Annotated in this window: 106 protein-coding genes, 1 tRNA gene and 1 other RNA gene (2 of these 108 only partly in view); 75 read left to right on the top strand and 33 right to left on the bottom strand. The window is 62.0% G+C overall.

What is annotated here, in order from left to right; all coding sequences use genetic code 11:
• On the top strand, nucleotides 1-1093 hold the 3' portion of the coding sequence (gene glmM / locus IP85_RS03515; RefSeq protein ID WP_054148279.1) for a phosphoglucosamine mutase. 263 nt of this gene lie to the left of the window's left edge; 1093 of the gene's 1356 nt are visible here — the last part of the coding sequence; the start codon falls outside the window, past its left edge; its stop codon occupies nucleotides 1091-1093.
• Nucleotides 1094-1173: 80 nt separating this feature from the next.
• Here glmM and IP85_RS03510 read toward each other — a convergent pair whose 3' ends face one another.
• A complete protein-coding gene (locus IP85_RS03510; RefSeq protein WP_054148278.1) occupies nucleotides 1174-1920 on the bottom strand; it encodes a YebC/PmpR family DNA-binding transcriptional regulator in 747 nt (248 codons plus the stop codon).
• A 147-nt stretch (nucleotides 1921-2067) separates the two neighbouring features.
• On the opposite strand from IP85_RS03510, the gene IP85_RS03505 reads away from it, so the two are divergent.
• Nucleotides 2068-2571, top strand: a complete 504-nt coding sequence (locus IP85_RS03505; protein ID WP_054148277.1) for a pyridoxamine 5'-phosphate oxidase family protein — start codon at nucleotides 2068-2070, stop codon at nucleotides 2569-2571.
• A 15-nt stretch (nucleotides 2572-2586) separates the two neighbouring features.
• Here IP85_RS03505 and IP85_RS03500 read toward each other — a convergent pair whose 3' ends face one another.
• Nucleotides 2587-3429: an MBL fold metallo-hydrolase gene (locus IP85_RS03500; RefSeq protein WP_054148276.1), complete on the bottom strand. Its 843-nt coding sequence runs from the start codon at nucleotides 3427-3429 to the stop codon at nucleotides 2587-2589.
• A 225-nt stretch (nucleotides 3430-3654) separates the two neighbouring features.
• On the opposite strand from IP85_RS03500, the gene IP85_RS03495 reads away from it, so the two are divergent.
• On the top strand, nucleotides 3655-5010 hold the full coding sequence (locus IP85_RS03495) for a methyl-accepting chemotaxis protein (protein ID WP_054148275.1): 1356 nt from the start codon (nucleotides 3655-3657) through the stop codon (nucleotides 5008-5010).
• 35 nt (nucleotides 5011-5045) lie between these two features.
• Here IP85_RS03495 and IP85_RS03490 read toward each other — a convergent pair whose 3' ends face one another.
• Entirely contained in the window at nucleotides 5046-5870 is an 825-nt protein-coding gene (locus IP85_RS03490) for a TIGR00282 family metallophosphoesterase (RefSeq protein WP_054148274.1), read from the bottom strand.
• A gap of 10 nt (nucleotides 5871-5880) precedes the next feature.
• Complete coding sequence (locus tag IP85_RS03485; RefSeq protein WP_054148517.1) at nucleotides 5881-6462, bottom strand: 5-formyltetrahydrofolate cyclo-ligase; 582 nt, start codon at nucleotides 6460-6462, stop codon at nucleotides 5881-5883.
• Between the two features lie 164 nt (nucleotides 6463-6626).
• Between IP85_RS03485 and IP85_RS03480 the strand changes: the two genes are divergently transcribed.
• The gene (locus tag IP85_RS03480; protein WP_054148273.1) at nucleotides 6627-8651 is read left to right on the top strand and encodes a methyl-accepting chemotaxis protein; all 2025 of its coding nucleotides are present in this window, start codon (nucleotides 6627-6629) and stop codon (nucleotides 8649-8651) included.
• A gap of 80 nt (nucleotides 8652-8731) precedes the next feature.
• Here the strand turns inward: IP85_RS03480 and ssrS are convergent.
• The 3 genes from ssrS to IP85_RS03470 all read right to left on the bottom strand — a co-directional run bounded on the left by ssrS (nucleotide 8732) and on the right by IP85_RS03470 (nucleotide 9669).
• Nucleotides 8732-8890, bottom strand: a non-coding RNA gene (ssrS, locus tag IP85_RS21850) — 6S RNA.
• A 54-nt stretch (nucleotides 8891-8944) separates the two neighbouring features.
• A complete protein-coding gene (locus IP85_RS03475) occupies nucleotides 8945-9325 on the bottom strand; it encodes a cell division protein ZapA (protein ID WP_054148272.1) in 381 nt (126 codons plus the stop codon).
• Nucleotides 9326-9396: 71 nt separating this feature from the next.
• Nucleotides 9397-9669: a DUF4164 domain-containing protein gene (locus tag IP85_RS03470; protein WP_054148271.1), complete on the bottom strand. Its 273-nt coding sequence runs from the start codon at nucleotides 9667-9669 to the stop codon at nucleotides 9397-9399.
• 342 nt (nucleotides 9670-10011) lie between these two features.
• Here IP85_RS03470 and tkt point away from each other — a divergent pair, with 342 nt between their 5' ends.
• The 8 genes from tkt (at nucleotide 10012) to IP85_RS03430 (ending at nucleotide 21308) form a co-directional block, all read left to right on the top strand.
• Nucleotides 10012-11994, top strand: coding sequence for a transketolase (tkt, locus tag IP85_RS03465; RefSeq protein ID WP_054148270.1), 1983 nt, complete (start codon nucleotides 10012-10014; stop codon nucleotides 11992-11994).
• A 78-nt stretch (nucleotides 11995-12072) separates the two neighbouring features.
• A complete protein-coding gene (gene gap, locus IP85_RS03460; protein WP_054148269.1) occupies nucleotides 12073-13083 on the top strand; it encodes a type I glyceraldehyde-3-phosphate dehydrogenase in 1011 nt (336 codons plus the stop codon).
• A 250-nt stretch (nucleotides 13084-13333) separates the two neighbouring features.
• Nucleotides 13334-14992, top strand: a complete 1659-nt coding sequence (locus IP85_RS03455; protein ID WP_054148268.1) for a BCCT family transporter — start codon at nucleotides 13334-13336, stop codon at nucleotides 14990-14992.
• A gap of 216 nt (nucleotides 14993-15208) precedes the next feature.
• The gene (locus tag IP85_RS03450) at nucleotides 15209-17038 is read left to right on the top strand and encodes a potassium/proton antiporter (protein ID WP_054148267.1); all 1830 of its coding nucleotides are present in this window, start codon (nucleotides 15209-15211) and stop codon (nucleotides 17036-17038) included.
• An 84-nt stretch (nucleotides 17039-17122) separates the two neighbouring features.
• Nucleotides 17123-18322, top strand: a complete 1200-nt coding sequence (locus IP85_RS03445; RefSeq protein WP_054148266.1) for a phosphoglycerate kinase — start codon at nucleotides 17123-17125, stop codon at nucleotides 18320-18322.
• A gap of 428 nt (nucleotides 18323-18750) precedes the next feature.
• Nucleotides 18751-19665, top strand: a complete 915-nt coding sequence (locus IP85_RS03440) for a fructose bisphosphate aldolase (RefSeq protein WP_054148265.1) — start codon at nucleotides 18751-18753, stop codon at nucleotides 19663-19665.
• Between the two features lie 125 nt (nucleotides 19666-19790).
• On the top strand, nucleotides 19791-20714 hold the full coding sequence (locus tag IP85_RS03435; RefSeq protein WP_054148264.1) for a PhzF family phenazine biosynthesis protein: 924 nt from the start codon (nucleotides 19791-19793) through the stop codon (nucleotides 20712-20714).
• A gap of 150 nt (nucleotides 20715-20864) precedes the next feature.
• Nucleotides 20865-21308 carry a PACE efflux transporter gene (locus IP85_RS03430; RefSeq protein WP_054148263.1) on the top strand — a complete coding sequence of 148 codons (444 nt, stop codon included), beginning with the start codon at nucleotides 20865-20867 and terminating at the stop codon, nucleotides 21306-21308.
• A gap of 9 nt (nucleotides 21309-21317) precedes the next feature.
• Here the strand turns inward: IP85_RS03430 and IP85_RS22340 are convergent, their stop codons facing one another.
• Nucleotides 21318-21473: a hypothetical protein gene (locus IP85_RS22340; RefSeq protein ID WP_171901601.1), complete on the bottom strand. Its 156-nt coding sequence runs from the start codon at nucleotides 21471-21473 to the stop codon at nucleotides 21318-21320.
• A gap of 207 nt (nucleotides 21474-21680) precedes the next feature.
• Between IP85_RS22340 and IP85_RS03425 the strand changes: the two genes are divergently transcribed.
• The 4 genes from IP85_RS03425 (at nucleotide 21681) to IP85_RS03410 (ending at nucleotide 25248) form a co-directional block, all read left to right on the top strand.
• Nucleotides 21681-22976: an MFS transporter gene (locus IP85_RS03425; protein ID WP_054148262.1), complete on the top strand. Its 1296-nt coding sequence runs from the start codon at nucleotides 21681-21683 to the stop codon at nucleotides 22974-22976.
• Nucleotides 22973-23167 (top strand): DUF1192 domain-containing protein, encoded by a 195-nt coding sequence (locus tag IP85_RS03420; protein ID WP_054148261.1) that lies wholly within the window; start codon nucleotides 22973-22975, stop codon nucleotides 23165-23167. The genes IP85_RS03425 and IP85_RS03420 overlap by 4 nt, the downstream gene beginning before the upstream one ends.
• Before the next feature lie 360 nt (nucleotides 23168-23527).
• On the top strand, nucleotides 23528-24046 hold the full coding sequence (locus IP85_RS03415) for a DUF1465 family protein (protein WP_054148260.1): 519 nt from the start codon (nucleotides 23528-23530) through the stop codon (nucleotides 24044-24046).
• A 140-nt stretch (nucleotides 24047-24186) separates the two neighbouring features.
• Entirely contained in the window at nucleotides 24187-25248 is a 1062-nt protein-coding gene (locus tag IP85_RS03410; RefSeq protein WP_054148259.1) for a patatin-like phospholipase family protein, read from the top strand.
• An 82-nt stretch (nucleotides 25249-25330) separates the two neighbouring features.
• On the opposite strand, the gene rpmE is transcribed toward IP85_RS03410, so the two are convergent.
• A complete protein-coding gene (rpmE, locus tag IP85_RS03405) occupies nucleotides 25331-25552 on the bottom strand; it encodes a 50S ribosomal protein L31 (RefSeq protein ID WP_054148258.1) in 222 nt (73 codons plus the stop codon).
• Between the two features lie 188 nt (nucleotides 25553-25740).
• Between rpmE and IP85_RS03400 the strand changes: the two genes are divergently transcribed.
• Complete coding sequence (locus tag IP85_RS03400; RefSeq protein ID WP_054148257.1) at nucleotides 25741-27543, top strand: ABC transporter transmembrane domain-containing protein; 1803 nt, start codon at nucleotides 25741-25743, stop codon at nucleotides 27541-27543.
• A 12-nt stretch (nucleotides 27544-27555) separates the two neighbouring features.
• On the opposite strand, the gene IP85_RS03395 is transcribed toward IP85_RS03400, so the two are convergent.
• The 7 genes from IP85_RS03395 to IP85_RS03365 form a co-directional block, all read right to left on the bottom strand.
• Nucleotides 27556-29202, bottom strand: a complete 1647-nt coding sequence (locus IP85_RS03395; protein ID WP_054148256.1) for an FAD-binding dehydrogenase — start codon at nucleotides 29200-29202, stop codon at nucleotides 27556-27558.
• Between the two features lie 88 nt (nucleotides 29203-29290).
• Nucleotides 29291-30322, bottom strand: a complete 1032-nt coding sequence (locus IP85_RS03390; RefSeq protein WP_054148255.1) for a peptidoglycan -binding protein — start codon at nucleotides 30320-30322, stop codon at nucleotides 29291-29293.
• Nucleotides 30323-31354, bottom strand: coding sequence for a flagellar motor protein MotA (locus IP85_RS03385; protein ID WP_054148254.1), 1032 nt, complete (start codon nucleotides 31352-31354; stop codon nucleotides 30323-30325).
• Nucleotides 31355-31454: 100 nt separating this feature from the next.
• The gene (locus IP85_RS03380) at nucleotides 31455-32255 is read right to left on the bottom strand and encodes an inositol monophosphatase family protein (RefSeq protein WP_054148253.1); all 801 of its coding nucleotides are present in this window, start codon (nucleotides 32253-32255) and stop codon (nucleotides 31455-31457) included.
• 139 nt (nucleotides 32256-32394) lie between these two features.
• The gene (locus IP85_RS03375) at nucleotides 32395-33660 is read right to left on the bottom strand and encodes a DUF4010 domain-containing protein (RefSeq protein WP_054148252.1); all 1266 of its coding nucleotides are present in this window, start codon (nucleotides 33658-33660) and stop codon (nucleotides 32395-32397) included.
• 112 nt (nucleotides 33661-33772) lie between these two features.
• On the bottom strand, nucleotides 33773-34963 hold the full coding sequence (locus IP85_RS03370) for a tetratricopeptide repeat protein (RefSeq protein ID WP_054148251.1): 1191 nt from the start codon (nucleotides 34961-34963) through the stop codon (nucleotides 33773-33775).
• Between the two features lie 8 nt (nucleotides 34964-34971).
• Entirely contained in the window at nucleotides 34972-35619 is a 648-nt protein-coding gene (locus tag IP85_RS03365; RefSeq protein WP_054148250.1) for a thiamine phosphate synthase, read from the bottom strand.
• Between the two features lie 104 nt (nucleotides 35620-35723).
• On the opposite strand from IP85_RS03365, the gene IP85_RS03360 reads away from it, so the two are divergent.
• Nucleotides 35724-36500, top strand: a complete 777-nt coding sequence (locus IP85_RS03360; RefSeq protein ID WP_054148249.1) for a sulfite exporter TauE/SafE family protein — start codon at nucleotides 35724-35726, stop codon at nucleotides 36498-36500.
• Nucleotides 36501-36584: 84 nt separating this feature from the next.
• Nucleotides 36585-36845: a metalloregulator ArsR/SmtB family transcription factor gene (locus IP85_RS03355; RefSeq protein WP_040300270.1), complete on the top strand. Its 261-nt coding sequence runs from the start codon at nucleotides 36585-36587 to the stop codon at nucleotides 36843-36845.
• Between the two features lie 145 nt (nucleotides 36846-36990).
• Here IP85_RS03355 and IP85_RS21845 read toward each other — a convergent pair whose 3' ends face one another.
• Complete coding sequence (locus IP85_RS21845) at nucleotides 36991-37167, bottom strand: DUF465 domain-containing protein (RefSeq protein ID WP_069043460.1); 177 nt, start codon at nucleotides 37165-37167, stop codon at nucleotides 36991-36993.
• Nucleotides 37168-37401: 234 nt separating this feature from the next.
• Here IP85_RS21845 and IP85_RS03350 point away from each other — a divergent pair, with 234 nt between their 5' ends.
• The 6 genes from IP85_RS03350 (at nucleotide 37402) to IP85_RS03325 (ending at nucleotide 41383) form a co-directional block, all read left to right on the top strand.
• Nucleotides 37402-37605 (top strand): DUF465 domain-containing protein, encoded by a 204-nt coding sequence (locus IP85_RS03350; RefSeq protein WP_006726870.1) that lies wholly within the window; start codon nucleotides 37402-37404, stop codon nucleotides 37603-37605.
• Nucleotides 37606-37622: 17 nt separating this feature from the next.
• A complete protein-coding gene (purE, locus tag IP85_RS03345) occupies nucleotides 37623-38123 on the top strand; it encodes a 5-(carboxyamino)imidazole ribonucleotide mutase (protein ID WP_054148248.1) in 501 nt (166 codons plus the stop codon).
• Nucleotides 38120-39184: a 5-(carboxyamino)imidazole ribonucleotide synthase gene (locus IP85_RS03340; protein ID WP_054148247.1), complete on the top strand. Its 1065-nt coding sequence runs from the start codon at nucleotides 38120-38122 to the stop codon at nucleotides 39182-39184. The genes purE and IP85_RS03340 overlap by 4 nt, the downstream gene beginning before the upstream one ends.
• Before the next feature lie 178 nt (nucleotides 39185-39362).
• Nucleotides 39363-39488 carry a type B 50S ribosomal protein L36 gene (ykgO, locus tag IP85_RS03335; RefSeq protein WP_006726873.1) on the top strand — a complete coding sequence of 42 codons (126 nt, stop codon included), beginning with the start codon at nucleotides 39363-39365 and terminating at the stop codon, nucleotides 39486-39488.
• A 113-nt stretch (nucleotides 39489-39601) separates the two neighbouring features.
• Nucleotides 39602-40237 carry a tetratricopeptide repeat protein gene (locus IP85_RS03330; protein ID WP_054148246.1) on the top strand — a complete coding sequence of 212 codons (636 nt, stop codon included), beginning with the start codon at nucleotides 39602-39604 and terminating at the stop codon, nucleotides 40235-40237.
• 78 nt (nucleotides 40238-40315) lie between these two features.
• On the top strand, nucleotides 40316-41383 hold the full coding sequence (locus IP85_RS03325) for an alpha/beta hydrolase (RefSeq protein ID WP_156322716.1): 1068 nt from the start codon (nucleotides 40316-40318) through the stop codon (nucleotides 41381-41383).
• 57 nt (nucleotides 41384-41440) lie between these two features.
• On the opposite strand, the gene pyk is transcribed toward IP85_RS03325, so the two are convergent.
• Both pyk and IP85_RS03315 read right to left on the bottom strand, forming a co-directional pair.
• Complete coding sequence (gene pyk, locus IP85_RS03320; RefSeq protein WP_054148245.1) at nucleotides 41441-42880, bottom strand: pyruvate kinase; 1440 nt, start codon at nucleotides 42878-42880, stop codon at nucleotides 41441-41443.
• Entirely contained in the window at nucleotides 42880-43269 is a 390-nt protein-coding gene (locus tag IP85_RS03315; protein ID WP_085942941.1) for a DUF1036 domain-containing protein, read from the bottom strand. The genes pyk and IP85_RS03315 overlap by 1 nt, the downstream gene beginning before the upstream one ends.
• A gap of 302 nt (nucleotides 43270-43571) precedes the next feature.
• On the opposite strand from IP85_RS03315, the gene IP85_RS03310 reads away from it, so the two are divergent.
• From IP85_RS03310 to IP85_RS03300, 3 genes are all read left to right on the top strand, one after another.
• The gene (locus IP85_RS03310; protein ID WP_054148243.1) at nucleotides 43572-44381 is read left to right on the top strand and encodes an N-formylglutamate amidohydrolase; all 810 of its coding nucleotides are present in this window, start codon (nucleotides 43572-43574) and stop codon (nucleotides 44379-44381) included.
• Nucleotides 44382-44392: 11 nt separating this feature from the next.
• Nucleotides 44393-44698 (top strand): DUF1244 domain-containing protein, encoded by a 306-nt coding sequence (locus tag IP85_RS03305; RefSeq protein ID WP_054148242.1) that lies wholly within the window; start codon nucleotides 44393-44395, stop codon nucleotides 44696-44698.
• Between the two features lie 105 nt (nucleotides 44699-44803).
• Nucleotides 44804-45070: a DUF2312 domain-containing protein gene (locus tag IP85_RS03300; protein ID WP_054148241.1), complete on the top strand. Its 267-nt coding sequence runs from the start codon at nucleotides 44804-44806 to the stop codon at nucleotides 45068-45070.
• A 79-nt stretch (nucleotides 45071-45149) separates the two neighbouring features.
• Here the strand turns inward: IP85_RS03300 and IP85_RS03295 are convergent, their stop codons facing one another.
• Together IP85_RS03295 and IP85_RS03290 are read right to left on the bottom strand one after the other, a co-directional pair.
• On the bottom strand, nucleotides 45150-46880 hold the full coding sequence (locus tag IP85_RS03295) for a DUF882 domain-containing protein (RefSeq protein WP_236759287.1): 1731 nt from the start codon (nucleotides 46878-46880) through the stop codon (nucleotides 45150-45152).
• 302 nt (nucleotides 46881-47182) lie between these two features.
• Complete coding sequence (locus IP85_RS03290; RefSeq protein ID WP_054148239.1) at nucleotides 47183-48700, bottom strand: sigma-54 dependent transcriptional regulator; 1518 nt, start codon at nucleotides 48698-48700, stop codon at nucleotides 47183-47185.
• 253 nt (nucleotides 48701-48953) lie between these two features.
• On the opposite strand from IP85_RS03290, the gene IP85_RS03285 reads away from it, so the two are divergent.
• The 17 genes from IP85_RS03285 to IP85_RS03205 all read left to right on the top strand — a co-directional run bounded on the left by IP85_RS03285 (nucleotide 48954) and on the right by IP85_RS03205 (nucleotide 65082).
• The gene (locus tag IP85_RS03285) at nucleotides 48954-50804 is read left to right on the top strand and encodes a M3 family oligoendopeptidase (RefSeq protein WP_054148238.1); all 1851 of its coding nucleotides are present in this window, start codon (nucleotides 48954-48956) and stop codon (nucleotides 50802-50804) included.
• Between the two features lie 22 nt (nucleotides 50805-50826).
• Nucleotides 50827-51990, top strand: coding sequence for an aminodeoxychorismate synthase component I (locus IP85_RS03280; RefSeq protein ID WP_054148237.1), 1164 nt, complete (start codon nucleotides 50827-50829; stop codon nucleotides 51988-51990).
• Nucleotides 51975-52595 carry an aminotransferase class IV family protein gene (locus IP85_RS03275; RefSeq protein ID WP_082347568.1) on the top strand — a complete coding sequence of 207 codons (621 nt, stop codon included), beginning with the start codon at nucleotides 51975-51977 and terminating at the stop codon, nucleotides 52593-52595. The genes IP85_RS03280 and IP85_RS03275 overlap by 16 nt, the downstream gene beginning before the upstream one ends.
• A gap of 8 nt (nucleotides 52596-52603) precedes the next feature.
• Entirely contained in the window at nucleotides 52604-52888 is a 285-nt protein-coding gene (locus tag IP85_RS03270; protein ID WP_054148235.1) for a YciI family protein, read from the top strand.
• A 56-nt stretch (nucleotides 52889-52944) separates the two neighbouring features.
• Nucleotides 52945-53127 (top strand): type II toxin-antitoxin system HicA family toxin, encoded by a 183-nt coding sequence (locus IP85_RS03265; RefSeq protein WP_054148234.1) that lies wholly within the window; start codon nucleotides 52945-52947, stop codon nucleotides 53125-53127.
• Between the two features lie 20 nt (nucleotides 53128-53147).
• A complete protein-coding gene (locus IP85_RS03260; protein ID WP_054148233.1) occupies nucleotides 53148-53546 on the top strand; it encodes a type II toxin-antitoxin system HicB family antitoxin in 399 nt (132 codons plus the stop codon).
• The gene (locus IP85_RS03255; protein WP_082347567.1) at nucleotides 53543-54412 is read left to right on the top strand and encodes a DUF3445 domain-containing protein; all 870 of its coding nucleotides are present in this window, start codon (nucleotides 53543-53545) and stop codon (nucleotides 54410-54412) included. Before IP85_RS03260 ends, IP85_RS03255 begins: the two co-directional genes overlap by 4 nt.
• Before the next feature lie 136 nt (nucleotides 54413-54548).
• On the top strand, nucleotides 54549-55991 hold the full coding sequence (locus IP85_RS03250) for a homospermidine synthase (protein ID WP_054148232.1): 1443 nt from the start codon (nucleotides 54549-54551) through the stop codon (nucleotides 55989-55991).
• Between the two features lie 186 nt (nucleotides 55992-56177).
• Nucleotides 56178-56540: an outer membrane lipoprotein Omp10 gene (gene omp10 / locus IP85_RS03245; protein ID WP_054148231.1), complete on the top strand. Its 363-nt coding sequence runs from the start codon at nucleotides 56178-56180 to the stop codon at nucleotides 56538-56540.
• Nucleotides 56541-56742: 202 nt separating this feature from the next.
• Nucleotides 56743-58641 carry a 5'-nucleotidase C-terminal domain-containing protein gene (locus IP85_RS03240; protein WP_054148230.1) on the top strand — a complete coding sequence of 633 codons (1899 nt, stop codon included), beginning with the start codon at nucleotides 56743-56745 and terminating at the stop codon, nucleotides 58639-58641.
• Nucleotides 58642-58762: 121 nt separating this feature from the next.
• A complete protein-coding gene (hemH, locus tag IP85_RS03235; RefSeq protein WP_054148229.1) occupies nucleotides 58763-59797 on the top strand; it encodes a ferrochelatase in 1035 nt (344 codons plus the stop codon).
• A gap of 410 nt (nucleotides 59798-60207) precedes the next feature.
• Nucleotides 60208-60816: a hypothetical protein gene (locus IP85_RS03230; protein ID WP_054148228.1), complete on the top strand. Its 609-nt coding sequence runs from the start codon at nucleotides 60208-60210 to the stop codon at nucleotides 60814-60816.
• 79 nt (nucleotides 60817-60895) lie between these two features.
• Nucleotides 60896-62857, top strand: coding sequence for a HAMP domain-containing methyl-accepting chemotaxis protein (locus IP85_RS03225; protein WP_054148227.1), 1962 nt, complete (start codon nucleotides 60896-60898; stop codon nucleotides 62855-62857).
• A 189-nt stretch (nucleotides 62858-63046) separates the two neighbouring features.
• On the top strand, nucleotides 63047-64048 hold the full coding sequence (locus tag IP85_RS03220; RefSeq protein ID WP_054148514.1) for an SPFH domain-containing protein: 1002 nt from the start codon (nucleotides 63047-63049) through the stop codon (nucleotides 64046-64048).
• A gap of 5 nt (nucleotides 64049-64053) precedes the next feature.
• Complete coding sequence (locus IP85_RS03215; protein WP_054148513.1) at nucleotides 64054-64512, top strand: NfeD family protein; 459 nt, start codon at nucleotides 64054-64056, stop codon at nucleotides 64510-64512.
• A gap of 46 nt (nucleotides 64513-64558) precedes the next feature.
• Entirely contained in the window at nucleotides 64559-64795 is a 237-nt protein-coding gene (locus tag IP85_RS03210; protein ID WP_054148226.1) for a ribbon-helix-helix protein, CopG family, read from the top strand.
• Nucleotides 64795-65082: a type II toxin-antitoxin system RelE/ParE family toxin gene (locus tag IP85_RS03205; RefSeq protein ID WP_054148225.1), complete on the top strand. Its 288-nt coding sequence runs from the start codon at nucleotides 64795-64797 to the stop codon at nucleotides 65080-65082. The genes IP85_RS03210 and IP85_RS03205 overlap by 1 nt, the downstream gene beginning before the upstream one ends.
• Before the next feature lie 7 nt (nucleotides 65083-65089).
• Here the strand turns inward: IP85_RS03205 and IP85_RS03200 are convergent, their stop codons facing one another.
• Nucleotides 65090-66085, bottom strand: a complete 996-nt coding sequence (locus IP85_RS03200; protein WP_054148224.1) for a KpsF/GutQ family sugar-phosphate isomerase — start codon at nucleotides 66083-66085, stop codon at nucleotides 65090-65092.
• A gap of 154 nt (nucleotides 66086-66239) precedes the next feature.
• Here IP85_RS03200 and IP85_RS03195 point away from each other — a divergent pair, with 154 nt between their 5' ends.
• Nucleotides 66240-67775, top strand: a complete 1536-nt coding sequence (locus IP85_RS03195; protein WP_054148223.1) for an outer membrane beta-barrel protein — start codon at nucleotides 66240-66242, stop codon at nucleotides 67773-67775.
• A 22-nt stretch (nucleotides 67776-67797) separates the two neighbouring features.
• Here IP85_RS03195 and galU read toward each other — a convergent pair whose 3' ends face one another.
• Nucleotides 67798-68685, bottom strand: coding sequence for a UTP--glucose-1-phosphate uridylyltransferase GalU (gene galU / locus IP85_RS03190; RefSeq protein ID WP_054148222.1), 888 nt, complete (start codon nucleotides 68683-68685; stop codon nucleotides 67798-67800).
• 195 nt (nucleotides 68686-68880) lie between these two features.
• Here galU and IP85_RS03185 point away from each other — a divergent pair, with 195 nt between their 5' ends.
• Together IP85_RS03185 and IP85_RS03180 are read left to right on the top strand one after the other, a co-directional pair.
• On the top strand, nucleotides 68881-70092 hold the full coding sequence (locus IP85_RS03185) for a lytic murein transglycosylase (protein ID WP_054148221.1): 1212 nt from the start codon (nucleotides 68881-68883) through the stop codon (nucleotides 70090-70092).
• 110 nt (nucleotides 70093-70202) lie between these two features.
• On the top strand, nucleotides 70203-71423 hold the full coding sequence (locus tag IP85_RS03180) for a DUF459 domain-containing protein (protein ID WP_082347566.1): 1221 nt from the start codon (nucleotides 70203-70205) through the stop codon (nucleotides 71421-71423).
• Nucleotides 71424-71499: 76 nt separating this feature from the next.
• Here IP85_RS03180 and IP85_RS03175 read toward each other — a convergent pair whose 3' ends face one another.
• The 3 genes from IP85_RS03175 to gltB are packed head-to-tail and all read right to left on the bottom strand — an operon-like array spanning nucleotide 71500 to nucleotide 77825.
• Nucleotides 71500-72954: a glutamate synthase subunit beta gene (locus IP85_RS03175; RefSeq protein WP_054148220.1), complete on the bottom strand. Its 1455-nt coding sequence runs from the start codon at nucleotides 72952-72954 to the stop codon at nucleotides 71500-71502.
• A gap of 15 nt (nucleotides 72955-72969) precedes the next feature.
• On the bottom strand, nucleotides 72970-73140 hold the full coding sequence (locus tag IP85_RS22130) for a hypothetical protein (RefSeq protein WP_156322714.1): 171 nt from the start codon (nucleotides 73138-73140) through the stop codon (nucleotides 72970-72972).
• The gene (gene gltB / locus IP85_RS03170; protein ID WP_245280796.1) at nucleotides 73137-77825 is read right to left on the bottom strand and encodes a glutamate synthase large subunit; all 4689 of its coding nucleotides are present in this window, start codon (nucleotides 77823-77825) and stop codon (nucleotides 73137-73139) included. Before gltB ends, IP85_RS22130 begins: the two co-directional genes overlap by 4 nt.
• A 443-nt stretch (nucleotides 77826-78268) precedes the next feature.
• Between gltB and IP85_RS03165 the strand changes: the two genes are divergently transcribed.
• The 5 genes from IP85_RS03165 (at nucleotide 78269) to IP85_RS03145 (ending at nucleotide 82126) form a co-directional block, all read left to right on the top strand.
• A complete protein-coding gene (locus IP85_RS03165) occupies nucleotides 78269-79315 on the top strand; it encodes a low specificity L-threonine aldolase (RefSeq protein WP_054148218.1) in 1047 nt (348 codons plus the stop codon).
• 145 nt (nucleotides 79316-79460) lie between these two features.
• Complete coding sequence (locus IP85_RS03160; RefSeq protein WP_054148217.1) at nucleotides 79461-79763, top strand: DUF2282 domain-containing protein; 303 nt, start codon at nucleotides 79461-79463, stop codon at nucleotides 79761-79763.
• 101 nt (nucleotides 79764-79864) lie between these two features.
• Nucleotides 79865-80761 carry a DUF692 domain-containing protein gene (locus IP85_RS03155; protein WP_054148511.1) on the top strand — a complete coding sequence of 299 codons (897 nt, stop codon included), beginning with the start codon at nucleotides 79865-79867 and terminating at the stop codon, nucleotides 80759-80761.
• Nucleotides 80751-81530, top strand: coding sequence for a DNA-binding domain-containing protein (locus IP85_RS03150; RefSeq protein WP_054148510.1), 780 nt, complete (start codon nucleotides 80751-80753; stop codon nucleotides 81528-81530). Before IP85_RS03155 ends, IP85_RS03150 begins: the two co-directional genes overlap by 11 nt.
• A complete protein-coding gene (locus tag IP85_RS03145) occupies nucleotides 81527-82126 on the top strand; it encodes a DoxX family protein (protein WP_054148216.1) in 600 nt (199 codons plus the stop codon). Before IP85_RS03150 ends, IP85_RS03145 begins: the two co-directional genes overlap by 4 nt.
• 27 nt (nucleotides 82127-82153) lie before the next feature.
• On the opposite strand, the gene IP85_RS03140 is transcribed toward IP85_RS03145, so the two are convergent.
• Nucleotides 82154-82624 carry an Hsp20 family protein gene (locus IP85_RS03140; protein ID WP_054148215.1) on the bottom strand — a complete coding sequence of 157 codons (471 nt, stop codon included), beginning with the start codon at nucleotides 82622-82624 and terminating at the stop codon, nucleotides 82154-82156.
• A 399-nt stretch (nucleotides 82625-83023) separates the two neighbouring features.
• Between IP85_RS03140 and IP85_RS03135 the strand changes: the two genes are divergently transcribed.
• On the top strand, nucleotides 83024-84016 hold the full coding sequence (locus tag IP85_RS03135; protein WP_054148214.1) for an alpha/beta hydrolase: 993 nt from the start codon (nucleotides 83024-83026) through the stop codon (nucleotides 84014-84016).
• A 10-nt stretch (nucleotides 84017-84026) separates the two neighbouring features.
• On the opposite strand, the gene hisN is transcribed toward IP85_RS03135, so the two are convergent.
• Complete coding sequence (hisN, locus tag IP85_RS03130; RefSeq protein ID WP_054148213.1) at nucleotides 84027-84803, bottom strand: histidinol-phosphatase; 777 nt, start codon at nucleotides 84801-84803, stop codon at nucleotides 84027-84029.
• A gap of 326 nt (nucleotides 84804-85129) precedes the next feature.
• On the bottom strand, nucleotides 85130-86005 hold the full coding sequence (locus tag IP85_RS03125) for an N-formylglutamate amidohydrolase (RefSeq protein WP_054148212.1): 876 nt from the start codon (nucleotides 86003-86005) through the stop codon (nucleotides 85130-85132).
• 198 nt (nucleotides 86006-86203) lie between these two features.
• Between IP85_RS03125 and cpdR1 the strand changes: the two genes are divergently transcribed.
• Both cpdR1 and IP85_RS03115 read left to right on the top strand, forming a co-directional pair.
• Nucleotides 86204-86566 carry a response regulator CpdR1 gene (cpdR1, locus tag IP85_RS03120; protein ID WP_006726917.1) on the top strand — a complete coding sequence of 121 codons (363 nt, stop codon included), beginning with the start codon at nucleotides 86204-86206 and terminating at the stop codon, nucleotides 86564-86566.
• A gap of 95 nt (nucleotides 86567-86661) precedes the next feature.
• A tRNA-Val gene (locus tag IP85_RS03115) sits at nucleotides 86662-86736 on the top strand.
• 88 nt (nucleotides 86737-86824) lie between these two features.
• Here IP85_RS03115 and IP85_RS03110 read toward each other — a convergent pair.
• On the bottom strand, nucleotides 86825-87250 hold the full coding sequence (locus IP85_RS03110) for a hypothetical protein (protein ID WP_054148211.1): 426 nt from the start codon (nucleotides 87248-87250) through the stop codon (nucleotides 86825-86827).
• Nucleotide 87251: 1 nt separating this feature from the next.
• Nucleotides 87252-87953 carry a fumarylacetoacetate hydrolase family protein gene (locus IP85_RS03105; protein WP_245280793.1) on the bottom strand — a complete coding sequence of 234 codons (702 nt, stop codon included), beginning with the start codon at nucleotides 87951-87953 and terminating at the stop codon, nucleotides 87252-87254.
• A 252-nt stretch (nucleotides 87954-88205) separates the two neighbouring features.
• On the opposite strand from IP85_RS03105, the gene IP85_RS03100 reads away from it, so the two are divergent.
• The 19 genes from IP85_RS03100 to IP85_RS03010 all read left to right on the top strand — a co-directional run bounded on the left by IP85_RS03100 (nucleotide 88206) and on the right by IP85_RS03010 (nucleotide 114258).
• Complete coding sequence (locus IP85_RS03100; protein ID WP_054148210.1) at nucleotides 88206-89633, top strand: mannose-1-phosphate guanylyltransferase/mannose-6-phosphate isomerase; 1428 nt, start codon at nucleotides 88206-88208, stop codon at nucleotides 89631-89633.
• Nucleotides 89634-89765: 132 nt separating this feature from the next.
• Complete coding sequence (locus tag IP85_RS03095; RefSeq protein WP_054148209.1) at nucleotides 89766-93110, top strand: transglutaminase family protein; 3345 nt, start codon at nucleotides 89766-89768, stop codon at nucleotides 93108-93110.
• A gap of 4 nt (nucleotides 93111-93114) precedes the next feature.
• Nucleotides 93115-95529, top strand: a complete 2415-nt coding sequence (locus IP85_RS03090) for a circularly permuted type 2 ATP-grasp protein (RefSeq protein WP_054148208.1) — start codon at nucleotides 93115-93117, stop codon at nucleotides 95527-95529.
• A 4-nt stretch (nucleotides 95530-95533) separates the two neighbouring features.
• Nucleotides 95534-96415: a transglutaminase family protein gene (locus IP85_RS03085; RefSeq protein WP_054148207.1), complete on the top strand. Its 882-nt coding sequence runs from the start codon at nucleotides 95534-95536 to the stop codon at nucleotides 96413-96415.
• A gap of 90 nt (nucleotides 96416-96505) precedes the next feature.
• The gene (locus IP85_RS03080) at nucleotides 96506-97774 is read left to right on the top strand and encodes a TadE/TadG family type IV pilus assembly protein (protein ID WP_171901599.1); all 1269 of its coding nucleotides are present in this window, start codon (nucleotides 96506-96508) and stop codon (nucleotides 97772-97774) included.
• A gap of 261 nt (nucleotides 97775-98035) precedes the next feature.
• Nucleotides 98036-100498, top strand: coding sequence for a glycogen/starch/alpha-glucan phosphorylase (locus tag IP85_RS03075; protein ID WP_054148205.1), 2463 nt, complete (start codon nucleotides 98036-98038; stop codon nucleotides 100496-100498).
• Nucleotides 100498-102711: a 1,4-alpha-glucan branching protein GlgB gene (gene glgB, locus IP85_RS03070; protein WP_054148204.1), complete on the top strand. Its 2214-nt coding sequence runs from the start codon at nucleotides 100498-100500 to the stop codon at nucleotides 102709-102711. Before IP85_RS03075 ends, glgB begins: the two co-directional genes overlap by 1 nt.
• 13 nt (nucleotides 102712-102724) lie before the next feature.
• On the top strand, nucleotides 102725-103984 hold the full coding sequence (gene glgC, locus IP85_RS03065) for a glucose-1-phosphate adenylyltransferase (protein ID WP_054148203.1): 1260 nt from the start codon (nucleotides 102725-102727) through the stop codon (nucleotides 103982-103984).
• 8 nt (nucleotides 103985-103992) lie between these two features.
• Nucleotides 103993-105432, top strand: coding sequence for a glycogen synthase GlgA (glgA, locus tag IP85_RS03060; protein ID WP_054148202.1), 1440 nt, complete (start codon nucleotides 103993-103995; stop codon nucleotides 105430-105432).
• Between the two features lie 3 nt (nucleotides 105433-105435).
• A complete protein-coding gene (locus IP85_RS03055) occupies nucleotides 105436-107064 on the top strand; it encodes an alpha-D-glucose phosphate-specific phosphoglucomutase (RefSeq protein WP_054148201.1) in 1629 nt (542 codons plus the stop codon).
• 117 nt (nucleotides 107065-107181) lie between these two features.
• On the top strand, nucleotides 107182-107541 hold the full coding sequence (locus IP85_RS03050; protein ID WP_054148200.1) for a metalloregulator ArsR/SmtB family transcription factor: 360 nt from the start codon (nucleotides 107182-107184) through the stop codon (nucleotides 107539-107541).
• Nucleotides 107542-107551: 10 nt separating this feature from the next.
• On the top strand, nucleotides 107552-108061 hold the full coding sequence (locus IP85_RS03045; protein WP_054148199.1) for an arsenate reductase ArsC: 510 nt from the start codon (nucleotides 107552-107554) through the stop codon (nucleotides 108059-108061).
• Nucleotides 108062-108066: 5 nt separating this feature from the next.
• Nucleotides 108067-108768 carry an MIP/aquaporin family protein gene (locus tag IP85_RS03040; RefSeq protein WP_054148198.1) on the top strand — a complete coding sequence of 234 codons (702 nt, stop codon included), beginning with the start codon at nucleotides 108067-108069 and terminating at the stop codon, nucleotides 108766-108768.
• Nucleotides 108765-109190: an arsenate reductase (glutaredoxin) gene (arsC, locus tag IP85_RS03035; protein ID WP_054148197.1), complete on the top strand. Its 426-nt coding sequence runs from the start codon at nucleotides 108765-108767 to the stop codon at nucleotides 109188-109190. Before IP85_RS03040 ends, arsC begins: the two co-directional genes overlap by 4 nt.
• A gap of 1 nt (nucleotide 109191) precedes the next feature.
• On the top strand, nucleotides 109192-109893 hold the full coding sequence (gene arsH / locus IP85_RS03030) for an arsenical resistance protein ArsH (protein WP_153763617.1): 702 nt from the start codon (nucleotides 109192-109194) through the stop codon (nucleotides 109891-109893).
• 80 nt (nucleotides 109894-109973) lie between these two features.
• Entirely contained in the window at nucleotides 109974-111932 is a 1959-nt protein-coding gene (gene glgX / locus IP85_RS03025; RefSeq protein WP_054148195.1) for a glycogen debranching protein GlgX, read from the top strand.
• Nucleotides 111933-112020: 88 nt separating this feature from the next.
• The gene (locus IP85_RS03020) at nucleotides 112021-112509 is read left to right on the top strand and encodes a MaoC family dehydratase (RefSeq protein ID WP_054148508.1); all 489 of its coding nucleotides are present in this window, start codon (nucleotides 112021-112023) and stop codon (nucleotides 112507-112509) included.
• A 20-nt stretch (nucleotides 112510-112529) separates the two neighbouring features.
• Nucleotides 112530-113597 (top strand): DUF2332 family protein, encoded by a 1068-nt coding sequence (locus IP85_RS03015; protein ID WP_054148194.1) that lies wholly within the window; start codon nucleotides 112530-112532, stop codon nucleotides 113595-113597.
• Nucleotides 113598-113799: 202 nt separating this feature from the next.
• Complete coding sequence (locus tag IP85_RS03010) at nucleotides 113800-114258, top strand: GNAT family N-acetyltransferase (protein ID WP_054148193.1); 459 nt, start codon at nucleotides 113800-113802, stop codon at nucleotides 114256-114258.
• A gap of 305 nt (nucleotides 114259-114563) precedes the next feature.
• Here the strand turns inward: IP85_RS03010 and IP85_RS03005 are convergent, their stop codons facing one another.
• Nucleotides 114564-115118: a sarcosine oxidase subunit gamma gene (locus IP85_RS03005; protein ID WP_054148192.1), complete on the bottom strand. Its 555-nt coding sequence runs from the start codon at nucleotides 115116-115118 to the stop codon at nucleotides 114564-114566.
• On the bottom strand, nucleotides 115111-115343 hold the 3' end of the coding sequence (locus tag IP85_RS03000; RefSeq protein ID WP_054148191.1) for a sarcosine oxidase subunit alpha. It continues 2761 nt past the right edge of the window; the window shows 233 of its 2994 coding nt (coding positions 2762-2994); its start codon lies beyond the right edge, outside the window — the gene reads right to left on this strand; its stop codon occupies nucleotides 115111-115113. Before IP85_RS03000 ends, IP85_RS03005 begins: the two co-directional genes overlap by 8 nt.

The raw sequence follows: 115343 nt of genomic DNA, 5'->3' as shown, positions 1-115343 counted from the left end.
GCGCTCGCTGCGCTGCGACCTCGGCGTGATGATCTCCGCCTCGCACAATCCCTTCGCCGACAATGGCATCAAGCTCTTCGGCCCCGACGGCTACAAACTGTCGGACGAGCTTGAGCAGCAGATCGAGGAACTGCTCGAGAAGGACCTCTATGGCCAGCTCGCAGCCCCCAACGACATCGGCCGTGCGAAGCGCATCGACGGCGTGCATGACCGCTACGTTGAATTCGCCAAGCGCACCCTGCCCCGCGACGTGACGCTGCACGGTCTGCGCGTTGCCATCGACTGTGCCAACGGCGCCGCCTACAAGGTAGCGCCCGCAGCCCTCTGGGAGCTCGGTGCTGACGTTGTCACCATCGGCGACGAGCCGAACGGCACGAATATCAACCTGGAATGCGGCTCGACCCATCCGGACGCCCTGCAGAAGAAGGTCCATGAAACCCGCGCCGACATCGGTATCGCACTCGATGGCGACGCCGACCGCGTCATCATCGTCGACGAAAACGGCACCGTCATTGACGGCGATCAGCTGATGGCGGTCGTTGCCGAAACCTGGGCGCAGGATGGGCTGCTGCGTGGCGGCGGCATCGTCGCGACCGTCATGTCGAACCTCGGCCTGGAACGCTTCCTCGGCGACAAGGGCCTGACGCTTGCCCGCACCAAGGTCGGCGACCGCTATGTCGTCGAGCACATGCGCAACCACGACTTCAACGTTGGCGGCGAACAGTCCGGCCATATCGTGCTGGCCGACCACGGCACGACCGGCGACGGCCTTGTGGCTGCCCTGCAGATCCTGGCAGCGGTCAAGCGCACCGGCAAGACGGTCAGCGAGCTCTGCCACCGATTCGAGCCTGTACCGCAGCTCCTGCGCAATGTCCGCTTCTCCGGCGGCAAGCCCTTGGAAGACGCCGTCGTCAAGCAGGCCATCGCTGACGCGGAGGCAGAGCTTGCCAAATCCGGGCGTCTGGTGATCCGCCCCTCGGGCACCGAGCCGTTGATCCGCGTGATGGCTGAAGGCGACGACCGCGCCCAGGTCGAGCGCATCGTCAACGAACTCGTCGACGTCATCGCAAGCGTGCGCAGCGCCGCTGCCTGAGCCGATGCAGGGACCCTGAATTGCAAAAAGCCCGGCTGCGATGCAGCCGGGCTTTTGTTTGTCTCGATAGGTCCAGACGATCAGGCCGAGAGTTTCGCCATGACTTCGTCGGAGACTTCGAAGTTCGAATAGACGTTCTGCACGTCGTCATCGTCTTCGAGTGTGTCGATGAGCTTCATCAGCGAGGTCGCCTTTTCTTCATCGACTTCGATCGTGTTCTGCGGCTTCCAGATTGCCTTGACGGTTTCCGCGCCACCGAGCACGGCTTCGAGCGCCTTGGACACTTCGTTCATGTCTTCGAAGGCGCAGTAGATCGTATGCCCGTCTTCATCCGACACCACGTCTTCGGCACCGGCTTCGATCGCCGCTTCCATCACCTTGTCGGCATCGCCGACGGAGGCTTTGTAGGTGATTTCGCCGACATGGTCGAAGGAGAAGGACACCGAACCGGTTTCGCCGAGTGCACCACCTGCCTTGGAGAAGGTCGAGCGAACGACGGAGGCCGTGCGGTTGCGGTTGTCGGTCAGAGTCTCGACGATGACGGCAACGCCGCCAGGGCCATAGCCTTCATAGCGGATCGCGTCATAGGTCTCGGCATCGGCACCGGACGCCTTCTTGATGGCGCGCTCGATGTTGTCCTTCGGCATCGACTGCGCCTTGGCGTTCTGCACGGCGAGGCGAAGTGCGGCATTCATCGCAGGGTCGGGCAGACCGGTCTTTGCGGCAACGGTGATTTCGCGCGCAAGCTTGGAGAACATCTTCGAACGGATACCGTCCTGCTTGCCCTTGCGGTGCATGATGTTTTTGAACTGTGAATGGCCAGCCATGGCACCCCTGATCAGGTCTGTTTGTGGGAATGGCCGCCTTATAAGGGCGAAAGCCAGCTGTTTCAAGGCCGCTACAGCGGTTCAAAAAGCCGGAACAAGTGCCTGCCCAACTCGTTGCTGTGAGCACACACGACAAGGAGATAGAACATGGCAAGTTTCAGCGAAGCCCGCGAAAATCCCGTCGAACAGCTTTGGGATGAAATCGACAATGTCCATGCCGGCATGCTTGGCCTGATGGGTGGCAACATGCACATGCAGCCGATGGCCCCGAATGCGGACCGCAAGCGCAACACCATCTGGTTCTTCACCAAGACCGATAGCCATCTTGTGCAGGCCCTGCGTCCCGGCAGCCGCGCTCACTTCTGCGTCGTTGGCAAGGATCATGACTATCACGCCTGCCTCGCAGGCACGTTGGTCGAGAACAAGGATCCGGCGAAGATCGACGAATACTGGAACTCGGTCGTTGCTGCCTGGTACGAGGGTGGAAAGTCCGATCCGACGCTGACGCTTCTGGAACTCAAGCTGGACGACGGCGAGATCTGGGCGTCCACCAACAGCTCGCTGAAGTTCGGCTGGGAAATCGCCAAGGCGAACATGAGTGACGATAAACTGCCTGACGTCGGCGTGCACCGCGAGGTGCGCTTCGCCTGAGGCCCATAGGGGATCCTAAACCCCCTGCAAGACCAGAATCAGCGGCTTCTTCGGCAATGTCCGCATGGACACCGTGAAGCCGCGATTCTCCGAGATCTGCGTATCGAAACCATCGTCGAACATCGACAGGAAAGTCTCGATCGGCGGACCACGACGATGCATGGGCAGGATCACTGCGGAGCGCAGACGCTGCACGATCCGGCTCATGCTGTCCGCCCCGAGCGTCAGACCCCCATCCACCGGCACCATGACGATATCAAGTCGGCCGATCTCGCCGTAATGGGTGTCGGTCAATTCGTGATGCAGATGCCCGAGATGGCCAATGCAGAGGCCGGCGACTTCGATGATAAAGATCGAGTTGCCGTTCGACTCCATGGTGCCGCCCCAGCTTCTGATGTCCGTCGGCACGTTTCGGACATAGGCATCGCCAACGACCAGGCGATGCTCGATGGGTTCGCCCGGCTGGGCTTCGTTCCAGCCTTGCAGGACAGCCCCGATCGCCGGATCCGGGTTGAGGGTATAGTGGCTCGAATGCGCCTTGTTCATCGTTACCACGTCAGGCGTGCGCGACGTGCGAAGCCAGCCGTTGAAATCGGTGGCAATCGAGATGCCGGCTGGCGTGTCGATCTGGAAAGTCGAATGGCCGACGAAGGTGATGACCACGTCTTCCTGCACCTGCGCCAGCGTCAATGCGGGAGCACCGGAGGATGAAGGCGTGAAGTTGGCGTACTGAACCTTGGGAATTTTCTCGGCGATCAATTGGCACTGGCTGACCTGCGGTCGCTGTGCCTCTTGCGCCAAGGCACCACCGGCCAGAGCCGACAGTACCATCGTGGACAACACCAGTCTCAGCATCATGCCGCTCCCTGCATCCCATCCAGATCAGAAATGCGAGCATGAGGCAGCTTATCCCTTGGGTAAAGGCACAAGACCGAGCCGCGCTTGTCAATTTGCCGTTATCGCAGGCGCAGAAGATACCCTGTTCCGAGGCGGGAGACTTAATCGAACCTTAAGCGCTGCTGGTCAATCTTCGCACCCACGCGGGGCCTGCATCCTGCGACAGACATCTGGAGAGGACATCCCATGCCGGCGGCGCAAGCCTTATTCGACCACGACACCCAGACCACCGGCTATGCCCTACTGGATTGTATAGAAGCAGCCCTCAACGAGGATTTCAGCAAACTGCCGTCCGGCTCGGACGCACTGGACCGCGCCGTCGCGCGCCTGATTGCGCGCTGTCAGGAACGGTCGGGCGCTCAACTGAAGGACGTTGTCGAGATCTCGGTCAACGTCAACGAAACGGCCACCATGTCGGCCAATCTGCTTTACGATCTGAAGCAGGTCGACCACCGCACGCATGACATTGCCGCAGCGGCCGAAGAAATGGCGGCAACGGTGGATGAGATCGCCCGTCACGGCGAAGAGATTTCTGGCGGCACGCGACGCGCGGGCGCCGCCTGTGACGAGGCTCGGCAGTCAGCCATGGACACACGCACGACCATGGAGGGCATCAACCGGGCTCTTGGCGATGCCTCCGACCGGATCGCCTCGATCCACACCTTGGGTTCGCGCATTTCAGAGATCGCTGCCAACATCAAGAAGATCGCGTCCCAGACCAATATGCTCGCGATCAATGCGGCCGTCGAAGCGGCACGCGCCGGCGAGGCTGGGCGCGGTTTTGCCGTCGTCGCTTCGGAAGTGAAGGCGCTTTCCGACCGCACGGCCAATGCGACAACGGAGATTTCCAAGATCGTTATGGATCTTGAGCAGGGCCTGACCTCGATGAACGAGGCGATGTCCGTCAGCCGAAGCTCTGCAAGTGCCGGCACGACTGCCCTCGACAAGCTTTCAACCCGGCTCGCGGATGCCCTGCGCCAGGTCAACGAGAGCGCCGATAGCGCAGCCCAGATCGCAAGCGGTCTCGTCGAGCAGAAGGCGGCCTCTTCGAGCGTGGCAAACGGGATTACCCATATCGCCACGAGCGCCGGCGACGCGACCCGCCAACTCGGCCGGGTCATGGATGCGATCGCCAGTGCCCAGGCTGGCCTCGACAGGCGGCTGAAGGTTCTGGCCGAGGAAGACATCCCCGGCAAGGTCGTTCTGCTGGCGCAATCGGACCATGTGATCTGGAAACGGCGCCTGGCCAACATGATGGTGGGCCGCGACAGGCTCGATCCTCGGGAACTGGCCGACCACAAGAACTGCCGCCTCGGCAAATGGTATCTCGGCGCACGCACGACGCACCTTGGCCAGGACAGCGACTTCCTTTCGCTGGACGAACCACATTGCCGGGTGCACGAGCACGGACTGGAAGCCGTCCGCTGCTACAACGCTGGTGACATCGGTTCGGCGCTAAAGCAGTTGCAATGCGTCGAGGTCGCGTCCAGCGAAGTCTTGCAGAAGCTGGGAAGGTTGGAGCGCAAGACGTCGCGCCATTGATGACTCCGTCGCCATCATGACACTCGATCCCGCCGTCAGGCCCAGAAGGGCGGGATCGTCTCGGCGAGCCGCGGCCCGAGCCGGAGTGGCGCAATCTTTTCGGCAAGCCCCGTGCTGTCGGAGATCTCGACACCCACGCCACAGATCGTAGCGGGGCCGCTTGCCGCCTCGAAGCGGCCCTTGGGCATCTTCGAGATGAAGCGGTTCAGCGGCTCTTCCTTCTCCATGCCGAGCGAGGAGTCATAATCACCGCACATGCCGGCATCCGACATATAGGCCGTACCACCGTTCAGGATCTGGTGGTCGGCGGTCGGCACATGGGTGTGGGTGCCGACGACAAAGCTAGCACGGCCATCAACGAAATGTCCGAAGCACTGCTTCTCGCTGGTCGCTTCGGCATGGAAATCGAATACGATGACGTCTGCCTGCTCCTTCAGCGGGCAGGCAGCCAGGATCGTCTCGGCGGACTTGAAGGGATCGTCGAGCTCGGGATGCATGAACACCCGACCCATGATGTTGGCGACGAGCACGCGCGCACCGTTGCGCGCGTAGAAAAGGCCGGACCCCTTACCGGGCGTGCCGGACGGATAATTGGCCGGGCGCAGGAACTGGTCGTGCCGGGTGCAGAACGACACGGCCTCCTTCTGGTCCCAGACATGGTTGCCGGTCGTCACCACATCGGCACCGGCATTGATCGTCTCGAGATAGATGTCCTCGGTGATGCCGAAGCCACCAGCGGCGTTCTCGCCGTTGACGATAACGAAATCGAGCTTCAGGTCGGAGATCAGGCCCGGCAACCGCTCCCATACAGCCGTACGTCCGGTCTTGCCCACCATGTCTCCGAGGAACAGAAGTCGCATTTTCGTCCAATCACTCCATGAATCTTCTAAGGCCGCTCTCGGTCAGCACGGCTTCCAGCCGGACGTCATGGGCCTCATAGGGCACTTCTGCCACCTCCTGACAGTCGAATGCAATGCCGATCAGCCGCGGATGCCGGCCTTTTTCCCTGAGACGGGCGATCGCCCTGTCATAATGACCCGCACCATAGCCGATCCGGTTGCCCCCGGCATCGAATGCCGACAGAGGTACCAGAAGCAGATCGGGATCGAGCACCGCAGCTTCCGGGCCTGGCCCACGGGTGCCAAAACCGGTATCGACGAGTTCCGCGCCGGCTGCGAGTTCGCGGAAGACAATCGTCTCCTTGTCGAGAACGACAGGCAGGCAGAGCCGCGCACCCCGGGCCTTCAGCCGTGCCATCAGCGGGCGAATATCCGCCTCGGAACGGATCGGGAAGAAACCGGAGACGACGAGCCCAGGCTCCAGCGAAAGATCGTCTCCCGCAAGTTCCGCCATGGCAAGACTGTGCTCCAGTCTCATCTCCGCCGGGATCGCGTCCCGGACCGCCAGCCGCGCCTTCCGGATCTCGGCCTTCAACTCCCGCTTTTCTACCATCACAAGGCTCTTTTCTTCCAGCCACACCAGATTTGGGGAGGCAGCCCAACAGAAAATCGTGTTTTTGCGCTTGGTCAAGCCTGTTTCGAAAACCCCTAAAAAACCAAGGATTAACTCAAAGCGCTTAGACTTACGTCCAAGTCAACGACCAAAGGCCATTCCCAATGCAGATCTTTTCGCGCTTCGGCATCACGAAAACAATCACCGCCACGACGGTCCTGATCCTGATCGCGGCACTCGGAGCCGTCGCATGGGTCATCTCCGGCAGCATCGAAACCCGCATCCAGCAGCAGGCGATTTCCGGCCAGGATGCAAGTCTTCGCACGGCGGCCACGATCATCGAACGGGATCTGCCCGGCACGACCGTGACATGGGCCGCAGACGGCAATGTCCAGCGCATCGTCATGGAAGCCATTCCGGCTGAATTCACCGAGCACGGCATGATCGACGTCATCGGCCGCATGACCGGCCAGACGGCCACGATCTTTGCATGGGATGCAGAAAGCAAGGACTTCTGGCGCCGCACCACCAACATCATCAAGCCGGATGGCAACCGCGCCGTCGGCACCGCACTCGGCCAGACCGGGGCTGTCTATCCCTATTCCGTTAAGGGCGAGATCTATCGCGGCGAAGCCGTCATCCTTGAGACGCCATACTACACGATCTATCAGCCAATCTTCTCGCCGGCCGGAGATGTGCTTGGCATTCTCTATGCCGGCGTGCGCAAGGCCGACATCAACAGTATCGCAACCGAGATGACCTATGCGATCGGCACAACTGCGCTGATCGTGCTTCTGATCGCCGCAACGCTGATCACCCTTCTCGTCCGTCGCATCATTGGCTCCCTGCCGCGCCTGACGGCCGTTGCAGACCGTCTCGCCTCCGGCCAGCTCGAAACCGAGGTGCCGGATCAGGACCTGAAGAATGAGGTCGGCGCACTTGCGCGTGCAATCAACGTCTTCCGTGAAAGCGCCATCCAGAAAATTGAGGTCGAGCGCCGCGCGGCTGAAGCAGCAGCCCAAGGAGATCAGGAACGTGCCGAGAGTGAGCGCGCCAAGGCCGAAGATGCGCGTCTCGTTCAGGAAGCCGTTGATGCCCTCGCCGACGGACTGAACCGCCTGAGCGACGGCGACCTGACTGTTCGCATCGATCGCGCCTTCACTGGAAACCTCGACCGTCTGCGCGTCGACTTCAACGCCTCTGTCGAGAAGCTTAGCAGCACGCTTGCCGAAATCCGCGACGAAACCTCGGGCATCGAAGCGAGCTCGGCCGAGATGCGCTCCGCGACCGACGACCTGTCGAAGCGCACCGAACAGCAGGCTGCCTCTCTGGAAGAGACATCCGCCGCCCTTGAGGAGATCACATCGACCGTGCGTGGCTCGTCGGCCAAGGCAGACGAAGCTGCAACCATGGCGACCAAGGCGCGCCAGAGCACAGAGAACTCCAGCAAGGTCGTGTCCAACGCAATCGAGGCCATGAGCCGCATCGAGCAGGCGTCGAGCGAGATTTCGAAGATCATCAACGTCATCGACGAAATCGCCTTCCAGACCAACCTCTTGGCGCTTAATGCCGGCGTCGAGGCAGCGCGCGCCGGTGAAGCCGGCAAGGGCTTTGCCGTCGTCGCCCAGGAAGTCCGTGAACTCGCCCAGCGTTCGGCCAATGCGGCCAAGGACATCAAGGCGCTAATCAACAAGTCGGGTGAAGCCGTCGCCGGCGGCGTGTCGCTGGTCCAGCAGACCGGCTCGGCACTCTCAGAGATCTCCAACCAGGTGGCCGTCATCAACGACCACATCACGTCGATCGCCTCGGCTGCCCGTGAGCAGTCCACGGCGCTGAACGAGATCAATGGCTCGGTCAACCACATGGACCAGTTCACCCAGAAGAACGCCGCCATGGTGGAAGAGGCGACCGCCGTGACCCACCGTCTGGCCGACAGCGCCCGCAATCTGGCGAGTTTCGTCGCGCAGTTCCGTGTCGCAGGCGGCGCAGCCTCCTCGAACCGCGCTCCCGCGCCGAGCTACACTGCACCAACACCAACGGCCCGTCCCGCAGCACGCCCGGCTCAGGCTCAGGCCGAGACGCGCCCAGTAGCCTCCCCGGCTCGCCGCATGGTCGGCAACCTCGCCAAGGCCTTCGGTGGCGGCAGCACGGCGGCCGCCACCTCGCAGGACAATTGGGAAGAATTCTAATCCCAGGAACCGATCAAAAAGAAAAGCCGTCGCGAGTGATCGCGGCGGCTTTTTGCATCATATCTTATCAGAAGAGGAAGGTGCGATCCACGGCAACCGATGGAGATTTACGATCCTGGGTGCCTACAAACGTAGGTGGGCGCCATATGTCCGAGCCCACGGGCCCGGCCAGGGACAGCTCCCTTTGGATCGAGTATGGCCCCAGGGATTGTGGTTCCTGTCGTGAGGCGCAGATCGCAACTCAGATATAGGCGCTTCGCGGGCACTGCGCCAGTGGGCTCGAAAAATAGTCCTTAAGCCTGAGGCTGGGGAGCGGGCCGCTGGGTCAGTTTGCGGGTGATGCCGTTCAAGCGATCTGCAAGGTCTGATATCGCATGCGCCACCGCCTCCTCGCGATGATGCACGCCTGACAGGACTGTATCGCGCCCCTCGCGGAAACCGGCGAGCTCCGCCTCGGCTGCGGCAAGCCGACGATTGATCTCGGCCATCTCGTCCATGACCATGATCCCGGCCATGACGGTAATCCTCAGATCGCCGATCTCACCGAACTGTCCCTTGAGATGGCCGACATAACGATCGAACTCGCTCGCGAGCTCAGTCAGATGGGCTTCCTGCCCCTCCTCGCACGCCATGCGATAGGCTTTTCCGTCGATCGTGACTGTGACCTGCGCCATCGGCGTTCCAACTCTCTTCTACGCGTGGTGCTCCCGCACCTTATGCAAACAAGCGCCCCGCGGCCCGAATTTTACCGATCGAGCACCGCGCGGATCGTTTCCATCGCCGTCACCAGTCGACGCGAGACCTCACGGTTGACCTCTTCGAGCCGGTTGGCCCGGAATTCCGACTGGTCAAGTTCCTGAGCAAGGCGGGCGCGATCGGCATGCACGCGCCGCACCTCGCCATCGATCTCCATACTCTCGCGCTCCGCATCGAAACGCATGTCGACGGCGTTCTCGAGCCCGGCGACAGCCTGCCGCAGCGCCGCGAGCGCGGCATCCACCGAATTTTCCGCCGGCATTCTCTTGCCCCTGCCTCAGTGAAGTCTGTTCGCTACACGAATCGTCACGGCCGCCCCGATCATGTGAGCCGGGACAGTAAGCCCCGCCCTTGGCACGCGTCAATAAAGCGCACGCCTCCGGAAGTAGCCAATTCTGTGGAAGACTGTCTCGTTCTTGCCGCTCCGTAAGTCATCTGCCGCCGTCGCACAGGAAAGAGGCAAAGAGATGTTTTCTTCATCCCGGAAACGCCGCAACCCGGCCCATTTGTTGACTTGCGCGATGCACCTGCTAAGGATCACCCCCGTTCAGACGGCCCGTCCCGGCAGGCCGTGTCTCGAAGCCCCGGAACAAGCGGATAAGCCATGATTTCTCCCGAAAAACATCAGCGGATGGCGAATGCGATCCGTTTCCTCGCCATGGATGCAGTGGAAAAGGCCAATTCCGGCCACCCCGGCATGCCCATGGGCTGCGCCGATGTCGCGACCGTTCTTTTCACCCGCTACCTGAGCTTCGATCCGAAGAACCCGCTCTGGCCAGACCGCGACCGTTTCGTGCTTTCGGCCGGTCACGGCTCGATGCTGATCTACTCTCTCCTCTATTTGACCGGTTATGAGGACATGACGATCGAGGACATCAAGTCCTTCCGTCAGCTTGGCGCAAAGACTGCCGGCCACCCGGAATACGGCCACGCCTCGGGCATAGAGACCACGACCGGTCCGCTCGGTCAGGGCATTGCCACGGCCGTCGGCATGGCGCTCGCCGAGAAGAAGCTCGCAGACGAGTTCGGCTCGGAGCTGCAGGATCACTATACCTATGTGCTCGCAGGCGACGGCTGCCTCATGGAAGGCATCAGCCAGGAAGCGATCACGCTGGCAGGCCACCTGAAGCTGAACAAGCTGATCGTCTTCTGGGACGACAACGGCATCTCGATCGACGGCGCGATCTCGCTTGCCGACTCGACCGACCAGCACGCCCGCTTCCGCTCCGCCGGCTGGAACACGATCGCGATTGACGGCCATGATCCGGAAGCGATCGCCGCTGCCATCGAAACCGCCAAGGCCTCCGACAAGCCGACCATGATCGCCGCCAAGACCGTCATCGGCTTCGGCGCCCCGAACAAGGCCGGCACCCACAAGGTTCACGGCTCACCGCTCGGCGCCGACGAAATCGCCGCCACCCGTAAGGCGCTCGGCTGGAACGAGGAAGCCTTCTCGATCCCCGCCGACGTGCTTGACGCCTGGCGTCTGGCCGGCCTGCGCTCGACCAAGATCCGCAAGGATTGGGAAGCGCGTCTGGCGGCTGCCGATGCTGAGAAGCGCGCCGAGTTCAACCGCCGCTTCGCTGGCGAACTGCCGGGCACGCTCGCCGGTGCCGTCGACGCCTACAAGAAGAAGCTCGCTGAAACCAAGCCGACGGTTGCAACCCGCAAGGCTTCGGAAGATGCGCTCGAAGTCATCAACGGCGTCGTCACCGAAACGCTGGGCGGCTCGGCCGACCTGACCGGCTCGAACAACACCAAGACCAGCCAGACCAAGTCGATCACCCCGACCGACTTCTCCGGCCGTTACATCCATTACGGCATCCGCGAGCACGGCATGGCCGCTGCCATGAACGGCATCGCCCTGCATGGTGGCCTGATCCCCTATTCCGGTGGCTTCCTGATCTTCTCGGACTACTGCCGTCCGTCGATCCGCCTGGCTGCCCTGATGGGCATCCGCGTCATCCACGTCCTGACCCATGATTCCATCGGTCTTGGCGAAGACGGCCCGACGCACCAGCCGGTCGAGCACATGGCAGCGCTCCGCGCTATCCCGAACCTCCTGATGTTCCGCCCGGCAGACGCGACCGAAACGGTCGAGTGCTGGCAGGTGGCACTGGAGAACAAGGAGCGTCCGTCCGGCCTCGCCCTGACGCGTCAGAACCTGATCCCGGCCCGCACCGAGTATGAGGAGCGCAATCTTTGTGCTCAGGGTGCTTACGAGCTGATTTCGGCCAGCGACGCCAAGGTCTCGATCTTCGCCTCCGGTTCGGAAGTCGAGATCGCGATCAAGGCCCAGCAGCAGCTGGAAGCCAAGGGCATTCCGGCCCGCGTCGTCTCCGTTCCCTGCTTCGAACTCTTCTTCGAACAGGACGCCGACTACCAGGAAGCGATCATCGGTCATGCTGCGGTCAATATCGGGATCGAAGCCGGCATCCGCCAGGGCTGGGACGCCATCATCGGTTCCACCGGCACCTTCATCGGCATGAAGTCCTTCGGCGCCTCCGGCCCGGCCAAGGAACTCTACAAGCACTTCGGCATCACGGCGGACGCAGTCGTGGCAGCCGCCGAAGCCAAGCTTGCCTGACACCATCCCGCCAGGGCGTCCCCCCCCGGGGCGCCCTGACATTGCCCAAGAGCTCAATATTCAATCGGGAGTGCACCAATGACTGTGAAAGTTGCCATTAACGGCTTCGGCCGTATCGGACGTAACGTTCTCCGCGCCATCGTCGAATCCGGCCGCACCGACATCGAAGTCGTCGCCATCAACGATCTCGGCCCGGTCGAGACCAACGCGCATCTGCTGCGTTACGACTCGATCCACGGCAAGTTCCCGGCCACGGTCAAGGTCGATGGCGACACGATCATCATCGACGGCGGCAAGCCGATCAAGGTCACCGCGATCAAGGATCCGGCAACGCTTCCGCACAAGGAACTCGGCGTCGACATCGCCATGGAATGCACCGGCATCTTCACCTCGCGTGACAAGGCCGCCCTGCATCTCCAGGCTGGCGCCAAGCGCGTCATCGTTTCGGCTCCCGCCGATGGCGCTGACCTCACCGTCGTCTTCGGCGTCAACCACGACCAGCTGACCAAGGACCACCTGGTCATCTCCAACGCATCCTGCACGACGAACTGCCTGGTTCCGGTCGTCAAGACGCTCGACGACGCCGTCGGCATCGACCATGGCTTCATGACCACGATCCACTCCTACACGGGTGACCAGCCGACGCTCGACACCATGCACAAGGATCTCTACCGCGCCCGCGCGGCAGCGCTCTCCATGATCCCGACCTCGACGGGTGCCGCCAAGGCCGTCGGCCTGGTCCTGCCGCACCTCAAGGGCCGTCTCGACGGCACCTCGATCCGCGTGCCGACCCCGAACGTCTCGGTCGTCGACTTCAAGTTCGTCGCCAAGCGGAACACCACGGCTCAGGAAATCAACGACGCCATCATCGCCGCCTCGGATGGCGCGCTGAAGGGCATCCTCGGCTATACCGACGAGCCGCTGGTTTCGCGCGACTTCAACCACGACAGCCACTCGTCGATCTTCGCCCTCGACCAGACCAAGGTTCTCGAAGGCAACTTCGTGCGCATCCTGACCTGGTACGACAACGAGTGGGGCTTCTCGAACCGCATGTCGGATACGGCAGTGGCACTGGCCAAGCTCATCTGAGCTAGACCAACTGATCTCGCATGAAGGCGGGCCAGCAATGGCCCGCCTTTTTTTATTCCGGGCAGCTCCCCAAAACAGGCAGGAAAAATTGTTCCGCACGGGAACAATAAGCCGCCTCGTCAGTTGCCCCTACGAATTGTGGCGCAAATGCGGCCACCCTTGTGGTCGCTCCACCACATTCTGGCGCAGAACCTGCGCCTTCTCCCGGGGATTGTTTTGCCCCTGATGACATCGAAAGGATACCAGACCATTGGCTCTCACAACGACCGATCCCCATACAGCCGTCGCCGAAGATGCGATACCGGCGCCCGAAGGGCGGACCGAAATCATCGACACTGATTATGAGATCGGTCAAGACAACATCAACTTCCGCCGCCGTTTCGTCTTCGAGCTTGACATCCATAATGTCGTCTTCAGCGTCTCGGCTCTGTCAATCGTACTCTTTACCTTCCTGACGCTGGCCTTCCAGACCACGCTTGAACCAGCCTTCACGGGTCTCAGGAACTTCCTGACGAGCAATCTCGACTGGTTCTTCCTGCTGACCGGCAATGTCTTCGTGCTCGTCTGCATCGGCCTCATCCTCTCGCCGCTCGGGCGAATCCGTCTTGGCGGACCGGAAGCAACACCGGACTACGGCAATCTCGCTTGGTTCTCGATGCTCTTTGCCGCCGGCATGGGCATTGGCCTGATGTTCTACGGGGTCTCCGAGCCCATGGGGCATTTCACGGCAGCGCTGGGTGGACCGGTCTTCGAAGACGGCGTTCGCACGGACTGGGCACCGCTGAATGGCGCTGTCGGCGATCCGGAAGCAGCCCGCCGCCTTGCCATGGCCGCCACGATCTTCCACTGGGGCCTGCATCCCTGGGCGATCTATGCTGTCGTCGCGCTTGCGCTGGCCCTGTTCTCCTTCAACAAGGGCTTGCCGCTCACCTTGCGTTCGGTCTTCTACCCGATCTTTGGCGAGCGCGTCTGGGGCTGGCCGGGCCATGTGATCGACATTCTCGCGGTCTTTGCCACCATCTTCGGCCTGTCGACTTCGCTGGGCATCGGAGCCCAGCAGGCCAGTGCCGGCCTGGAATTCCTTTTCGGCATTCCCTCAACGGAAACCACGATGATCCTGCTCGTGCTCGCCATCACCTGCATTGCCATCGCGTCGGTGGTTGCCGGCATGGACAAGGGCGTGAAACTTCTGTCGGAGGTCAACCTTGGTCTGGCAGCCCTGCTGCTGGTCTTCGTCATCGCCGTTGGCCCGACCATGCAAATCATCCAGGGCTTCTTCCTGAACCTCAAGGCCTATGCGACCTATCTGCCGGCTCTGGCCAATCCGTTCGGTCGAGAAGATACCAACTTCTCGCAGGGCTGGACGGCCTTCTACTGGGCCTGGTGGATCAGCTGGTCGCCGTTTGTCGGCATGTTCATCGCACGCGTCAGCCGTGGTCGCACAGTTCGCGGCCTTCTGACGGCAGTCCTGCTCATCCCCTCGCTTGTCTCCGTCCTCTGGATGACAGCGCTCGGCGGCACGGCGATCAGCCAGCTCGTCAATGACGGCCTGACCAGCGTTCAGGATGCAGCCCTTGAACTGCAGCTCTTCGAAATGCTTGCGCATCTGCCGATCACGGCGGTGACGTCCTTCATCGGCATCGTGCTCGTGATCGTCTTCTTCGTGACCTCGTCGGACTCCGGTTCGCTGGTCATCGACACGATTTCGGCAGGCGGCAAGGTCAATGCACCGGTCCCGCAACGCGTCTTCTGGGCGACTTTCGAAGGCCTGGTGGCCGTTGCCCTGCTTCTCGGCGGGGGTCTGGTGGCGCTCCAGGCCATGGCGGTCTCCACCGGCCTGCCCTTCGCGATCGTCTTGCTGGGCGCAAGCTATGCCTTGATCAAGGGCCTCTTGTCGGAACCTAGATAAAACTAAGTTAGGGCGGATTTAAAAATTTAAATCCGCCCTAATATCATCATGATCCCATTCCATTTTCTTCGTGCCATCCGGCAAATCTGAGTTTCATGAAATTGTCAGCCTGTAGGCATGTCGTTCGCGCAGACGCAATCGGTCTGACAGTCGCCATGCCTGTCGTAAAACGAGTGGGATCTCGGGGATTGGGAATAGGGCGAGAGGGGAAGAGGATTGAGTGAGTTCTACGCGGTCACCCTGGTTGCGACAGCCCTGGTTTTCCTGGCCGCTTTTTCGAGCCTCATAGCCTTCCGCTTCGGTGCTCCGCTTCTCCTCCTGTTCCTGACCATCGGCCTCGGCGCCGGCGTCGATGGTCTCGGCATCGAGTTCTCGAACTTCCCGCTTGCCTACGTGATTGGCTCGCTCGCTCTGGCGGTCGTTCTTTTCGACTCCGGTTTCGGCACCTCGCTCCAGTCCTTCCGACTTTCGGCAGGCCCTGCCCTCACTCTGGCGACACTGGGAGTGCTGCTGACCACCCTTCTCGTCGGGGTCGCCGCGCATTTTCTGTTCGGCCTCAGCTATCTCGAAGGCATGTTGCTCGGCGCAATCCTTGGCTCAACCGACGCCGCAGCCGTGTTTTTCCTTCTCCGTATCGGCGGCATCAACATCCGCGACAGGGTTCGTTCCTCCCTGGAAGTCGAATCCGGCACCAACGACCCGATGGCAATCTTTCTCACCATCGCGCTCGTCGAACTGATTAGAAGCGGCAGCGGCTCCGAAGGACTGTCGCTCGAACTGCTCAGGCTCTTCATCGAACAGATGGGCATCGGCCTGATCCTTGGCCTCCTCGGTGGCGCCTCGATCGCCTTCATCTTGCGCAAGCTGCAGATCGAGCAGGGGCTGGCTCCGATTTTCATGCTGGCGATGGCGCTGATGATCTTCGCCTTCACCGGCCTGATCGGCGGCAGCGGCTTCCTCGCCGTCTACGTAGCCGGCATCTACGCAGGTTCGCGAAAACTGCCCTCAACGGTCTCGATCAAGCGCTTCCAGGACGGCATGACCTGGCTCGCCCAGATCATCATGTTCCTGGTCCTTGGACTGCTGGCGACCCCTTCGCAGTTCCCGGAAATCCTGCTGCCGGCAGTTCTGCTCGCTCTTTTCCTGGTCTTCATCGCCCGACCGATCGCTGTCTGGCTGTGTCTCTTGCCCTTCGACTTCACCCAGCGTGAAACCGGCTTCATCGCCTGGGTGGGCTTGCGCGGCGCGGTCTCGATCCTGCTCGGCATCGTGCCCGTCGTCGGAGCGATGGAAAACGGCCAGACCTTTTTCAACACGGCCTTCATCGTCGTCATGATCTCGCTCGTCCTGCAGGGCTGGACCATCAAGCCGCTCGCAAAACGCCTCGGCCTGATCATCCCGCCGCGCATCGGCGCGATCGACAAGGTCGAACTCGACCTGCCGGGGACGGCCAATCATGAGCTGCTGGCCTATCGTGTGGTCGCTGGCAGCCCCGTGTTGCGGGGCGAGCGCATCCCGCGCTGGGCCATGCCTTCGCTGGTCATTCGTGATGGCAAGTCGATGCGCTATCAATACGCTGGACGCCTGCGCGAGAATGATCAGGTCTATCTCTTCATCGCCCCCAGCTATTCGAAACTGCTCGACCGCCTGTTTGCAACCGAGGCACCCGTCGAAGAGGACGATGGAGAGTTCTTCGGCACCTTTGCCATTTCGCCCTCGACCCATGTCCGCGACCTCGACGAAGCCTATGGGCCTCTTTCGATCACAGACAGTGAACGCGGCAAGACGGTTGCCGAGATGATCACCCAGCGTCTCGGCGGTCGCGCCGATTATGCCGATCGCGTCCGTCTCGGCACCATCGTGCTCATTGTTCGCGATATAGACGAACATGGCCATATTGCCACGGTTGGCGTTTCCATGGAGCCGGTAGAGCCGGCGACCACCTGGCCGATCTTTCTCAACCTGCGTGAACTTGCCCTCGCGACCCGCGATTACCTGCGCCGCAAGCGGGCTGCAGCAAGAGGCGAAGTCGGCGGCGAAAAATGACGGCGCTCGCCTTGCGCCGTCACGCAAGCGGTGTAAGGTCCGGCCCGTCAGCCCCATTCAACAGCATTCAAGACGGGTAATTCCATGCCGGCTTTCAAGACACTCGACGATCTCACCGACATCGCAGGCAAGCGCGTGCTTGTCCGCGTCGACCTCAACGTTCCCGTCACCGACGGCAAGGTTTCCGACACGACGCGCATCGAGCGTGTGGCGCCGACGATCCTCGAACTGTCTGAAAAGGGCGCCAAGGTCATCCTGCTCGCGCATTTCGGTCGCCCAAAGGGTGAACCGGTTGCCGACCAGTCGCTGTCGCTGATTGCACCCGCAGTTGAGGAAGTGCTCGACCAGCGCGTCGCCTTCGCCTCCGACTGCATCGGCGCCCCGGCGGCAGATGCCATCGCCAAGATGGAAAATGGCGACATACTGCTCCTCGAAAACACCCGCTTCCACAAGGGCGAAGAGAAGAATACCCCGGAGTTTACCGCCGAGCTCGCCAAGAACGGCGACATCTATATCAACGACGCTTTCTCAGCCGCCCACCGCGCGCATGCCTCGACGGAAGGCCTCGCCCATCACCTTCCCGCCTATGCCGGCCGCACCATGCAGGCCGAGCTTGAAGCACTGGAAAAGGGCTTGGGACAGCCGACCCGCCCGGTCGTCGCCATCGTCGGCGGCGCCAAGGTCTCGACCAAGATCGATCTCCTGTCCAACCTCGTCACCAAGGTCGATGCGCTCGTCATCGGCGGCGGCATGGCCAATACCTTCATCGCCGCCCAGGGCATCGATGTCGGCAAGTCGCTTTGCGAGCACGACCTCGCCGACACCGCCCGCTCGATCATGGAAACGGCGAAGACCGCAGGCTGCGCCATCGTGCTTCCCGTCGACGGCGTTGTCGCTCGGGAATTCAAGGCAAACGCCGCCAACGAAACCGTCGATATCAACGCCATCCCCGCCGACGCGATGATGCTCGATGTCGGCCCGAAGTCGGTCGAGCTGATCATTGGCTGGATCGGCAAGGCCGCGACCCTGGTCTGGAACGGCCCGCTCGGCGCCTTCGAGATCGCCCCTTTCGACAAGGCGACGGTTTCTGCAGCCCTGCATGCCGCTGAACAGACCAGAGCTGGCAAGCTGGTTTCGGTCGCAGGTGGTGGCGACACGGTATCCGCCCTGAACCATGCCGAAGTCGCCGACGACTTTTCTTATGTGTCGACCGCCGGCGGCGCCTTCCTGGAATGGATGGAAGGCAAGGAACTGCCGGGCGTGGCTGTCCTCACCAAGGGCTGAACGACAGCGGCTCAACAGCCCGATATTTCGAATGAACCGCGTGCCTTCCGGGCGCGCGGTTTTTTCGTGCGTCATTGGGCCGTCGACAGAGACGTGTTACCATCCACCCAAGGGAACCTCGGTCACACGCAATGGGTTTGTATCGTGAAGAGGCGGATCGCGAAGAAGGCGTTGGATGGACCGCGCAACTCACGTCAATTGAAACGGGTTTAAAAATCTTTGAATTTTCAAACGATTGAAATGATTTCAATCGTTTCAATAGCTTAGCAGCCCATTTTCCCCTCGGGGAAGTTCTGTTATCGCCGAAGTCACCACGGTCCCGAGGGACCGAACAGGGTCAGGGAGTGACCGGACGGCCAGAGTGTCCGTCCTAAGAGCAAGACAACAGTCCGGCGCCATGCGCGCCATGATCGGGATAGGAGTGAGTTATGGTGGACGCGAAAATGTTGAACAAGATCACCTCGGCGCCCGGCTTCATCGCCGCGCTGGACCAGAGTGGGGGTTCGACACCCGGCGCCCTGCGCCTCTACGGCGTCGCCGAAACCGACTATAGCGGCGACGACGAGATGTACCGCCTGATCCACGCCATGCGCGTGCGCATCATGAAGGCACCGGCCTTCTCCGGCGACAAGGTCATCGGCGCGATCCTCTTTGAACGCACGATGGACGGCGATGTCGACGGCGAGCCCGTCCCGACCTTCCTTTGGGAGAAGCGCGGCGTCGTCCCCTTCCTCAAGATCGACAAGGGCCTGCTCGACGAAGAGAACGGCGTTCAGTTGATGAAGCCGATGCCCGACCTCGACGCGCTCCTGATCCGCGGCCGCGACAAGGGCATCTTCGGCACCAAGATGCGCTCGGTCATCGCCCATGCCGACAAGGCCGGCATCGCCGCCGTCGTCAAACAGCAATTCGAAGTCGCCCGCCAGATCATCGGCCAGGGTCTTGTGCCGATCGTCGAGCCGGAAGTCTCGATCAAGAGCCCGACCAAGGCCGAGGCCGAGGCAATCCTTCGCGATGCGATCGCGGCCGAGCTGGACAAGTTGCCATCCGGCGACAAGGTCATGCTGAAGCTGACCATTCCGACGGTCGCCGATTTCTACGCCCCGCTGATGTCCAACGCTGCCGTCGTGCGCGTCGTCGCACTTTCCGGCGGTTACAGCACTGCGGATGCCTGTGAGAAGCTGAGCCAGAACCACGGCATGATCGCAAGCTTCTCGCGTGCTCTGGCAGAGAAACTTCGCGTCTCGATGAGCGATGCCGAATTCAATGCGAGCATTGCCGGAACCATCGACCAGATCTATGCCGCAAGCGTCAACAAGGTCGGTGCGATCGCCGCCGAATAAGCATCGACCCCGGCCCTCGGTTGATCCGAGGCCGCACGCGAAATCTTGTCATCAGGACACGAAAGCCCGGCCATGTGCCGGGCTTCTTGCGTTATCAGGATGCGCTAGAATCCTCTGGAGCCATCATGCCGTCCCCTTCCCGCAGCATTCCCTTCGTCACCCTCGACGTTTTCACCGACACCCGCTTCTGCGGCAATCCGCTTGCCGTGATCACCGACGCCCGGGGCTTGAGCGATAAGGAGATGCAGGAGATTGCGGCCGAGTTCGGCTATTCCGAGACCACCTTCGTGCTGCCGCCTCAGGATCCAGGCAACACAGCAGAAGTCCGCATCTTCACACCGGTCACGGAAGTGCCCTTTGCCGGACATCCCAATGTCGGCACAGCTCACGCGCTGGCCATCGAGGGTAACGTCCTCGGCAAGCCTGTCGGAGGTCGCATCCGCTTCGAAGAGAAAGCAGGGCTCGTCGAGGTAAGCGTGAACCGTGGCGCAGACGGCATCGTGACGGGAACCACCATCCGGGCACCCGGGCCCCTGACAACAGGCGCATCGATTGCACCTGAGATCATGGCGCCGTGCATCGCCCTTGCGCCGGATGACATTGTCACCAGCCGGCACCAGCCCATATTCGCAAGCGTCGGCCTGAAATTCATTCTAATCGAGGTGGCAAACCTCGACGCGCTGGCAAGGGCTGCGTCTCGCCTGGAGCCGCTGACCGCCCTGAGGCAGATGCATGCCGACGAAGATTGCGACTGCGCCACCTTCCTCTACACCTGGGTCGGGCCGGACCATCTGCGTGCGCGCATGTTTGCACCGTTCGACAATGTGATCGAAGACCCGGCGACCGGCAGCGCATCGGCAGCCCTCGGCGCCTTCCTGACGACGCTCGCACCTGTAGCGGAAGAGCGACACATTCTCGTGGAACAGGGCGTGGAGATGGGACGCCGCAGCCTGATCAGGCTTGCCGTAGGGACAAGCAACGGCGCCTTCGACCATGTCGAGATCACCGGAAGCTCCGTTCTTGTCATGCGGGGTCAACTGGCGCTCTAGTTTCCCGGACAATAATACCCGCCGAAAACTTCGACGAGCGTACCTTGCCGCCTTAGCGCCACACGACTATATCAAAACCCGAGGACGACCTCCCCACAATGGGCCTGATTGACTGCGGGACGACCCGCCTGTTTTCCCGGAGGGAAGAACATGCGGAAGACCGCAGATCGTATTCGTCACGCAATAAGCTTTGAACTCATCGGACTGGGCCTGGTCATCCCGCTCGGCACCCTGGCATTCGCAATGCCCGCGAAAGACATCGGTGTCGTCGGTGTCGTCGGCGCGACCCTCGCGACCTTCTGGAACTATATCTACAATCTTGGATTCGACCACCTTCTGCGCCGACTTACCGGCACGACGCTGAAGACGGTGCCTGTGCGTGTCCTTCACGCCGTCCTCTTCGAGGCCGGCCTGCTGATGATCCTGATGCCGTTCATCGCCTGGTATCTGCAGATCAGCCTCTGGCAGGCCTTCGTCATGGACGTCGCCTTTGCCCTCTTCTATCTGGTCTATGCCTTCATCTTCAATTGGGCCTACGACCGCGTCTTCCCGCTGCCCGAGTGGAAAACGGAGAAGGCCGCCGCGCCTCGGTGAAGAGAGATCTCACGGTCGAAACAGAAGCGTGACCGACCAGGTGACGAAGGCGACGATGGCGAGCTTCCAGAAATCGCTGCGTCGCCTCAGACCCGGAAGACCGAGCGGCTTGATGATCTGCACGATCATGGCGAGGATCAGGAAGGCGGATATGGCCTTGGTCATTGAATTTCCCTGTGGAGGCAGCACGAAATGTCATATCTGCCGCTCTTGCTGCGGCGGGGCAGCCACACCACTGTCACTTTTGCCCGCCAGAACTTGATCCTGCAAGCACCAAGGTCGCATTCAGACAACGGTAGGAAGATCCTTCTATTGTGATCGTGCCGTGCTCCTCCGATTCGGGCGCCCTCCACACCAATCGACAAGAATGCCATGAGACGTAATCTTCTGCCGGTAATGGCCCTGCTTCTGGGCACGCTCTTTCTTTTCCTCGGAAACGGCCTGCACGGCCTGCTCCTGCCAGTGCGCGGGGCAGCCGAAGGCTATTCCAACGAAATCCTCGGCCTGCTCGGCACCACCTGGGCTGCCGGCTTCGTGCTCGGCTGCTTCGTGGCACCGAAGCTGGTCGTTCGGGTCGGCCATGTCCGGGCCTTCTCGACCTTCGTTGCCCTGATTCTGGTGAACGCGCTCCTCACCGGCATCGTTGTCGATGCCACCTGGTGGGTCGCGCTGCGCGTCATCACCGGGTTCTGCACCGCAGGCACGTCGATGATTATCGAGAGCTGGCTGAACGAGCGCGCGACCAATGAGAGCCGCGGCATGATTTTCTCGTTCTACATCTCGATCACGCTGATCGGTGTGGTGGCGGGACAGATGCTGGTAGGCGTCTTTGACCCGGCAACGACCATTCTCTTCATGATCTGCGGCATCGTCTACGGCTTCGCCATCATGCCAACCTTGATGTCGACTGCAGCCACGCCGCAGCCGCTCCGGTCCATCAAGCTCGACCTGCCATTGCTCTACCGCAACTCACCCGTTTCCTTCGTCGGGATCCTCATGATCGGCATCGCCAATGGTGCCTATGGCACGCTCGGGGCCGTCTTTGGATCACGTGTCGGTCTCGACCCGTCGACCATCGCGCTGCTCCTGTCGGTCACGATCTTCCTCGGCGCCATCATGCAGTTTCCGGCCGGCAAGCTCTCCGATCGCATCGATCGCCGCTACGTGTTGGCGGCACTCTCCGCGCTCGCCGCCTTCGCGGCGCTCGCCATGGTCACCATCACGCCTTCTGATCCGCTCTGGATCTTCATTTTCGTCGGCATATACGGCGCCGCCGCCAATGCGCTCTATCCGATCGCCGTTGCCCACGCCAACGACTTCGCCAAACCCGACGAGTTCGTGAAGGTCTCCGGCGGCCTGCTGCTGCTCTTCGGCATCGGCACGATCATCGGACCGACGCTCGGCGGCCCGGTCATGACGGCTGCCGGCCCCTATGCACTCTTTGCGGTGACCGCAGTCGCGCACCTGCTGATTTCGGCCTATGCGATCTATCGCAGCCGGACACGCGCCGCGATCCCGGCCGAGGATCGTGAGAACGTGCCGAACCTGCCGATCTCGGCATCGCCGATGAGCAGCACGCCGGAAGGCTTGAGCCTCGATCCGCGTGCCGCCCCCTTGCCGGAGCAGGATGAATTGGACGACACTCCGCCAATGGAGGCACGCACATGATCATCGATGAAGAAGCACGTAAGCGCAGCACCGGCCACGACCTTGGCTGCGAGCTCTCGGCAATCTCGGCTGACGAACTGCGCCACCGAATTGCCCTTCTGGAAGCCGAGATCGACCGAATCAGGGCGGAGATCGACCGCAAGGAAGCTGGCAGGAAAGCCGCCGACAGCCTGTTTGGACCGAGGTCTTAGCCGTCAATATTCGGTGAGGCGCCCGTGATGTCTTGAAACGATCTCAATCTCATCTTGGCGTTTACCGTTTATTAAGCCATTTCAGGGAAACTACAGTCACCCCGATCTTCGGGCTCAGCTGGTTCGTTTCATGGAAACTCCTTCTGATTTCTCCCTGTTTTACCTTGAGAGCCGCATTTGCGGCTCTTTTTTTGCCCAAATCGCCAAAGGTTTCACGAAAGTGTGGGAATTAACCCTTCCTTAAGTTTCGCCTTGCGGATTTGGGCTATTGGTAGCATCGTAGCCTCACAAAATGCGGCAGGAACAAGTTTGTAGCGCTGTCGTTACATGCCTAAGTGATGCGTTTACAGGGAAACATCCATGTCTGAGCTCGGTATGAATACGGTTAGCTTTGCCGGTCGTGTGGCAGCGTCCAGCCAGTTCAAGGCGACCTATGCCGAAGGCATGGGCCTTGTTGAGGAAACCGCCGCCTATCTCGACGGCCCAGGGCGCGCAGCCGCAAAGGTTCTGCCGCGCCAGGCTTCCGTCCTCTACGCGGCGGAATCGATGCGCCTGACCACGCGCCTCATGCAGATGGCATCCTGGCTGCTGCTGCAGCGCGCCGTCAACAATGGCGAGATGAGCCGCGATCAGGTTCTCTCCGAAAAGAGCAAAGTGCGTCTCGACGGCTTCAACGTCGATCGCGCTGCCCCCGGCTGGAATGACCTGCCGGAAGCCTTCCGCGATCTCGTCGAGCGTTCGCTGCGACTCCAGAACCGCATCGCCCTTCTCGACCGCGAAATCTACCGTCCGGCCAGCGAAGAAGAATTCCAGCCGGACAACGAAAATAGCGTTCAGGCACAGCTGAACCTGCTGCGCACCGCATTCAACGCAGGCTGATCACGCTTCAGGCACGACCTCGACCCGGCCAGCGAAAGCTGCGCCGGGTTTTTCATCTCTAGACCAGACTGATTGCAAAGAATCAGATTTACAACTTTAAATATTGTGCGACACTCTCCTGAACAGGGGGAGTTGAGCACATGGCAAGGTTCATTCTTTCGATCGATGGTGGCGGCATCAGAGGTACGATCCCAGCCGCTGTTCTGACCGTTCTCAAGGGCAAGCTCGAGAAGCGGGACAAGCGCCTGCCACTGCATCGCTATTTTCATCTGATTGCCGGGACGTCGACGGGTGCGATCATAGCGGCGGGTCTGACCTGCCCGAAGCCAGGAAAACCCGCAGAGCCGGCCGCCGACCCCAAGACACTGCTCGATCTCTACAAGCGCAAGGGCGCCGAAATCTTCAACATCGGCCTCTTCCGTAAGATCGCCAATCTCGGCGGTCTGTTCGAGGAACGCTACGACGCCGCACCGCTCGAAAAGATCCTGCGGCAGATGCTTGGGGAACGGACTGAGATCAAGGACGCCCTCGGCAAGGTGCTGATCACAGCCTATGACATCCATGCGCGGCGTGCGGTCTTCATGACCAATGCCGACAAGGATCACGAACGCTTCCTCTTCTGGCAGGCGGTGCGCGGCTCCTCCGCTGCACCGACCTATTTCGAGCCGGCAATGGTTGAGGACCTTGCCGGCCAAAGCCATGGACAAATCCCGGCCATCCCGCTGATCGATGGCGGCGTCTTTGCCAACGATCCGGCCATGGCCGCCTATGTCGAAGGCTGCAAGCTCGGCTGGCGCGACAACGACCTCGTCATCCTTTCGCTGGGAACGGGCTCGGCCAACCGCAAGATCCCCTACCAGCAAGCCAAGAGCTGGGGTGCGGGTGGCTGGATCAGTCCGGCCAATGACACGCCGCTGATTTCCGTGCTGATGCAGGGACAGTCGAGCACGACATCCTATCAGCTCAACAAGTTGTTGAACGCCGACCCGCCCCGCTTCTCCGAAGGCGCAACGGTGGTCACGACGGCCAACCGGAAGACGCTCAATTATTTCCGGCTGGATGCGCCGCTCGTCGGGGTAAATGACGCGCTCGACGACGCGACGCCTGAGAACATCTCGAAGCTGGAGCGCTTCGGCCTGACGCTCGCTGAAAAACACGATCTTGCACTCGAAGAGATCGCCGATCGACTCGCAGCCATCTGATTGAGCAAGCGGCAGCACTCAGCACAAATACAAAAAGCCCGGCACGACGGCCGGGCTTTCTGTATGATATCGTTCCAAACGATCAGAGGCCGAGGCCGCCGAAGCGCTTGTTGAACTTGGAAACGCGACCACCGCGGTCCAGCAGCTGCTGGTTGCCACCGGTCCAGGCCGGGTGCGAGCTCGGATCGATTTCGAGGTTCATGACGGCGCCTTCCGAACCCCAGGTAGAACGGGTCTCGTATTCGGTGCCGTCGGTCATGACGACCTTGATGACGTGGTAGTCGGGATGGATGTCAGCCTTCATCGCTCTATTCCTGCTGTGCCGTGGGGTCCATATGCCGCAATTGCCTCGGCAGGACCTATTCAATAGATGAAGCCACAGTCCGTCTGGTCTACGGCTTCCCAATTCGATGCCGTGCCTATACATGAAGGACGCAGGGATAACAAGTGCCATGGCGCGAAAGCACATTGGTACTGAAGGAGCATGACAGAGTGACCTTGGAAGCCGACACAACAGACAAGAAACGACGCTCTCTGAAGCCTCTGACCAGCCTCTTTCCCTATCTCAAGCGCTACCGGGGTCTGGTTGCCGGCGCGCTGATCTTTCTTTGCCTCGCAGCCGCGACGACGCTGGCGCTGCCGATCGCCATCCGGCGCATGCTGGACCACGGTTTCCAGGCCGCTGACAGCGAATTCATCAACGCATACTTCGCCATGATGATCGTCATGGCGCTCGTCCTCGCCGTCGCCAGCGCCCTTCGTTATTACTACGTCATCACCATCGGCGAGCGCGTGGTGGCGGATCTGCGCCGCGACGTCTTCGCTCATGTCACTAAGCTGTCGCCCTCTTTCTTCGACATCAACCAGTCCGGCGAGATCGTCTCGCGCCTCACCGCCGACACGACTCAGTTGAAGTCGGCCGTCGGGGCCACTGCCTCGCTGGCGCTCCGCAACACCATTCTCTGTCTCGGCGCCGTCGTCATGATGATCGCGACCAGCCCGAAGCTCTCGATCATGGTGCTTGCGGCGATTCCCGTCATCGTCTTCCCGCTGGTTGGTTTCGGGCGCTCCGTCCGTCAGCGCTCGCGCGCCGCCCAGGACACGCTTGCCGAAGCCTCGTCCTATGCCGGCGAAGTCATCAGTGCCGCCCGCACGCTGCAGGCCTTCAACGCCGAGGAAGCTGCGCGCACGCGATACTCTTCCTCCGTCGAAAGTGCCTATGAAGCGGCACGCTCCGCGATCCGTTCCCGCTCGCTCCTGACCGGCGTTGCGATCGCCCTCGTCTTCGGCAGTGTCGTCGGCGTCCTCTGGTACGGCGCGCAAAGCGTGCTCGCGGGGACCATGAGCGGCGGCACGCTCGGCCAGTTCCTCCTCTATTCGCTGATTGCAGCAGGCTCGCTCGGCACGCTTTCGGAAGTCTGGGGTGAGCTTTCTCAAGCCGCCGGTGCCGCCGAACGTCTGCATGAACTGCTTGCAGAACACCCGGCGATTGCAGCACCTGCCGTGCCGAAGGCGCTCCCCGAACCCGCCCAGGGCAGTGTCAGCTTCGAGGACGTGCACTTCAGCTACCCCTCGGCAAGAACCAAGTCTGCGCTGAATGGTCTCTCCTTCTCCGTCAGCCACGGCGAGACGGTCGCGATCGTCGGCCCCTCCGGCGCCGGCAAGAGCACGATCTTCTCTCTCATTCTGCGCTTCTACGATCCGGTATCCGGCACCATCCGGCTGGACGGCATCGACATCCGCGAAGCCGATCCAGAGGCCGTACGCGCCCGGATCGCCATCGTCCCGCAGGACACCACGATCTTCGCATCGTCGATCCACGATAACATCGCCTTCGGCACGCCCAACGCCTGTCGCGGCATGGTCGAAGTTGCGGCCGAAGCGGCTCAGGCGAGTGAGTTCATCGGTCGCCTCGAGAACGGCTTCGATACGATCGTCGGCGAACGGGGCGTGACCTTGTCGGGCGGCCAGCGCCAGCGCATCGCGATTGCCCGTGCCTTGCTGCGCGACGCCCCTCTCCTGCTGCTCGATGAAGCGACGTCGGCCCTTGATGCCGAAAGCGAAACGCTCGTGCAGAAGGCACTCGACGGCCTGATGCGCGACCGCACCACCATCGTCATCGCTCACCGGCTCGCAACGGTCCTGAAGGCCGACCGCATTCTCGTGCTCGACGATGGACGCATCGTCGAGGAAGGTACCCATCAGAGCCTCATCCAGCAGGGCGGCCTTTACGCCAAGCTCGCGCGTCTGCAGTTCGAGACGGGCGGCCGCGACTTCACCGCAGCCGCGCAGTAAGGCCGGTCGGCTTTACCGCCCGACGCTTCTTCCTGCCACGCGGCCGGAGAACAGGCAGCCGCCGAGGAAGGTCCCCTCGAGCGCATTGTAGCCATGCATGCCGCCTCCGCCGAAACCGGACACTTCGCCGGCGGCGTAGAGCCCCGGCACCGGCTTGTTCTCACGGTTCAGGACGCGCCCCTCAAGATCCGTATGCAAGCCGCCCAGCGTCTTGCGGGTCAAGATGTGCAGCCTGACGCCGATCAGCGGCCCGGCGGCCGGATCGAGCAGGCGATGAGGCTTGGCCGTCCGCATCAGCTTGTCGCCGAGATAATTGCGGGCGCCACGGATCGCAGTCACCTGCGCATCCTTGGAAAAGCTGTTTTCCATCTCCCGGTCGCGCGCTTCGATCTGCGCGCGCAGATGGTGGACGCCGAGCCGGTATTCGCCGGAAAGCTCGTTCATCCCGGCGACGAGATCTTCGAGATTGTCGCGCACGACAAAATCCTCGCCCTTGTCCATGAAAGCCTGAACCGGGCCCGGCGGGTTCTTGCCGAGACGCTTCAACAGCAGCGGCAAGTTCTTGTCCGTCAGGTCGGGGTTCTGCTCCGAACCGGACAGTGCGAATTCCTTCTTGATGATCGCCTTGGTCAGGATGAACCAGGAATACTCGTGCCCACGCGCTCGGATTGCCTTGAGAGTACCGAGCGTATCGTAGCCGGGCATGGCCGGCGCCGGGAAGCGATTGCCGTCGACATCGCACCAGAAGGAGGACGGCCCCGGAAGGATGCGGATACCGTGGTTCGGCCAGATCGGATCCCAGTTCTTCAGGCCTTCCGTATAGTGCCACATCCGGTCGCCATTGATGATCTCGCCACCGACGGCCTGAGTGATAGACAGCATGCGCCCGTCGACATGGACAGGCACGCCTGCGACCATGTGTTTCGGCGGCGGCCCCAGGCGCTCGACCGGCCAGCTCTTGCGGACGAGATCGTGATTGCCGCCGATGCCGCCCGAGGCCACGATGACGGCCCCGGCCTTGACTTCGAAATCGCCGACGACGTTGCGGGAACTCGATCCGCCGCGCGGCGTCGCATCACCGGCCAGAAGAACGCCGGTGGCACCGGTCACCGCGCCGTTGGTCACGGTCAGACGGTCGACCTGATGGCGGAACAGGAAGGTAAGTTTGCCCTCGTCCGATGCACCCTTGGCGCGGCGCACAATGGGCGCGAGCACGCCGGGGCCCGTGCCCCAGGTGACGTGGAAACGCGGCACGGAGTTGCCATGCCCGTCGGCATGACCGCCACCGCGCTCGGCCCAGCCCACCACCGGGAACCAGCTGACACCCTGGCTCTTCAGCCAGCTGCGCTTTTCGCCGGCGGCAAATTGCAGATAGGCCTCAGCCCACTGGCGAGGCCAGAAATCTTCCGTGCGGTCGAAGGCGGCGGATCCGAACCAGTCCTGCCGTGCGAGTTCCAGACTGTCGCGAATGCGCATCCGCCGCTGTTCGGGACTGTCGACGAAGAACAGGCCGCCCAAGGACCAGAAAGCCTGCCCTCCGAGGTTCTGCTCTCCTTCCTGATCGATCAGCGCGACCTTCAGACCGCGATCGACAGCCTCGGTTGCAGCAACGAGACCGGCCAACCCTCCCCCGATGACGAGTACATCGAATTCTCGCATGCCTTCCTCCCGACAAGCCTTTTCTTACCTTTACGCGCACGTAAGCAAGGCCGCAAGTTGTCTGGCACACAAACAATTGCGAACGAAATCAGCGCTCGGTCAGCTTGAGTTCGATGCGACGGTTCTGTGCCAGGGTGTCCGGCGTGTCGCCTTCCGCGATCGGCTGGAACTCGCCGAAGCCGGCAGCGACCAGGCGGTTGGCGGGAACGCCCCTGGAGATCAGGTATTTCACCACCGATGTCGCGCGCGCGGACGAGAGCTCCCAGTTGTCGCGATACCGGCCGGTGCCCGTGAGCGGCGATGCGTCGGTATGCCCGTCGACCCGGAGCACCCAGTTGATTTCCTCGGGAATCTCCTGGGCAAGTTCGAGAATGGCCGCAGCGAGCTTGTCCATTTCCCCCTGCCCGGCCGCATCGAGATCGGCGCCGCCGACGGGGAAGAGCACTTCCGACTGGAAGACGAAGCGGTCGCCGACGATCCGGATGTTATCGCGATCGGAGAGAATTTCGCGCAGCCGTCCGAAGAAGTCCGAGCGATACCGGTTGAGTTCCTGAACACGCTGGGCAAGCGCCACATTGAGGCGGCGGCCGAGATCGGCAATGCGGGCCTGGGAGGCCTGGTCCTTGGCTTCGGAGGCCTGGAGTGCCCCTTCGATGGCGGCGATCTGTGCACGAAGCGCGCCGATCTGCTGGTTCAAGAGCTCGATCTGGCTCATTGCCCGCGCGCTCACCTGCCTTTCGGCATCGAGTTCATCGGTCAGCCGGCCAACCTTCTGGTTGGCGACGTCTGCCGAGCCCGCACCGCTATCGAGCAACTGTTGCAGCCGGCTGCGCTCGCTTTCGGACGAGGAGAGAGAGGATTGCAGTGAAGCCAGTGTATCCTGGAGATCCTGATTGCCGCTCTTTTCCAGTGCCAGCAACTGGGTGAGTTCGGCGATCTGGCTGTTCAACCGGTTCAGCACTTCGTCCTTTCCCGAGATCTCGCGTCCCAGGATGAACTGCGCGACGACAAAGACGGTGAGCAGGAACATGATGGCGAGCAAGAGCGTCGACAGGGCATCGACAAAGCCCGGCCAATAATCGACCCCGCGCTCGCGGCGGCGGTTGCGCCCGAGCGCCATTTACTTCGCCCCGCCGATCTTGTCGTTCAACCGGTCCAGCGTCTTGCGCATGGCGCGCGCATCTTCCTGCTGGGCCTCGATCCAGTCGCGCAGCATCTGCTGCTCGTTGCGCATGTTCTTGACAAGCCCCTGGATGCCCTCGGCGAGGCCGGCAATCGCGGCAACCGAGCGATCATTGCCCTCGCGACTGGCGAGTTTCTGGATCTCCTCGACCAGCAGGCGGATATCGTCACTCGCAACACCGCCGTTGGATTCCGAAGCCACGGGGCGCTCCGAGTCGAGATCGGTGACGGAGGAAAGCCAGTTTTCGAGTTCGATGTAGAAGCGGTTCTGCGCACGGCCGGCCTGCAGATCGAGGAAGCCGAGGATCAGAGAGCCTGAAAGACCGAGCAGCGACGAGGAAAAGGCCGTGCCCATGCCGGAAAGCGGCGCCGTCAGGCCCGTCTTCAGCGATTGCAGAATGTCATTGCTGTCTCCCGACGCAGGATCGAGCGAACCGATGACCTCGTTGATCGAGCCGATCGTGCCGAGCAGTCCCCAGAACGTTCCCAGAAGTCCGAGAAAGACGAGCAGACCGATCAGATAGCGAGTGGTGTCGCGCGACTCGTCGAGCCGCGTGCCGATCGAATCGAGAATGGAGCGCAGGGCGGCCGTCGAAATCGCCATCGAGCGGCGGCCACCGATCAGCGCCCGCATGGGGGCGAGCAGTTTCGGATCGCGGCCCACCAGCATCGCATTGTCGCCGGCAGCGCGGAAGGAATTGAACCAGCGGACTTCAGGTCGAAGCGCCAGCACCTGGGCAAAGACGAGGATGATGCCGACGACGAGAACGCCGAGGATCAGGCCGTTTAGGCCGGGATTGGTGATGAAGGCAGCATGCGCCTGTCGGTAGAGGATTGCCGCGATGAAACACACGATGATCAGGAAGATCACCATCGTCGTGAAGAAGGGCATCGGGCTGGAGAGCTTCTGGCCGTATGCTCCCGGACGGGTCTCGCCCACCTCGAGATCCTCCAACTTCACTTTCGCCATGGTACGCTCAACCTCCGGGGAATCTTGGACCCGGAGGCTAGTGCAAAATTGAGACGAATTGAAGCCGCGGACTTTGGGAAAATTTTCCCTAAGGCCGAAATCAGGCCTGCGGCACCGGACGGTTCACGACCTCTTCGAGAGCCTTGCGGATATATTCGTTGCCGGCAAGCACCGTGCCGTTCTCGAACATGTCCTGGCCGCCCTTCATGTCGGAGACGAAGCCACCGGCCTCCTTGATCAGGAGAATGCCGGCTGCGATGTCCCAGGCATTGAGCTGCGCTTCCCAGAAGCCGTCGAGACGACCGGCCGCGACATAGGCGAGATCGAGGGCAGCAGCACCCATGCGCCGGACGCCGGAGACTTCGCCCATGACATGGCGCAGTTCGACGAGGAACTTGCCGTGCTGGCCGCGACCGAGATGCGGCACGCCGCAGCCGACGACGCAATCGGACAACACCTTGCGTGCGCCGACACGGATGCGACGGTCGTTGAGGAAGGCGCCGCCACCCTTTTCCGTCGTGTAGAGTTCATCGGTCGCCGGATTGAAAATGACGCCCGCGACGATCTCGCCATTGCGCTCAAGCGCGATCGACACGGCGAACTGCGGAATGCCGTGCAGGAAGTTGGTGGTGCCGTCGAGCGGGTCGACGATCCAGCGATGCGCGCCGTCGGTGCCCTTGATCTCTTCGCCTTCCTCGCCGAGGAAGCCATAGGTCGGGCGGGACTTGAGCAGCTCTTCACGCACGATCTTCTCGGCGCGGAAATCGGCCTGCGAGACGAAGTCGCCGGGGCCCTTCACCGAGACCTGCAGGTTCTGCACTTCGCCGAAATCGCGCGACAGCGACTTGCCGGCCTTGAGGGCAGACTGGACCATGACATTGAGAAGGGCGGAGCGGGCCATAGATCGAATTCCTTGAAACTGGGAGACGCCGGGAGGCGGCGACGGGCGAGCGCGCGTCGGCGGCGGTGTTTGGCCGGTTCAAGACCACAAATGCCGCCGGAATTCAAGGGGCTTGGCCCTTTCGGCCCATGCATGCGGCTCAGATGTGCCCTGCAGCGAAGGTGACGATCAGGCCGCCGGCGACAGCAACCACCGAGGCGGCTGCAAGCCGCAGCGAAAAACCACGGCTACCCGCGACCGCCCCATAGACCACTTTAGCCGCCATGTTGGCGTTCACGGCGATCCCGACAGCAATGAGCGCCACGTCGATGGGAAGCGCAGGCAGCATCCCCGCAACGGTGACCGTTGCCGCATCGACATCGGCAAGAGCCGTCAGAGCCGAGACCACGTAAAGGCCGCCGTCACCGAAGATCTGGCTTGCCGCACGCGCGATGAAGGCGATGACGGTGATCAGAACAGCCATCTTGATGACCTGCGACAGCTCGAACGGATTACCGGGCAGGTCTGCCTCTGACGCCGTGTCGCCGCGAGCGATCGCCGTCATGGCACCCGCAAGCATTACGCCACCGGCAACGAGCAGGCCGGGCAACAGGCGCCAGCCGAGCGCCGGAGCCAGTGCGAGGAGGAGAAGCGCCGTGCGGAAAAGCGAGATGCTCCCTGCCGCGATCGCACCGGCCGCAGGACCGGCGGCTGCCGTCGTGTTCTGGCTCTGGCGCGCCATGGCGAGCGTCGTTGCCGTCGAAGAGACGAGCCCACCCACGGCACCGGCGACAAGATCACCGCGCCCGCCACCGATCAGCCGGACCGCGACATAGCCGACATAGGAAATGGAGGCGAGCGTGATCACCAGGATGACAAGGCTGCGAGGCGACACCCCGCCGAACGGACCATAGGGATCGGCCGGAATGAGCGGCAAGAGCACCAAGCCCATGGCGAGCAGCACGACCGCCGAGCGCAGTTCGATCCAGGTCAGCCGCCGGATCGCGGCATGCAGGAATTCGCGGCTGGCAAGGATCGTGACCGTGGCAGCGCCCGCCGCAGAGGCAACCGACATATCTCCCGCAACAGCAAGCGCACCGAGGCCAAACGTGGTGATGCCGGCAATGACGGTCGTCGCGCTGAACGAGCCTTCGGCCCGCGCCTCCATCAGGCCAAAGCGCAGGAGAACCACGGAGATGACGATCAGAAAGCTCGCAATGATCAGCCCGGACAGTCCGGACGGCGCCATGCCTTGATCCAGGAGGCCGCTGATCCCACCGGCCATTCCGATCAGCGTGAAGGTCCGGATCCCGGCGATGCGTGCACCCTCGGGTTCGTCACGCTCCCGCCAATGCCGCTCGACGCCGACAGCGGCGCCGATGGCGATCGCAAGCCCGAGACGTTGAAAGACATCGATCAGATCCATGCCGCCGCCCTCCCCTTGATACCAAATCTCGATAAGCCACCTTCAGTCGGCTTCCAGACCCTGTGGGTTCCCATCATCGAGACTTGGTATACAGCCGCAGAACGCGGTTGCGTCAGATCCGACGGAAGCGGTTGGCGAGATCGATAGCCTGCTTCTGCTGTTCCTCGTTGAGCCCCAGATAGAAGTCCTCAAGCGCCGGATCCTTGAGACCCGCACGACGCGACAGCACATACCACTTGGCGGCTTCGACCGGATTGGGCCCGGTACCGAGTGCATTGATATAGAGATGGGCGATCCGGTTCTGGGCAACCACATTGCCACGTGCAGCCGCAATGCTCAGCCAGCGATAACCGGCCTCGTAGTCGCGGGGGCCGTTGTAGCCGTTGACCAGCCAGAGCCCCATGTCGAGCTGGGCCGTGTCGAAACCGGCACGAGCCGCCCGCATCATCCATTCACGAGCGCGCGCCTTCTTTTCCGGCGGCACGTCCTTCAATGCGGAATAGACCTGCGCCAGCGCATATTGCGCGTCGGCAATTCCCTGTTCGGCGGCCTTTTCGTAATAGGGCATGGCGGCGGTCAGGCCGCGCACGCCGGGCGTCCCCGAGACCAGGATCTGCGCCCAGTTGAACTGCGCCGAGGCATTGCCGGCATCGGCCGCGCGCCGCATGAACTCGTCGGCCTTGGCTCGATCCTGCGGGACCTCCCGACCCTCCATCAGAAGAAGCGCGTATTTGAACATGGCGGAAGGATCGCCGCCCTGGGCAGCCTGGCCATACCAGAAGGCCGCCCCCTTCAGATCGCGCTTGACGCCGAGCCCGCGCGACATGATTTCCGCGAGCAGTGTCTGGGCAGCCGGATCGCCGAGCTGGGCGCGCGGCAGCGCCTTGTCGACGGCCGTCAGGAACAATCCGCGTTGGAAAGCGCCATAGGCCTCGTCGGGCTTTCCATCATAGGGTTTTTCGGGCGGCAATTCCGGCAGTGGCGCGCCCATGCGCAGGTAGATGTTGATGCCCTGCAGTTCCTCCGACTTGTCGTCGGCCGTCGGCTTCGCGCCCTTGGTTACCGGAGGCAGAGAATCCCTGTCGCCGCGGTCGAGCGTGTTGGCATCACCCGTGCTGCTGCTGGGCCGTGCCCCGCGTTCGATCTCGCCTGCGTTATCGGGATCGGCCGGCAGGATGACCGGTGCGTCGCCGATCTCGATGCCATCCTCGCTATCCTGTCCCAGCACCGGGCTGGCCAAGGCAAGGCATGCTCCGGCGAGCGCGGCGAGAATCAGGCGATGATGGGACGAGATTGAACGCATGAGGCGGTTCAATCCTCAAACCGTGGCGCTTTTTCGTCAAGCTCGGCATTCACGCGGGTCACAATCGCGGCAGCTTGTGCAGGGTCGGCGAAGACGGCCTTGCCGAGCGCCACGAATTCGACGCCGCTTTCGGCAACGACGACCGCGGAAGCTGGATCCGAGCCCCCCATGACGATGGCCGGGATCTCGATCATCGACGACCACCACTCACCGAGCGCGACATTCTTCGAATGCGCCTCCGGCTTGATGTCCCCGTCGATCTTGCCGAAGAAGATGTAGTCGGGCTGAACCTCACCCATTTCCAGCGCGTGGTGCCGGTCCATCGCATTGCCACCACCGACGATCAGCTTCGGCGCATGCTTCTCGACGGCCTCTGCCAGTGCTTCGGCATTGCCGGTGACATGCAATCCATCGGCCTTCACCCGACCGGCGACGCGGCTGTTGTCGACGACGAGCGCAGCGGCACCCGCCTCCTGGATGACCGGAACGAGCATTTCGGCATGCTTCTGGAACACGGTGTCGTCGAGCCCGTACTGCGGGATGACGACCGATGCGACGTCGCCGCCGCGCAGCGCATTGCGGAGCACCTCGGCGCGTTCGGCGGGATCCGCCATATCGGGAACGATGAGGACCAGGCGGCAGCGATTTTCGATCATGCGCGGTGTTTCCGTGTGCGGGACAGGTCCGTTTCTCAGGATTTCGTCCTCGTTTTCTCTAGACAAATCCGATAGACCGCTCTTCCGAAAGGATCAACCGCGCAATGCTGACAGACCCGAACTTCTATGCCGTCGCCATTCCCGCTGTTGCTCTTGTCGGCCTGTCGAAAGGTGGTCTCGGTGGCGCTTTCGCGCTGATCGGCGTGCCCCTCCTCGCCTTTGCCGTACCGCCGATGCAGGCCGCCGCGATCTTCCTACCGATCCTTCTCGTCATGGATGCCGTCGCACTCTGGGCCTGGCGCCATCATAACAACAAGGCAACGCTCGTGGCCATGCTGCCGGGCGCCGTCATCGGCATTGGGCTCGGCTGGGCAACCTCCACCTATGTCTCGGCCGATGCGATGCGCCTGGTTCTGGGCGGCATTTCGATCGTCTTTTCGCTCAAATATTTTCTGGAAAGCTGGGCGGCCTACAAAGGCCAGGAAACGGTACCTGTCGGACAACGCCCGATCGCCGGCAGCTTCTGGGGCTCCCTGTCAGGTTATGCGAGCTTCGTTGCCCATGCCGGCGGCCCGCCCTTCCAGATCTATGTCCTGCCGCTGAAGCTCGATCCGCTGACCTATACCGGAACCTCGACGCGCTTCTTCGCCATCCTCAATGCGATCAAGGTCATCCCCTATTTTGCGCTCGGAGAGCTGGATGCGACCAATCTCAGCCTGTCGGCGGCCCTGTTGCCCATCGCGCTGGTGTCGACGCTCGCAGGCGCACGCCTCGTGCATTACCTGAAACCGGCGATTTTCTATCCCTTGATGTACGGCATGGTCCTGATCGCCGGCAGCAAGCTGACCTGGGACGGCACCCGGGGGCTTTTCGGCATCTGACGGGCGATTTCGTGTTCGGCCGCAGCTTGCTGCAGCGCACATCGGCGCTTGCCGCGGAAGGGCCTTTGACATAACCTTTCCGGCATGACGAACGCAGACCCGTTCATGGCGATCGCAGACCCGAACCGGCGGCATATCCTCGAGGATCTGCGTCGGGGGGAAAAGACCGTGAACGAACTGGCCGCGCAGTTGCCGATCAGCCGCCCTGCGGTCTCGCAACATCTGAAAGCATTGCTCGACAGCGGCCTTGTCGATGTCCGCTCCGAAGGCACGCGGCGGATCTATGTGATCAATCGACCCGGCTTCGACCGCATGAACATGTGGCTCGACCAGTTCTGGTCCTGAAACCCAGAAAACACTCGTCAAGGCAAAACAAAAGCCCCGAAGTCATGTGAACTCCGGGGCTGAAGGTAGTGTCTTGGCTGCTTCATGAATACATCGGGATCGGTCTTTGGGTCCGCCAGATCCCGGCGCAGCCGGAAGGGTGGGATCAGTGGCGTGTGGAGGCCCTCAGGCGTTCCATTTCATCCTTGAGACGCAGTTTCAGGCGCTTCAGTTCGGCAATGTGCCGGTCATCGATGGAGGGGGATGCAAGCGCGTCATGGAGTTTTTCCTCGAGGGCTCCATGCTTCTTCTGCAGCGATTCAAGATGAGCCTGTATGGTCATTTGATGCGTCCTTCCTTATCGCCTACCTCCAGCCCTCATCCGCTGGAGTTTCAGGCTTTGCGAAGATAATGTGACACGAGAAATGCGGTTTGTCGAAGGCGAATTGGCCAAAAACGACCTCGAAAATCAGAGACAAGGATAACTTCCCGTTACCGGTATTTGGTGATAGGAGCTTGCGCGAATCTTCCGGGCATCCTTAAAGGATGGGCCACACGGCGATAATGGGGAACAAGCATGGCCGATCAGGAACAGGCCGACGTCAGGCTCTCGTTGGCACGGCTTCGCCAGGAACATGAAGACTATGATGCGGCGATCAACGCGATGATCACGACTGGCTGTGATGCCCTGCGGATCCAGCGGATGAAAAAGAAGAAATTGTCCATCAAGGACAAGATCACCGCGCTGGAAGACCAGATCATCCCCGACATCATCGCCTGAAGGCATAAGGATACGAGATGACAGCTGAGTGCCCGCCCGTCGCCATCATCATGGGAAGCCAGTCCGACTGGGAAACCATGAAGAATGCCGCAGACACGCTCGACGCACTCGGCGTCTCCTATGAAGCCCGCATCGTTTCGGCACACCGCACGCCCGACCGCATGGTGGCCTTTGCCAAGGGCGCCCGCGACGAGGGCTTCAAGGTGATTGTCGCCGGCGCCGGTGGCGCTGCCCACCTGCCGGGCATGGTCGCCTCGATGACCAACCTGCCCGTCTTCGGCGTGCCCGTTCAGTCAAAAACGATGTCCGGCCTCGACAGCCTCTATTCCATCGTCCAGATGCCCGCCGGCATTCCCGTCGGCACGCTTGCCATTGGCCGCGCTGGCGCCGTCAACGCAGCCCTGCTCGCCGCCCGCGTGCTGGCCATCTTCGAGGAAGACCTCGCCGACCGCCTCGACGAATGGGTCGAACGCCAAACGGCATCGGTCGCCGAATATCCCGTGGACGAGGCCCCATGACCATCCGCACCATCGGCATCATCGGTGGCGGCCAGCTTGGCCGCATGCTGGCCATGTCCGCCGCCCGACTGAATTTCCGCACAGTGATTCTCGAGCCGCAGGCCGACAGCCCCGCTGAGCAGGTGGCCAACCAGCAGATCACGGCAGCCTATGACGATCCGGCAGCACTCGCCGAACTCGCCCGCCTCTGCGACGTCGTTACCTACGAATTTGAAAACGTGCCCGTTTCGGCCGCCGAAACGCTGGCTGCCAGCGTGCCCGTCTATCCGCCGCCAAAGGCTCTCGAGGCTGCCCAGGATCGCGTGACGGAAAAACGTTTCCTCAACGCATCCGGCATCGAGACCGCCCGTTTCCACGCAGTGGACAGCCAGGCCGACCTCGAAGCAGCCCTCGCCGATTTCGGCGGTGAAGGCGTGTTGAAGACCCGCCGCCTCGGATACGACGGCAAGGGACAGAAGGTCTATCGCAAGGGTGACAGCTCAGACGGTGGTTATGAGGCACTCGGCTCGGTCCCGCTGATTCTCGAAAGCTTCGTGCCCTTCGTCCGCGAGATCTCGATCATAGCCGCCCGCGGCACTGATGGCGAAGTCCGCTGCTACGACCCGACCGAGAACGTTCACCGCAACGGCATCCTGCACACCTCGACGCAGCCCGCGGCCATTACCCCACAAACAGCAACCGCCGCCCGCGAGGCCGCGACCAAGCTGCTGGACGCCCTGGGCTATATCGGCGTCGTCGGCATGGAGTTCTTCGTGCTCGAAGATGGCAGCCTGATCGCCAACGAGATCGCCCCGCGCGTGCACAATTCCGGCCACTGGACGGAGGCTGCCTGCATCGTCTCACAGTTCGAGCAGCACATCCGCGCGGTTGCCTCTCTGCCGCTCGGTGACACCGTTCGCCACTCCGATTGCGTTATGACGAATCTGATCGGCGACGACATCGATTCTGTCCCCGCCTGGCTCGCAAAGCCGAACGTGCTCGTCCATCTCTACGGCAAGACGGAAGCTCGCCCCGGTCGCAAGATGGGCCATGTCACCGAAATCCTGCCGTTTCGCGACTGATTTTCCCGGTTTTTTAGCCTGATGTGTCCCGCATTTTCCGCCGGGCATGTTGACATCAAGGCCTCCCTCGGGCTAATTGCCGCCAACTCTTCAGGGGCGCGCCCAGCGGCGCGCTTTTGATTGTTTGAACACAGTGGGTGAATGACACATTCCCCGACAATCGTTGTGGACCAGAAAAATGAAGATCAAGAACTCGCTGAAAGCGCTTAAGGCCCGTCATCGCGACAACCGTCTGGTTCGCCGCAAGGGCCGCATCTACATCATCAACAAGCAGAACCCGCGCTTCAAGGCTCGCCAGGGCTGATGCCCCGGGATCTTAGGATCCCATGAGCCGGACGGACTGCCCGCTGCATCTGCGGCGTGTTGATATCGGAAATTTGAGTTTGAAAGACGGCGCTGAGGGACTACCTTCCCTTCATGCGCCGTTTTTCTTTGCGACTCGCCCTCACCCTCCCGCTTCTGCCCGCCCTGCTCTTCGCGGGGACCGTCGCCGCACAGGCGCCGGAAGAGCAAGGTGGCACGCAGGCGACTGAGATACCTGTCGAACAGATCCCACTGAGGCCGCCAGCCAAGCCGAAGACTGTCGATGATCTGCTCGCCGAACTGAAACGAGAGCGCAATCCGCAGGCGGCCCGCCAGATCGCCAATTCCACGATGGCGACCTGGAGCGACTCGTCTAGCCCGACGGTCAACCTCCTGATGCAGTGGTCTGCCAAGGCCGCCGCCGAGAAGCGCAACGCGGCCGCCCTCGACTTCATTGACCAGGCGATCATCCTGAAACCGGATTTCGTCGGCGCGTGGAATCAGCGCGCCACGCTGCATTTCACCATGGGCAACTACAAGAAATCCGTCTCCGACATCGAAAAGGTGCTGGAACTGGAGCCCCGCCACTTCGGCGCCATTGCCGGTCTTGCAGGCATCCTCACCGAACGCGGCAGCAAGGATGCCGCACTCAAGGCCTGGGAACGCTACCTCGAAGTCTTCCCCGCCGACCGCGAGGCTCAGGAGATCGTCGCCAAGCTGTCAGAGGAACTGGCTGGCCAGCGGACTTAAGGTAGCATCGACCTCCCTTGACGAACGGCACTGCAGCACGATCTTGTTGCCATATCGTCCAGCTCGGAAGCTTCGCTCTTGCTCCTCCCCCGTATCGGTTTCGTCTTGCTCGTCATCGTCCTCATCCTCATCGCCGTGCTGGCGGCGCTCGCCATCGCCACGCAACTTCGTGCCCGCGCCATTGAGGCGAAGACGCCGAATATCGGTGAGCTCACCGATGTCGGCGGTTTTCGTTTGAACGCCCTGCATATCACCGCAGACGCCGATGCCGACCTGCCGCCGATCGTGTTCATCCATGGCGCCTCCGGCAACCTCAGGGATCAAGCGGGCGCCTTCCTGGAGCCCTTGCGCGGTCGCGCCGAGCTTTTATTCGTCGATCGCCCGGGACACGGTTATTCGGAGCGCGGCGGGCCGGAGAACGACACGCCGGACGGACAGGCCAACGCCATCGCGCGACTGATGGAGAAAAAGGGCATCGAGCGGGCGATCATCGTCGGCCACTCCTTCGGCGGCGCGATCACCGCAAGTTTCGGCGTTCTGCATCCCGACAAGGTCGAAGGCCTCGTCTTCCTGGCCGCCGCCACGCATCCCTGGCCGGGCGGCGTCGATTGGTATTACCACCTCGCCTCTGCGCCCGTGATCGGACCGATCTTCTGCCACACGCTGGCTTTGCATGCGGGCATGATGCGTATCGAGCCGGCGACGGATCATGTCTTCGCACCCAATCCACGCCCTGACACCTATCTCGAAGATACCGGCCCGGCCCTCGTCTTGCGCCCCTCAACCTTCCGATCCAACGCAAAGGATGTCGCCGGCCTCCATGCCTATGTGAGCACCTTCGCCCCGCGCTACCGCGAGATCGCCAAGCCGACGGTAGTGATCACCGGCGACGCTGACGAAATCGTACTGGAGGAGATCCATTCGAAGGGCCTCGCTCGCGACATCTCGGGCTCTGAACTGGTCTGGATCGAAGGCCTCGGCCATAAGCCGGATTACATCGTGACCGATATCGCGATCGCTGCCCTGGAGAAGATCGCAGGCGAAACACGCGATCTGCAAGCCATGGCGCGCGCAGCAGAGCCGAGGCTCGCCGCGACACGCGTGGTACCGACGGGAGCCGCCCCTTCCCTTCAGGCTGGCCAGTAGCCGCCATGAAAAAAGCCGCCCGAAGGCGGCTTTTCCAGATCAAGGATGCGGTCGAGCTCAGACGCCCGACTGACCGTCCGAACCGATATAGGCGATGCGCAGCATGTTGGTCGAACCAGGTGTGCCAAGCGGCACGCCGGCCGACATGATGATGCGGTCACCCGGCTTGCCGAAACCTTCTTCCACGACGATGCGGCAGGCGCGGTTGACCATGTCGTCGAGATCCGTCGGCTCGGAAGAGACAACGCAGTGCAGGCCCCAGACGACCGACAGGCGACGCGCGGTCTGGATGACCGGCGAAAGCGCGATGATTGGCACTTCGGGACGCTCGCGCGAGGCGCGCAGTCCGGTATTGCCCGATGAGGTGTAGCAGACGATCGCCTGCAGACGCAGCGTCTCGGCGATCTGGCGGGCAGCCAGCGAGATGGCATCGGCGCCGGTCGCTTCCGGCTGGGCGCGCTGGGCATAGATGATGCCCGGATAGTGAGGCTCGCGCTCGACCGTGTGGGCGATGGACGCCATGGTGGCGACGGCCTCGACCGGATACTGGCCGGAAGCCGACTCGGCCGAAAGCATGATGGCGTCGGCGCCTTCGAAGACGGCGGTCGCGACGTCAGAGACTTCAGCGCGGGTCGGAACCGGTGCCGTGATCATCGATTCCAGCATCTGGGTGGCGACGACAACCGGCTTGCCTTCGCGACGGCAGGCGCGGATCAGCTGCTTCTGGATGCCGGGTACGCGCTCGAGCGGCATTTCAACGCCAAGGTCACCACGGGCGACCATCAGAGCGTCGGAGAGCGCAATGATCTCGTCGATACGCTCGATGGCCTGCGGCTTTTCGATCTTCGACATCAGGCCAACACGCCCCTTGGCGATCTTGCGGACTTCCGCCAGATCTTCCGGGCGCTGAATGAAGGAAAGTGCCACCCAGTCGACATCATTGGTGGCGAGTACGGCATCCAGGTCGGCGCGGTCCTTGTCGGTGAGAACACCGGTCGCGAGAATGGTGTCGGGCAGGCTCACACCCTTGCGGTCAGAGATCTTCGTGCCCGAAACGACTTCCGTGACGATCGTCTTGCCGTCGCATTTGACAGCCTTCAGATGCAGCTTGCCGTCATCGATGAGCAGACGGTCACCAACTTTGACCGATTCGAGAATTTCCGGATGCGGCAGGTAGACGCGGCTTGCATCACCGGGCGCTTCGTTGCTGTCCAGCGTGAAGGTCTGGCCGGGCTTCAGCTCGACGGTCGTTTCGGCAAACTTGCCCACCCGCAGTTTCGGACCCTGCAGGTCGGCGAGGATACCGATCGGGCGACCACAGGCAGCCTCGACGCTACGAATGCGCTGAATGAGCGTCCGCAGCATCTCATGGCTCGAATGGCTCATGTTGATGCGGAAAAGATCGGCCCCTGCTTCGTGCAGCTTCCGGATCATCGCTTCATCGGAAGAGGCGGGACCAAGCGTGGCGAGGATCTTTACTTTGCGGTTTCGCTTCATCAGTTCTGGCTTTCCTGGGTGCCCGACGTATCGGACAGCTGGACCATCCAGCTCCCCTGCCTGCCGGTGTCGTATTCCTTGAATCCCATCTGCTGATAGCCGCGTGCGAAGCAGTCCTTCACACCAACGATCTTGAACTCGTTTTCGGCGACACACATGTTGATGTCACCAGTCCAGCGACCACCGCGAGCGGCATCCTCAGCGTAGAGATAATAATAGCGCGACTGGAGCTCGCCCTCGATGAGCGTGGCACAGGTGCCGGCAGGGACCTGCCACCAACCTTCCGTGATCCAGCCCTCTTCAGCCCGGTAGCCGACCGCGACCCCGACCAGGTTCTGCGTGCCGTTGCAGACACGAAACTCGGCATGGGCGGCAGAGGCTGCCAGCATGGGCGAAAACAGCGCACCCGCGATCAGGAGGGGCTTCAGAAAACGTGCCGCAGCACGGTCGAAAGTCTGTCTGATCGGTTGATGCACGATTGCCGCCGGAACTCCAAAAATGCGCATGGGATGCCTTCTTGCGATGCTGACCAGAGAATGTCAACGCAACTCTAATCGATTATATTTTCTGCCTTTGGCCAAGCTCAGAACCTATATGTTCGATCTTGGCACAAACGTGACAGCCATGAAAGCTTGCGCTCCCCCATTCCCCATGCGATCAAGCACTTGTACCAGACGATGGCTTCAAACTGATGAATGTTTCCCCCGCTTTTGAGATTCTGGATGGCCGTTTTGACGCCGGCCTGGTGCTTCTCGCCGACCACGCGACGAATATCGTGCCCGAGCCCTACGAAAAGCTTGGCCTGCCCGACAGCGCCTTCGGCCGTCACATTGCCTATGACATCGGGATCGAGCCGCTGACCCGGCAGCTGGCCGCCCGTCTTGGCGTCCCCGCCGTCATGTCGCGCTTCTCCCGCCTGCTGATCGATCCGAATCGCGGCGAGGATGATCCGACCATCATCATGCGTATCTCCGACGGCGCCATTGTGCCTGGCAATCATCCGATCACCGCAGACGAATGGCAGCACCGCATTGAGACCTATCATCGGCCCTACCACCGTGCGGTCTCCGATGTGATCGCCAAGGTCGCGGACGCCTCGGGCAAGGCGCCGCTCGTTCTCTCCCTGCACTCCTATACACCCGCCTGGAAGGGCGTGCCCCGCCCCTGGCACGCCGCCGTCCTCTGGGACACCGACGCCCGCGCCGTCCGTCCACTGATCGAGGGTCTGCAGGCATCGGGTGACATCCTCGTCGGCGACAACGAGCCCTATGACGGCGCCTTGAAGGGCGACACCATGTATCGTCATTGCATGATCACGGGCATTCCGCATGCGCTTCTCGAAGTGCGTCAGGATCTGATCGCCGACGAGGCCGGCGTCACCGCCTGGGCGGATCGCCTCGCGCCGATCTTCGAACGCCTCAATGCCGACCCGAAGCTGCACGAATATGAAATCCACGCCTCGCGCACCGGCCCCTACCCCGCTCAACCCATCGCGCCCTGAAGGAGGACAGCATGACGCTCCCGACCAAGGACCAGCAGACCGAACTCGAAGCGGCCGCCTTTCGCCGGCTCGTTTCCCATCTGCGCAATCGGCCTGACATCCAGAACATCGACCTGATGAACCTCGCCGGCTTCTGCAGAAACTGTCTGTCGAACTGGTATCTCGACGCCGCCAAGGAAAGCGGTATCGACCTCACCAAGGACGAAAGCCGCGAGATCGTTTACGGCATGCCCTATGACGCGTGGAAGTCGCTCAATCAGCGCGAGGCAAGCGCCGATCAGCAGCAAGCCTTCGAAGAGAACCGCCCGAAGGAATGACGCGTCCCATAAGCTTTGGGACTTGACGCGGACGCTGCTTCGCGGCACGTGGACGCCACGAAAACCATCCCGAGAATGCCATCCCCGCAATGAAGGAGATTGCCCATGTCTGATGCCGCTCACGGCGTCGCCCGCGACCAGCTCCGTGCCTTTGTCGAACGCATCGAGCGCCTGGAAGAAGAAAAGAAGACCATCGCCGACGACATCAAGGATGTCTACGGCGAAGCCAAGTCCATGGGCTTCGACACGAAGATCCTCAAGAAGGTCATCGCGCTTCGCAAGAAGGACGACCAGGAGCGCATGGAAGAGGATCTGATCCTCGACACCTACCTGCACGCGCTCGGCATGATCGAGAGCCCGCCGGAAGGCTGAGGCACCCTCGCTGCGACCAACAAAAAACCCGCCGATCCGGCGGGTTTCTTTTTGTCTGCGCTGCGGAAAAAGCCTGAGATCAGGGAGCGCCAAAGCGGCTCGGATCGACCGTGGTCGCATCGAGGCGGAACCCATCCGGAACGGCAGTCGCAGGAGCCACGAGCGAACGGGACACGACGCGCGGGGCCTTCACCGGCTTGGCGACGGATTCAAACTTGCCCTGGTTCAGCGCCCACTGCTCGATCATGTTTTTGGTCAGCTGGGTGCCGCCATACATGGCCATATGCGCGCGCTCCGCATCTTCCTGTCCCGGACGACCGCCCTTCTTCGGCAGCGCCGCATCGGCATCCGCCACGGGTTCGGACGGCGCATCGAACATGTCGCCAAATTGCGTGGTCGACTCCACCACGGTTTCCGGCTGCGGCGGGATTGCGGCCACCTCGACAGGCTTTGCAGCCGGTGCCGGTGCGGCACGAAGTTCAGCCTGGGCAGGCGGGCTCGCCGGGATCGGTGCGGCCATTTCCGGCATGGTGCTATCTTCAAGGGCGGCAGCGGCCTCAGGCGACAGGATCGCCTGCTCGACTTCGTCGACTTCCGCTTCGGCTTCCGCCTGGGCGGAGGCGAGCAGTGCTTCGGCGACCTGGGGACGGGCTGCCGGAACCGGCACGGCCATTCCCTCGGCCAGAAGCATGGCTTCCGAGCTCGGATCGATCGATGCCGTCATCACCCCTTCCTCGGGACCAGCACCAGGACGCGTATTCAAAAGCGTCGGTACAGGCACGTTCACCGAGGCGAGATCAGGAAATTCATCAGACGGCGCGCTGGCCGGCGTGGGCACGCCACTTGCGACCTGCTGCAGCGCGTCCTCGGCGGCATTGCGCGGCGGCTGATAGAGCGCAACGGCAAGACTGTTGTCAGCCGGGCGAAGCGAAGGGCGGGCCTGCGGGACAGGCGCATCGGCCGCATCGACGCCCGGGAGCGCATTGGCGACCATGACCGGGTCTTGTGCCGCGCCGACCGGCTGCTGGCGCGGCGCAGCGGGTACCGGCTGCGGCTGGGCCGTTGCCGGGCGAGCGGCAGGTTCCGGCACATCCTCGACCTCATCCTCATCACCACCGCCAAACAGCATGGCGAGGAAGTTGCGCGGACGCGCGGATGACTTTTCCTCGGCGATCATCACTGTGTTGCCGGATGCGACACGGCGCTTGTATTCGGCGAGCGCCTGCTGGTAGCCGGGCAGCGGCTTGCCGTCGGAAGGAATGTGGACGGTCTTGCCGTCGGGGAAGAGACGGACGAGATCCTGGCGGTTCATGCGCGGCCAGGCACGCACACCGGCCACGTCCATGTGGACGAAAGGCGAGCCGGAATTCGGATAATAGCCAACACCACCGGCCTGCATCTTCACGCCGATTTCGCGCAGCGTCTTCAGCGGCACACCGGGAATGTAGAAGTCCATCGCGGTGCCGCGCATGTGCTGGCTTTCCTTCGCGACACCCTTGGAGCGCGAACGCAGCATGTTGTTTGTAGCAGGCGAACGATAGGCCGAGACGACCTTGATGTAACCCTTGGCACGCGACTGGCGATAAACTTCCCAGACGAGATCGAAGAGGCGCGGGTCCATCTTCGTCGGCTCGTTGCGGCGCCAGTCACGGAGAATATAATTGAGCTGTTTCAGCCCCTTGGGGTCATAGCGTCCGTTGCGCTTGAAGGTAATCGAAGCGCGTTCGCCGGTATGCACAAACTCGATGTTGAGGGTGCGGCTCTCGGCGCGCGCTGTGGCGGCATTGCCAAGCAAGAAGCAGAAACTCATCAGAACTGCGGCAAACAGCGGAGACAACAGCCGGTTTACCGACTGTGCAGACGCAAGCCGGATTTTGCGCTCGTTTCGTCTAGAGAGCGCGCTGATGTCCTGCGATGCCTGCAATGCAATCCCCGTCCGAAAGACTACGTCCCACGCCAACCGAATTGAACGTCAAATGCGGTCATACCATGGCAAATTTGCCACATCCGCACAAGCTATCCCTTTATGGTGAACGCTTGCCTAACAAATGCTTAGCCCTTGGGTAAGCGATTAAGCTTACCCCAGAGTTAACATCGAACGGTTGAGGTAAATCAAGCGGCATCCTTCTGCGGATCGTCGGGATCGATTCCGTAATCCTTGAGCTTGCGGTAGAGCGTGGACCGGCCGATGCCGAGCTTCCGGGCGACCTGACTCATCTGACCGCGATAGAACTTCAGCGCGAAGCGGATCAGTTCCTCCTCGATCTCCGCCAGCTTGCGCACATTGCCGGCCTCGTCGGTGCTGACGATGACATTGCCGGAGGCCGATCCCTGAAAACCTGTGGATGGAGCCGACTGGCCGCCAACTAGGCCCGCAGCACGCTCGGCAAGAGCGGCCTGAACCTTGGCGATCGGGCTCGGCTCATAAACGACGGCCTGCGCCTCGCTACCGACAGTCGCGCTTCGATGACTGGTGACCTGCGCTGCGATCTGCGGAAAGTCACTTTCCTTGAGACTGGAGCCCTCGGCCAGAACAACGGCGCGGAAGATCGCGTTCTCAAGCTGGCGCGTATTGCCGGGCCAGTCGAAGGAGGTCAGCAAGGCGAGTGCGGAAGATTCGACCGGCAGGGTCCGCGGCAGGCGCTGCTCGAGCGAAAAGCGCTCGACGAAGGCCCTGATGAGATGCGGAATGTCCTCCTTGCGGCGGCGGAGTGCGGCAATGGTGATCGGAAAGACGTTGACCCGGTAGTAGAGATCCTCGCGGAAACGCCCGGCCTTCACTTCCTCGATCAGATCCTTGTTGGTCGCCAGAACCAGCCGCACATTGGCCTTCAAAGGCTTGACATGTCCGCTGCGATGAACTTCGCCGGACTGCACGATCTCAAGCAAGCGCATCTGGCCAACGGGCGGCAACTCGCTGATTTCTTCGATGAAAAGCGTGCCACCTTCAGCCTCGGCAACCTTGCCCATCTGGGCTTCGCTGCCGAACAGCACATCTTCGATCTGTCCAGGCGTGATGGCATTGCAGTTGACCGAAACAAACGGACGGGACGACCGATCGCTGGCGGCATGGATGGCGCGCGCCACGAGTTCCTTGCCGACGCCGGCTTCCCCTTCGAGCATCACGGGGATCATCGACTGCGCTGCCCGACGACCGAGTTCCACGACGCGCGACATGGCCGCACTCGCGGCAACGACGTCAGAGAAGCTGACCGAACCGCTCCGAGCCCGGCGCGGCGCGCGGCCCTGCAGGCTGGTACGATGGATCTTCAGTGCCGACTCGATGGCGCCGATCAGCCGTTCCTGGGCGATCGGCTTGACGAGGAAGTCAAAGGCGCCCGCACGCACGGCGTTGAGCGCGGTTTCGGTCGCGCCTTCCGTGGTACAGACGATGACCGGTACGCTCGGATTGATCTCGGCGAGCATGGGAATGACGCTGGGGTTTGGGCCGTCTGCGGATGTTACGTCGAGCACCACAACACCGATTTGCTCGGATTGGCGGCGGAAGAGTTCGAGGCCCGCAGGCGCGGTGTCGGCGACATGAACGGCATGGCCGTGCGCTTCTATCGCAGCCTTCATGCTGCGGCGCTCGGCGGCATCTTCATCGATGAGTAGAATTTGTGCGGTCAACTTGCGCTCCCCGAGGCTGTTTCGGCGCGTTCGCGCTCCTGGGTTATCGCGAGGGAGACTGGCAGAAAGGCCTGAAGATGTTCTTGGGAGAAAACCTAGCATTTTAACGGTCCTTAACCGTTTCTGGCACAATCCACAGAGGCGCTGCGGCAATCGGCTCGCTCAGGTCGCACCACTCCGACACACCCGGCTGCTTGCCCATCGGCGGGCGACTGACTACATCTCCGCAAAGAACGAGAGAAAGGACGTCACCATGATGATCGACCGCCGCCCCGCCTTAAGCCCCGTCACCCAGGCCTCCGCGAGCAGGGATCAATATCTCGGCGACCTTCCCGTCTGGAAACTCGACGACCTCTATCCCGGCCAGACCTCGCCGGAATTTCTCGGCGCCGTGGAAAAGGCCGGCGCCGATGCGCTTGCCTTTGAGATGAAGTGGAAGGGCAAACTCGCAGCGTCTCTCGAAACCGTTGGTGACGGCTCTCTGGCCGAAACGCTGCGCGAGATGGAGGCACTGGAAGACCTGCTCGGCCGGATCGCCTCCTATGCAGGCCTCACCTATTATTCCGACATGACCAATCCGGCGAACGGCAAGTTCTTCGGTGATATCCAGGCCAAGCTGACGGACATGTCGTCGCGCCTGCTCTTCTTCCCGCTGGAGCTCAACCGCCTGCCCGACGACGCCGTCGACGCCGCCATGGACCGGGATCCCGCTCTAGCCCACTTCCGCCCCTGGATCGTCGACCTGCGCAAGGACAAGCCCTTCCAGCTCGATGACCGGATCGAGCAGCTCTTCCTTGAGAAGTCGCAGACGGGTGCCGCCGCCTTCAACCGCCTGTTCGACGAGACGCTGGCTTCGCTGCGCTTCAAGGTGGGCGAAGACGAGATGCCGCTGGAGCCGACGCTGACGCTTCTGCAGGATGCCGACCCGGCCAAGCGCAAGCTCGCCGCCGAAGCCCTGTCGAAGACCTTCAAGGACAATATCCGCATCTTCACCCTGGTGACCAACACGCTCGCCAAGGACAAGGACATCTCCGACCGCTGGCGCGGTTTCGACGACATCGCTGACAGCCGCCATCTCGCCAACCGCGTGGAACGCGAAGTGGTCGATGCGCTCGCTGAAGCCGTGCGCGAAGCCTATCCGCGCCTTTCGCATCGCTATTACAAGATGAAGGCAAAGTGGCTCGGCATGGACCAGATGAACTTCTGGGACCGTAATGCGCCGCTTGCCGAAACACCGGACCGCCTGATCTCCTGGGACGAGGCCAAGGACATGGTGCTCTCGGCCTATGGCGGCTTTGCGCCCGAAATGGCTGACATCGCCGGGCGCTTTTTCGACGGCGGCTGGATCGATGCCCCCGCCCGCCCCGGCAAGGCTCCGGGTGCATTTGCCCATCCGACGGTGCCTTCGGCTCACCCCTATGTTCTCGTCAACTACCTCGGCAAGCCGCGCGATGTCATGACGCTTGCCCATGAGCTTGGCCACGGCGTGCATCAGGTTCTGGCCGGCGGTCAGGGTGCCCTGATGTGCCAGACCCCGCTGACATTGGCTGAAACCGCGTCCGTTTTCGGCGAGATGTTGACCTTCCGCGCCCTCCTCGACAAGACGACGGACAAGCGCGAGAGGAAGGCCATGCTCGCCCAGAAGGTCGAGGACATGATCAATACGGTCGTGCGCCAGATCGCCTTCTACCAGTTCGAGCGGAAGATCCATACCGCCCGCAAGGAAGGTGAGCTGACGGCCGAGAAAATCGGCGAATTGTGGCTCTCCGTTCAGCAGGAAAGCCTTGGGCCGGCGATCAAGATCTCCGAAGGCTATGAGAACTGGTGGGCCTATATCCCCCACTTCATCCACTCGCCCTTCTACGTTTATGCCTATGCCTTCGGCGACTGCCTGGTGAACTCGCTCTATGCCGTCTACCAGAACGCCGACCAGGGCTTCCAGGACAAGTATTTCGAGCTTCTGAAGGCCGGCGGCACCAAGCATCACTCCGAGCTTCTCGCCCCCTTCGGCCTCGACGCCACCGATCCGTCGTTCTGGGCCAAGGGACTGTCGATGATCGAGGGGCTGATCGACGAGCTGGAAGCGCTAGATAAGGCGGCCTGAACAGCGGAGCTGCCGACATCCCATGCGTGACCACGCGCCCTATGCGCTCTTCCGCGACGACCGCGCGGGGACCAGCCTCGTCTTTGCCGAACCGGAGACGCTCGTCGTCGCCCGGACGGCGGACGAGGTCGAACCGGCGCTTGCCCGACTGGAGGCAGCCCGGAAGGCCGGCAAGTGGCTGGCTGGGTACATATCCTATGAGGCGGGCTTCGTATTCGAACCGAAGCTGAGGCCGCTCGTTGAGGACGGGCGCGAAACACCGTTGATCGCGATGGGTGTCTTCGACGCCCCAGCACCGGCCGAACACCCGCTGGCTGAGGCACCCTCGAACATCCCGAATGCGCCTCTCCTGACTGATCCCCGGGCCGGCTGGGATTTCCAAGCCTACAGCGCCCGCTTCGATCGCCTGCATCATCACTTGCGCAAGGGTGACTGCTATCAGGCAAACCTGACCATGCCGGTGGAAGCCCGCTGGGAGGGGGATCCCCGTGCCGCCTTCTGGTCGCTCGTCGGTCGCCAGCCCGTGCATTATGGCGCGCTGATCGACTACGGCACCGGCCCTGTCATACTGTCCCGCTCGCCCGAACTCTTCTTCTCGGTCGACGAGGATGGCTGGATCGAAACCCGCCCGATGAAGGGCACGGCACCGCGCGGCGCAAGCCCCGAGGAGGACGAGGCAATCATCGAAGCGATGCTCGCCGACGAAAAGACCCAGGCCGAGAACCGGATGATCGTTGACCTTCTGCGCAACGACGTCTCCGTCATCACAGAGGTCGGCACCCTCTCGGTCCCCAAACTCTTCGCGATCGAGACCTATCCGACGGTCCACCAGATGGTGAGCTATGTGCGCGCCAAGCTCATGCCCGAAATCGGCCTGCCCGAGATCATGGCCGCCCTCTTCCCCTGCGGCTCGGTGACCGGCGCGCCGAAAATGTGGGCGATGCGCATCCTGCATGAACTCGAAGCCGGTCCGCGTGACGTCTATTGCGGCGCGATCGGTTGGTGCGACCCGGCAGGCCCCATGCGATTTTCAGTGGCAATCCGCACCATCTCCCTTTTCAACGGCGGACGCGCCGTCTTCAATGTCGGCGGCGGCATCGTCTTCGATTCGAAGGCCGAGGCAGAATACGAGGAATGCCTGCTGAAGGCGCGTTTTGCCCTGGGAGACCAATGGATTTCTCGCTGATCGAGACGATGCGGTGGCAGCCGGACGCAGGCTTTCTGCGGCTCGACCAGCATCTGCGTCGTCTGTCCCGGTCTGCCGATGCATTGGGTTTTCGGCAGCCGCAGGACGCGAAGGGCAAGCTGGAGAAGGCAGTCTCCGGCGATACATCACTGCGTGTGCGCCTCGTCATGACCTATCGCGGCAAGATGGAGGTGACGGCGACACCCTTCGAGCCGATCCCGGAGGAAACGGTCTGGCGCCTGAAGGTCGCCAAGACCCGTCTGCAGTCCGAAGACAGCCTCTTCCGCCACAAGACATCCCGCCGCGAGCCTTACGAGGCCGCGCGCGCCGAGTTTTCCAGGGACGAGGCCGACGAAGTGATCTTGCTCAACGAGCGTGGCGAGGTCTGCGAAGGCACGATCACCAACATTTTCGCCGAAGCCGCCGACGGCATGCTGCTCACCCCGCCGCTTGCCAGCGGCCTCCTGCCCGGCGTGTTGCGGGCCGAACTCATCCGGGAGCGCAAGGCGCGTGGCGAGGTGCTGAAACTCAACGACCTTCACCAGCGCAAGCTTTTCGTCGGCAATTCCCTGCGCGGCCTGATCCGCGCAGAGCTCATTGATTAGGGCCACACATGTTCATTCTCTCCCTCACCTATGTAAAGCCCACCGAAGAGGCCGATCGGTTCATGGCCCCGCATATGGATTGGGTGAACGCCGGCTATGACAACGGCCTGTTTCTGGCGTCGGGCCGCAAGAACCCGCGCACCGGCGGCGTGATTTTGGCCAGAGGAGACCAGGCCGAGATCGAGGCTTATGTCGCGGCCGATCCCTTCACGGTCGAGGGTGTGGCGATGTATGAAGTGACGGAGGTTGTGGTCACCCGGACGGCGGCGGGGCTAGAGGGATTGAAGGGCTAGGTTAATCCCTTGAAGAAAAGAAGTGATGCGCATATATTTGCGCATGGAGACAGGTAATGGAGAAGGACTCGCGCAAGATCATCCAGCGCCTGAAGGCCGAGGGATATGAACTTGTTTCGGTGTCTGGCTCCCATCACAAGCTTCGGAAATGTGGCAAGACGATCATCGTGCCCCATCCGAAGAAGGATCTCCCGCTTGGCACCGCCCGGGCGATTGCGAAACAGGCGGGCTGGATCTGAAGAGCAAGAGAAATCGGCATATGCGATACTACGTGGCTTTGGTCCATAAGGACCTGGAGAGTGCCTACGGCATCAGCTTCCCCGATTTGCCAACCGTATTCTCGGCAGCGGATCGCGATGAAGACCTTGTCATCAACGCAATCGAAGCCTTGAGGCTTTGGGCAGAGGATGAAGAGCTTCCGGTCCCCTCCTCTCATCAGGATATCGTCGAGCGTTCCGATGTTCGTGACGAATTGGCTGCCGGCGCATTCCTCATCCGCGTGCCCCTCATCGAAGACGATACACGGACTGTCCGGGCGAACATCACGATGGAAGCAGGAACGCTGGCCGCAATCGACCAGGCAGCCAAGCAGCGAGGCCTCACCCGGTCGGCCTTCCTGGCAAGCTGCGCTCGCAAAGAGATCGAGCGCTCGGCGTGATCAAGGCGCGACCGAAACTCACCCACACACCATACGCCGGCCCGACGCGCCCCTTCACCATCGGCCTGTCCGCCCTCGACCCGACCCGCTGGATCGAACCGGATGCCGAGCGCGATTGGTACCTGAACGAAAAGCGCGCGCTGGCAGCGGCACGGCTCGATGAGGTTTTCCGGGCGACCGAAGACAGTCTCCCCGCCCAGGAGGAATGTCTGGCAGCCCTCGTCGCCCATCTCAAGGCCCATCATCCACAACACATGCATGCGCCCTCCCTGACCGACGAAACCCTCTCCCCGCTGCTCCGCGCCGGAATGCTCGTACAGGACGACCTGGTCATCATGATGAAGCGCGACGCCGGCTGGTCCATCGCCGCTGCTCATCTCTCCTTCCCATCCTCCTGGTCGCTTGCGGAAAAGTTCGATCGACCGATGGAGGAGGTCCACGAGCATGTGCCGGGGTTCCAAGGCGGCACGCGCAACGCGGCCATGATCAACCGCATCTTCGACAATCTGGCGCCCGGCCTGCCCGCCGAGCGTTTCAACTGGTCGATCAACTGGAAGGAAAAGCTCTTTCACCCGGAAACCGGCCGCAACGACGACGCCCAACCGCATGAGGCCGTGGTACGCGTCGAGCGCCAAACGCTGACGAAACTGCCTGTGACAGGCGCTATCGTCTTCACGATCCGCATCTATATGGATCCGGTCACAGCGTTCAGGAATCATCCTGACGGCAGAAGGCTCGGCGCCGCCCTGGCCGAGCAGCTGGAGGGCCTCGCCGGCGATCAGCTCCGATACAAGGGCCTCGACACCCAGCGTGACCGGCTCGTCGCCCACCTGCGGCAAGATACAGCACTCGAAAATCAGCGGTGAGGCCCCTCACCCCCATGCCCCTACCCTTTATTGTGTCAGATTTTTGTGATCTAGAACCGCCAGTATCGCTCCGGCCGCACAAGACAGGCCGGAAACATGGCCCAGGCACAACGACCGGGCCTCCAAGGAGACGGAAATGAGCGAAATGACCTACCCGGTTTATGGCGAGATCACCGGCCCGATCGTGATGATTGGTTTCGGCTCGATCGGCCGCGGCACCCTGCCGCTGATCGAACGCCACTTCAAGTTCGACAAGAGCCGGATGGTCGTCATCGATCCCCGCAATGACGAAGCCGACCTGCTTGCCAAGCATGGCATCAAGCACATCCAGGCGCATGTCACCAAGGACAACTACAAGAAGCTCCTGAAGCCGCTTCTGACCGAAGGCGAAGGCCAGGGCTTCTGCGTCAACCTGTCGGTCGACACCGGCTCGCTCGATCTGATGAAGCTCTGCCGCAAGCTCGACGTGCTCTACATCGATACGGTCGTCGAGCCCTGGCTCGGCTTCTACTTCGACAAGAACATGAAGAATTCCGAGCGCACCAATTACGCGCTGCGCGAAACCGTGCGCCAGGAAAAGGCGAAGAACCCGGGCGGCACGACGGCCGTGTCCACCTGCGGCGCAAACCCGGGCATGGTGTCCTGGTTCGTAAAGCAGGGCCTCGTCAACCTCGCCCATGAAATCGGCCTGAAATTCGAAGAGCCCGACCAGAACGATCGTGACGGCTGGGCCAAGTTGATGAAGAAGGTCGGCGTCAAGGGCGTGCACATCGCCGAACGCGACACCCAGCGCACCAAGAACCCGAAGCCGCTCAACGTCTTCTGGAACACCTGGTCGGCCGAAGGCTTCATCTCGGAAGGTCTGCAGCCCTCCGAACTCGGCTGGGGCACCCATGAAAACTGGATGCCGAAGAACGCCAAGAAGCACAAGAAGGGCTGCAAGGCCGCGATTTACCTGGAGCAGCCCGGCGCCAACACCCGTGTTCGCACCTGGTGCCCGACGCCGGGTCCGCAATACGGTTTCCTCGTAACCCACAACGAGTCGATCTCGATCGCCGACTACTTCACCGTCGAGAAGGATGGCGAAGTCGTCTATCGCCCGACCTGCCACTATGCCTACCACCCGGCCAACGACGCCGTGCTTTCGCTGCACGAGATGTTCGGCAATGGCGGCACGCAGCAGCCTGTTCTGCACGTGCTGAACGAAGACGAACTGGTTGACGGCGTCGACGAGCTCGGTGTGCTGCTCTACGGCCACGAAAAGAACGCCTACTGGTTCGGTTCGCGCCTGTCGCTCGAAGAAACCCGCCGCATCGCGCCCTATCAGAACGCAACCGGCCTGCAGGTGACCTCCGCCGTTCTCGCCGGCATGGTCTGGGCGATCGAGAACCCGAAGGCCGGCATCGTCGAAGCCGACGAGATGGACTACAAGCGCTGCCTGGAAGTGCAGTCGCCCTATCTCGGCCCGGTCGAAGGCCACTACACCGACTGGACGCCTCTTGATGGTCGCCCGGGCCTCTTCCCGGAAGACCTCGATGAAAAGGATCCGTGGCAGTTCCGGAACATCCTGGTCCGATAAACGGTTTCAGGCCAGAGCTTGGGGCCCGTCGCTCGCGGCGGGCCTTTCTCGTTGCAAGCAAGGACGGGATAACCCCGGCAATACAAGGCTTTCGCCTTGCTTTGGCCGAGGCTTCGCGGCATGTTCTCGATGACAACGCAAACGGTGGGCGGCCGGACCGAACCGCCGAGATGGTGGGAGACAAGAATGAAAATCAGATCCCTGGTGGCTGTAACGGCGATGAGCCTTGCCCTTTCGTCCTGCTATTCCAGCCCTCCCCGCCAGTTGCCGGCCGTTCAGCAGGGTCCGTCGATCGAAGGCGCCTGGGTTGATCCGAATGGTATCGCCTCGACCTTCCAGGGCGGCACCTTCACCACGCGGACGACCGATTCCAACCAGATCCTCGCATCCGGCACCTACACGCTGGTCAATGACCGCCTGGTCGAGATCAACATGACGTCTCTGGTTCGCAACACGCAGCAGAAGGTGAATTGCGCCCTCGTCACGCCGACACAGCTGAACTGCACCTCCGACAGCGGCGCCCAGTTCTCGCTCGCCCGACGCGGCTGAGCCGGCGCCAGGACAGACTTATCGAGGAGCGGCCCAAGCGGCCGCTTCTTTCGTTTCTGGCCCCGCTAACATGCGGACATCAAGTGAATTTTGCTTGCCCTGTTCCGGTCTTGATGAAAACATCCGCCATCCGAATTCTGGCGCGTGACTGTCATCAATCCGTGCCAGACTTCCGGTGATCGATTGCAACAGGAGAGATAAGATGTTCAGACATTTGACGATTGGCCTTTTCAGCGCCTCGGTGCTGGCCCTGACCGCCGGAACAGCTCTGGCCGATTTCGAACTCAATATCCTGCACATCAATGACCTGCATTCCCGCATCGAGGCCATCAGCAAATCCGATTCGACCTGCTCGGCAAAAGATGCGGCCGCCAACGAATGCTTCGGCGGCATCGCCCGCGTGAAGGCCGCCATCGATGCGCGCCGCGCAGAACTCACGGGCAAGAACGTGCTGACACTCGACGCTGGCGACCAGTTCCAGGGCTCGCTCTTCTACACCACCTACAAGAGCGCCCCGATTGCCGACTTCATGAACGGCATCGGCTTCGACGCCATGGCCATCGGCAACCACGAATTCGATGACGGCCCGGAAGAGCTGGCGAAGTTCATCGACGCGCTGAAATTCCCGATGATCTCCGGCAACACGCTGGCTGGCCTCAACTCTCCGGTCGCCGACAAGTTCAAGCCCTACATCGTCAAGGAATTCGGCGAGGAGAAGGTCGCGATTGTCTCGGTCCTCGCAACCGACACGGATGAGACCTCCTCGCCTGGCGACACCATCCTTTTTGCCGACGAGATCGGCTATCTGAAGGAAGCCGTGGCCGAAATCGAAGGCCAGGGCATCGACAAGATCGTGCTGCTCTCGCATGTCGGCTACGTCAAGGATCAGGAAATCGCGGCAGCCGTTGACGGCATCGACGTGATCGTCGGCGGCCACAGCCATACGCTTTTGTCCAATACCGACGAGAAGGCAGCGGGCCCCTACCCGACCCTGGTGAAGAACCCGTCCGGCGCGGATGTGCCGATCGTCCAGGCCTATGCCTATTCCAAGTATCTCGGCGACCTGACGGTCGTTTTTGATGATGCAGGCGTCGTCAAGACCGCGACTGGCGAACCGAAGCTGCTCGACGCCTCCGTGACCCCGGATGAAGGCTTCGTCGCCAAGGTGGCCGAACTCGGTGGCCCGATCGAGGAGTTGAAACTGAAGGAGATCGGCGAGAGCGCCGAAGCCATCGACGGCTCGCGTGAAACCTGCCGTGCAGTTGAATGCACCATGGGCAATCTGGTGGCGGACGCCATGGTCGATCGCTTGAGCGATCAGGGCATCACCATCGCCATCCAGAATGGCGGCGGTCTGCGCGCGTCGATCGACGCCGGCACCGTCACCATGGGCGAGGTCCTCACTGTCCTTCCCTTCCAGAACACGCTTGCCTCCTTCCAGCTCAAGGGCTCCGACATCGTGGCCGCCCTCGAGAACGGCGTGAGCCAGGTCGAGGAAGCGGCCGGCCGTTTCCCGCAGGTATCCGGTCTGAAATACACCGCCGACCTGACCAAGCCGGCCGGCAGCCGCATCTCCTCCGTCGAGGTCAAGGAAGGTGACGCCTTCGTCGCCATTGACCCCGAGAAGGTCTACGGCGTGGCCACCAACAACTATATGCGCACCGGTGGTGATGGCTATGGCGTGTTCGAGAGCGGCGGACAGAACGCTTACGATTTCGGCCCGGGCCTCGAAACTGTCGTGGCCGACTACATCGCCAAGAACAGCCCCTACAGGCCTTACACCGACGGTCGCATCACCGTGATCTCCGCGACGGCACCGCCGGCAGGCGACACGACCACGCCGGCAACCGAAGCGCCCGCTCAGGCTCCGGCAGCAACCGAGGCTCCGGCTGCCGCAGAAGCTCCGGCGGCAACCGCCGCGGATGCGGCCATGGCGACTGCCGAAACCGTCTACAAGGTGGTTGCCGGCGACAGCCTCTGGAAGATCGCCGAGGCCACCTATGGTGACGGCATGATGTGGAGCAAGATCGCCGAGGCGAACACGCTGCGCAATCCGAACGTGCTCTCGATCGGCCGGGAATTGCAGCTTCCGCCGAAGTAAGACCGTTTGACGCATGACAAAAGTCGGTCCGGGCTTCCCCGGGCCGGCTTTTGCTTTTATCAGATGATCTCAACTGGCCTTCGCCACGTATCGGTCGAGATCTCATCACCAGGATATCAAGATGAATGTAATGCCTGCCCATTGGCCCTCCGACCATCCGCCCGTCAATTTCGGCAAGGTCGGCGTCCTGCTCGTCAACCTTGGAACGCCCGATGGCACGGACTACAAGTCCATGCGCCGCTATCTCGAGGAATTCCTGACGGATAAGCGCGTCATCGAGTGGTCACGGTGGTTCTGGTACCCCATTCTGTACGGGATTGTTCTCAACCGACGCCCACAGAAGGTCGGCAAGGCCTATGAAGAGATCTGGAACAAGGATCTCGACGAAAGCTACCTGCGCACCTACACCCGCAGCCAGGCGGAAAAGCTCGCGGTTGCCTTGAAGGATCTGCCGAACGTGCATGTCGATTGGGCCATGCGCTACGGCCAGCCGGCGATCCAGGCGAAGATGAACGAGATGCAGAAGGCGGGTTGCGAGAAGATTCTCGTCTATCCGCTCTACCCACACTATGCGGCGGCAACCACGGCGACCGTCAACGATGAAGCCTTCAAGGCGCTGTTGAAGATGCGCTGGCAGCCGGCTTTGCGCACCGTGCCGCAATATGCCGATGATCCGGTCTACATTGCCGCCCTTGCCAACTCCATCAACCAGCATCTGGCGACCCTCGACTGGGAGCCTGAACTGGTGATCACCTCCTATCACGGCATTCCGAAGTCCTACTTCATGAAGGGCGACCCCTATCACTGCCAGTGTCACAAGACGACGCGTCTCTTGCGCGAGCATCTCGGCTGGGAGAAGGAAAAGCTGATGGTGACCTTCCAGTCGCGTTTCGGGCCCGAGGAATGGCTGCAGCCCTATACCGACAAGACGGTCGAAAAGCTGGCCCAGGAAGGCGTCAAGCGCATCGCCATCATGAACCCGGGCTTCGTCTCCGACTGTTTGGAAACACTGGAGGAAATCGCTGGCGAAGCCGGCGAGGACTTCCTGCACAATGGCGGCGAGAAGTTCACCCACATTCCCTGCCTGAACGACAGCGACGACGGCATGCGCGTGATCGAGAACGTCGTCCGCCGGGAGCTCCAGGGTTGGGCCTGAAGCTCAATAGGCTAAGCTACATGCAACATGACCAAGGGACTGCCGGAAGGCGGTCCTTTTTTCATTTATATCAATGTCACTTCGCGTCGCATCGTGCCTTCCGGAGGGGCAATTGAGCTACGGTAGCGGTACAACCGAGACGGCGAACACGCATGGCGAGCCAATGAGAAAAAGCCCAATCTTCGGTACATATGCCCAACTTTGATGCATCTTTTCATTTGCTTAGCGTGTCGAGCTCCGAAACAACACAACCGAAAAGACAACCTCAAGCTGCCCACAAGCGCAAATCCGAGACGGAAAAGCCTACTTAAATCATTGGATTTAATTACAATTCTAGATAGGCAATTTCTTATATTAATGGTCCGTTTAGTAATGATCCCTAGAATTAGGGGGAGTTGAAGGAGACCATCATGAAATTCGTCACGACAGCATTGGCATCGACGTTCATCGTCGCGTCACTCGCCACTGCCCATGCAGAACCGGCCCAGCCTGATATCGCCAAGCTCGTCTCGCCCGAGCTCATCAAGCAGATCCAGGAATTCGTGTCCGCCGAGATTGTCACCGTATCGGTCGAGGCACAGAACGCTCGGCTCACAGACCTGTCCCAGGACAAGATCGACGAGCTGGACAATCAATGGAAGGCCGAGCGCGAGGCAGCCGACAAGCCGCTGATCGCCGCGACGCTCTCCAGCCCGCTCTCCGTCTATCTCGCCCGCATCCAGGGTAAATCGCTCGGCCTCTATCCTGAAATCTTCGTGATGGACAAGAACGGCCTGAATGTCGGCCAGAGCTCGATCACCAGCGACTTCTGGCAGGGCGACGAGGCCAAGTTCCAGAAGACCTATGACGTCTCGGAGGACGCGATCTTCATCGATGAAGCCGAGTGGGACGACGACATGAAGATCTGGCGAAACCAGGTGAGCCTGACGCTGGTCGACAGCGCCAAGAAGAAGATTGGTGCCGTTACCGTCGAACTCAACCTGACGGAACTCGAGCGCCGGGCGCTGGCCGGCAGCTGATCCCTCGACACGACCCCATGATGGCGGCCGTCCTGTAAACCATGATCCAATTCGACCCCGACCGGGACAGGATTTTACTATGCTCAAGAATTTATCCGTAAGCGCCAAAGGCTTTCTCGCTTTCGGACTCCTCGCCGCCATCGCGATCGCAGCCTCGACCTTCATGCACAATCGCACCATTATGGCCCGTGAACAGGTCGCGGAAACCGCGACGATGAATCGCGCCGTTGCGGTGATCGAAGAATTCTCCGCCGATCTCTATGTTGCGGACCTCAAGCTGAAGACCTTCCTGTTGACCGGCAACCGCGACTACGCAGCTGGCGCAGAAGAGATGGCTGCGGAAATGAGCGCGGACCGTCCCAACATCGAAACAATGCTGTCGGCATCGGCACCTGCAGAACTTACGAAGTTCAGGGACGCGGTGGTTGCCTTCGACGCGTGGAAGACAAACTTCATGGACCGCCAGATCCTCTTGATGCGCGACCCGGAAACGGTTGAACTTGCCCGCGCCATGGAAGTAACTGGTGAAGGAGAGGCTCTAGTCCAGGCCTTCGAAGTGCGAATCCGCGAGATCAAGTCTTCTCTCTCGGCGCGTGCCGTCACCGCGGGTGAAAACCAGACAGCAGCCCTCTCGCTTGTGGAAACGGTCAGCCTCGCCGCTTCGATCATCGTCGGCATCGCTGCTGCTCTCCTCGGCTTCCTGAACTTCCAACTTGTTTCTCGTCCGCTCGGCAAGCTCGCCGACAACACGACGCGCCTCGCAAACGGCGACCTCGACGTCACGATCGATCAGGGTGGCAAGGACGAAATCGGGCGCATGGCCGCCGCGATGCAGATCTTCCGTGAGGCAGCGATCGCCAACAAGCGACTGGAAGCCGAGGCCGACGGTAACCGTCGTCAGGCAGAGGCCGATCGCATCGCGACCCAGCAGCGTGCCGAAGCTGATGCCGCCGAACGTCTGCGCATCGCCACGTCGGGCCTGGCTGCCGGTCTGAAGCGCCTCGCCGCCGGCGATCTCGCATTCCAGATCAACGAAGCCTTCGCCCCTGATTTCGAGGCACTCCGCCACGACTTCAACCAGTCTATCCGCCAGCTGAACCAGACCATGGCCTCGATCAACAACAGCGTCGCGACCATGGAGACCGGCACCCGCGAGATCGCCTCCGGGACCGATCATCTGTCGAAGCGCACCGAGCAGCAGGCAGCCGCCCTTGAGCAGACGGCAGCCGCAGTCGAAGAGATCACCGCCAACGTCGTCAATTCAAGCAAGCGGACCGAAGAGGCCCGCGGTGTGGCGGCACATGCCAACACCTCCGCCAACCAGTCGTCGGAAGTCGTTTCCCGCGCCGAAGAAGCCATGCGCCGGATTGAAAACTCCTCGCAGCAGATCTCGAACATCATCGGCGTCATCGACGAGATCGCCTTCCAGACGAACCTGCTCGCCCTGAATGCTGGCGTCGAGGCAGCACGTGCCGGTGAAGCCGGCAAGGGCTTTGCAGTCGTCGCCCAGGAAGTTCGCGAGCTCGCCCAGCGTTCTGCCAATGCTGCGAAGGAGATCAAGGCTCTCATCCAGAACTCCTCGACCGAGGTTGCTGGCGGCGTGGATCTCGTCCGCAAGACCGGCGAAGCGCTGCGCACCATCGGCGGCTTCATCACCGAGATGAACACCCACATGGATGCGATTGCCCTTTCCGCCAAGGAACAGGCGACCGGCCTTTCGGAAGTCAACCATGCGGTCAACTCGATGGACCAGACGACCCAGCAGAACGCCGCCATGGTCGAGGAATCCAACGCGGCCTCCGGCGCGCTTGCGAGCGAAGCCGCAAAGCTCCGCGAACTGATCTCGCACTTCAGCATCGACGGCGTGCAGCAAACCCAGGCATCGGCGCTGCGCGAAACGGCCCGTGCGATGGCACAACCCACGGCATCGCCCAGCCGCGCTCCTGCACCGCGTGCGGCCGAGCCTGCCCGGCGCGCCGCCCCGGCGCCACGCAGCCACGGCAACGCGGCAGTGGCCCAGGACAACTGGGAAGAGTTTTAAGCTCAGGTCGATCAGCCTGAAAACCGAGGCGGCGGGAGAAATCCCGCCGCTTTTCTTTTTCTCGCGGCCCACCAGTCTGGATGGTAAACCACGTCGTGTGTGACCGCGATCCCTTGCATTTACCCTGTCACGCCACGATGTTAGACCAAAGGGGCGCAATTTCCGTTTGCGCCAATGCTGGAGGAATTCATGCCCGTTACCGGTCCGGACATCGTCGTCATCGCACTCGTACTGCTTGTGATCCTGGTCCTCTTTGCCGGCATCAAGACCGTACCGCAGGGCTTCCGCTACACGATCGAGCGTTTCGGCCGCTACACGCGCACGCTGGAGCCGGGCCTTAACCTGATCATCCCGTTCTTTGAGCGGATCGGCGCGAAGATGAACGTCATGGAGCAGGTACTCGATGTGCCGACCCAGGAAGTCATCACCAAGGACAATGCCTCGGTTTCTGCCGATGCTGTCGCCTTCTATCAGGTGCTGAACGCTGCAGAAGCCGCCTATCAGGTCTCGAACCTCGAAAATGCCATCCTGAACCTGACGATGACCAATATCCGCTCGGTCATGGGCTCGATGGATCTCGATGAACTGCTTTCCAACCGCGAGGTCATCAACGACCGCCTGCTGCGCGTTGTCGACGAGGCCGTCCGCCCCTGGGGCATCAAGGTCACGCGCGTCGAGATCAAGGATATCCAGCCGCCGGCCGACCTGGTGGACGCCATGGGCCGCCAGATGAAGGCCGAGCGCGAGAAGCGCGCCCAGGTCCTGGAAGCCGAAGGCTTCCGCAATGCCCAGATCCTGAGGGCCGAAGGCGCCAAGCAGGCCGCCATCCTTCAGGCAGAAGGCGAGCGTGAGGCAGCCTACCGCGAGGCCGAGGCCCGTGAGCGTCTGGCGGAAGCCGAAGCCAAGGCCACCCGCCTCGTCTCGGAAGCAATCGCCGCCGGCGACGTCAACGCCATCAATTACTTCGTCGCCCAAAAATACACAGAGGCAATGGCCGCGATCGGCACCTCCAGCAATTCCAAGGTGGTTCTGATGCCGATGGAAGCGACGTCGCTGATCGGCTCGCTCGGCGGCATCGGCGCGATTGCGCGCGAGGTCTTCGGCGACGACAAGCGCCCGGCACCGACGCGCCCGACCGCCGCGCCGCGCACCACGCCGCCGATCAGTTCCTTCAACCCGAACGGCGAGTGATCGCCATGCTGGCGCGGATCATCGCCGAACTCGGCCCCTGGAGCTGGTGGGTCCTCGGCATGCTGCTGCTTGCGGCCGAACTGGTCATGCCCGGCGTCTTCCTGGTCTGGATCGGCCTCGGCGCCATCCTGACAGGTGTGCTGTCGCTGCTGCTTTGGGATACGGGCTTCTGGTCGTGGCAAATCCAGTCGCTGGTCTTTGCGGCAAGCGCCGTCGCTTTCACGCTTGCCGGTCGCCGTCTCTTCACCCGCCTCGAGACGTCGAGCGACGAACCACTCCTCAATCAGCGTGGCGCAAGCCTCGTCGGCCGCACCGCCGTGCTCGCCGAGCCCATCCGCGAGGGCCGTGGCCGCATCCGGCTGGACGACACCTTCTGGCTGGTCTCCGGCCCGGACCTGCCCAGCGGCGCCCGCGTGCGGATCGTCTCAAGCGACGGTCGCGATCTGACAGTGGAAGAGGCTTGAGCCGGGCCACGCTTGAATGCGCGGCAAAGCATGGCATAGTGGGTCCATGACAATCGAACTCGACATCACGCCGGATCTCGCAGCCAGGATCGATGCGCTTGCCGCGCGCGCGGGCGTATCGCGTTCAAGGATCATCCAGGATGCCCTGGAGCAGGGTCACTCGATTGCCTGGCAGGAGCACTTCATCGGCAAAGTTAAGGCTGCAATCGAAGCAGCCGATCGGGGTGACTTCGCGTCTGAGGCGGAAATAGACCGGGTATTGAACAAGTATCGGCCCGGCTAATGCTGGTGGTCTGGACACTTCCAGCGATCCAAGATCTGGAAGCGATCCAGGATTACATTGCAGACAGGCGACCAGCGGCAGCCACACGTCTGGCCAAAAGGATCTTCGATCAAACGAAGGCGCTCTTGGCTAAAAATCCGAACGTCGGCCGCCTAGGCAGGGTGAGCGGCACACGGGAACTCGTGGTTTCCCGCACACCCTACATCGTCGTTTACAGAGTGGGCGCGCGCGTGGAAATCCTGGCGATCATTCATGGCGCACGAGATTGGCCTGAGAGCTTCTCTTGAGGCCCGCTCAGGCGACCCCGATCCTCAGCAGATCGTGGAAGTGGATGAGGCCGACGGGCGTGTTCTCGTCATCGACGACGATCAGCGCACCTATGCCATGTTTGTTGATCATCGCCGCGGCGGTCGTCGCGAGGGCGTCGCCCTTGATGACCTTCGGATTGCGGGTCATCACGTCCTCGACGTCAAGGATAGACAGATCCCGGGCGAGATTACGCGCCATGTCGCCTTCCGTTACGATGCCGCAGAGCTTGCCGGCGTCGTCCACGATGCCCACACAGCCAAAATGCTTGTGAGACAGGGTCTTGACCGCCTCGGGCATGGGCGTACCGAGCGCCACCAGCGGCAGGCGCTCGCCGGTATGCATGATGTCGCGCACATGGGTGAGCGCCGCACCGAGCTTGCCGCCCGGATGGAAGGTACGGAAGTCCGACGGCGAAAACCCGCGGGCTTCGAGAAGGGCAATCGCAATCGCATCGCCGATGGCAAGCTGCAGCACTGCCGAGGTCGTCGGTGCGAGCCCGTGCGGGCAGGCCTCCTGAACCTTCGGCATCAGAAGCACGACATCCGCATTGCGGGCGAGCGTGGAATTTTCACCCGCCGTAATGGCAATGAGCGGGATCGAGAAACGGCGCGAGAAGCTCAGAATGCCCTGAAGTTCCGTCGTTTCGCCCCCCCAGGAGATCGCCAGGATCGCATCATCCTGCGCGATCATGCCGAGATCGCCATGATTGGCTTCGGACGGATGGACAAAGAAGGCTGGCGTGCCGGTCGAGGCGAAGGTGGCGGCGATCTTCGAACCGATATGGCCACTCTTGCCGACCCCGGTCACAATCACGCGACCGCCGATCCCGCCGATCGTCTTCACCGCATTGCAAAAGGGTGCGGCCAAGGGACCGGCCAAGGCCTCTTCGAGGACACGAAGCCCCTCCCGCTCGGTCGAGATGACGCGAAGAGCGGATTCGGTGGCACTGGCTTCAACGAGATTGACTGCGCGCTTGATCATGTCGTCCCATACTGCGTTTGTCGGCTGCTGTAAATTCTCGTGGTGCATGCCGCATCTTCGGCAACGCCTGCCTGATCGCCATTCACCGGCGAAACCAAACATTAACCACCAGGCTTTACGATTGGGTAAGCATTACAGATCGCCGGGCGCAAGCATGACTTCAGTCGAAAATCGGGACACGCGCGGCGCACGCCGCCTGGGACTGCGCGCTTTCGCCGGCGCACTCGCGCTGTCGGCACTCGTGCACCCGTCATTGGTCGCAGCCCAAGAGACCCGCCCCACGCCGCAATCCTCGACAGGCGCTGCGACGAGCGGTACGCCAACGCCCGGCATCGGCGCGGCAGGCATCGCGACGCGCGCGGACGAGATGTCGACATCAGCGCCCGCAGTGGCGAGCGATCCGACCACGACGGCCACGATTGCCCCGAACACATTCCCGGTGGACCCGCTTGCTGATCCCGATGTCTTGCCGCTGGACGACGACATCGGCCGCCAGAACCTGCGCGAGACCCGCCTCGACGACCCGACGGCCGCCCGAATTCGCCGCGATGCCCTGGACGCCGAAGACGGCACCGGCATTCGCCTTGGCAGCATGATCCTTCGGCCGTCGATCAGCCAGAAACTGGGCACCGAGCGGGAGAAGTCCGGCGACGTCAAAACCAACCGCACATTCTCGGAAACCGGATTGAAAGGTACTTTGACCTCGGACTGGTCGCGACATGAGCTGAATGTCGGAGCCGAAGGCGCATGGCAGGAAACGCTGTCCGGCACGGACAACGACAAGCCTCGCGCCAATATCGACGCGCGCCTGCGTCTCGATCTCGCCGACGACACCATCGCGACGCTTTCCGGATCCTACAATTTCAGCCGCGAGGATAGCGACGACCCGAACGCCGTATCCGGCGCCAGGGTCCAGTCGGGCGTCCACCAGTTCGGGACCGGCCTGTCGGTCGAACGCGACTTCGGTGTGATCCGCGGCTCGATCGCCGGCGATTTCACCCGCTTTCAATATTCGGATGCCAAGCTGTCCAATGGCAGCATCCTCGAACGCAGCGATCGCGACCGCAATCGCTATACGCTCAGCAGCCGCCTCGGATACGAGATCTCGCCTGCCCTCACCCCCTTCATCGAAGGCACGGTCGGGCGGATCGACTATGACGAAGCCGTCGATTCGTCCGGATACCGGCGCTCGGCGGATCTCTATGGCGCCAAGGCCGGGGTGGCCGTCGATCTGGGAGAGAAGCTGCGCGGCGAAATCGCCCTCGGCTACGAACACCAAACCTTCGAGGACGCGCGTCTGGCGGAGCTGTCAGCGATGACGGTGGATGGCAACATCTTCTGGTCGCCGCAGGACGGCACCAGCATCGACCTCTCGCTCGACACCAGCATCGATCCATCGACCACCGCCGGTGTCAACGGCGCAACGATCCACCGCGTCACCGCTGCGCTGTCCCACGACCTGCGCACGAACCTCGTGGCGCGCTTGACCGGCGGGACAACCTTCACGAACTACGACGGGAATGCGAGTGCGAGCGATACGACCGCTTATCTTGCGGGCGCCGGCCTGACGTGGAAGGTCAATCGCTATCTCGATGCGACGGCAGATCTCGCTTACGAGCGGACGAACTACAAGACCGGCACCGACAACAGCACGGTGACGGCATTGGTAGGCCTGACCGCCAAGCGCTGAGCCCGGCGGTCAGGGTTTCATTTCACTTCAGCGCGGCGAGCAGCGCCTTCAACTGGTCCTCGATGGCCGGACGAATGTCGGCGCGCTCGATGGCAAAGGCGACATTGGCCAGGATGAAGCCGTCCTTGGAACCGCAGTCGAAGGTCTGGCCCTTGAAGTGGTAACCGGCAAACGGCTGGTCATTGGCGAGCTTCAGCATGCCGTCGGTCAACTGGATCTCGTTGCCGGCGCCACGTTCCTGGGTCGACAGGATCTCGAAGATCTCAGGCTGCAGGATGTAGCGGCCGTTGATGAAGAAGTTGGAAGGTGCCGTGCCCTTGGCAGGCTTCTCGACCATTTGCGTGATCTTGAAGCCGCCTTCGAGCGCGTCACCGACGCCAACGATGCCGTATTTGTGGGCCTGATCCGGCGCACATTCCTCGACCGCCACAATGTTGCCGCCGGTCTTTTCATAAAGTTCGACCATGCCCTTGAGGCAGGCCTTTTCGCCGCGCATAATCATGTCAGGCAGGAGAAGGGCGAAAGGTTCATGCCCCACGATGTCACGAGCACACCAGACGGCATGTCCGAGACCCAGCGGCTCCTGTTGCCGCGTAAAGCTGGTCTGACCCGCTGTCGGCTGGAGTTCGTCGAGCATTGAAAGTTCGGCGTTCTTGTTGCGGGCCTTCAGGGTCTGTTCGAGTTCGAACTGGATGTCGAAGTAGTCCTCGATGACCGCCTTGCCGCGGCCGGTCACGAAAACGAAGTGCTCGATCCCGGCTTCGATGGCCTCGTCAACCACATACTGGATGACAGGCTTGTCGACGACGGTGAGCATTTCTTTCGGGACCGCCTTGGTGGCGGGGAGAAAACGCGTACCGAGACCGGCCACGGGAAAAACGGCTTTACGGAGCTTTTTAGTCTGAACCACTCATTCCTCCTCGAGGATCTAAATCGATTAACGTCTTCATAACGCAGTCACGCCCAGTAACATACAATTGCTTCAAAATGGCAAAGACAAAGCTTGGGCGGACAACATGGTAAAGGGTTTGTTGACTGAACAGCATTAACCTGTGGTGAACAGCCTTGTTCCGGCTGCCAACACGAGAATGCACGGGAGATGCCCATGAAAAGACACCGCCCCAGCCTGCTCGGCGCCATTGCCCTGACGCTGACGACAGCGCTCATGCCCATGGAAGCCTTCGCGGACGCCGGTTTCCAGAAGTGGATCCGCGACTTTTATCCTGTCGCCGCCAAGGCCGGCATCACGGAGCGGACCTATCGCCAGGCGTTCAACGGCGTGACCGAGCCAGACCAGTTCGTGCTGGAAAAGGCGGCCTATCAGCCGGAGTTCAAGCACCAGATCTGGGATTACCTCGACAGCCGCGTGAACCCGTACACGGTCAAGGTCGGTCAGGAGATGCTGGCCAAGCACGGGCGCCTGCTGACAGCCTTGGAAAACCACTTCGGCGTCGACAAGCACGTGCTGCTTGCGATCTGGTCGATGGAATCAAATTATGGCGCAGCTCTCGAGCGTCCGGACCGCCTGCACAATGTGCCGCGTTCGCTGGCCACGCTTGCCTATGCCGACCGCAAGCGCGCAAAGTTTGCCCGCACACAGCTGATTGCCGCGCTCAAGATGCTGCAGAACGGCGACGTGACCAACAAGAACCTGATGGGCTCCTGGGCCGGCGCCATGGGCCACACCCAGTTCATTCCGACAAGCTACCTGCTCTACGGCATCGACGCCGACGGCAACGGCGACAAGGACATCTGGCATTCGATTCCCGATGCACTCGCCACCGCCGCCAATCTGCTTGCCAAGAATGACTGGCAGACCGGCCGCACCTGGGGCTACGAGATCGCCGTCCCGAGAGGGGGCAACAAATATGCTGGCCAGACCAAGACGGTGGCCCAGTGGCAGGCGCTGGGCTTCGCCCGTCCATCCGGCAAGGGTTTCAGGAACGGCAGCGAACGCGCCGAGCTCAAGATGCTCGGTGGCGCCAACGGCCCGGGCTTCCTGATGACCAAGAACTTCTTCGTCATCAAGCGCTACAATGCCGCTGACAGCTACGCCCTGGGCGTTGGCCTGCTGGCGGACGAGATTGCCGGCTATGGCGGCATGCAGCAGCGCTGGCCGCGCCCCGACGGTTCGCTCGACGTCAAGGAAAAGTTCGAGCTCCAGACCCGTCTTCAGGCGCTTGGCTATTACGATGGCAAGATCGACGGCAATTTCGGCTCAGGCTCGAAGGCGGCTATCACCGCCATCCAGCAGCGGCTCGGCATGTCCGTGGACGGCCAGCCGTCACGCGTCCTGCTCGACAAGCTGCGTAACTGATACGGGTCCGCAGCAAGCGCACCTGTTGACTTGGCATCCGCCGCGCTCCAGAAACAAGAGAGCGCGGCGGATGCATTTTGAGCCTGCCGCCTTCGCCCATGGAGTGTGACTTGACGAGCCCGCGCGGAACCTTCGCCCGCCTCATGACGCTCGGTCTGGCGCTGACAGTCGTCGCGACCGCATTCATCACCACGTCTGCCGAAGCCCAGCAGCCGGAACGCCGCCGCACTCTCCTCGACCTGCTCTTCGGCGAACGCCAGCCGACCTATGTGCCGCCACAAAACGTCCAGCGGCCGCGGGAAACCAATACCCGCAAGAAGACCAGTGGCAGCGTCACCACGATCAACACCCGGCCGCAATCGACCCGCGCGGTCGCAGCACCCCCGCCGCCGCCAAAGCTCGACAATGCAAAGACGGTCCTCGTCCTCGGAGACTTCGTTGCAAGCGCACTCGGCGACGGTTTGAAGACCGCCTTCGAGGACTCACCCGGCGTCGTTGTAGAGAACCGCGCCAATGGATCCTCCGGCCTGGTGCGTGATGATTTCTACGATTGGCCGGGCCAGTTGCCAGCACTCGTCAGCGATCTCAAACCGAGCGTCGTGGTCATCCAGATCGGCGCCAACGACCGCCAGCAACTGGTAACCCCGACCGGCCGCCTCGACTTCCGGACCGATCCCTGGTTCACCGCCTATGGCGACCGGGTCGCGCGCCTGGCGAGCGTCGCTGCGGAAACGCGTGTCCCGATCATCTGGGTCGGGCTGCCGGCCTTCCGCCCGCAAAACATGACTGCGGACGCCCTGCGCCTCAACACCATCTATCGATCGAGCATCGAGAAGGTGAACGGCGAATTCGTCGATATCTGGGAAGGATTCGTCGACCAGGAAGGGCGCTTCATCGTCACCGGCTCCGACATCAATGGCCAGCCGGTCCGACTGCGCGGCAATGACGGCATCGGCTTTACCGGCCCAGGCAAACGCAAGCTCGCTTTCTATGTCGAAAAATCCGTACGCCGCTATCTCGGCGACATGACGAGCCCGGATCTCGTCCGCCTCGACGCCAGCAATCTGCCCGAGCTGGTGACCCTGTCGCCATCGGAGAACAAGGCGATCGTCACCACCCCGCCGATCGATCTGTTCGACCCTGAGCTCGACGGCGCCGACGAACTGCTGGGCGGAACCGTGCCGGCCTCCTCGACCTTCCCGACACCGCGCGACCAGCTCGTCCAAAACGGTCGCCTGCCGGATCCTCCGGCCGGGCGGGTGGACTATGTCAAGCGGCCAGCTGAGTCGACACCTTCAGCCTCCCCCACACCGGTCATTGCGACACCCTGATCGCGTCAATACATCCAACGCAAAAGGGGCCGTTCGAAAGCGGCCCCTTTTTAAACTATCTCGACTTTGCCGAGGATCAGCGCGGCAGCACGCTCTCACCCATCAGCGCCTCGTCGATGGCGCGCGCGGCCTGGCGTCCTTCGCGGATCGCCCAGACGACCAGCGACTGGCCGCGACGGGCGTCACCTGCGACCCAGACCTTGTCGACCGACGAACGATAATCCTTGTCGTTGGCAACGACATTGGTCGAGCCGCGACGGTCGGTATTGAGTTCGAGCTTGCCGTCGAGATCCTTCAGCACGCTGTCGGTGAACGGACCGGAGAAGCCGATGGCGATGAAGGCGAGATCGGCCTTGATGATGAACTCGGTGCCCGGGATCGGCTTGCGGCGCTCGTCGACCTGGCAGCACTTCACGCCGGTCAGCACGCCGTCTTCGCCGACGAATTCGAGCGTTGCCACCTGGAATTCGCGGTTGGCACCTTCGGCCTGGCTGGACGAGGTGCGCATCTTGGTCGCCCAGAAAGGCCAGATCGCAAGCTTGTCTTCCGTCTGCGGCGGACGCGGGCGGATGTCGAGCTGGGTCACCTTGACGGCGCCCTGGCGGAAGGCCGTGCCGACGCAGTCAGACGCCGTATCACCACCACCGACGACAACGACATGCTTGCCACCGGCGAGGATCGGATCGGCCGGCCAGCCGATGCTGTCGATGTTTTCGCGACCAACGCGGCGGTTCTGCTGCACGAGATAGGGCATGGCATCATGCACGCCATGGAACTCGACGCCGGGAATGCCGGCCTCGCGCGGCGTTTCCGAACCACCGCAATACAGGACTGCGTCATAGTCCGCGCGCAGCTTCTCGACGGTCACGTCAACACCGACGTTGACGCCGCAATGGAAGGTGACATTTTCGCCCTGCATCTGCTCGACGCGGCGATCGATGAAGTTCTTTTCCATCTTGAAGTCCGGAATGCCGTAGCGCAACAAGCCGCCGGGCTTCGACTCGCGCTCATAGACATGCACCTCATGCCCCGCGCGGCCGAGCTGCTGGGCAGCGGCGAGACCCGACGGGCCGGAGCCGATGATTGCGACCTTCTTGCCGGTATGGATGGTCGCCGGCTGCGGCACGATGAAGCCGAGTTCATAGGCCTTGTCGGCAATCGCCTGCTCAACGGTCTTGATCGCGACCGGCGTATCCTCGAGGTTCAGCGTGCAGGCTTCCTCGCAAGGAGCCGGGCAAACGCGACCCGTGAATTCAGGGAAGTTGTTCGTCGAGTGGAGGTTGCGGATCGCCTCCTCCCACTTGTTGTTATAGACGAGGTCGTTCCAATCAGGGATCTGGTTATGCACCGGACAGCCGGTCGGACCATGGCAATAGGGAATGCCGCAATCCATGCAGCGTGCCGCCTGCTTCGTCACCTCGGCATCCGACATGGGGATCGTGAATTCGCGGAAATGGCGGATGCGGTCGGAGGCCGGCTGATACTTCGCCACCTGCCGGTCGATTTCCATGAAACCTGTAACCTTGCCCATATTCTTTCCCTCAGCTCACAGAGGCGGCCATTGCGGCCCCCAGTACCAGTAGGCGAAACCGATAACCGCCCCCAGCACCACGAATTCCAAAACAAGCGCACCATTGACCAGTGCGGCGACCGTTGGAACGGCCGCGGCAATCACCACGGCCATTCCGATATGGACAAAACGTCCCTTGCGGTTCACTCCGCAGCCACGCCCATGCGCATGCGTTCCATTTCCTCAAGCGCACGGCGGTATTCCACCGGCATGACCTTGCGGAACTTCGGGCGATATTCCGCCCAGCTGTCGAGGATCTGCTTGGCGCGGTTCGAGCCCGTATAGTGCAGATGGTTCGAGATCAGCTGGTAGAGGCGCTCCTCGTCGTGGCGGGTCATGTCGCCGGACACGTCGACAAGGCCCTTGTGCATGAGGTCGCCACCGTGATGGTGCAGCTTCTCGAGCATGTCGTCCTCTTCCGGAACCGGCTCGAGTTCGACCATGGCCATGTTGCAGCGCTTGGCGAAATCGCCGCTCTCGTCAAGCACGTAAGCGACACCACCCGACATGCCGGCTGCGAAGTTGCGGCCCGTTTCGCCGAGCACGACGACCACGCCACCCGTCATGTATTCGCAGCCGTGGTCACCCACGCCCTCGACGACGGCGATAGCACCCGAGTTGCGGACAGCGAAACGTTCGCCGGCCACGCCGCGGAAATAGCACTCGCCGGAGATCGCACCGTAGAGAACGGTGTTGCCGACGATAATCGAGTTCTCGGCAACGATGCGGGCATTCTCCGGCGGACGCACGACAATGCGACCACCCGAGAGGCCCTTGCCGACATAGTCATTGCCATCGCCCACGAGATCGAAGGTGATGCCACGCGCCAGGAAAGCGCCGAAGGACTGACCGGCAGTGCCGTTCAGCGTGACATGAATAGTATCATCCTTCAGGCCCTTGTGGCCGTAGCGCATGGCGACTTCGCCCGAAAGCATGGCACCGGCCGAGCGGTCAACGTTCTTGATATCAACGTCGAAGACGACAGGCTGCTTGGCTTCGAGCGCCGGCATCGCCTTCTCGATCAGCTTGCGATCGAGAATGTCGATGATCGGGTGGTTCTGGCGTTCGGTCCAGTAGGTAGCGGACTTCGGCGCATCGACCTTGTGGAAGATCTTCGAGAAGTCGAGCCCCTTGGCCTTCCAGTGGGCGAGCATCTCGTCCTTTTCCAGCAGTTCCGAAGCACCGATGATCTCGTCGAGCTTGGTCACGCCGAGCGAGGCGAGGATCTCGCGCACTTCTTCGGCAACGAAGAAGAAGTAGTTGATCACATGCTCGGGCGTACCCTTGAAGCGCTTACGCAGGACCGGGTCCTGGGTGGCAACACCCACGGGACACGTGTTCAGATGGCACTTGCGCATCATGATGCAGCCGGCCGCAATCAGCGGTGCGGTCGCAAAGCCGAATTCGTCGGCGCCAAGCAGCGCGCCGATGATGACGTCACGGCCGGTCTTCAACCCGCCATCAACCTGCAGCGCGATGCGCGAACGCAGACCGTTCAGCACCAGCGTCTGCTGGGTCTCGGCAAGACCGATTTCCCATGGGCTACCCGCATGCTTCAACGAGGTGAGCGGCGATGCACCCGTGCCGCCATCGAAACCCGAGACCGTGATATGATCGGCGCGTGCCTTGGCAACGCCGGCAGCAACCGTGCCGACGCCGACTTCCGAGACGAGCTTGACCGAGATGTCGGCCACAGGATTGACGTTCTTCAGGTCGTAGATCAGCTGCGCCAGATCTTCGATCGAATAGATGTCGTGGTGCGGCGGCGGCGAGATCAGGCCGACGCCCGGGGTCGAGTGACGCGTCTTGGCAACCGTCGCATCGACCTTGTGGCCGGGCAGCTGGCCGCCTTCGCCGGGCTTTGCACCCTGCGCCACCTTGATCTGCAGCACGTCGGCATTGACCAGATATTCGGTGGTCACACCGAAGCGGCCCGATGCAATCTGCTTGATCGCCGAACGCTCGGGGTTCGAGGAACCGTCAGCGAGCGGCAGGTAACGATCGCTTTCCTCGCCACCTTCACCCGTGTTCGACTTGCCGCCGATCTTGTTCATGGCAATCGCGAGCGTGGTATGCGCCTCACGGCTGATCGAGCCGAAGGACATGGCACCGGTCGAGAAGCGCTTGACGATATCGACAGCAGGCTCGACCTCATCGATCGAAACAGGCTTGCGACCAAGGTCTTCAGCCTTCTTGATCTTGAACAGGCCGCGGATCGTGTTCATCCGCAAATTGCTGTCATTCACCATCTCGGCGAATTCGCGGTAGCGGTCCTGGCTGTTGCCGCGCACGGCATGCTGCAGCGACGCGATCGAATCAGGGCTCCAGGCATGGTTTTCGCCACGCATGCGGTAGGCATATTCACCGCCGACATCGAGCGTGCTGGCGAGAACCGGATCCTTGCCAAAAGCCGAGAGGTGGCGGGCGACGGTTTCCTCGGCGATTTCCTCGAGGCCAATGCCCTCGATGGTCGTCGCAGTGCCGAAGAAATACTTGTCGACCAGTTCGGACGAAAGACCAATCGCGTCGAAGATCTGGGCGCCGCAATAGGACTGGTAGGTCGAGATGCCCATCTTGGACATGACCTTCAGAATGCCCTTACCGACAGCCTTGATGTAGCGGTAGACGACTTCGTCTTCCGACACTTCCTTGGGGAACTCGCCATGCTTATGCATGTCGAGCAGCGTGTCGAAGGCGAGATAGGGGTTGATCGCCTCGGCGCCGAAGCCCGCGAGACAGCAGAAGTGATGCACTTCGCGCGGCTCGCCGGATTCGACCACGAGACCGACCGAGGTGCGCAGCCCCTTGCGGATCAGGTGGTGATGGACGGCAGCGGTCGCGAGCAGCGCCGGGATGGCGATGCGGTCAGGGCCGATCTGACGGTCGGAGAGCACGATGATGTTGTACCCGCCACGCACAGCTGCTTCCGCCCGCTCGCAGAGGCGATCGAGCATCTCCGGCATGCCCTCGGCGCCACGGCTGACGTCATAGGTGAAGTCGAGCGTCTTGGTATCGAAGCGATCTTCGACATGACCGATCGAGCGGATCTTTTCCAGATCGCCATTGGTCAGGATCGGCTGGCGCACTTCCATGCGCTTGGCGTTCGCCATGCCCTCATGGTCGAGAATGTTCGGGCGCGGGCCGATGAAGGAGACGAGGCTCATGACGAGCTCTTCGCGGATCGGATCGATCGGCGGGTTGGTGACCTGGGCGAAGTTCTGCTTGAAATAGGTGTAGAGCAGCTTCGACTTTTCCGACATCGCCGAGATCGGCGTATCGGTCCCCATTGAGCCGATCGCTTCCTGACCGGTGGTGGCCATCGGCGACATCAGGAGCTTGGTGTCTTCGGTGGTGTAGCCGAAGGCCTGCTGGCGATCGAGGAGCGACACGTCGCGACGCAGCGCCCGCGGCTCGACCGGCTTCAGGTCCTCGAGGATGAGCTGGGTGCGATCCAGCCACTCGCGATAGGGATGACTGCCGGCAAGCGACGACTTCACTTCCTCGTCGGAAATGATGCGGCCTTCCGCCATGTCGATGAGCAGCATTTTGCCCGGCTGCAAACGCCACTTCTTGACGATGCGCTCTTCGGGCACCGGCAGGGTGCCGGCTTCGGATGCGAGGATCACGCGGTCGTCGTCAGTGACGATATAACGGGCCGGGCGCAGGCCGTTGCGGTCGAGCGTCGCGCCGATCTGGCGACCATCGGTAAAGCAGACCGCAGCCGGGCCGTCCCACGGCTCCATCAGGGCTGCATGATATTCGTAGAACGCCTTACGCTCCTTCGACATCAACTGGTTGCCCGACCAGGCCTCCGGTATCAGCATCATAACCGCATGCGCGAGCGAATAGCCGCCGCGCTGCAGGAACTCGAGCGCGTTGTCGAAGCAGGCCGTGTCCGACTGACCTTCATAGGAGATCGGCCAGAGCTTGGAGATGTCGTCGCCGAAGAGCGGCGAAGAGACTGACGCTTGACGCGCAGCCATCCAGTTGACGTTGCCGCGCAGCGTGTTGATTTCCCCGTTATGGGCGACCATGCGGTAGGGATGCGCCAGCTTCCACGACGGGAAGGTGTTGGTCGAGAAGCGCTGGTGCACGAGGGCAACGGCAGACTCGAAGCGCGGATCGGCAAGATCCTTGTAATAGGCACCGACCTGATAGGCGAGGAACATGCCCTTGTAGACGATCGTCGAGGACGACAGCGAAACGGGATAGAAGCCGGTTTCCTGGCCGCCATACTGGTCGTAGATGCGGTTGGAGATCACCTTGCGCAGCAGGAACAGGCGACGCTCGAATGCATCCTGGGTTGCGGCATCACGACCGGCGCCGATGAAGACCTGGATCTGGCGCGGTTCGGTTGCAGCAATCTCAGGCGCCTTGGACAGCGAAGAATTGTCAACAGGCACGTCGCGATAGCCGATCAGGTGCTGACCTTCGGACTGACAGACTTCGGCGATGACCTGCTTGAAATGCGCGATCTGCTCTTCGTCCTGCGGGAAGAAGAAGTGACCGACGGCATATTCGCCCGCCTTCGGCAGGGTGATGCCCTGGGCCGCCATTTCCTCACGGAAGAAGCGGTCGGGGATCTGCACAAGAATGCCCGCACCATCGCCCATCAGCGGATCAGCGCCGACGGCGCCGCGATGGGTGAGGTTTTCGAGGATGAACAACCCGTCCTTGACGATCTGATGCGACTTCTGCCCCTTCATATGGGCGATGAAGCCAACGCCACAGGCGTCATGTTCGTTGCGCGGATCGTAGAGACCCTGTTTGGGAGGCAGACCGGTGCGCGCGATCGCCGTCTCGGCGACTGCTTCCGCACTGGCGGACCGCATGATCTCTTCGGATGACGGAACCTTCGTCATAACCTTTACCTCCATTGAAGCCGGACTGGCCGGGCTGATTGGACCCATCTCAGGCACCGATGGGCGCCAGCGACAGTCACCCAATCCTACGCGGATCGCTTGACCACCCCATGACGCCCGAAAACACATCGCCTTCGAAACCGGAATTAGGTCAACTAGTCTGACCTAATTTCTGCTGTTCCTATGACAGAAAGTAAACGCTCATGCAAGAGTTGCCCAGGAAAATTAACCGGGCGAAGGATGCGAAATTACGACACAGGGGCAACGGGCGAAATTTTATTACGCCAATTGCCAGAGCTGCATCACCTTCTTGCGCAGTCGACACTCTTTATCGGCGTTATAGCCGGGCCACATTGATAGCCATGCAGAAAGAGATAAAGTCCCTGGGATCACTCCCGCCTCAGGATAATGCCATGCACTTCGCTTCAGACAACTGGTCCGGCGCCCATCCCAGGATCGCCGAAAGCCTCACCCGCCATGCCCAGGGCTTCGCCTCCGCCTATGGCACGAGCGACCTCGACAAGGCGGTGGAAGACCGGTTCAGCGCCATTTTCGAACGCGACGTCGCCGTCTTCTTCGTGGCAACCGGCACGGCGGCCAACTCGCTGGCGCTTGCAAGTGTTGCCAGGGCCGGAGGCGTCAGCTTCTGTCACGCCGATGCACACGTCAATGCGGACGAAGGCGGCGCGCCGGAGTTCCTGACCGGCGGCACCCGGCTCTTTGGCGTCGAGGGCGCAGAGGGCAGGATGGACCCACAGGCACTGGAGGCCGCGATAGCCCGCTTCGAGCCGGCCTCTCCCCATCATGGTCGCGCCATGGCCGTCACGGTCACCCAGGCGACGGAGGTCGGAACCGTCTACACGCTCGACGAGCTCGACAGGATCGCGGCGATCGCGAAGGCGCGTAATCTACCGCTGCACATGGACGGGGCGCGATTCGCCAATGCCCTCGTCGCACTCGATGCAACACCGGCAGAGATGACCTGGAAGCGCGGGGTCGACATTCTCTCCTTCGGCGGCACCAAGAACGGCTGCTGGTGCGCCGAAGCCATCGTCTTCTTCGATCCCGGCATGGCGGCCGATATGCCGTTCATCCGCAAGCGTTCCGCCCAGCTCTTTTCCAAGAGCCGCTTCATCTCGGCCCAGCTCGAGGCCTATCTCGACGGCAACCTCTGGCTGGACCTAGCGGGCCATTCGAATGCCATGGCCGACCGCCTGCGATCGGGTCTGGCAGTGAAGAACACTGCGCGCCTCGCCTGGGACACGACGGCGAACGAGGTCTTTGCCGTCATCGAAAAATCCTCTGCCGAACGTGCCCGTGCCAAGGGGGCGAAATTCCATGAATGGCAACCCCCGCACGGATGGCTTCCCTTGCCGACCGACAACGAGGTCCTAATTAGACTGGTGACGAGCTTTGCAACGACAGTAGAAGACGTTGATCAATTCATAGAAGTCGTGTGACCCGAAGGTTTCTTACAGATAAAGCGCGCACGTTTTACACAAAAAACCTTGATTTTTCAAACGGCCCACTCCTCGACATGATGCAGTTGCCAGCCCCGATGAGGGCTTCAACGACACCACGCATCACGATCCGAGGAGACTTTTCATGACCAAGACCACCATCAACACCGTCGCACTCGCCGCTGCCGTCACCATGGCCATCGGCAGCGCCGCTCTCCTGTCCGGCCCGGCCGTCGCCCAGGAGAAGGAAAAGTGCTTCGGCGTTTCCATGGCCGGCAAGAACGATTGCGCAGCTGGCCCCGGCACCACCTGCGCCGGCACCTCGAAGGTCGACTTCCAGGGCAATGCCTGGACCTATGTCGCCAAGGGCACCTGCACCGCGATGGCCCTTCCGGATGGCCGCATGGGTTCGCTCGAAGCCCTCGACCGCGACCTTCCGAAGGCTTGAGACAGCACGGCACCTGCGGCTCGTCCGCAGGTGCCGTCCCGCTTTCCTTTCCAGGACGAATGCTTGAGGAGCCGGCCGTGTCTATCCATCCCGCCGTAGAGATCGCTTTTGCCGACAGAAGCCGACAAGACGCTGCCGCCCGTCTTCCCCGCCGAGCAGGCGCAGGTTTCAAGCCTCAGCATGCCGACCAGATCCTTGCGGACGATTTCCGGATTGGCTTTCTCGAAGTCCATGCCGAGAACTACATGGGCGCCGGCGGCCATCCGCATCGCATCCTGACCCGCATGCGCGAGGACTTCCCGATCTCGATCCATGGCGTTGGCCTCTCGATCGGCAGCCCGACAGGCCTGGACCCGGAACATCTCGCTCGCCTCAAGATAGTCGTTGACCGCTACCAGCCGGAACAGGTCTCCGAACATCTCGCCTGGTCGACCCACGACAGCCACTTCTTCAACGATCTCCTGCCCGTACCTTATGACGCAGCGACGCTGATCAGGGTCTGCGACCATATCGACCAGGTACAGGAGACGCTAGGACGCCGGATCCTGCTCGAGAACCCGTCGACCTACCTTGGTTTTGAAGCCTCGACGATGTCAGAGACGGACTTCATCCGGGCGATCGCCCGCCGTACCGGCTGCGGCCTTTTGCTCGACATCAACAATGTTCATGTGTCGGCCACCAATCACGGTTACGGCGCCCGCGACTATCTCGCCGATTTCCCACTCCTCTGCGTCGAGGAGATTCATCTGGCCGGCCATGCGGCAGATATCGACGATGCCGGTCTCCCGCTGCTGATCGACAGCCATGACCGCCCGGTGGACGATCTCGTCTGGGATCTCTATGCCCATGTCATCGGCAAGCTCGGCCCCCTCCCAACCTTGATCGAATGGGACAATGAAGTGCCTGACTGGTCCGTCCTCAAACGAGAGGCGCAACTGGCCGACGCGATCCTCGACCGCCATGTCGCTGCCGACCTGGGGCTTCGCCATGCGTCCTGACCCGGTCTCCAGTGGCGCCTTCGCCGAAGCGCTTTTCGCACCGGACCTGCCTTCGCCGGAAGGGCTGACGGGTCGCGAAGAGACGCGACCGCAACGCCGCTTCTCGGTCTACCGCAACAATGTCACCGTCTCGCTGGTCGATGCTCTCGCTTCAATCTTCCCGACGGTCCAGAACCTTGTTGGCGAAGACTTTTTCCGCGCCATGGCCCGCCTCTATGTGGCCGCCCATCCGCCCACCTCTCCCCTGCTCTTCACCTACGGCGAGAGCTTTCCCGCGTTTCTCGAGTCCTTCCCGCCAGCGGCGGACCTACCCTTCCTCGCAGATGTCGCCCGCGTCGAGCGCCTCTGGCTCGATGCATATCATGCAGCGGACGCAGTCCCGCTCGATCCGGCAGCACTCGGACAAATTCCCGCCGAAGAACTGGCCAGCATCCGCTTGCGCGCTCATCCGGCAACAAAAATGTGCCGACTGAAGCATGCCGCCGGCACCATATGCCGCCTTGATCGGGCCGGCATGTCGCTCGAAGGCGTTAACCCGCTCCTGCCGGAAGCCGTGCTCGTCACACGTCCGGCCTTCGATGTTTCGATCGAAATCCTGCCCTCGGGCGGAGCTCCTTTCTTCGAACGACTTCTCACCGGCCACCCACTCGGCGACGCATGTCTCGCAGTAGGAGAGGAAGCCGCTGACATCCCCGCCCTTATCGGCCTTGCCCTCACCTCGGGCGCATTTGCCGCGATCGACCTTCTCCAGGAAAGCGAAAGACCATGACAGCTGCCATCGCAATCATCGAATTCTACCGCCGCACGATCCGTCGGATGGAGCCCATGCTTGATCGATGGTTTCTCGGGCTCTTTGCGCGGCTCGTCTTTCTGGCGGTGCTCGTTCCCTATTACCTGAATTCGGCGCTGACCAAGTTTGACGGTCCCTTCTCGATTTCCGACGGTGCCTATTACCAGATCGCCCTCCCGGCCGTGGATGCCGCCGGCGGCGATGTATCGGCCGTATCCTTCTTTCCCTGGGGGCTGATGGTCTTCCTAGGTTCCTATGGCGAGATAATCCTGCCGTTGCTGCTCGTCGTGGGCCTCTTCACCCGCATCGCCGCCCTCGGCATGATCGCCTTCATCGCCGTGCAGAGTTTGACAGACATCCTCGTCCACAATGTCGATGCCGGCACGATTGGCGCCTTGTTTGACCGTTTTCCCGACAGCGTCATCCTCGATCAGCGCCTGCTATGGATCTTCCCGCTCGCCTACCTTGTCGTAAAGGGCGCAGGGATGCTTTCTCTCGACAAGCTGCTCTGCACGATCTGGACCAAACGGATGGCCGGACATGAAAAAGGCGGCCGGCTTTCGCCGACCGCCTGACTGGGGGCCAGATCGTCTAGAAGACGATCAGTTCACATGCGCCTCGATCGCCTTGGGCGCGCTGCCGAGGGGCTCTGCGGCAATCGAGATCCGGCGCGGCTTCATCGCTTCGGGGATGTTGCGCAGCAGATCGATGTGCAGCAGGCCGTTCTTCAGCGAGGCGGCGGTGACTTCCACATGATCGGCAAGCTGGAAGCGACGCTCGAAGGCGCGCTTCGCAATGCCGCGATAGAGGAATTCGCTCTGCTCGGCCTTCTCGTCCTCGAGCTTCTCACCCTTGACGGTCAGCACATGGGCATGCGCCTCGATCGATAGCTCGCTTTCGTCGAAGCCGGCAACGGCCATGGTGATCCGGTAGAGGTTCTCGCCGGTGCGTTCGATATTATAGGGCGGGTAGCTCTGCGCCTGTTCCGGCTGACCGAGGCTGTCCAGCATGGTGAACAGGCGATCGAAACCGACGGTGGAACGATAGAGCGGGGAAAAATCGACGTGACGCATTGTGTCCTCCTTGAAGCGACGTTGGCGTTCTCTTGAGTCCGCTGGCATCCCGCGTGGGGCGATGCTGGCGGCGGTCTGCGGACCCTTCTGGCGTCCGCAGAACCGATGTGGGAAATGGCGCGATCGAATTCAAGATCTTCCGTCCCAGCGCCGCTCATCCCGCGATGAACTGCGGGTGAACGCCTGGTTCAAGCCGGGTTCAAGCATACTCATCTAGGTTTGGATCATCGGTTGTCTCGACCGACCGGGCCGGAGATATCGTCCCTTCCACTTCGGCCGGACTTCGCCGGAACCGCAGCCCTCCGTCTGCGGTTCCGGCTTTTTTCTTTGACTTGCGACCGGGCTGCAGCCTATCCCCAAGAGACGAGACGCGACTTCAACCGACAGGCAGTTGCAGGCATGGACGCCATTCTTCACGCCACCCCCGGAAACCCGATTCCCGGCACGCCGCAGGTCGGCTTCTTCGAGGGCCATCGCGGTATCCGCCTGCGTTACGCGGTCTTCCGGTCGAGTGCCCCGAAGATCAAGGGCACGATCGTCCTCTTGCATGGACGAAACGAAAGCATCGAAAAGTATTTCGAGACGATCCGCGAGCTCAATCAAAGCGGCTTCTGGGTCGCGACCTATGATTTTCGCGGCCAGGGCGGATCGGAACGGCTGCTGAAGAAGGATCCGCGCCGAGGACATGTCGGCCGCTTCGACCATTATGTCCGCGACCTCGAGATCTTCCTCGAACAGATCGTGCTGCCGGACACCCGTCTGCCCTTTTTCCTGCTCGCCCACTCGACCGGTGGCCTGATCGCCTTGAAGGCGGCTCCGCGGCTTTCCAACCGCATCGAGCGCATGGTGCTGGCGGCCCCCTTCGTCGGCCTCGGCGGCCAGAAGACATCGCCGGAGAATATCCGCCGGATTGCGACCCTCGCGAGCTTTACCGGTTTCGGCGGCATTTCGCTGACGAAGGACGAGCCCATGAAACCCTTCGAGGGAAATCCGCTGACATCGGATGCCCTGCGCTTTGCCCGCAACCAGCGGATCATGCTCGACCATCCGGAACTGGCACTTGGCCCACCCACGGCGCGCTGGCTCTACGAGAGCCAGAAGGCGATCGACGCCATCCGCAAGCCGGGCCATCTCGCATCGATCACGGTGCCGACGGTGATCATAGCGCCCGGCAATGATCCGATCGTGCCGTATCACTATCAGGAATCCATGGCACAATATTTCCGCGCCGGCCAGCTGGTGCCGGTCGCCGGCGCACGCCACGAGATCCTGCAGGAGCAGGATCGCTATCGCAAACAGGCGCTAGCCGCCATCTTTGCCTTCATGCCGGGCGGCGAGCCCGACGAGGCAGATCCCGCCGAAGAACTGACAGTCTCCACACTGGAGGCCTGAGCGAAAGGGCTTAGCCGCGCTTGAGCATGTCCATGGCCTGCGCATGAACGGCCTTTGAGCCGGCCGCGATGATCGAACCGCCAGCCTCAGGTCGCCCGCCGTCCCAGGTGGTGATGATCCCACCCGCCTGCTCGATGATCGGGATCAGCGCGCCGACGTCATAGGGCTTCAAGACAGTCTCGATGACCAGATCGACATGACCGGCTGCGAGCAGGCAATAGGCATAGCAATCCACGCCGTAGCGGAAGAGCTTGACCTTGTCCTGCACGGCCTGAAAACGCTCGACTTCCCAATCCTTGAAGAGATGCGGCGAAGTGGTGAAGAGGATCGCGTTTTCGAGCGATCCGCAATCGCGCACCTGATTCTGCCGTTCGCCATCGGGACCTGAGTACCAGGAGCGCTCGCCATCGGCATAATAGCGCTCGCCTGTGAAGGGCTGCTCCATCAGCCCCATGACCGAGCGGCCCTTTTCCTGGAAGCCGATCAGCGTGCCCCAGACGGGAACGCCGGAAATGAAGGCCCGCGTGCCGTCGATAGGATCGATGACCCAGAGATGATCGCTGTCCATACGGATATTCTCGTGCTCTTCGCCAAGAATGCCATGGGTCGGAAATTCCGCTTCGATCAGCTTGCGGATGGCAATTTCGGCCGCCTGGTCGCCTTCGGTGACGGGGTCGAAACCGGCTTTCTCCTTGTTGACCACAGACAGGCCCGAGCGAAAGCGCGGAAGGGTCTCGGCCTTGGCGGCATCGGCCAAGCGAAAGAAGAAATCACGATCTGGGCGCATGGAAAGATCCGTCGTCTGGAGGGAGCTCCGTCTTAACGCCAGTCGCAAGGAAAGAAAACCACCGCCGGCCGCCTTCTTCGCCCTCACCGGACGCCCGCCGACCGGCCTCAGAGCGCGAAATTGCGTAAATTTTGGCCTTGCTCAAAAATGCACCAATTTTCGACTTGACAATGGTGCACCGCAACATCTAACGTCTCACTTACAGTCTTCTGACTGTAAATACCCTCCTTGGGTGTTTCCTCCCTAGACTTAACCGCGCCACGAGCGCGGTTTTTTTTGCCCGGCACAGAGCGCCGAGGGCCGCAACATCTGGAAATCGGAAAAAACTATTCGGCCGCCAGCGCCCGGTCGCCGGCATAGTCGGCGACGAAATCTGCCATCTGCTCCATGAACACGGCGAGCGAGCCGGCTAGGACATCGAAGTCAGAACGCTTTTCGAGCGTCGTCTCGTCGATATAAATCGAACGATTGACCTCGATCTGTAGAGCGTGCAGCCCGCGGGCCGGTCGGCCGTAATGCTCGGTGATGAAGCCCCCGGCATAGGGCTTGTTGCGCACGGCCGCAAAGCCGAGGTCCTCCAGGAACTGCAACGCCGCCTGGCTGAGCTCGGTTGACGCGCTCGTCCCATAACGGTCGCCTATAATGAAATCCGGCTTCAGACCGCTGCCCGCGACGCGGATATTGCCGGGCATCGAATGGCAGTCGATCAAGACGCCGAAGCCGAACATCGCATGGGTCCGGGCAATCAGCCGGCGCAGGCAGGCATGATAAGGCTTGTAGCAGCTCTCGATCCGCTCCATGGCGACCGAAAGCGGCATGCGCCTTTCGTAAATCTCCATGTTCTCGGCAACGATGCGCGGGATCGTGCCCAGCCCGCCCGCCACACGCGCTGAATTGCTGTTGGCAAAAGGCGGCAGCGGATCGGAAAACATCCGCGGATCGAGCTCGTAGGGCTCCCTGTTGACGTCGACATAGGCGCGCGGGAAATGCGCGACGAGCAGCGGCGCACCGAAGCCGGGCGCCGCCGAGAACAGCTCATCGACGTAATGATCCTCCGAACGGCGAATCGAAATCTCGTCGAGTCGCGACTCACCGAGGAAGGTCAAGGGGTATCGACGACCGCTATGGGGTGAGTTGTAGACAAAGGGAATGGTCTGGGTCGCGGGCTCTCGAACCTCGAACAGGTCGAATTCGTTGGTCATCCGCTTTCCAGGGCCTCTTCTTTACCAAGTCACAAACTTGTTGCGTGTCTCATGTTGCCAGTCGCCCGGTGCAAAGTCCATACTCCCGGAAATGGCGGAGCAGGCTCACTTTCTCGTTGTTCACCGGTTCTTTACTGAGCCGACCCTAAAGTGAGCGGCTGCAAGCTTACCCATGCAATCGAGTACAGCGGTCCCTAAATGACTCAGAAAATCCTTCTCGCCGAAGATGACAACGACATGCGCCGGTTCCTGGTAAAGGCGCTCGAAAAGGCAGGCTACAAGGTCTCCTCCTTCGACAACGGCGCCTCAGCCTATGACCGCCTGCGGGAAGAACCCTTCTCCCTTCTGCTCACCGACATCGTGATGCCGGAGATGGACGGCATCGAGCTGGCGCGCCGCGCCACCGAACTCGATCCGGACCTGAAGGTCATGTTCATCACCGGCTTTGCTGCCGTTGCACTGAACGCCGATTCGAAGGCTCCGAAGGACGCAAAGGTCCTGTCCAAGCCTTTCCACCTTCGCGATCTCGTCGACGAAGTGAACAAACTCCTTGCGGCATAAGGCCTTCTCGAGAGATTGAAAAAATCTCTTCACAAAACTGCAAAATGCCTATTGACGGGCGAACAGGTTTTGTGGTCTTAAGCCGCTCATCGGATGGGCGTGTAGCTCAGCGGGAGAGCACTACGTTGACATCGTAGGGGTCACAGGTTCAATCCCTGTCACGCCCACCATTCGAATTCTTTCAAGGGCTTGCCGGAAACGGCGAGCCCTTTTGAATTTTCGGTTTGCGATCTGCACGAGGCTGCGAATCAGGCGGCCTCAACCCTTGACCACCGCCACATCCTCTCCCGCATAGACCACCACATAGCCGCCCTGCGGCTTCAGCGCTTGTGCCCGCTCTTCGAGCCAGCTGAGATACCGTTCCTCCCGCCAGATTTCCCCCGCCTCGGGCTCCACCAGCACCGTCAGCTGCGGCCCCTGCGCATACATCATCATGCGGCTGACGCTCGGCTCCCATTCATCCCCGAGCGTCGGATCCGTGCGCCAGAGACAGAAGAAGTCACGACAGGTCACGGGCCGCACGGCATAGGCGTCGCAGCCACCCCCGACGAGGCAGTGGCGACAGGGTTCGTTGGCCGGTTTGTCGAATTCGGCGATGTCGGGAAGGATGCAGCAGAGCGAACAGGTTCCGCAACCGCGGCCCGGCACCAGCGCCGGGCCCTGCCCTTCCCCCGAGAAAGTCATCTCAGGCCGCCGGACCGATGGTGACGGAGATCGGCGAGAGCCCCTCAACCGCCCCCAGGAGCCGGTCACCTGGCTGCAGCGCGCCCACGCCCGAAGGCGTGCCGGTGAAGATCAGGTCGCCCGGCGTCAGATGATAGTAGCGCGAGAGATGGCTGATGATTTCAGGCACCGACCAGACCATCTCGTTGAGATGCCCCTCCTGGCGAAGGCCGTCGTTGACGGTAAGCGAGATGCGCTGCGAATTGGGCTCGAAGTCGCCATCCGCGGTGATGGCGCCGATGACAGCCGAATCCTCGAAGGCTTTCGCGATGTCCCAGGGACGCTGTTTTTCCTTCATGGCGTTCTGCAGATCGCGCCGCGTCATGTCGAGCCCGACGGCATAGCCGAATACCGCCTCCATCGCGTCATCGGCCGAGAGCCGGAAGGCCGGCGCCCCGATCGCGATCACGAGTTCGATCTCGTGGTGGTAATCCTCGGTGCCGGGTGGATAGGCGATCGCGCCCCCCTCGATGACGAGACCCGTCGCAGGCTTGGTGAAGTAGAACGGCGCGACACGATCGACGGTGTTGCCGAGCTCGGCGGCATGGGCGGCGTAGTTTCGCCCGACACAGAAAATGCGGTGAATGGGAAAGCCCTCTTGCCGGCCATGGATCGGGACAAGCGGGGCGGTCGGAACGGAAAAGAGCGGACGAGTCAAAGACAAGGGCATTCTCTCTGGATTGATGAGGCTCGGGCCCGCCAAGACTGGCAGCGGGGATCACCAGCATACCCGCCTGAGCGCGGCAATGCATCCGGCTTGATTGGCAAGGTTGAATGGTCGGCCGGGCTTGGAACATACCGCCAAACATGTAACAAAACCGCCGCAGCTGCGTTCACCTGCCCGTAGGGCATCGTGCTCGCTCCGACATCAGCCGGGACGGATCCGCCCCGGCAAGACATCGAAAGGCATAAAAACATGAGCAACAAGATCGTGCCGGTCATCATGGCCGGCGGCAAGGGAACAAGGCTTTGGCCGCTGTCGCGCGCAGCCGCTGCGAAGCAGTTCATCCGCTTCCTCGGCGATGAGACCTTGCTGCAGAAGACGCTGGCCCGCGTCTCCGACGCGACGATCTATGAAGCCCCTGTCATCGTGACCAATGAGGACTTCCGTTTCCTCGTCGCCGAACAGGCCCGCGAGATCGGTGTCGCGCTTGATGGCATCATCCTGGAACCGGAGGCGCGCAACACCGCGGCCGCTGTCGCCGCCGCCGCTTTGATCGTCGGTGAGCGCCATGGCAGCGAGACGCTGATCCAGATCCTGCCCTCCGACCACGAGATCACCGTCGATGATACCTATCGCGGCTGTGTGCAAAAGGCGGCCCGTGCGGCGCGCGACGGCAAGATCGTCACCTTCGGTATCACGCCGACCGAGCCCGCAACCGGCTATGGCTATATCGAGATCGGCGACGACCTCGGCAATGGGGTGAACAAGGTCACGCGCTTCGTCGAAAAGCCGAAGGCAGAGGTCGCCGAAAAGATGCTCGCGAGCGGCAACTATGCCTGGAATTCCGGCATGTTTGTCTTCTCCGCCGGCCAGATGATTGCTGAGCTTGAGACGCTGGCGCCTGAAGTTCTCGCGGCCGTCCGGACCTCGATCGAAAAGGCCAAGGGCGATCTCGACTTTACCCGCCTTGATGGGACAAGCTTTGGCCAAAGCCCGAGCATCTCGATCGACTATGCCGTCATGGAGAAGACGCCGAATGCGGCGGTTGTCCCCTCGCCGATCATCTGGTCCGACCTCGGCAGCTGGGACGCGATCTGGAAGCTCGCCGAAGGCGATGAAAACGGCAATGTCGTCAGTGGCAATGCCACCGTCGCCGACACCAAGAATTCGCTCGTCATGTCGCGCAACGCCCATCTCGCCGTCCAGGGCATGGAAGGTGTCGCCGTCGTCGCCTCGGAAGACGCCGTCTATGTTGGTCGCCTCGACCGGGCCCAGGATGTCGGCAATCTCGTCAAGATGCTCGCCGCCGACAAGAAGACGGCGCATCTCACCGAAAACCACCCGACGGCCCTTCGCCCCTGGGGTGGCTATACCTCGATCCTCAATGGCGATCGCTTCCAGGTGAAGCGCCTTTTCGTGCATCCGGAAAAGAAACTCTCGCTGCAGAAGCATCACCACCGTGCTGAACACTGGGTCTGCGTCAAGGGAACGGCAGAGGTCACCATCGACGACAAGGTCACTGTCCTGCACGAGAACCAGTCGATCTACATTCCGCAAGGGTCCGTCCATCGCCTCGCCAATCCCGGCAAGATCCGCTTGGAGGTCATCGAGGTCCAGACCGGCTCCTATCTAGGCGAGGACGACATCATTCGCCTGGTCGACGAATTCGGTCGGAGTTGAGTTCAGGCCATACACCGCATCTGCGCGGCCCGGCGGCTTCCACCGTCCGGGCCGCTTGCTTTATGGCGCTGCATTGCACAAGATCGACGCAAGCCGGAAAAAGCGGCAGGGCGAACAGCGAAGCGGTAAAGAATGGCGATCAAGGCAAGCATCTATCATCTCACCCACTACAAGTATGACAACCCGGTCCAGCTCGGACCGCAGATCATCCGGCTGAAGCCTGCCGCCCATTCCCGCACCAAGGTTCTCTCCCATTCGCTGAAGGTCACGCCCGAGAACCACTTCGTCAATCTGCAACAAGACCCCTACGGCAACTACCTTGCCCGCTTCGTCTTCCCGGACCCGGTCACCGAATTCAAGATCGAGGTCGACCTCGTCGCCGACATGACGGTCTACAATCCCTTTGACTTCTTCACCGAGGAAGTCGCGGTCAAATGGCCATTCGACTATCCGGAAGATCTGCGCGACGACCTCAAGATCTACATGACGCCGGAGCCGGCGTCGCCGGCGCTCGACGCCTTCATGGCGACTATCGACACGACGGAAGGTCAGGGGACGGTCGATATGGTTGTCGGGCTCAATGCCCGCCTGCAACAGGAGATCGGCTACGTCATTCGTATGGAACCCGGCGTCCAGACGCCGGAGGATACGCTGACATCGGCCCGCGGCTCCTGCCGTGATTCGAGCTGGCTGTTTGTCCAGATCCTGCGCCGCCTCGGTTTTGCCGCCCGTTTCGTCTCCGGCTATCTCATCCAGCTCGCTCCGGACCTGAAGGCGCTCGATGGCCCATCCGGCACAGAGGTCGACTTCACCGACCTGCATGCCTGGACGGAAGTCTATATTCCCGGCGCTGGCTGGATCGGCCTCGACCCGACCTCGGGCCTCTTGACCGGCGAGAGCCACATCCCGCTCGCGGCCACGCCCCATTACAAGAACGCCGCCCCCATCTCCGGCGGCTATGTCGGACAGGCCAATACCGAATTCGCCTTCGACATGCAGGTGAAGCGCGTTGCCGAACATCCGCGCATCACCAAGCCTTTCTCCGACGACAGCTGGGATGCCCTGAATGCGCTCGGACAGAAAGTCGATGCCGACCTGAAAGCCCATGACGTGCGGCTCACCATGGGCGGCGAGCCGACCTTCGTGTCGATCGATGACTTCCAGTCCGCCGAATGGAATACCGATGCCGTCGGCCCGACCAAACGCGACCTCGCCGATCAGCTCATTCGCCGGTTGCGCCAAAAATTCGCCCCCGGCGGCTTCCTGCATTACGGCCAGGGCAAGTGGTATCCGGGCGAAAGCCTGCCACGCTGGACCTTCTCGCTCTACTGGCGCAAGGACGGCAAGCCGATCTGGCATGATCCGGCGTTGATTGCGGCCGAACACAAGGATACCGGCGTCACCCACCAACAGGCGGAAGCGTTGATGGCCGGGATCGCGGCCGAGCTCGAGATCGAAACCGACATGATCATCCCGGCCTTCGAAGATCCGGCCGAGTGGATCATCAAGGAAGGCAGCCTGCCGGAAAACGTCGACCCGTCAAACTCCAAACTTGAAAGCCCGGAAGAGCGCGCCCGCATCGCAAAGGTCTTCGAACGTGGACTGACGACCCCGACCGGCTACATCCTGCCGGTCCAGGCCTGGAACGCCAAGGCCGGCGGCCGCCGCTGGGTCAGCGAGAAATGGCGCACCCGCCGCGGCAAGATCTTCCTCATCCCCGGCGACAGCCCGATCGGCTTTCGCATGCCGCTCGGCACCCTGCCTTATGTGCCGCCGTCGCAATATCCCTACATCCACACCACCGATCCCTCGATCCCGCGCGCACCCCTGCCGGATTTTGGCCCGCAGGTCCGTGAGGGCCGCGCCATGCCCGAGGCCTCCCGCAAGAGCGGTGAAACTCATCAGGATCGCAACGAGCAGAACATCACAGGCTCCGCCGGCGATATCAGGGGCGCCGTGCGCACCGCCATGAGCGTCGAGCCCCGCGATGGCCGCCTCTGCGTCTTCATGCCACCGGTCGAGGCTGTCGAGGACTATCTCGAACTGGTCGCAGCCGCAGAAACTGCCGCACGTGGGCTTGGCCTGCCTGTCCATATCGAAGGCTACGCACCGCCTCAGGACGAGCGCATCAACGTCATCCGCGTTGCCCCGGATCCTGGCGTCATCGAGGTCAACATCCACCCCGCCTCAAGTTGGGATGACTGTGTCGCGACGACGAACGCCATCTACGAGGAGGCGCGCCAGACCCGCCTCGGCGCCGACAAGTTCATGATCGACGGCCGCCACACCGGCACCGGCGGCGGCAACCATGTCGTGGTCGGCGGCGCCAATCCCGGCGACAGCCCCTTCCTGCGCCGTCCCGACCTGTTGAAGAGCCTGATCCTGCACTGGCAGCGTCACCCGGCGCTCTCCTACATGTTCTCCGGCATGTTCATCGGCCCGACCAGCCAGGCGCCGCGCTTCGACGAAGCCCGTCACGACAGCCTCTACGAGCTGGAAATCGCCATGGCGCAGGTCCCGATGCCGGCCAGCGGTGCGGCAGCCCCCCTGCCCTGGCTTGTCGACCGCCTCTTCCGCAATCTCTTGATCGATGTCACCGGCAACACCCACCGCTCGGAAATCTGCATCGACAAGCTGTTTTCGCCGGACGGTCCAACGGGCCGCCTCGGCCTTGTCGAGTTCCGCGGTTTCGAAATGCCGCCGAACGCGCGCATGTCGCTTGCCCAGCAATTGCTGGTCCGCGCACTGATTGCCCGCTTCTGGAAGAACCCGATCGGCGGCCGTTTTGTCCGCTGGGGCACAAGCCTGCACGACCGTTTCATGCTGCCGCATTACCTCTGGCTGGATTTCCTCGAAGTGCTCGCGGATCTGCGCGAACACGGCTTCGACTTCAAGCCGGAATGGTTTGCGGCGCAGCTGGAATTCCGCTTCCCCTTCGTCGGCGAAGTAACCTACGAGGGCTCGAAGCTGGAACTGCGACAGGCGCTGGAACCATGGCATGTCATGGGAGAAGAAGGGGCCATCGGCGGCACGGTCCGTTATGTCGACTCATCCGTCGAGCGCCTGCAGATTCAGCTGGAGACAGCCAATCCCGAACGTTTCGTCGTGGCCTGCAACGGGCGCCAGGTGCCGCTGCGCAAGTCGGACGTGAATGGTGTCGCGGTGGGCGGCGTGCGCTACAAGGCGTGGCAGCCGGCCTCCGGTCTGCATCCGGTCCTGCCCGTCAACACACCGCTAACATTCGACATCTATGATACATGGTCTGCCCGGTCGATCGGGGGCTGCGTTTATCACGTCGCGCATCCTGGCGGCCGGACCTACGACACTTTCCCTGTGAATGGGAACGAAGCGGAAGCCCGTCGGCTTGCACGTTTTGAGCCTTGGGGCCATACAGCCGGCTCCTATCCCCTATGGCCCGAGACCGTGTCGCCGGAATTCCCGCACACTTTGGACCTGAGACGACCGCAAGGTATCTGATCTGATGGCACAGAAGACGGCAGCGGAGCTTTCCCCGCCAGACGCGCCGAAAAGCAAGGCCCGCACGGCCGGCTATCGTGCGCTGGCGGGCGCCGCCGACGAGATGATCGACAACAAGGGCAATGTCCGTCCCGTCTGGCAGGCCCTGGTCTCGGCGATCGACACCATGCCGGAAGAGGATCTGCACGAGCGCTTTGCCCGTGCGGATCGCTACCTGCGCGATGCCGGCGTCTTCTACCGTGCCTATGGTTCTGGCGGATCGAGCGAGCGAGCCTGGCCCTTCTCCCACATCCCGGTGATGATCTCGGATGCGGAATGGCAGGTGCTGGCCGAGGGGCTGGTCCAGCGCGCGAATCTCCTGGAAGCGGTCGTCGCGGACATCTATTCGGAAAACCGGCTGGTCCAGGAAGGTTTCCTGCCACCGCAGCTGATCGCCTCGAATCCGGAATTCCTACGCCCGCTTGTCGGCATCAAGCCGGCCGGCGGCCACTACCTGCATTTCTGTTCCTTCGAAATCGGCCGCGGACCCGACGGCAACTGGTGGGTGCTGGCCGATCGCACCCAGGCGCCCTCGGGTGCGGGCTTTGCGCTGGAAAACCGGGTGGCGACCGCCCGCGCCTTCTCCGATGTCTATGCGGAGACCCACGTCCACCGGCTGGCCTCCTTCTTCGGCGCCTTCCGCAAGGCGCTGCAAGCGCGCACCCGCGGCTCGGACGAGCGCATCGCGGTTCTGTCTCCGGGTCCTGCCAACGAGACCTATTTCGAACATGCCTACATCGCCCGCTATCTCGGCATCATGTTGCTCGAAGGTGAGGACCTCACCATCGTCAACGGCAAGGTCATGGTCCGCACTGTCGCCGGCCTCAAGCCCGTCAGCGTCCTCTGGCGCCGCCTCGATGCGGCCTTTGCCGATCCGCTGGAGCTCGATCAGAATTCCTATATCGGCACGCCCGGCATGGTGGAGGCGCTGCGCAACGGCGCCGTCACCTTCGTCAACGCGCTCGGCTCCGGCATTCTCGAAACCCGTGCGCTTCTCGCCTTCATGCCCACCCTCTCGCGCCACCTGCTCGGCGAGGAACTGAAGCTGCCCTCGATCGCCACCTGGTGGTGCGGCCAGAAGGCCGAGCGCGAACACGTCGCGGCCCATCTCGACCGTATGGTCATCGGCTCCGCCTTCTCGCGCCTGCCGTTCTTCGATGACGGCGGACGCTCTGTCATGGGCTCGCGCTACAAGGACCCGCAGGGCCGAACCACTGCCGCATGGCTGGAATCAGAAGCAGGCAACCTGGTGGGCCAGGAAGTCGTGACGCTCTCCACCACGCCTGCCATGATCGACGGCAAGCTCACGCCGCGGCCGATGTCGCTGCGTGTCTTCGCCGCCCGCACCCAGAATGGCTGGCAGATCATGCCCGGCGGCTTTGCCCGGATCGGCAGCGGATCGGATGTCTCGGCGATTGCCATGCAGTCCGGCGGCAGTGCGGCCGATGTCTGGATCGTCTCCGACAAGCCTGTTGACCGCACCTCGCTTTTGCCGGCGGAGGAGACTTTCACCCGCAACATGCCCGGCAGCCTGCCGAGCCGAGCCGCCGACAATCTCTTCTGGCTTGGCCGCTATATCGAGCGCGCCGAAGGGGTGCTGCGCATCCTGCGCGCCTGGCATGCGCGCTATGCCGAAAGCGCCAATCCGGACCAGCCGCTGCTCGCCTTCGTCAGCGAATATCTCTCGAACATCGACGTCGACACCAAGTCCGGTGTGCCGGAAAGCCTGCTCCGCAACATCGACAGCGCCGTCTATTCGGCGAGCAACATCCGCGACCGCTTCTCGCCCGACGGCTGGCTGGCGCTGAACGACCTGTCGAAAACCGCCAAGCGTTTCCATGAAAAGGTAAAGCCCGGCGACGATGCCGCCCATGCCATGACCATCCTGCTGCGCAAGCTCGCGGGCTTTGCCGGTCTCGTGCATGAAAACATGTATCGCTTCACCGGCTGGCGCTTCCTGACCATCGGCCGCCTCCTGGAACGCGGCCTGCACATGACACGCCTGCTTGGCCACATGACCGGCCCCGATGCCCCCGATGGCTCGCTCGACATGCTGCTCGAGATCGGCGACAACGTCATGACCCATCGCCGCCGCTACAATGTCTCGACCGCTCGGCTGACGGTAACCGACCTTCTGGCGCTCGATCCGCTGAATCCGCGCTCGATCCTCTTCCAACTGAACGAGATACGCATCGAGGTCGAGCAATTGCCGAACGCCATGGTCAACGGCCAGATGTCGAGCCTCTTCCGCGAGGCGATGCGCCTGCATTCGGGGCTTGCCGTAATGACGCCGGAAGCCATGTCGGCGGATGTCTACACCAATCTGGAGCGTGAATTGGAGAAGTTCTCCGATATCCTCGCCCAGACCTATTTGAGCTGACGCGATGCTCTACGACCTCTCGCTCCATATCGGTTACCGCTACGAGGTTCCGGCAACCGGCGCCCATCACATGTTGCGGCTTCTGCCGCTCTCGCTTCCCGACCGTCAGCGACTCGTCGCCGGTGCGATCACGGTCAGCCCGGAGCCAGACGAGATCTCGACCTTCAACGACTTCTTTCGCCATCCGACGAGCCACGCCATCCTGCGTGGTCCGCATGAGAAGCTCGACATCCGCATGCAGGCCCGGGTGATGGTTCAGGCCCAGCCGATGGCTGCCGACTTTTCACCGCTGCTCGACCGACTTCCGCAGGAGATCGGCGAAACCTGGTCGCTCGATGCGGAATCACCGCATCATTTTCTCGGCACAAGCCCGCGGCTACCCCGGGACAAGGCGATCGCGGCCTATGTGCGCAGCATGCTGAAACCCAGCATGACAGTACGCCAGATCGCCGAGACGCTCTGCAGCCGCATCCACGAGGACTTCAAATACGACGCCGAAGCAACGACCGTCGACACGACGCCGGCGGAAGCCTTCGACAAGAAGCGCGGCGTCTGCCAGGACTTCTCCCATGTGATGATCGTGGCGCTGCGCAGCCTCGGCATCCCCGCTGGCTATGTCAGCGGCTTCCTGCGCACCATCCCGCCGCCGGGCAAGGAGCGCCTGGAAGGGGCAGACGCCATGCATGCCTGGGTCCGCATCTGGTGCGGCAAGCTCACCGGCTGGCTGGAACTCGACCCCACGAACGACATCGCGGCCGGCACCGATCACATCGTGGTCGGCTACGGCCGGGACTATGCCGACGTCGCACCCGTCATCGGCGTGTTGAAAAGCTATGGCTCGCATCAGACGGACCAGGCCGTGGATGTCATCCCGGTGCGCCAATAGTGCATTCTTACATCGAATTTTATTGATCCCATTAAACGGATCGCAATGGGACGCAGTCTATAACCCTCCAAACGCTGATTTTGGATGGACATGATGACTACCCCTGACAGCCCGCGCAAATCGCTCTTCGCACGTCTTTGGCGCGACCGCGCCGGCAATTTCGGCCTGGCAACGGCCATCCTGCTCCCCGTAGCAGCCGCCACCGCTGGTGTGGCAATCGACTTGAACCGGATGGTCCAGGTGCGCGCCACGTTGCAGGACGCCGCCGACTCGGCCGTCCTGTCTGCAGCAAATGCGCTGGCGAAAGACGACAAACTCTCCGACGACGCCGTTCTCGAATTCGCGCGCAAATTCATGAAGGCACAGCTGAACAACGTGCTTCCAGGCGGCGCAAGCGACCAGACCGACGAGGAAGCGGAAGAAGACCCATTGGCCGGCGCAGTCGGGAATGTCGAGCGAAAGCTCGGAAAGACAGGCAAGACCGTCGAAGTCAGTCTGTCACCGACCTATACCTTGACAACCAATGGCATGACCGCCCTGCTCGGGTGGAAGGAAGTAACCGTCAGCGTTACGGCAACGGCACAAGCCACGCCTGAAAGCGGCGCAGCCGTGTCGATGTATGTCGTGCTGGATCGTTCCGGCTCGATGTCCTTCACCACGAACACGGTCGATACCTCGGTTACGAGCTGCGTGAACTACAGCGCCGCAAACTGGGCCTACAAGGACATCCTGCCCGGCCGAAGGAACTACCTCAATCCGTCAAGCCCTTGCTACGTCAAGAAGATCCAGGCTCTGAAAACGGCCTCGGCGGTCATGATGAACGAGCTGGTGAAGGCTGATCCGAAGGGTGACCTCATCCGTGTTGGCGCAGTGTCTTACAACGACGCCACCCAGCCAGCCTCCGGCATGGCATGGGGCGTCACGACCGCGACCAACTACATCACCGTGCTTCCATCCGTGCCGACCGGCGGCACCAACGCCTCGGGCGGTATGGAGCTTGCCTTCAAGGCTTTGACAGAAGACAACGACGCCGAGAAGAGTGCGCACTCCGCCAAAGGTAATTCGGACTTTGCTCGCTACATTGTCCTGATGACCGATGGCGAAATGACCGGCAACAGCGCTTCCTGGAACCCGGCTATCGACACAAAAGTCCTGGAACAGTGCACAGCTGCAAAAGAGGAAGGCATCGAGATTTTCACGGTTGCCTTCATGGCCCCTCAGAAAGGCAGAGAGCTGCTGCTAGCATGCGCGACGTCTGACGACCACTACAAAGAACCGACCGACATGGCCGGTCTCGTTAAGGCCTTCGGCGACATCGGCAAGGCTGCGGCTGCGGCCTCGACCCGCCTGACCAACTGACACGATCCAAAACGTTTTGGATTTCTCCCACAATTCGACCGCAGCCGTCATGGCTGCGGTCTTATCGCTTCTTCACGCTTTTCAGATAATATAATCAGATCAGGGTCTTGAGGCCCAAGACGGCGCTCCGAACAAAAGTTCTCCTCGCAGCTTCCCGCCTGTTGCAACTGTCTCATTTCGATGCGTAAACTGGCATTCACGGAAGCGGCACCGCTATCGCATTGGCGCCGCCCGGAGACACGAACAACGCCAGGCGGACCGATGATCAAGACTCCCCACAAAGTCGACCTTCCCCTTCCCAAGCGCGGAGTTTCCGATCCGGACGCCCTGGCCGCCGAGATCATGGACAAGCTGACCTACAGCATCGGCAAGGATGCCAAGGTGGCAACGCCGCATGACTGGCTGACAGCAACCATCCTCGTGGTGCGTGACCGCATCATCGACACGTGGATGGAATCGACCCGCACCACCTACATGAACAACGGCAAGCGGGTTTATTATCTATCGCTCGAATTCCTCATCGGCCGCCTCCTGCGCGACGCCATGTCGAACCTCGGCCTGATCGATGACATCCGCCAGGCGCTGTCCTCTCTGTCAGTCGAATTCGACGTGATCGCAGGCCTCGAACCTGACGCAGCGCTCGGCAATGGCGGTCTCGGTCGTCTCGCCGCCTGCTTCATGGAGAGTATGGCAACCGTCAACATTCCGGCCTATGGCTATGGCATCCGCTACGTTCACGGTCTCTTCCGCCAGCAAATGGCGGAGGGCTGGCAGGTGGAACTGCCGGAAAGCTGGCTCGCCCATGGCAACCCCTGGGAATTCGAGCGGCGCGAAAGCTCCTATGAAGTCGGTTTCGGCGGCACGGTCGAAACCGTCGATGGTCCGGATGGCGAGCCGCGTTACGTCTGGAAGCAGGGCGAGCGCGTCATCGCCACCGCCTTTGATACCCCGGCCGTCGGCTGGCGCGGCGAGCGCGTCAACACGCTGCGCCTCTGGTCGGCCCAGCCGATCGACCCCATCCTGCTCGACGCCTTCAACGCCGGCGACCACATTGGCGCGCTCCGCGAGAGCAACAAGGCCGAATCGCTCACCCGCGTCCTCTATCCGGCCGACGCCACGCCCGCCGGCCAGGAACTGCGCCTGCGCCAGGAATTCTTCTTCTGTTCGGCCTCGCTGCAGGACATCGTCCGCCGCCACCTGCAGCAGGGCAACACGCTCGCCCAGCTGCCGGATAAGGTGGCGATCCAGCTCAATGACACCCATCCGGCCGTCTCCGTTGCCGAACTGATGCGCCTGCTGGTCGATGTGCACGGCGTGGCATTCGACGAGGCCTGGGAAATATCGTCCAAGACCTTCTCCTACACAAACCACACACTGCTTCCGGAAGCGCTGGAAAGCTGGCCGGTGCCGCTGTTCGAGCGCCTTTTGCCGCGCCACATGCAGCTCGTTTACGCGATCAACGCCAAGGTCCTGCTCGACGCCCGCAAGAAGCGCGGCTTCAACGACCATGAGATCCGCCAGATCTCGCTGATCGACGAAAGCGGTGATCGCCGCGTGCGCATGGGCAACCTCGCCTTCATGGGCTCGCACTCGATCAACGGCGTCTCCGCGCTGCATACGGAGCTGATGAAGGAAACGGTCTTCTCCGATCTCCACAAGCTCTATCCGACGCGCATCAACAACAAGACCAACGGCATCACCCCACGCCGCTGGCTGATGCAGTGCAATCCCGACTTGACCGACCTCATCAAGGAAGCGATCGGACCGGAATTCCTCGACGATGCAACGAAGCTTAAAGGTCTCGACGCCTTCGCCGACGATCCGGCCTTCCAGCAGAAGTTCGCGGCGGTGAAATTCGCCAACAAGCAGAAGCTTGCGAGCCTCGTGGCAAGCCGCATGGGCATCAAGCTCGATCCGCATGCCATGTTCGACATCCAGATCAAGCGCATCCACGAATACAAGCGCCAGCTTCTCAACATCATCGAGACGGTCGCGCTCTTCGACCAGATCCGCTCGCATCCGGAACGTGACTGGGTGCCGCGCGTCAAGCTCTTCGCCGGCAAGGCAGCGCCCAGCTACCACAACGCCAAGCTGATCATCAAACTGGCCAACGACGTCGCCCGCATCATCAACACCGACCCCTCGGTGCGCGGTCTGCTTAAGGTCGTTTTCATTCCCAACTACAACGTCTCTCTCGCCGAAGTCATGGTGCCCGCCGCCGACCTTTCCGAACAGATTTCCACCGCCGGCATGGAAGCGTCTGGAACCGGGAACATGAAGTTCGCGTTGAATGGTGCATTGACCATTGGAACGCTCGACGGCGCCAATGTCGAAATGCGCGATCATGTGGGCGAGGAGAACATCGTGATTTTTGGAATGACCGCAGACGAGGTCGGACGCGTGAGGGCCGATGGACACAATCCGCGCGCCGCAATCGATGCCTCGCGCGAACTGCAGCAGGCCCTCTCGTCGATCGCATCCGGCGTCTTCTCGCCTGACGATCGCGATCGCTATGCCGATCTGATGCAGGGCATTTACCAGCATGACTGGTTCATGGTTGCCGCCGATTTCGACGCCTATGCCAAGGCCCAGCGTCAGGTGGACGACATCTGGACCGATACCTCGGCCTGGTATTCCAAGACCATCCGCAACACGGCCCGCATGGGCTGGTTCTCGTCGGATCGCACCATCCGGCAATACAACGCGGATATCTGGAGAGCTTGATGGCAAAATCACCGAAGAGGAGCGGTGACGTAGCGAAGCCGGACACACCGTCGGCAGCAGAAATCGAAGCGATCATCCACGGGACGCATGGCGACCCCTTCGCCTTTCTCGGCGTGCACGAGGCAGGCGCGGGCCATGTCGCGCGTTGCTTCATCCCGGGCGCCGAGACGGTGGTCGCCTACAATCTGGCCGGAGACCAGGTCGGCGAACTCGCGCGTCTGCACGATGCCGGCTTCTTTTCAGGCCCGGTCAAGCTCGATGGTGTTCTGCCGGTCCGCTACCGCGCCACCCGCGGCGATGCCGAATGGACGGTGACCGACCCCTACAGCTTCTGGCCGATCCTCGGGCCGATGGACGATTACTTCATCAAGGAAGGGTCGCATCTGCGCCTCTTCGACAAGATGGGCGCCCATCCGATCAAGCATCAGGGTGTCGACGGCTTTCACTTCGCCGTCTGGGCCCCCAATGCCCGCCGCGTCTCCGTCGTCGGTGATTTCAACGACTGGGACGGACGTCGCCACGTCATGCGTCTGCGCCGCGACACCGGCATCTGGGAAATCTTCGCGCCTGATGTCCGGGCCGGCGCCAGCTACAAGTTCGAAATCGTCGGGCCGCATGGCGATCTTCAGCCGCTGAAGGCCGACCCATTTGCGCGCCGCGCCGAGATGCGGCCGAAGAACGCCTCGGTGACGACACCTGAGCTCGAACAGGACTGGGAAGACGAGGCCCACCGCAAGCACTGGGCAAGCATCGACCAGCGCCGCCAGCCGATTTCGATCTACGAGGTCCATGCCGGGTCCTGGCAGCGCCGCGACGACGGCTCCATGCTGACCTGGGACGAGATGGCCGCAAGGCTGATCCCCTACTGCGTCGACATGGGCTTTACCCATATCGAATTCATGCCGGTGACCGAGCACCCTTACGACCCGTCCTGGGGCTATCAGACGACGGGGCTTTACGCGCCAAGCGCCCGCTTCGGCGAGCCGGAGGGTTTTGCCCGTTTCGTCAACGGCTGCCACAAGGTGGGCTTGAGCGTCATCCTCGACTGGGTGCCTGCGCATTTCCCGACGGACGCCCACGGGCTTCGCAACTTCGACGGAACGGCTCTCTACGAACATGCCGACCCCCGCCAGGGCTTTCACCCGGACTGGAACACCGCGATCTACAATTTCGGTCGTCAGGAGGTTCTGTCCTACCTGATCAACAACGCCCTCTACTGGGCCGAGAAATTCCACCTCGACGGCCTGCGCGTCGATGCGGTCGCGTCCATGCTCTACCTCGACTATTCCCGCAAGGAAGGCGAGTGGATCCCCAACGAATATGGCGGGCGGGAAAACCTGGAGTCGGTGCGCTTCCTCCAGCAGATGAACCACCACGCCTATGGCAGCCATCCGGGCATCATGACGATTGCCGAGGAGAGCACCTCCTGGCCGAAGGTCTCACAGCCGGTCCATGAAGGCGGCCTCGGCTTCGGTTTCAAGTGGAACATGGGTTTCATGCATGACACCCTGAGCTACTTCGCCCGGGATCCGATCTACAGGAAGTACCATCATCAGGAGCTGACCTTCGGCCTGCTCTATGCCTTTTCCGAGAACTTCGTCCTGCCGATCAGCCACGACGAAGTGGTACACGGCAAGGGTTCGATGATCGCGAAGATGCCCGGTGACGACTGGCAGAAGTTCGCCAATCTCCGCGCCTATTACGGCTATATGTGGGGCCATCCCGGCAAGAAACTGCTGTTCATGGGCCAGGAGTTCGCGCAGTGGAGTGAGTGGTCCGAGGCCCGGTCCCTCGATTGGAACCTGCTCGATTATGCCCCGCATGAGGGCATGCGCCGGCTGGTCCGCGACCTCAACTTCACCTATCGCTCCAAGCCGGCACTCCATGCCCGCGATTGCGAGGGCGAGGGCTTCGAGTGGATCAATGCGGATGATCAGGAAAATTCGGTGCTCGCCTGGCTGCGCAAGGCACCCGGCGAAAAGCCGATCGCCGTGATTTGCAACCTGACGCCGAACTATCACGAACAATACGAATTGAGCTTGCCTGCGGCTGGCCGTTGGCGTGAGATACTGAACACCGATGCCGAAATCTATGGTGGTAGCGGTAAGGGCAATGGTGGCCGCGTGGAGGCGCATGCCACGGGAAGCGGATGGGCAAAAGCAGGGCTGACCCTGCCGCCGCTGGCCGTGATCATGCTGGAATTGGAACAGTAAGGGGAGGAAATACATGACCGAGAAAACGGCAAGAAGCTTGTCGCGCGATGCCATGGCCTATGTACTGGCCGGCGGGCGCGGCAGCCGCCTGAAGGAATTGACGGATCGGCGCGCCAAGCCCGCCGTCTATTTCGGCGGCAAGGCCCGCATCATTGACTTTGCCCTCTCCAACGCCCTGAACTCCGGTATCCGCCGTATCGGCGTGGCCACCCAGTACAAGGCCCATTCACTGATCCGCCATCTGCAGCTCGGCTGGAACTTCTTCCGCCCCGAGCGCAACGAGAGCTTCGACATTCTGCCGGCCTCGCAGCGCGTCTCCGAAACGCAATGGTACGAAGGCACCGCCGACGCCGTTTACCAGAACGCCGATATCATCGAATCCTACGCCCCCGAATACATGGTCATCTTGGCCGGCGACCATATCTACAAGATGGACTACGAGCTGATGCTGCAGCAGCACGTCACCTCGGGCGCCGACGTCACCATCGGCTGCCTGGAAGTGCCGCGCATGGAAGCAACCGGCTTCGGCGTCATGCATGTCGATGCCACCGACAGGATCATCGACTTCGTCGAAAAGCCGGCCGACCCGCCGGGCATTCCCGGCAACGAAGACCATGCCCTCGCCTCGATGGGCATCTATGTCTTCCACACCAAGTTCCTGATGGAACTCCTGCGCCGCGATGCGGCCGACCCGGATTCGAGCCGTGACTTCGGCAAGGACATCATCCCCTACGTGGTCAAGAGCGGCAAAGCGGTGGCCCACCGCTTTGCCCAGTCCTGCGTCCGCTCCGATTTCGAACGCACGCCCTACTGGCGCGACGTCGGGACGATCGACGCCTACTGGCAGGCCAACATCGACCTGACCGACATTGTTCCGGAGCTCGATCTCTACGACAAGACCTGGCCGATCTGGACCTATTCCGAGATCACCCCGCCGGCGAAATTCGTCCATGACGACGAGGGTCGTCGCGGCTCGGCGATCTCCTCGCTGGTCTCAGGCGACTGCATCATCTCCGGTTCGGCGCTCTACAAGAGCCTGCTGTTTACCGGCGTGCGCGCCAATTCCTATTCCCGACTCGAAGGCGCAGTCGTCCTGCCCAAGGTGCAGATCGGCCGTCATGCGCGTCTCACAAATGTCGTGATAGACCATGGCGTGGTGATCCCGGAGGGGCTGATCGTCGGTGAGGATCCGGAAATGGATGCCAAGCGCTTCCGTCGCAGCGAAAACGGGATCTGCCTCATCACGCAGTCGATGATCGACAAACTAGGTTAGCCGCATCCATGAAGGTCCTTTCGGTCGCCTCCGAACTCTATCCGCTGATCAAGACCGGAGGCCTCGCCGACGTTGCGGGCGCGCTTCCCATCGCGCTCGCCGCCCATGGCGTCGAGACGAAGACGCTGATCCCCGGCTATCCGGCCGTTATGAAAGCGGTGAAGAAGGCCAAGAAGGTCCACGAGTTCGAGGATATTCTCGATGAACGGGCGACACTTCTCGAGGTAAAACACGAGGGCCTCGAACTTTTGATCATCGACTGCCCGCCACTCTACGAGCGGTCGGGTGGTCCCTATCTCGATACGCAGGGACGGGACTACCCCGACAACTGGAAGCGCTTCGCCGTCCTCTCCAAGGTGGGCGCCGAGATCGCGGCGGGCGTGCTGCCCAGCTTCAAACCGGACCTCGTCCATGTACATGACTGGCAGGGTGCTCTGGTTCCCGTCTACATGCGTTACGCCGAGGCGCCGGAAGTGCCGAGCCTCATCACCATCCACAACATCGCCTTCCAGGGGCAGTTCGGCGCCACACTCTTCCCCTATCTTGGCCTGCCTGGACATGCATGGCACGAGGCGCTCGAATATTACGGCACGATCAGCTATCTGAAGAGCGGTCTTCTGACCGCCCATGCGCTGTCCACGGTCAGCCCTTCCTATGCCGAGGAAATCCTGACACCCGAATTCGGCATGGGCCTTGATGGCGTCATCGCCAGCCGCGCCGCTGACCTCTACGGCATCGTCAACGGCATCGATGCCGACGTCTGGAACCCGGCCAGCGATCCACTGCTCACCACCCACTATTCCGGATCAGCACTGAAGAAGCGCGCCGGCAACCGTGCGGCCATGGTCGAGCGCTTTGCATTTGATGGCGACGATGGCCCGATCTTTTGCGTCATCTCGCGCCTCACCTGGCAGAAGGGACTCGACCTGCTGCCCGACGTCATCGACGAAATCGTCAATGCCGGCGGCAGGCTGGCGATCCTTGGTTCCGGGGAAAGCGGCATCGAGGCCGCACTTCAGAACGCCGCCGCCCATCATCGCGGCCGTGTCAGCATGATACTTGGATATGATGAAGCGCTGTCGCATATCATGCAGGCCGGTTCCGACATCATCCTCGTGCCCTCGCGCTTCGAGCCCTGCGGGCTGACACAGCTCTACGCCCTGCGCTACGGCTGTGTTCCGCTTGTGGCCCGCACCGGCGGCCTCGCCGATACCATCATCGACGCCAATGAAGCGGCCTTGGCTGCTGGTGTTGCAACCGGCGTGCAGTTTGCGCCGGTGACATCAGATGCCCTCCGCCGCGCCATCCGCCGCACGCTTCGCCTCTACAGTGACCAGCGTCTCTGGTCGCAAATGCAGAAGCAAGGCATGAAATCCGACGTCTCCTGGAACAGGAGCGGCACGACCTATGCCGACCTTTATCAACGCCTCGTCTCGAAAGGCCAGTAATCGATGATCTCGACCGTCTCCACGAAACCCTATGCGGACCAGAAGCCCGGCACATCGGGACTGCGCAAGAAGGTTCCGGTGTTCCAGCAGGAGAACTATGCGGAGAACTTCATCCAGGCGATCTTCGACAGCCTGGAAGGCTTCGAAGGCCAGACGCTAGTGATCGGCGGCGACGGCCGCTATTACAACCGCGAAGTCATCCAGGTGGCGCTGAAAATGGCCGCCGCCAATGGCTTCGGCAAGGTCATGGTCGGCCAGGGCGGCATTCTCTCGACGCCAGCTGCCTCGCATGTCATCCGCAAATACCATGCCTTTGGCGGCATCGTGCTCTCGGCCAGCCACAATCCCGGCGGCCCGACCGAAGACTTCGGCATCAAGTACAATATCGGCAATGGCGGCCCGGCACCGGAGAAGATCACCGACGCGATCTTCGCCCGCACCCGCAACATCGACAGTTACAAGATAGCGGACGTCGCCGACATCGATCTCGACACGGTCGGCAGCTTCGATCTCGCCGGCATGACCGTCGAGGTGATCGACCCGGTCGCCGACTATGCCGACCTGATGGAAACCCTCTTCGACTTCCCGGCGATCCGCGCGCTGATTGCAGGCGGCTTCCGCGTGGTGATCGATTCGATGAGCGCCGTCACTGGCCCCTATGCCGTCGAGATCCTCGAAAATCGCCTCGGCGCAGCCGCAGGCTCCGTGCGCAACGAAATCCCGCTGCCCGACTTCGGCCACCACCATCCGGACCCGAACCTCGTCCATGCGAAGGAGCTCTATGACGATGTCATGAGCGCCGATGGTCCGGACTTCGGTGCGGCATCCGACGGCGACGGCGACCGCAATATGGTCGTCGGCAAGGGCATGTTCGTCACGCCCTCCGACAGCCTCGCGATGATCGCCGCAAATGCCACCTGCGCGCCCGGCTACAGACAAGGCATAGCCGGCATCGCCCGCTCCATGCCGACAAGTGCCGCCGCCGACCGCGTGGCGGAAAAACTTGGCATCGGCATGTACGAGACCCCGACCGGCTGGAAGTTCTTCGGCAATCTGATGGATGCCGGCAAGGTCACCGTCTGCGGCGAGGAAAGCTTCGGCACCGGCTCCGACCATGTGCGCGAAAAGGATGGCCTCTGGGCGGTGCTCTTTTGGCTGAACATCGTCGCTGCCCGCAAGCAGAGCGTCAAGCAGATCGTGGAAAGCCACTGGGCCGAATACGGCCGCAACTACTATTCCCGCCACGACTATGAAGGCGTCGACACCGACAATGCCAACGCCCTTGTCGCAGCGCTCCGCGCCAAGCTCGACAGCCTGCCCGGCACCAAGATCAACGGCCTGACAGTCAGCGCCGCCGACGACTTCGCCTATCACGACCCGATCGACCACTCCGTCTCGAAGAACCAGGGCATCCGCATCCTCTTTGACGGCGGCAGCCGCATCGTCTTTCGCCTGTCCGGCACCGGCACCTCGGGCGCGACGCTTCGCCTCTATGTCGAGCGCTACGAGCCCGACGCCAGCCGCCACGGCATCGAGACGCAAGGAGCCTTGGCCGACCTCATCGCGGCAGCCGAGGAAGTGGCCGAGATCAAGCGCTACACCGGCATGAACGAGCCGACGGTCATTACCTGATCCCCTAGAGACCTTCGCTCACGCATTAGAACCCCGGCGCCTTCGGCTCCGGGGTTTTTCTTTGCGATGGACCGCAGCGGCGATTGACTCCCTCATCATATCCACTATTCTGGATATATGGATGAAAAATCGACGATTGCGGCGCTTGCCGCCCTGGCACAGCCGACGCGCCTGCAGACCTTTCGCCTGCTGGTGGCGCATGAGCCAGACGGCGTGCCCGCAGGTGAACTCGCCCGACTGATCGGCGTGCCGCAGAACACCATGTCGGCGCATCTGTCGACGCTGTCCCAGGCCGGCCTGGTCACGGGAGAGCGTCAGAGCCGCTCGATCCTCTACCGCGCTGATCTCGACCGCTTCCGCGCGGTTGCCCTTTACCTGCTCAAGGATTGCTGCGGCGGCAATGCCAGCCTCTGCCAGCCGCTGATCGACGATCTCGCCTGCTGTTCACCCACCCTCGAAGTCACCCGCCCCAACTGAGAGACCGGCCATGTCCGACAAGATCTACAACGTGCTCTTCCTCTGCACCGGCAATTCAGCCCGCTCGGTCATCGCGGAAGCGATCCTCAACAGGCTCGGCCAGGGCAAGTTCAAGGCCTATTCCGCCGGCTCCCAGCCGAAGGGTGAAGTTCACCCCTACACGCTGCAGCTCCTCAAGGGCATGAACTACGACACGAGCTTCGCCCGCTCGAAGAACTGGGACGAGTTCGCAGTCCCCGGCGCCCCTGAACTCGATTTCGTCTTCACCGTCTGCGACAACGCGGCCGCCGAAGCCTGCCCCGTCTGGCCCGGCCAACCGATGACCGCCCATTGGGGCGTGCCGGATCCGGCCGCTGCCGAAGGCACGGACAGCGAAAAGCATTTCGCCTTCGCCGAGGCCTATCGCATGCTCAATCACCGCATCTCGATCTTCGTCAGCCTGCCGATGACGAGCCTCGATAAGCTGTCCCTGCAGAAGCGGCTGCACGAGATCGGCAGCAGCACACAGACGGCCGGCTGAAGACCATGGCCGATCTTTCCCGCCGCCTCGCAGCCGAGGCGCTTGGCACCGCCATGCTGGTCGCAACCGTCGTCGGCTCCGGCATCATGGCCGACCGGCTTTCCGATGACGTTGCCGTCTCCCTGCTCGGCAACACGATCCCGACCGGCGCGATCCTCTTCGTGCTGATCACGATCCTGGGGCCGATATCCGGTGCCCATTTCAACCCGGTCGTGACTATGGTCTTCGCTCTTCGCAAGGAGTTGGAGGCCTCCGCCATCCTGCCCTACATGCTCGCGCAGATCCTCGGCGGCATCGCCGGCACGCTCATCGCCCACGTGATGTTCGACCTGCCCGTCTTCCAGATCTCCGAAACGGTGCGGACTGGATCGGCGCAATGGAGCGCAGAAGCGGTGGCAACTTTCGGCCTGCTCCTCACCATCCTCGGCGGGCTGCGCTTCAAGGCGGACGCCATCCCGATGCTGGTCGGCCTCTACATCACGGCCGCCTACTGGTTCACCGCCTCGACGTCCTTCGCCAATCCGGCGGTGGCCATCGCCCGCAGCCTGACCAATACCTTTGCCGGCATTCGTCCCCTCGACCTGCCAGGCTTCATCATCGCACAGGTCGTCGGCGCAGTGCTGGCGTCCATGCTCGCCACCTGGCTCTTTGCCGATAGCCGCAACAAAATCCCCCCGATCATACCCGAAGGAACGGAACGTCCATGACCGTCACCATTTATCACAACCCTGCCTGTGGCACCTCGCGCAACACGCTTGAAATCATCCGTCACGCGGGCATCGAACCAGTGGTCATCGAATACTTGAAGACCCCGCCGAGCAAGGAAGATCTGGCGAAGATGATCGCCGACTCCGGCCTTTCGGTACGCGAGGCGATCCGCGAGAAGGGCACGCCCTACGAAGAACTTGGCCTTGCCGATCCCGCGCTCTCGGACGACCAGCTGCTCGACGCGATGATCACGACTCCCATCCTGATCAACCGCCCCCTTGTCGTCACCGAGATGGGCACGCGCCTCTGCCGCCCGTCGGAAGTCGTGCTCGACATCTTGGCCCCAGACGCCTTCACCTCTGCCTTCATCAAGGAAGACGGCGAAGCCGTGCTCGATGCGGAGGGCAAGCGAATTGTCTGATATGAAAGTAGACCTGCCCGCCGCCGATCTCGATCACCTGCGCCTGCCGGATCTGGAGGCGCTGCGGCGCCCCTTCTCCACCCACAAGCCGCGTATCCTGATCCTCTATGGCTCGCTGCGTCAGGTCTCCTTCAGCCGCCTGCTGGCGATGGAAGCCAAGCGGCTGCTCGAACATTTCGGCGCCGACGTGAGGGTTTTCGACCCTTCAGGCCTGCCTTTGCCGGACGACGCACCCGTCAGCCATCCAAAGGTGCAGGAACTGCGCGACCTCTCCGAATGGTCGGAAGGCCAGGTCTGGGTGAGCCCCGAGCGTCACGGCACGCTGACCGGCATCATGAAGGCGCAGATCGACTGGATTCCCCTGTCCGTCGGCGCCGTCCGCCCGACCCAGGGCAAGACGCTCGCCGTCATGCAGGTCTCCGGCGGCTCGCAGTCGTTCAATGCGGTCAACGCCATGCGCCTGCTCGGCCGCTGGATGCGGATGATCACAATCCCCAACCAGTCTTCCGTTGCGAAGGCCTGGCAGGAGTTCGACGGCGATGGTCGGATGAAGCCCTCGGCCTATTACGAGCGCGTCGTAGACGTCTGCGAAGAACTGATAAAGTTCACGCTTCTGACCCGTGACATCTCGGACTACCTCACCGATCGCTACAGCGAACGCAAGGAAGAGGCCGTGAAAGCAGTGAACCTCAAGGCCATGTGAGCGCAACCGCTCTGGCCGAAGATCGCTCGCCTGCTATTGTTCCATCAGGCGAGCGAATCAACCGGACCACGAGGCACCAAATGACCAAGCCGATGCTCGGAGCCATCATCGGCAAGACGGGTGCCGATATCCGCCTCTGGTCGCATCATGCCGAACGCGTGGAGCTCTGCCTCTTCGATATCAGCGGCGAGACCGAACTCGCCCGCCTCTCGATGGTGCGTGGCGAAGGCGATGTGCATCATGTCTTCGTCGAGGGTTTGAAGGAAGGCGCCCGCTACGGCTTCCGCATCCACGGCCCCTATGATCCGTCTCAAGGCCATTGGTACGATCCATCCAAGCTCTTGATCGATCCCTACGCCACCGAGCTGGACCGCCCCTTCGTTTACGACGCTCGCCTCGGTCAGTTCGGCGTCGACACAGCCGCCCTGATGCCTAAAGCCATCCTGAAGGCGCACAAGCTGCTGAAGCCCATGATGCCGCTCGGCGAGCGCACCGGCTTCATCTACGAGGTCAACGTCAAGGCAATGACCATGCTGCATACGGACGTACCCGAAGCTCAACGCGGCACGCTATCGGCCCTCGCCCATCCCGCCGTCCTCGCGCATCTGCGCCGCATCGGCGTCGATATGGTCGAGCTGATGCCGATCACCGCCTGGATCGATGAAAGGCATCTGCCACCTCTCGGCCTCACCAACAGCTGGGGCTACAACCCCGTCGCCATGATGGCGCTCGATCCCCGTCTCGTACCCGGTGGTGTCAAGGAACTCCGCGACACGGTCGCCGCCCTGCATGCCGAGGGCATTGGCGTCATCCTCGACCTTGTCTTCAACCACACCGGTGAAAGCGACGTGCATGGCACGACGCTCTCGCTGCGCGGCATCGACAACCGGTCTCTCTTCCGCCATGTGGCCGATGATCCGGGCACGCTGGTCAACGACACCGGCTGCGGCAACACGCTGGCCTGCGACCATCCCTTCGTGCGACAGCTGATCGTCGATACGCTCCGCCACTTCGTTCTCTCGGCCGGTATCGACGGCTTCCGCTTCGACCTCGCGCCGATCATGGGTCGCCACTGGGACGGCTTCCATAAGAATGCCCCCACGCTTCGAGCCATCCTTGAGGACGAGGTGCTGGAAGATCGCATCCTGATTGCCGAACCCTGGGATATCGGGCTCGGCGGCTATCAACTCGGCCGCTTCCCGCCCGCCTTTCTCGAATGGAACGACCGCGCCCGCGACACCTTCCGCCGCCACTGGCGGGGCGATACTGGTACGACCGGGGATCTCGCAACGGCGCTTGCCGGCTCGTCTGATCTCTTCGCCCATGACGGCCAAGGCCAGACCCGCAGCGTTAACTTCATCGCAGCCCATGACGGCTTCTCGCTCTACGACCTCGTTTCCTACGCGCACAAACACAACGAGGCGAATGGCGAGCAAAACCGCGACGGTCACAACGAGAACCATTCCTGGAACAACGGGGTCGAGGGTGAAACCGCGGACAAGGCGATCCTGAAGAAGCGCCGGCAGGATGTCGAAGCCCTGCTCTCGACGCTCTTCGCCAGCCGGGGCGCCGTCATGCTCACAGCCGGCGACGAGTTCGGCCGCACCCAGCGCGGCAACAACAATGCCTATTGCCAGGACAATGCGCTCACCTGGCTCGACTGGTCTGGGGTGGACGGGGAGTTGATCGAAACGACAGCCCGCCTCGCCGCCATGCGCCAGCGTTTCTCCTGCTTCATGGATACGAGTGGCCTGACCGGCGAAGATGACGTCGCTTGGCTGAACACTGACGGTCTGCCCATGACGGTCGCCGACTGGGAAACGCCCGATCTCGGCGCCTTCGCCATGGTTCTTGCCTCCATCGATCGGGAGACGGCCAAGGACTGCCATGTTGCCGTGCTCTTCAATCGCTCATCTGAGCCAAGGGACTTCGCGCTACCCTCACACGACAAGCGCAAATGGCGCCGCCTCGAGACGGGCCGCAGCGCCGCCAAGCTGACGGTGAAGGCGCGCAGTGTCGATTTCTGGATCGAAACCTGAGTTTTTCCCCGGCAGTGACTTTAGCCTCTTCCTCATGACATCAAGCGGCTGTAGCCTGCGGGAATTATTGAAGGATCAGGTTCTTTTCATGCCGCAAGAGATTTCGCTCAAGGACGTGCCGGGCCTCGTTGGAACCGTGGTCGGCGTATCCGACTGGATCACCGTCGACCAGCCGATGATCGACGCCTTTGCCGGCGCCACCATGGACCACCAGTTCATCCACACCGACCCGGTGCGCGCCGCCGCCGAAACGCCCTTCGGCGGCACCATAGCCCACGGCTTCCTGACGCTCTCGCTCTTGTCAGCGATGAACTACAACTGCCTGCCGAAGATCCTCGAACAGACCATGGGCATCAATTATGGCTTCGAGAAAGTCCGCTTTATGTCGCCCGTCCGGACGGGCAAGCGCATTCGCGGCTCCTTCAAACTCGCCGAAGCCCGCTTTCGCGGCGCGGGCATGCTGATGAACACCTATGAGGTGACCGTCGAGATCGAGGACGAACGCAAGGCAGCCCTGACAGCCGACTGGATCACCATTTCCCAGTTCGACCCCAAGGACCGTCCGGAAGGCGTCTGAAACGAGAGGCGGATGCGGCCATGACCGACGAGCGCAGCCAAGCGATCCGCCAGAGTTTCCTTCGGCAAGCCAAGGCCTGTCACGATCTTGGCTCACCCTTCACCGCCCGCCTCTGCACGCTGGCGGCAGAACGGCTGACGGAAGAGACGAGGGTCGGCGCCATGATCCTCGGCTGGCCCGGCAATCCCGACGGCACCGGCGATGCGCTTGCCCTGCGGCTCGCCGGCACGCTGCATGCGCTTGTTCGATCTGGCCAGGACCCTGCAGTGTCAGCCGTCTACCCGCCCCATAACGCCGACAACGACACCCTCTGGGCCGCCGTCGAGGCTGCCTTGCGCCAGGACGAAGCCTTCATGCTGGAGCGCCTGAAATCCGCCCCGCAGACCAACGAGGTGCGCCGCTCCTCCGCCCTGCTCCCCGGCTTCCTGACCATTGCGGCGCTAACCGGCAAGCCGCTGATCCTCTCGGAAGTCGGCGCCAGCGCCGGCCTCAACCTGCAATGGGATCGCTACAGCTACCAACTGGGAGACTTCCGCTGGGGCCAGGCCTCCGCCGTCGAACTCGCCCCACGCTGGGAAGGCCCTCCGCCACCGCAAGCCACAATCGAGATCACTGAACGCGCCGGCTGCGACCTGAACCCGCTCGACCCGGCCTCGCAAGACGACCGCCTGCGGCTCTTCTCCTATATCTGGGCCGACCAGCAGGACCGCCTCGACCGCACGGCAGCAGCGCTTGCCATGGCCACCGAGAGCGGCCTGCAGGTGGAAAAGGCCGACGCCATCGACTGGCTGCGTAAACGTCTGGCAACACCGCATCCGGGCATGACCCATGTCATCTACCACACCATCGCCTGGCAGTATCTGCCACCGGCGCTGAAGGCCGAGGGTGAAGCCCTGATCGCAGACGCCGGCAGCCGCGCGACGGATGCCGCACCGCTGGCCCGCCTGCGGCTGGAGGCCGACGGCAAGCCGGAGGGGGCGGCACTCCTGCTCACGCTGTGGCCATCAGGCGAGACTCGCGAGATCGGTCGGGCGGATTTTCACGGGCGCTGGGTGAAATGGCTGGGGTGGGAGGGTTCAACCGCCTGAGTTGAACAGAGCCGGTCTCACGTCCACTATCGGCCCATAGCGGTCATTCCAGGACCAAGCTAAACATGTCCGTGATGGAGTGGGAAGCGGGCGGTCCTATATCAGGTGCAAGTCTTGAACTGGGCATCAGAACCCTTCATGTCGCAGTCATGATCATCGCCTATGCAGCGCGGCTGATGATGCGAATGCTGGAGACTACTCGATGCTTAAACTCAGAGCTGCCGTGCTTTCCGAAGCGAATGACCTTACTGAGCTATGCCTCCGGTCCAAGGCAATTTGGGGTTATGACAACGCGTTCCTGGAAGCATGTCGTAAAGAGTTGACCGTCACCAATGACACCATTCTTGGGTCACTTGTCCAAGTTGCCGAGGTGGATGGAAGGGCCGTTGGGTTTGCACAGGTTTCCCTTCAGGACGGCAATTCTGCTGAACTAGAGGCTCTTTTTGTCGATCCCGACACTCAGCGGCTGGGCGTTGGTCGAGCGCTATTCGACTGGGCGATCTCTACGTGCCGCGAACACTCCATCTCGACAGTTATGATAGAATCTGATCCTGGCGCAGCATCGTTTTACCGCCGCATGGGAGCTGAAGACATTGGGCAAGTTGCTTCAGGATCGATACCAGGCCGCATGATCCCCAAGCTGCGCTTCAATGTTATCTGACGAACGGCGTCTGTTTTGTTACGCCTCCTACACCAAAAGCCGTCTATTTACACCAAGACCTAATGTCTGCTTTTCGGGCTTAGCTCTACCCTGTGCGAACGACCGAAATGGGGTCGACACAGGTCCTTCATCAAAGCGTGCGCCTACGTCCGCTTCTGGCGCAAAGCCGCCATCTGCTCTTCCCCCCGACTCACGTGCTACCTAGCAATGGCGTCACCGCACTTGCGCCCGATCAGCAATCAAACGCAAAATGCACGAAGGCCGGGTCACCCCGGCCTCCTCAACCCCCTTCAGACACGCGCGCTTCAGAGCGAGGCATCCTCCGCGCCTTCACTCAGCATGCCGAACGCATATTCCGCAAACGACCGCCAGCATTCGACGCGAAACGTCTCTTCCTCGACGCGGTAGAGGATGATCTCGATCTTGCCGAACACCGTGCGCGTCACGGCCCCCACCGGGAAGGCGGCAAGCGAGAGATCAAGCGGGCTCGCCGCATTCAGGGTGTCGGCAGCGGCAGGTCCCGAGACGATGATCGCCGTGTTGCGGTGGGAGATGTCGGTGGCCGAATGAACCACGCCGGAGGCGGCGCAGTCGGCCATCAGCTCTGCGCCCTTCTCGTCGATCAGGAACCATTCGTCCGGACCGATCCAGAAGGCCGTGCGGCCCTTGGCGGAGACAGATGTCTTTGGCTTTGTCGGCAGCTTGAGACCAAGTGTCTTGGAGAGGCCCGCCACGGCATCGGCGCCAGCGCGCAGCGAGACGCGGGTGGCGGGAAGTGCCGGTGTGAGACGCACCTTGGCGCTGCCGCCGTGGAAGCCGGCAAGAACGGTCTTGCGGTCTGCAACAGACATATCAGCCATGGATGCGGCCTCCTTCCTTGTCAACGAACACCATGTCGGTGACTTCCACCGCAATGGTCTTGTCCTTCATCGGCACATAAAGCGTCTGACCCATGCGGGCGCGTCCACCGGCCACCATCGCGATCGCAATCGAGCGGCCAAGGTTTTCCGACCAGTAGGACGAGGTGACGTGGCCAAGCATGGTCATCGGCTTCGGCTGGTTCGGATTGGCGACGATCTGGGCGC

Origin of the sequence: Rhizobium sp. AAP116 (assembly GCF_001295785.1) — a bacterium.
GTDB lineage: Bacteria > Pseudomonadota > Alphaproteobacteria > Rhizobiales > Rhizobiaceae > Allorhizobium.
Note: the sequence above shows the minus strand (reverse complement) of the source record. Positions and strands in the feature narration are given on the sequence as shown.

Bases quoted from the DNA above. Each gene is read 5' to 3' on its own strand.
- hisN (WP_054148213.1), bottom strand. From the start codon at position 84,803: ATGCGCCCAGATCGTGATTTCTTCTTTCGCTTGGCCGATGCCGCCAAG.
- IP85_RS03365 (WP_054148250.1), bottom strand. From the start codon at position 35,619: ATGATCGAAAATCGCTGCCGCCTGGTCCTCATCGTTCCCGATATGGCG.
- IP85_RS03150 (WP_054148510.1), top strand. From the start codon at position 80,751: ATGCGTCCTGACCCGGTCTCCAGTGGCGCCTTCGCCGAAGCGCTTTTC.
- IP85_RS03225 (WP_054148227.1), top strand. From the start codon at position 60,896: ATGCTCAAGAATTTATCCGTAAGCGCCAAAGGCTTTCTCGCTTTCGGA.
- IP85_RS03250 (WP_054148232.1), top strand. From the start codon at position 54,549: ATGAGCGAAATGACCTACCCGGTTTATGGCGAGATCACCGGCCCGATC.
- IP85_RS03410 (WP_054148259.1), top strand. From the start codon at position 24,187: ATGGCAAGGTTCATTCTTTCGATCGATGGTGGCGGCATCAGAGGTACG.
- IP85_RS03275 (WP_082347568.1), top strand. From the start codon at position 51,975: ATGGATTTCTCGCTGATCGAGACGATGCGGTGGCAGCCGGACGCAGGC.
- hemH (WP_054148229.1), top strand. From the start codon at position 58,763: ATGAATGTAATGCCTGCCCATTGGCCCTCCGACCATCCGCCCGTCAAT.
- IP85_RS03415 (WP_054148260.1), top strand. From the start codon at position 23,528: ATGTCTGAGCTCGGTATGAATACGGTTAGCTTTGCCGGTCGTGTGGCA.
- IP85_RS03230 (WP_054148228.1), top strand. From the start codon at position 60,208: ATGAAATTCGTCACGACAGCATTGGCATCGACGTTCATCGTCGCGTCA.
- IP85_RS03425 (WP_054148262.1), top strand. From the start codon at position 21,681: ATGAGACGTAATCTTCTGCCGGTAATGGCCCTGCTTCTGGGCACGCTC.
- IP85_RS03340 (WP_054148247.1), top strand. From the start codon at position 38,120: ATGACCATCCGCACCATCGGCATCATCGGTGGCGGCCAGCTTGGCCGC.
- IP85_RS03310 (WP_054148243.1), top strand. From the start codon at position 43,572: ATGAATGTTTCCCCCGCTTTTGAGATTCTGGATGGCCGTTTTGACGCC.
- IP85_RS03305 (WP_054148242.1), top strand. From the start codon at position 44,393: ATGACGCTCCCGACCAAGGACCAGCAGACCGAACTCGAAGCGGCCGCC.
- IP85_RS03055 (WP_054148201.1), top strand. From the start codon at position 105,436: ATGATCTCGACCGTCTCCACGAAACCCTATGCGGACCAGAAGCCCGGC.
- IP85_RS03300 (WP_054148241.1), top strand. From the start codon at position 44,804: ATGTCTGATGCCGCTCACGGCGTCGCCCGCGACCAGCTCCGTGCCTTT.
- IP85_RS03040 (WP_054148198.1), top strand. From the start codon at position 108,067: ATGGCCGATCTTTCCCGCCGCCTCGCAGCCGAGGCGCTTGGCACCGCC.
- arsC (WP_054148197.1), top strand. From the start codon at position 108,765: ATGACCGTCACCATTTATCACAACCCTGCCTGTGGCACCTCGCGCAAC.
- IP85_RS03205 (WP_054148225.1), top strand. From the start codon at position 64,795: ATGCTGGTGGTCTGGACACTTCCAGCGATCCAAGATCTGGAAGCGATC.
- IP85_RS03200 (WP_054148224.1), bottom strand. From the start codon at position 66,085: ATGATCAAGCGCGCAGTCAATCTCGTTGAAGCCAGTGCCACCGAATCC.
- IP85_RS03050 (WP_054148200.1), top strand. From the start codon at position 107,182: ATGGATGAAAAATCGACGATTGCGGCGCTTGCCGCCCTGGCACAGCCG.
- glgB (WP_054148204.1), top strand. From the start codon at position 100,498: ATGGCAAAATCACCGAAGAGGAGCGGTGACGTAGCGAAGCCGGACACA.
- IP85_RS03270 (WP_054148235.1), top strand. From the start codon at position 52,604: ATGTTCATTCTCTCCCTCACCTATGTAAAGCCCACCGAAGAGGCCGAT.
- IP85_RS03385 (WP_054148254.1), bottom strand. From the start codon at position 31,354: ATGGCGAAAGTGAAGTTGGAGGATCTCGAGGTGGGCGAGACCCGTCCG.
- IP85_RS03485 (WP_054148517.1), bottom strand. From the start codon at position 6,462: ATGGTAGAAAAGCGGGAGTTGAAGGCCGAGATCCGGAAGGCGCGGCTG.
- gltB (WP_245280796.1), bottom strand. From the start codon at position 77,825: ATGCGGTCCGCCAGTGCGGAAGCAGTCGCCGAGACGGCGATCGCGCGC.
- IP85_RS03140 (WP_054148215.1), bottom strand. From the start codon at position 82,624: ATGCGTCACGTCGATTTTTCCCCGCTCTATCGTTCCACCGTCGGTTTC.
- IP85_RS03375 (WP_054148252.1), bottom strand. From the start codon at position 33,660: ATGGATCTGATCGATGTCTTTCAACGTCTCGGGCTTGCGATCGCCATC.
- IP85_RS03125 (WP_054148212.1), bottom strand. From the start codon at position 86,005: ATGACCAACGAATTCGACCTGTTCGAGGTTCGAGAGCCCGCGACCCAG.
- gap (WP_054148269.1), top strand. From the start codon at position 12,073: ATGACTGTGAAAGTTGCCATTAACGGCTTCGGCCGTATCGGACGTAAC.
- IP85_RS03260 (WP_054148233.1), top strand. From the start codon at position 53,148: ATGCGATACTACGTGGCTTTGGTCCATAAGGACCTGGAGAGTGCCTAC.
- IP85_RS03430 (WP_054148263.1), top strand. From the start codon at position 20,865: ATGCGGAAGACCGCAGATCGTATTCGTCACGCAATAAGCTTTGAACTC.
- IP85_RS03095 (WP_054148209.1), top strand. From the start codon at position 89,766: ATGGCGATCAAGGCAAGCATCTATCATCTCACCCACTACAAGTATGAC.
- IP85_RS22340 (WP_171901601.1), bottom strand. From the start codon at position 21,473: ATGACCAAGGCCATATCCGCCTTCCTGATCCTCGCCATGATCGTGCAG.
- glgC (WP_054148203.1), top strand. From the start codon at position 102,725: ATGACCGAGAAAACGGCAAGAAGCTTGTCGCGCGATGCCATGGCCTAT.
- pyk (WP_054148245.1), bottom strand. From the start codon at position 42,880: ATGAAGCGAAACCGCAAAGTAAAGATCCTCGCCACGCTTGGTCCCGCC.
- IP85_RS03380 (WP_054148253.1), bottom strand. From the start codon at position 32,255: ATGGCCCGCTCCGCCCTTCTCAATGTCATGGTCCAGTCTGCCCTCAAG.
- IP85_RS03110 (WP_054148211.1), bottom strand. From the start codon at position 87,250: ATGACTTTCTCGGGGGAAGGGCAGGGCCCGGCGCTGGTGCCGGGCCGC.
- IP85_RS03420 (WP_054148261.1), top strand. From the start codon at position 22,973: ATGATCATCGATGAAGAAGCACGTAAGCGCAGCACCGGCCACGACCTT.
- IP85_RS03005 (WP_054148192.1), bottom strand. From the start codon at position 115,118: ATGGCTGATATGTCTGTTGCAGACCGCAAGACCGTTCTTGCCGGCTTC.
- IP85_RS03195 (WP_054148223.1), top strand. From the start codon at position 66,240: ATGACTTCAGTCGAAAATCGGGACACGCGCGGCGCACGCCGCCTGGGA.
- IP85_RS03015 (WP_054148194.1), top strand. From the start codon at position 112,530: ATGACCGACGAGCGCAGCCAAGCGATCCGCCAGAGTTTCCTTCGGCAA.
- IP85_RS03500 (WP_054148276.1), bottom strand. From the start codon at position 3,429: ATGATGCTGAGACTGGTGTTGTCCACGATGGTACTGTCGGCTCTGGCC.
- IP85_RS03075 (WP_054148205.1), top strand. From the start codon at position 98,036: ATGATCAAGACTCCCCACAAAGTCGACCTTCCCCTTCCCAAGCGCGGA.
- IP85_RS03280 (WP_054148237.1), top strand. From the start codon at position 50,827: ATGCGTGACCACGCGCCCTATGCGCTCTTCCGCGACGACCGCGCGGGG.
- IP85_RS03085 (WP_054148207.1), top strand. From the start codon at position 95,534: ATGCTCTACGACCTCTCGCTCCATATCGGTTACCGCTACGAGGTTCCG.
- IP85_RS03435 (WP_054148264.1), top strand. From the start codon at position 19,791: ATGCCGTCCCCTTCCCGCAGCATTCCCTTCGTCACCCTCGACGTTTTC.
- IP85_RS03315 (WP_085942941.1), bottom strand. From the start codon at position 43,269: ATGCTGGCAGCCTCTGCCGCCCATGCCGAGTTTCGTGTCTGCAACGGC.
- IP85_RS21845 (WP_069043460.1), bottom strand. From the start codon at position 37,167: ATGACCATACAGGCTCATCTTGAATCGCTGCAGAAGAAGCATGGAGCC.
- IP85_RS03470 (WP_054148271.1), bottom strand. From the start codon at position 9,669: ATGCCGGCGGAAAATTCGGTGGATGCCGCGCTCGCGGCGCTGCGGCAG.
- omp10 (WP_054148231.1), top strand. From the start codon at position 56,178: ATGAAAATCAGATCCCTGGTGGCTGTAACGGCGATGAGCCTTGCCCTT.
- IP85_RS03390 (WP_054148255.1), bottom strand. From the start codon at position 30,322: ATGGCGCTCGGGCGCAACCGCCGCCGCGAGCGCGGGGTCGATTATTGG.
- IP85_RS03370 (WP_054148251.1), bottom strand. From the start codon at position 34,963: ATGCGTTCAATCTCGTCCCATCATCGCCTGATTCTCGCCGCGCTCGCC.
- purE (WP_054148248.1), top strand. From the start codon at position 37,623: ATGACAGCTGAGTGCCCGCCCGTCGCCATCATCATGGGAAGCCAGTCC.
- IP85_RS03285 (WP_054148238.1), top strand. From the start codon at position 48,954: ATGATGATCGACCGCCGCCCCGCCTTAAGCCCCGTCACCCAGGCCTCC.
- IP85_RS03160 (WP_054148217.1), top strand. From the start codon at position 79,461: ATGACCAAGACCACCATCAACACCGTCGCACTCGCCGCTGCCGTCACC.
- IP85_RS03240 (WP_054148230.1), top strand. From the start codon at position 56,743: ATGTTCAGACATTTGACGATTGGCCTTTTCAGCGCCTCGGTGCTGGCC.
- IP85_RS03505 (WP_054148277.1), top strand. From the start codon at position 2,068: ATGGCAAGTTTCAGCGAAGCCCGCGAAAATCCCGTCGAACAGCTTTGG.
- IP85_RS03090 (WP_054148208.1), top strand. From the start codon at position 93,115: ATGGCACAGAAGACGGCAGCGGAGCTTTCCCCGCCAGACGCGCCGAAA.
- IP85_RS03490 (WP_054148274.1), bottom strand. From the start codon at position 5,870: ATGCGACTTCTGTTCCTCGGAGACATGGTGGGCAAGACCGGACGTACG.
- IP85_RS03495 (WP_054148275.1), top strand. From the start codon at position 3,655: ATGCCGGCGGCGCAAGCCTTATTCGACCACGACACCCAGACCACCGGC.
- IP85_RS03220 (WP_054148514.1), top strand. From the start codon at position 63,047: ATGCCCGTTACCGGTCCGGACATCGTCGTCATCGCACTCGTACTGCTT.
- IP85_RS03475 (WP_054148272.1), bottom strand. From the start codon at position 9,325: ATGGCGCAGGTCACAGTCACGATCGACGGAAAAGCCTATCGCATGGCG.
- IP85_RS03295 (WP_236759287.1), bottom strand. From the start codon at position 46,880: ATGAGTTTCTGCTTCTTGCTTGGCAATGCCGCCACAGCGCGCGCCGAG.
- IP85_RS03145 (WP_054148216.1), top strand. From the start codon at position 81,527: ATGACAGCTGCCATCGCAATCATCGAATTCTACCGCCGCACGATCCGT.
- IP85_RS03080 (WP_171901599.1), top strand. From the start codon at position 96,506: ATGATGACTACCCCTGACAGCCCGCGCAAATCGCTCTTCGCACGTCTT.
- arsH (WP_153763617.1), top strand. From the start codon at position 109,192: ATGAAAGTAGACCTGCCCGCCGCCGATCTCGATCACCTGCGCCTGCCG.
- IP85_RS03185 (WP_054148221.1), top strand. From the start codon at position 68,881: ATGAAAAGACACCGCCCCAGCCTGCTCGGCGCCATTGCCCTGACGCTG.
- IP85_RS03445 (WP_054148266.1), top strand. From the start codon at position 17,123: ATGCCGGCTTTCAAGACACTCGACGATCTCACCGACATCGCAGGCAAG.
- IP85_RS03355 (WP_040300270.1), top strand. From the start codon at position 36,585: ATGACGAACGCAGACCCGTTCATGGCGATCGCAGACCCGAACCGGCGG.
- IP85_RS03020 (WP_054148508.1), top strand. From the start codon at position 112,021: ATGCCGCAAGAGATTTCGCTCAAGGACGTGCCGGGCCTCGTTGGAACC.
- ykgO (WP_006726873.1), top strand. From the start codon at position 39,363: ATGAAGATCAAGAACTCGCTGAAAGCGCTTAAGGCCCGTCATCGCGAC.
- glgA (WP_054148202.1), top strand. From the start codon at position 103,993: ATGAAGGTCCTTTCGGTCGCCTCCGAACTCTATCCGCTGATCAAGACC.
- IP85_RS03395 (WP_054148256.1), bottom strand. From the start codon at position 29,202: ATGCGAGAATTCGATGTACTCGTCATCGGGGGAGGGTTGGCCGGTCTC.
- glgX (WP_054148195.1), top strand. From the start codon at position 109,974: ATGACCAAGCCGATGCTCGGAGCCATCATCGGCAAGACGGGTGCCGAT.
- IP85_RS03350 (WP_006726870.1), top strand. From the start codon at position 37,402: ATGGCCGATCAGGAACAGGCCGACGTCAGGCTCTCGTTGGCACGGCTT.
- IP85_RS03215 (WP_054148513.1), top strand. From the start codon at position 64,054: ATGCTGGCGCGGATCATCGCCGAACTCGGCCCCTGGAGCTGGTGGGTC.
- tkt (WP_054148270.1), top strand. From the start codon at position 10,012: ATGATTTCTCCCGAAAAACATCAGCGGATGGCGAATGCGATCCGTTTC.
- cpdR1 (WP_006726917.1), top strand. From the start codon at position 86,204: ATGACTCAGAAAATCCTTCTCGCCGAAGATGACAACGACATGCGCCGG.
- IP85_RS03330 (WP_054148246.1), top strand. From the start codon at position 39,602: ATGCGCCGTTTTTCTTTGCGACTCGCCCTCACCCTCCCGCTTCTGCCC.
- IP85_RS03480 (WP_054148273.1), top strand. From the start codon at position 6,627: ATGCAGATCTTTTCGCGCTTCGGCATCACGAAAACAATCACCGCCACG.
- IP85_RS03045 (WP_054148199.1), top strand. From the start codon at position 107,552: ATGTCCGACAAGATCTACAACGTGCTCTTCCTCTGCACCGGCAATTCA.
- rpmE (WP_054148258.1), bottom strand. From the start codon at position 25,552: ATGAAGGCTGACATCCATCCCGACTACCACGTCATCAAGGTCGTCATG.
- IP85_RS03165 (WP_054148218.1), top strand. From the start codon at position 78,269: ATGCACTTCGCTTCAGACAACTGGTCCGGCGCCCATCCCAGGATCGCC.
- IP85_RS03175 (WP_054148220.1), bottom strand. From the start codon at position 72,954: ATGGGCAAGGTTACAGGTTTCATGGAAATCGACCGGCAGGTGGCGAAG.
- IP85_RS03010 (WP_054148193.1), top strand. From the start codon at position 113,800: ATGCTTAAACTCAGAGCTGCCGTGCTTTCCGAAGCGAATGACCTTACT.
- IP85_RS03135 (WP_054148214.1), top strand. From the start codon at position 83,024: ATGGACGCCATTCTTCACGCCACCCCCGGAAACCCGATTCCCGGCACG.
- IP85_RS03100 (WP_054148210.1), top strand. From the start codon at position 88,206: ATGAGCAACAAGATCGTGCCGGTCATCATGGCCGGCGGCAAGGGAACA.
- IP85_RS03210 (WP_054148226.1), top strand. From the start codon at position 64,559: ATGACAATCGAACTCGACATCACGCCGGATCTCGCAGCCAGGATCGAT.
- IP85_RS03360 (WP_054148249.1), top strand. From the start codon at position 35,724: ATGCTGACAGACCCGAACTTCTATGCCGTCGCCATTCCCGCTGTTGCT.
- IP85_RS03510 (WP_054148278.1), bottom strand. From the start codon at position 1,920: ATGGCTGGCCATTCACAGTTCAAAAACATCATGCACCGCAAGGGCAAG.
- IP85_RS03440 (WP_054148265.1), top strand. From the start codon at position 18,751: ATGGTGGACGCGAAAATGTTGAACAAGATCACCTCGGCGCCCGGCTTC.
- IP85_RS03265 (WP_054148234.1), top strand. From the start codon at position 52,945: ATGGAGAAGGACTCGCGCAAGATCATCCAGCGCCTGAAGGCCGAGGGA.